Here is a 98,148-nt window from a genome sequence, read left to right as displayed (position 1 = left end):
CCGGGCCCGCCCTCCGGGCCCCCGGGCCCGCCCTCCGGGCCCCCGGGCCCGCCCTCCGGGCCCCCGGGCCCGCCCTCCGGGCCCCCGGGCCCGCCCTCCGGGCCCCCGGGCCCGCCCACCGGGTCTCCGGCCCCGCCCACCGGGTCTCCGGCCCCGCCCACCGGGTCTCCGGCCCCGCCCACCGGGTCTCCGGCCCCGCCCACCGGGTCTCCGGTGCTGTCGGGCGGGGCTGGGGTGCCGTCGGGCGGGTCTTCGGGGGCGTCCGGTGGGCTGTCGGTGGCGGCCGGCGGGGATTCGGTGGCGGTCGCCGTCGTGCCGGTGATGGCCGACGCGTCTCCGGGGATATCCGCTGGGTCGTCTTCGCGGGCGCGTGCGATGCTCGGCCGCGTGGAGACCAGGTCCGTCAGTCCCGTTTTCGTCGGTCGTGTCGGCGAGTTGGGCACCCTGAACGCCGCGCTGTCCCGCGCCGCAGTGGGAGAGCCGCAGGCGCTGCTCATCGGCGGTGAGGCCGGGGTCGGCAAGACCAGGCTCGTCGAGGAGTTCGCCTCGGCCGCCCGCAGCCGGGGCGCCGTCGTCGCGCTCGGCGGCTGCGTCGAGATCGGCGCCGACGGACTGCCCTTCGCCCCGTTCTCCACCGCCCTGCGCGCCCTGCGCCGCGCCCTGCCCGACGAACTCGCCGCCGCCGCGGCCGGCCAGGAGGAGGAACTCGCCCGGCTGCTGCCCGAACTGGGCGTGGCGGCCGCCGCACGCCACGACGAGGAGGGCATGGCCCGCCTCTTCGAACTCACCGCCCGCCTCCTGGAACGCGCCGCCGCCGACCGCACCGTCGTCCTCGCCCTGGAGGACCTGCACTGGGCCGACGCCTCCACCCGCCACCTGCTGTCCTACCTGCTGCGCACCCTGCGCACCGGCCGCCTCGTCGTCCTCGCCACCTACCGCGCCGACGACATCCACCGCCGCCACCCGTTGCGCCCCCTGCTCGCCGAACTCGACCGGCTGCGCACCGTCCAGCGCCTCGAACTGGCCCGCTTCACCCGCGACGAGGTCTGCCGCCAGGTCGCCGGCATCCTGGCGTACGAACCCGACGCCGACCAGGTCGACGCCATCTTCGAACGCTCCGACGGCAACGCCTTCTTCGTCGAGGAACTGGCCGTCGCCGCCCACGAGGGCTGCCGCACCGGCCTCACCGACTCCCTGCGCGACCTGCTGCTCGTCCGCGTGGAGGCGCTGCCCGAGAGCGCGCAGAGCGTCGCCCGGGTCGTCGCCGAGGGCGGCTCCACCGTCGAGTACCGACTGCTCGACGCCGTCGCCCGGTTCGCCGAGGACGACCTTCTCGAGGCACTGCGCGCGGCCGTCGGCGCCAACATCCTGCTCGCCACCCCCGACGGCGACGGCGACGGCTACCGCTTCCGGCACTCCCTGGTCCGTGAGGCCGTCGGCGACGACCTGCTGCCCGGCGAACGCGCCCGCCTCAACCGCCGCTACGCCGAGGCCCTCGAAGCCGACCCGACGCTCGTGCCCGCCGACGAGCGCGTCATGCGGCTGGCCAGCTACTGGTACCACGCCCACGACCCGGCCAAGGCCCTCCCCGCCGTCCTGGACGCCTCCGTCGAGGCCCGCTCCCGGCGTGCCTACAGCGAACAGCTCCGGCTCCTGGAACGGGCGATGGAACTCTGGGAGGCGGCGCCGCAGGAGGTACGGGCCGCCCTGCGCCCCGTCGGCTACACCGAGGCCTACCCTCCCTGCGGCTGTGACCCGGCCACCACCCCGCTGCGTTACCTCGACCTCATGGCCGAGGCCGCCGTCGCCGGCCGCTACTGCGGGGAACGCGAACGCGCCCTGAAGATCACCAAGCGGGCGCTGCGCCTCCTTCAGGACGAGGACGATCCCCTGCGCGCCGCCTGGTTCTGGGTGCAGCGCTCCCGGCTGGTGCACTCCCTGGGCCGGGGCAGCGGCCGCGAGGAACTGGCCACCGCGCAGGATTTGGTGCGCGGCCTGCCGCCCAGCGAGGTGCACGCCGAGGTGCTCACCCACATCGCCAACTGGTCCATGGTCCACGCCCCCGGCCCCGACGCCTACCAGGCCGCCGAACGGGCCGTTGAGTACGCCCGCATGATCGGCTCCCGGGAGATCGAGCTCAACGCCCGCCAGGTCCTCGGCGTCCTCATGGTCCATGCCGGGCACATCGAGTCCGGCCTCGCGGAGCTGGAGGAGGTCAGGGAGCGGGCCCTCGCCGAGGACGCCCCCTCCGTGGCCCTGAACGCCTATGTCAACCTCCCCTCCGAACTGGAGGCGCTCGGCCGCTCCCGGGAGGCCGTCCCGATCCTGGAGAAGGGCCTCGACTTCGCCCAACGGCACGGACAGCCCGACACCGAGGCCTGGGTGTGGGGCAACCTCGCCGAGTCCCTTCTCTCCCTGGGCCGTTGGGACGAGGCCGAACGCGCCTGCGCCGCCGCCGGACGGGTGGGCCAGGGCGTCGCCGTCCGTGGCGTCCACGCCACTTTGCGCGCCGAACTGGCCCTCGCCCGCGGCGACCTCGCCGAGGCCGACCGCCAACTCGCCGCCGGACAGGGCTTCTTCGGCTCCCACGAGCCCGCCCCCCAGCACCACCTCCCTCTCACCCGCCTCGCCGTCCAACTCGCCGCGGCCCGGGGCCGTCCGCTGGAGGCCCGCGCCCACCTCGCACCCGTTCTCGACCGCGGCTTCCCGCCCGGCGCGCAACGCGACGCCTGGCCCCTGCTGCTCGCCGCCGCCTCCGCCGAGGGCGACGCCCGTGCCCTGCCCGCCGCCGACCCCGGCCGCGCCGAACTCCTCGACCGCATCCGCACGGCCGCCAGGACGCTCGCCACGCTCGCCCCCGTCTGGCAGGCCCACGCATGCTGGGTCCGTGCGGAGCTCCTGCGCGCCGAGGGCCGCAGCGACCCGGACGACTGGTCCGAGGTGGTCGCCGCCTTCGAACGCCTGGAACGCCCCTACGAACTCGCCCGCACCCGCCATCGTCTGGCCGAGACCCTGCTCTTCGCCGGCGGCGACGACGAACGCGCCCGAGCCGCGGAACTTCTCCACCTCGTCCACGCGGTCGCCGCCCACCTCGGCGCCGTGCCCCTCACCGAGGCCGTCACCCTCCTCGCCCAACGCGCCCGCCTGCCCCTTTCCCCCGCCTCACGGGCGGCCTGCGTCGACCCCGTCGAGTCCCTGGGCCTCACCAGCCGGGAACGTGACGTCCTGCGCCTGGTCTCCGCCGGCCGCACCAACCGCCAGATCGCCGAGGAACTCTTCATCTCCCCGAAGACGGCGAGTGTCCACGTCTCGAACATCCTGTCCAAACTCGCCGTCTCGGGCCGAGGAGAGGCAGCGGCGCTGGCGCATCGGCTGGGCTTGTTCCCGCCGGGGGCGGGGGAGCGGGTGTCCGCGCGATGATGGAGAGCGGTGACACACCGGCCCCCGGAAAGGGAGAACGATGTTCAACGCCTTCGAGGAACTCTTCTCACCGGGCCGTAAGCACACCCGGGACGAGCAGAACCGGCTGGAGCTGACCCGGGAGGACGTCGGGGACGGTGATCCCGGGCGCGGGCCGATAGACCTCGCCTCCGGGAAGGTCGTCGTACGGCAGCCCGAGACGGAGGCGGAGACGGAGACGGTGGCCGAGGTGGGGGCGGAGGGCGAGGTGGGGGCGGAGGTCGAGGCGGAGACGGAGGGCGAGGTGGGGGCGGAGGTCGAGGCGGAGACGGAGGGCGAGGTGGGGGCGGAGGTCGAGGCGGAGGCGGAGGGCGAGGTGGGGGCGGAGGACCGGTGACGGGGCTCAGCTCACCGCCAGCTCCAGGATCCGGTCGTCCCCGGTCTTCGGGTCGCCCCGGCCGTCCGTGTTGCTGGTCGTGACCCACAGTTTGTCGCCGCCCGCCGACACCACCGTGCGCAGCCGGCCGTACTCGCCCTTGAGGAAGGCCTGCGGGTCCGCCGAGGCTGCCGTGCCCTTCAGCGGGATGCGCCACAGGCGCTGCCCCTTCAGCCCCGCCATCCAGATCGAGCCCTCGGCGTAGGCGATGCCGCTGGGAGAGGCGTCGTCGGTGGGCCACTGGGCTATCGGGTTCCGGTACTTCGCGTCCTTGGACTTGCCCTCCGCCGCAGGCCAGCCGTAGTCGGCGCCCGGCTCGATCGCGTTCAGCTCGTCCCATGTGGCCTGGCCGAACTCCGAGGCGAACAGGCGCTGTTCGGAGTCCCAGGCCAGCCCCTGCACATTGCGGTGGCCGTACGAGTACACCGGCGAGTCCGGGAACGGGTTGCCGGGGGCCGGTTCGCCCTCCGGGGTCAGCCGCAGGATCTTGCCGCCCAGGGACTTCTTGTCCTGGGCCAGACCCCGGTCGCCGCTTTCGCCCGTGCCCGCGTAGAGCATGCCGTCCGGGCCGAACGCGATCCGGCCACCGTTGTGGATCATGCCCTTGGGGATGCCCTTGAAGACCGTGTCGGGCGCCCCCAGCTGATCCCCGGACGGCCGCTTCGTGTCGTAGAGCATGCGGACGATCCGGTTGTCCGAGGCCGAGGTGAAGTACGCGTAGACCATGTGGTCGGAGGCGTAGTCGGGGGAGAGGGCGAGGCCCAGCAGTCCGCCCTCGCCCGCGGCGGAGACGCCCGGCACCTCGCCCAGCTCGGTCTTGCGGCCCGTCTTCTCGTCCACCCGCGTGATCTTCCCCTCGTCGCGCGAGGCCACCAGGAGGCCGCCCTCGGGGAGCGGGGCGAGGCCCCAGGGGGTGTTCAGGCCCTCGGCGACCGTGCGCACCACCTTGACCGTGCCCTTCGCGGGCGGGGTCTCCTCGGCCGGCGGGGAGGTCTGCGCGGCCGTGCGCCCCGGGGACGCGCTCGGGGAGGCGGCGCTCGGCGACCCCCCGGAGTCGGAGGAACAGCCGGCCGTCACCAGCAGAGCACTCGCGGCCAGCACGGCCGACACAGCTCGACGTTGCACGATCATGGTCCCTTCGACACGGCGGCGCCCGCGGCAGGCTCCACTTGTCCTACGCCGCTCACGCCCCCCGGGTTCCCGATCCGGCCCGACCGGACCCGAAAGCGGCACTCACTCCCACGATCCGCGCGCCCCCGGCAGCTCCGCCACGTCCGTCAGGTCCTGCGGCGTCAGGCGCAGAGCGCACGCCGCCGCGTTCTCCGTCACCCAGCGCTCCTGCTTGGCGCCCGGCACGGGGACCACGTGCCTTCCCTGCGCCAGCACCCAGGCCAGCGCCACCTGCGCCGCCGTCACGGACGCGCCGTGCCGGGCGGCGACCCGGCGCAGACCGGCGACGATCGGCTGGTTCGCGGCCATCATCTCGGCGGTGAACCGGGGATGCCGGGCCCGCATGTCGTCCGGCTCGAAGCCCTCGCCCGGGGTCAGCGTGCCGGTGAGGAAGCCGTTGCCGAGCGGCATCGCCGCCAGGAAACCGACCCCGCGGGCCTCGCACCACGGCAGCAGCGTCTCCAGCGCTTCCGGCGACCACACCGACAGCTCCGCCTCCACCGCGCTCACCGGAAAGACCTGCTGGACCCGCTGCAACTGCCGAATCGTTCCGTCGTGCAGCCGCCCCCCGGCCCGGCGACCGCCCCGCGCCCCCACCGCACAGAGCCCCAACGCCCGCACCTTGCCCGCCCGGACCAGCTCGGCCATCGCGCCCCACGTCTCCTCGACCGGGACCTCGGGGTCCGCGCGGTGCAGCTGGTAGAGGTCGATGACGTCCGTCTGCAGGCGCCGCAGGGATGCGTCGCAGGCCCTTTTCACATACCCGGGGCGGCCGTTGGCCACGATGTGCTGCTCGCCGACCAGCAGCCCGACCTTCGTCGACACGAACGCGTCCCCGCGCCGCTCCTTCAACACCCGCCCCAGCAACAGCTCATTGGTGAACGGCCCGTACATGTCGGCGGTGTCCAACAGGGACGAACCCGCGTCCAACGCCCGGTGCACCGCCCTCAGCGACTCGTCCCCCCGCTGCCGCGACCCGCTGTACGCCCAGCTCATCGGCATGCACCCGAGACCTACGGCCCCCACCTCGAGCGCCCCCGCGCCGATCGTCCTGCGCTCCACCTGCCCGAAACCCTCCCTCTCCAGAGCCCCCAACCTAACCTCTGCACGCGCGCGTGCCTGACATAGCCTCCCGCCCATGAGCACTGACGTATGGCTTCCCATCCCTCCGGAGGAGATCGCGGGTCTCCCCCAGGGGCCGAACTACCGCTTCTGGAACGGTGAGGAGGACTTTCCGGCCGACCCGGCCGACTGCGCCTTCTACGTCGTCCCCTACATGAAGCCCCCGGCCGTCGGGCAGCGGCCCCTGCCCGCGATGAGCGCACTGGAAGTCCTCCAGACGCTGTCCGCCGGCATCGACCACGTCGAGCCGGCCCTCCCGTCCCTGCCCCCCGGAGTACGGCTGTGCAACGCGCGCGGGGTGCACGAGGCGAGCACCGCCGAGCTCACCCTCACCCTGGTCCTCGCGTCGCTGCGGGGGGTGCCCGACTTCGTGCGGGCCCAGGACCGGGGCGAATGGCTCGGCGGGTTCCGGCCCGCGCTCGCCGACAAGAACGTGCTCATCGTCGGGTACGGCTCCATCGGCTCCGCCATCGAGGACCGGCTCGTGCCCTTCGAGGTGGCGCGGGTGGCGCGCGTCGCGCGCTCCTGGCGCACGACGGCGCGCGGCCCCGTGCATCCGATCGCCGAACTGCCCGCCCTGCTCCCCGAGGCGGACGTCGTGATCGTGTCCACGCCGCTGAACGAGACCACGCTCGGCCTGGTGGACGCCGAGTTCCTGGCCCACATGAAGGACGGCGCGCTGCTGGTCAACGTGGCCCGCGGCCCGGTCGTCGACACCAAGGCGCTGCTCGCCGAACTGGAGAGCGGTCGCCTCACCGCCGCCCTGGACGTCACCGACCCCGAACCCCTGCCCCCGGGGCATCCGTTGTGGAGTGCGCCGGGTGTCCTCGTCAGCCCGCATGTCGGCGGTCCCACCTCCGCCTTCCTGCCCCGCGCCGAGCGACTCCTGGTGGACCAGTTGGAACGCTTCGTGAACCGGCAGCCGCTGCGCAACGTGATCCTTACGACGGGCACGGCGAACGGATCGTGACAACGACGGCAGCCCTGTAGTCCGGTTCGGGCACCCTCCGCAGTCCTCCGGACGCGGTCTGTACCTCATCCGGGCGCATATGCCGATGATCGTCACGCAGCGTAGAGGAACTATGTCCCTGAGTGACGAGACTGGTGTATCGTCCCGACAGGGGCTGCGCCGCGCACGTTCGGCGTCAGGGATGGACATTTCAGACTTGTGAGGGGGGCGACGGGCGATGCACGGCCTATGGACGAACGATCCGACGCGGCGGAGCCGCCGACGGCGACCCTGGCGCTCGGCCGCGCGCGGACCCGGTCACGGCAGCCACCACGGCCATCACCACCGCAGGTGCGCCAGCCGCCGGACGCACGCGCAGCCGGCTCCCCGGGACCCTAGGGATCCGGGAGTGACGCAGACCGGGAGGATCCGGTGAGCCCGCCGCCGACCTCCACGACCCTCCTCGACGGAGCCGTGCGGACGCAGGCTCCCACGGGGGCCCCGTGCACCGCGCGGCCGCCCGCCGGCGGCCCCGGATCGAACCTGGTCCACCAACTCCTGCTGGCCCTCATGTGCGCGGGATACGCCGTCGGTTCCGCGCTCGGCTGGGGCTCCGACGAACTCGCGCTGATCATGGGCGACTTCGGGCTGACCGCCGCGGCGGGCGCCGCCGCCGTGTCGTGCCTCCTCTACGCGCGCACCCGGCGCGTCCGCTTTCGATCCGCCTGGCTGCTGTTCTCGCTCTCCTCGGCGATGGCGGCCCTCGGCAACTTCGTCTGGGGGTGGTACGAGGTGGTCCTGGGGCGGCCCGTGCCCAGCCCCAGCTTCGCCGACCTGTTCTTCCTGTGCTTCGCGCCCCCGGCCATCGTGGGGCTGCTGGTGCTCGCCGCCCGGCCCATGACGAAGGCGGGCTGGGTCTGCCTGGCGCTGGACGCCTGGCTGATCGCCGGCTCGCTGCTCACCCTCTCCTGGAGCCTCGCGCTCGCCCAGGCGGCGAAGTTCGACGGACCGAGCGTGGCGCACGCGGCGCTGTCTCTGGCGTACCCGCTGCTCGACATCGCCCTGGTGAGCATGGTGCTCGTCCTGCACTTCAGGCGGTCGCCCGTGAATCGCACGGCGGTGAACACGGCCGTCGGCGCGCTCGCGCTGACCGTGATGTGCGACGCCCTGTTCACCTCGCCGCTGCTGCACAACAACTACCGCTCGGGCCAGCTCCTCGACGCGGGCTGGTTCGCGGGCTCGCTGCTCCTGGCGTACGCGCCCTGGGCCGCCTCCCGCCAGGGAGCGGCGGACGAGGGGCACACGCGTGTGGTGCACGAGCACGTACCCGGCCAGCAGCGCGCCGGAGGTCACCCGCACGGGCCGTCGCGCACGGCCCACCGCCCGTCCGCGCAGGCGGCCGCCCCGCAGGCGCCGGACCGGACGTCTCCCCAGGGAGGCGAGGCCGGCCGGTATCCGACCACCCGGCCCATCACCGGCTCCCTGGCGGCGCTCACGCCGTATCTCGCGGCCGCCGTCTGCACCCTGGGGATCCTCTACAACGTCCTCAACGGGCACAGCGTCGACCGCGTGGTGCTGCTGACCGGCGGCGCGGTCGTGCTCGCCCTCGTCGTGCGGCAGGGGATCATGCTGCTCGACAACGTCTCCCTCACCCAGGAACTGGCGCAGAAGGAGAACCACTTCCGTTCCCTGGTGCAGGGCTCCAGCGACGTCATCATGATCGCCGCCCCCAGCGGCATCCTCCGGTACGTCTCCCCGGCCGCCGCCGGGGTCTACGGACGGCCCGCCGAGGAGCTGGTCGGCACCGAGCTGGCCCATCTCATCCACCCGGAGGACCTGGGCTGCGTGGTGCACGAGGTGCGCCGCTTCCTCGCCGCCAGCCCCCAGGAGGAACCCACCACCCGCATCGAGTGCCGGTTCCGCTCCGGTGACGGAGGCTGGCTCAACGTCGAGTCGACCGTCAACCGTCACCACGGCGGCCTGATCTTCAACAGCCGGGACGTCACCGAGCGCGTACGCCTGCAGGCGCAGCTCCAGCACAACGCCGAGCACGACCCGCTCACCGACCTGCCCAACCGCGCGCTGTTCACCCGACGCGTCCAGCAGGCCCTGTCCGGCCGCCGCAGCTCCGACCGGGGCCCCGCCCTGCGCAACACGGCGGTCCTCTTCATCGACCTGGACGGCTTCAAGGCCGTCAACGACACCATCGGCCACGCCGCCGGGGACGAACTGCTGGTCCAGGCCGCCCGCCGGCTCCAGGACGCGGTCCGCAAGGGCGACACCGCCTCCCGGCTGGGCGGCGACGAGTTCGCGGCCCTGATCGTCGGCGACGGCACCCGTGACCGTGCCGCCCGGGAACGCCACATACTGGAACTCGCCGACCGTCTCAGGCTCACGCTCTCCCAGCCGTACCTCATCGACGGCAACGAAGTGCGTGTCGCCGCGTCCATCGGCGTCGCCTTCGCCGAACCCGGCCTCGGCGCCGGTGAGCTGCTGCGCAACGCCGACCTCGCCATGTACCGCGCCAAGGCGGCCGGCAAGGGCCGGGTCGAGCTGTACAAGCCACAGATGCAGCAGGACGTCGTACGCAAGGCGGAGCTGGCCACGCGGCTGCGTGCCGCGCTGCACGACGGCGAGTTCGCGTTGCTGCACCAGCCGCTGGTGCGCCTGGAGGACGGCCGGATCTCGTCGGTCGCCGCGCAGGCCCGCTGGCGTTCTTCCCAAGGGGTGCTCTTCACGCCCGCCGAGTTCCTGCGGGTCGCGGAGGACAGCGACAAGACCGCCGAGCTGGGCCGCTGGATGCTGGAAGAGGCCGTCGAACAGGCGGCCGACCGGGCCGCGAGCGGGCTGAACGTGCCGGTCGTCGTGCGGGTGAGCGCCCGCCGGCTGCTGGACCGGTCGATGCCGCTGGGCTCCGTCGAGGCGCTGCTGACGCGGCACGGACTGCCGTCCGGGGCGCTGGTGGTCGAACTGTCGGACACCGACCCCAGGGTGCCGCTGGACGATCTGGAGCGCCGCCTCGGGGCCTTGAAGCGCCTCGGCGTCCGGATCGCCCTCGACGGCTTCGGCAGCGGCTACGCGACCCTCACGGCGCTGCGCCGGCTCCCCGTCGACGTGCTCAAACTCGACCGCTCGCTGGTCGAGGGGGTCGTCGAGTCCGCGCGGCTGCACAAGATCACCAGTGGGCTGCTGCGGATCGCCGGCGACCTCGGGCTGCAGTCCGTCGCGGAGGGCGTGGATCTGCCCGAGCAGGTCGTGGCGCTGCGCGCGATGGGCTGCACGCACGGACAGGGCATGGCGTTCTCCGGTCCGCTCGACGAGTACCGGCTGCGCCGGGCCCTCGCGACCGGCCGCTACCCGATGCCGCACGGCCCGGCCGAGCCCGCGTTCGCGGGTGGCGGCGCGGGGGTGTACACCAGTGGTGTCACCGCCGTCCTGGGGAGCGGAAGTGCCCTTCGCTCACATAATGAGACTCCCGTCCCACCCACTTGACAGTCGGTGCGCGCCAGGGGGAGGGTCAATGCCATGCGCACCCGAATTCTCGTACTTGGAAAGCGCGTCGGCTGAAGCTGGTGACGCCCGGGCGGTCCCGGAACTCACAGCGACCCACACCCGGCGCGCTCCCCTCGCTTGCCTTTTGGCACGAGGGGTTTTTTGTTGCACAAATCCCGCAGCACCCTCGCCGCACGACCCGCGGCGAACCCCAGTAAGACCCTCAGTAAAACCCTCAGCATCGAGAAGAGAATGCCGATGACCGAGCAGGCCACCGGGGCCCACCATCCGCAGCCGCGGCCCCGTTCCGGAGGACAGCAGCCCACTCCCGTGGAGCACGTGACGGGCGCGCAGTCCCTCATCCGCTCGCTTGAGGAGGTCGGCGCTGACACGGTATTCGGCATCCCCGGTGGCACCATCCTGCCGGCGTACGACCCGATGATGGACTCCAAGCGGGTGCGTCACGTGCTGGTCCGCCACGAGCAGGGCGCAGGTCACGCGGCCACCGGTTACGCGCAGGCCACGGGAAAGGTCGGCGTCTGCATGGCGACCTCGGGGCCGGGCGCCACCAACCTGGTGACACCCATCGCGGACGCCAACATGGACTCGGTGCCGCTGGTGGCGATCACCGGCCAGGTGGTCTCCAAGTCGATCGGCACGGACGCGTTCCAGGAGGCGGACATCGTCGGCATCACCATGCCGATCACCAAGCACAGCTTCCTGGTCACCAAGGCCGACGACATCCCGCGGGTCATCGCGCAGGCGTTCCACATCGCCTCCACCGGCCGCCCGGGCCCGGTCCTGGTCGACATCCCCAAGGACATCCTCCAGGCGAAGACCACGTTCTCCTGGCCGCCCACCATGGATCTGCCCGGCTACCGCCCGGTGACCAAGCCGCACGCCAAGCAGATCCGCGAGGCCGCCAAGCTGATCACCGCCGCCAAGCGCCCGATCCTCTACGTCGGCGGCGGCGTCCTCAAGGCCGGCGCGACCGCCGAGCTGAAGGTCCTCGCCGAGCTGACCGGCGCGCCCGTCACCACCACCCTGATGGCGCTGGGCGCGTTCCCCGACAGCCACCCGCAGCACCTGGGCATGCCCGGCATGCACGGCTCCGTGGCCGCCGTCACCGGTCTGCAGAAGGCCGACCTGATCGTCGCCCTCGGCGCCCGCTTCGACGACCGCGTCACCGGCAAGCTCGACAGCTTCGCGCCGCACGCCAAGATCGTCCACGCTGACATCGACCCGGCGGAGATCGGCAAGAACCGCGTCGCCGACGTTCCGATCGTCGGGGACGCGCGCGAGGTCATCGCCGACCTGGTCCAGGCCGTCCAGAAGGAGCACAGCGAGGGCCAGCAGGGCGACTACACCGCCTGGTGGAAGGACCTCAGCCGCTGGCGCGAGACCTACCCCCTCGGCTACGACCAGCCCTCCGACGGCTCGCTCTCCCCGCAGCAGGTCATCGAGCGCATCGGGCAGCTCGCGCCCGAGAACACGATCTTCGCCGCGGGCGTCGGCCAGCACCAGATGTGGGCCGCGCACTTCATCCAGTACGAGAAGCCCGCAACCTGGCTGAACTCCGGCGGCGCGGGCACGATGGGCTACGCGGTCCCGGCCGCGATGGGCGCCAAGGCCGGCGCGCCGGACCAGGCGGTCTGGGCGATCGACGGCGACGGCTGCTTCCAGATGACCAACCAGGAGCTCACCACCTGCGCTCTGAACAACATCCCGATCAAGGTCGCCATCATCAACAACGGCGCCCTGGGGATGGTCCGGCAGTGGCAGACCCTGTTCTACAACCAGCGCTACTCCAACACCGTGCTGCACTCCGGCCCGAACGACGTCAACCCGGACGCCCGGGGCACCCGCGTCCCCGACTTCGTGAAACTGTCGGAGGCCATGGGCTGCTACGCCATCCGCTGCGAGTCCCCGGACGACCTCGACAAGGTCATCGAGGAGGCGAACTCGATCAACGACCGCCCGGTCGTCGTCGACTTCATCGTCCACGAGGACGCGATGGTGTGGCCGATGGTCGCCGCCGGCACCTCCAACGACGAGATCATGGCCGCCCGGGACGTCCGCCCCGACTTCGGCGACAACGAAGACGACTGAGCGAGAGAGACGTAAAGAAGACATGTCCAAGCACACGCTCTCCGTCCTGGTGGAGAACAAGCCGGGCATCCTGGCCCGGATCGCAGCCCTGTTCTCCCGCCGAGGCTTCAACATCGACTCGCTCGCCGTCGGCGTCACCGAGCACGCCGACATCTCCCGCATCACGATCGTGGTGAGCGTCGACGCCCTGCCGCTGGAGCAGGTCACCAAGCAGCTCAACAAGCTCGTCGAGGTGCTGAAGATCGTCGAACTGGAGCCGGGACAGGCCGTTCACCGTGAACTCGTTCTGGTGAAGGTGCGCGCCGACAACGAGACGCGCTCCCAGATCGTCGAGATCGTCCAGCTGTTCCGCGCCAAGACCGTCGACGTCTCCCCGGAGGCCGTGACCATCGAGGCCACCGGCGGCAGCGACAAGCTCACGGCCATGCTCAAGATGCTGGAACCGTACGGCATCAAGGAGCTGGTCCAGTCCGGCTCGATCGCGATCGGCCGCGGCGCCCGTTCGATCACGGACCGCTCGCTGCGCGCGCTCGACCGCTCGGCGTAAGGATGGTTCCGGGCGGTCCGGACGACCCCGGCCGCCCGCGCACCGCCCGTATGCCGAGACCCCGAAACTTCCCTTCCGCCCGCCGTCATACGGTGGGACGCAACACCTGCACACAAGGAGAGAACCCAAAGTGGCCGAGCTGTTCTACGACGCCGACGCCGACCTGTCCATCATCCAGGGCCGCAAGGTCGCGGTCATCGGATACGGCAGCCAGGGCCACGCCCACGCGCTGTCGCTCCGTGACTCGGGCGTCGACGTCCGGGTCGGTCTGCACGAGGGCTCCAAGTCCAAGGCCAAGGCCGAGGAGCAGGGCCTGCGCGTGGTGACCCCGGCCGAGGCCGCCGCCGAGGCCGACGTCATCATGATCCTCATCCCGGACCCGATCCAGGCCCAGGTCTACGAGGAGTCCATCGCCCCGAACCTGAACGACGGCGACGCGCTGTTCTTCGCGCACGGCTTCAACGTCCGCTTCGGTTTCATCAAGGCCCCGGCCGGCGTCGACGTTGCGCTCGTCGCCCCCAAGGGCCCGGGTCACCTGGTCCGCCGCCAGTACGAGGAGGGCCGCGGCGTCCCCGCGATCGCCGCCGTCGAGCAGGACGCCACCGGCAACGCCTTCGCGCTCGCCCTGTCGTATGCCAAGGGCATCGGCGGCACCCGCGCCGGCGTCATCAAGACGACCTTCACCGAGGAGACCGAGACCGACCTGTTCGGTGAGCAGGCCGTGCTGTGCGGTGGCACCTCGGCGCTGGTCAAGGCGGGCTTCGAGACCCTGGTCGAGGCCGGCTACCAGCCGGAGATCGCCTACTTCGAGTGCCTGCACGAGCTGAAGCTGATCGTGGACCTCATGTACGAGGGCGGCCTGGAGAAGATGCGCTGGTCCGTCTCCGAGACCGCCGAGTGGGGCGACTACATCACCGGCCCGCGCATCATCACCGACGCCACCAAGGCCGAGATGAAGCAGGTCCTCGCCGAGATCCAGGACGGCACGTTCGCCCAGAACTGGATGGACGAGTACCACGGCGGCCTGAAGAAGTACAACGAGTACAAGACCGCGGACTCCGAGCACCTGCTGGAGACCACGGGCAAGCAGCTCCGCAAGCTGATGAGCTGGGTGAACGACGAGGCGTGAGCCTCACGCCCTGGGGGCCGGAGCCTGTTGCTCCGGCCCTCTCGGCCATTCCGTCCCACCACGGACGGGTGATCCTTTCGCGGAGGCGTAAGGCGACCTCCGGTGCAGCACTACACTGCTGCACTACATACGCGTTCAGGCCCACAGCGTCGTGCGTCTTCCACGCGGCCCAGCGACACCGAGGAATTGCGAGCACGCCCCCACGCCGCCCGGCACGCACTCTCGCCGCACCGGCTGAAGACCCAAGTAGCTCCGCTACGTGGGCCTTCGTCCGGCACGCCGATAGCACGCACCGAACGACGCGGGAGCGCACCCGAAATTCCCCGGCGCCGCTCCCCCTCCTCCGCCTGCGGCCGTCGGGACGGCCGTCCGCACGCTTTGGACTTGTGAGGACTCACGTGAGCTCGAAACCTGTCGTACTCATCGCTGAAGAGCTGTCGCCCGCGACCGTGGACGCGCTTGGCCCGGACTTCGAGATCCGGCACTGCAACGGAGCGGACCGAGCCGAACTGCTCCCGGCCATCGCCGACGTCGACGCGATCCTGATCCGCTCGGCCACCAAGGTCGACGCCGAGGCCATCGCCGCCGCGAACAAGCTGAAGGTCGTCGCACGAGCCGGCGTCGGCCTGGACAACGTCGACGTCTCCGCCGCCACCAAGGCCGGCGTGATGGTCGTCAACGCCCCCACCTCGAACATCGTGACCGCCGCCGAGCTGGCCTGCGGTCTGCTGCTCGCCACCGCCCGTCACATCCCGCAGGCCAACGCCGCGCTGAAGAACGGCGAGTGGAAGCGCAGCAAGTACACCGGCGTCGAGCTGGCCGAGAAGACCCTGGGCGTCGTGGGTCTGGGCCGGATCGGTGCGCTGGTCGCCCAGCGCATGTCCGCCTTCGGCATGAAGGTCGTGGCCTACGACCCCTACATCCAGCCCGCCCGGGCCGCCCAGATGGGCGTCAAGGTGCTGTCGCTGGACGAGCTGCTCGAGGTCTCCGACTTCATCACCGTGCACCTGCCGAAGACCCCCGAGACGGTCGGTCTGATCGGTGACGAGGCGCTGCGCAAGGTCAAGCCGAGCGTGCGCATCGTCAACGCGGCGCGTGGCGGGATCGTCGACGAGGAGGCGCTGTACTCGGCGCTGAAGGAGGGCCGGGTCGCCGGCGCCGGTCTCGACGTGTACGCGAAGGAGCCCTGCACGGACTCCCCGCTGTTCGAGTTCGACCAGGTCGTCTCCACCCCGCACCTCGGCGCCTCGACCGACGAGGCGCAGGAGAAGGCCGGTATCGCGGTCGCGCGTTCCGTGCGGCTGGCTCTCGCCGGTGAGCTCGTGCCGGACGCGGTGAACGTCCAGGGCGGTGTCATCGCCGAGGACGTCAAGCCGGGTCTGCCCCTTGCGGAGCGCCTCGGCCGCATCTTCACCGCGCTCGCCGGCGAGGTCGCGGTCCGCCTCGACGTCGAGGTGTACGGCGAGATCACCCAGCACGATGTGAAGGTGCTGGAGCTGTCCGCGCTGAAGGGCGTGTTCGAGGACGTCGTCGACGAGACGGTGTCGTACGTCAACGCCCCGCTGTTCGCGCAGGAGCGCGGCGTCGAGGTGCGGCTGACGACCAGCTCCGAGTCGGCCGACCACCGTAACGTCGTGACCGTGCGCGGCACGCTCTCGGACGGCGAGGAGGTGTCGGTCTCCGGCACGCTGGCCGGTCCGAAGCACCTCCAGAAGATCGTCGCGGTCGGCGAGTACGACGTCGACCTCGCGCTCGCCGACCACATGGTCGTCCTGAAGTACGAGGACCGTCCCGGTGTCGTCGGCACCGTCGGCCGGATCTTCGGCGAGGCGGGGATCAACATCGCCGGGATGCAGGTCGCTCGCGCGGTCGCCGGCGGTGAGGCCCTGGCCGTGCTGACGGTCGACGACACGGTGCCGGTCACGGTGCTGACCGAGGTCGCCGAGGAGATCGGCGCGACGTCTGCTCGTGCGGTGAACCTCGTCTGAGGTCGCCGCACCGTCCGGGGGCTGCCGGGACATGGCTGACCCCAGCTGAAAAGGCGCCGGGGCTGGATCACTCCAGCCCCGGCGCCTTTTGCATGTGCCGTTGCTTTGCTTACTTCACCCGGATGCTTCGCAGGGTCGCCGACGCCGCGATCGCCGCCCCCGTCAGCAGCACCGCTCCCGCGATCGCCGCGCCCTGCATGCCATGGGTGAAGGCTTCCCGCGCTGCCGTCGTCAGGGCGTCTCCCGTGCGCCCCGGGAGTTGGCCGGCGACCGCCAGCGCGCCGCCGAGGGTCTCCCGGGCCGGGGCAGGTGCGGAGGTCGGGATGTCGTGGCGGTAGATCGCCGTGCCGATGGAGCCGAGGACCGCCATGCCCAGGGCGCCGCCGAACTCGGCGCCGGTCTCCAGCAGGGAGGAGGCCGAGCCTGCGCGCTCGACGGGGGCCGCGCCCATCGCCAGGTCCGTCATCTGGGAGATGACCATGACGATCCCGGAGGCCAGGACGCCGCAGGCGGCCAGCACGAGCCACATCGAGTCGGTGCCGGCGAGGGCCAGCAGGGCGTAGCCGGTGGCGCCGATCGCGAAGCCCGCCGTCACGACGTAGGCCCGGTTGACGCCCTTCTGGACCAGGGAGGTGGCCAGCGGGGCGGCCATGCCGATCGGCACCGAGGGCAGCAGCGCCCACAGGGCCGCCTCCAGCGCGCTCTTGTCGAGGACCGACTGCAGGTACTGCGTGGTGAAGAAGGCCGAGCCCATCATCCCGAAGGACGAGACCAGGTTCAGGACGACCGCGGGCGCGAAGCCGGGGCCGCGGAACAGGGCGGGAGAGATCATCGGGTTCGCCGCCGTGCGCTGACGGTGGACGAAGAGGGCCGAGAAGAGCAGGCCGACGGTGATCGAGACGACGTACTCGGCGTGCCAGCCCTCGGAGGGGATCTCCTTGAGGCCGTAGACGACGGGGAGCACCGCGGCCATCGACAGCGGGACGCTCGGCCAGTCGAAGCGGCCGGGGGCCGGGTCGCGCGACTCGGGCAGCAGAACCGGGCCGAGGACCAGCAGCAACGCCATCGCGGGCAGGTTGACCAGGAACACCGAGCCCCACCAGAAGTACTCGACCAGCACCCCGCTCATCACCGAGCCGAGCGCGACGCCGGCCGTCATCACGCCGGACCACAGACCGATCGCCTTCGCACGCTGGCCGGGGTCGGTGAACATCGTGCGGATCAGGGCCATCGTCGAGGGCATCAGGGTCGCGCCGCCGATGCCGAGGAGCGCGCGGGCCGCGATCAGGGTCTCGGGGCTGTTCGCGTAGGCCGCGATGAGGGAGGCGGCGCCGAAGGCGGCCGCGCCGATCAGGAGGAGCTTGCGGCGGCCTATGCGGTCGCCCAGCGAGCCCATCGTCATCAGCAGGCCGGCCAGGACGAAGGCGTAGATGTCGAAGATCCACAGCTGCTGCGTGCCGCTCGGTTCGAGGTCCGCGCTGATCGCCGGGATCGCGAAGTAGAGGACGGAGACGTCCATCGAGACCAGCAGCAACGGGAGCATCAGCACGCCGAGGGCGGTCCATTCGCGACGCCCGGCGCGGGCCGCCGGGGGTGTGGTGGTGCTCGTCGAGTTCGTCATGCCGAGGACTGTACGGACGTCTTAAACGATTGTCTAGAACGAATGTGTAAGTCGCCCGTATAGGACGGTTGTATGGATCCGGGGTAGGGTGGCGGGCATGGGACACCGTGAGGATCTGCTCGAAGGCGCCAAGCGCTGCCTGCTGGAGAAGGGGTTCGTGCGCACGACGGCGCGCGACATCGTGAAGGAGTCGGGGACCAACCTGGCGTCCATCGGCTACCACTACGGCTCGAAGGACGCCCTCCTCACCCAGGCGTTCGTGGAGCTGGTGCAGGAGTGGGGCGAGAAGTTCGACCCGGCCGACCGACGCGACACCGAGGACGGGGGCTCGCTGGAGCGGTTTCGCAGCGTGTGGGCGCGGATGCTGGCGACCATGGACGAGTCCAAACCCGTCTGGGCGGCCAGCCTGGAGATCGCCACACAGGGAGACCGCGCCGGCGAGCTGCGCAAACTGATGGCCGAGGCCCAGGTCGAGGGGCGCTCCGGGCTGGTCGCCCTGTTCACCGGGCAGGACGAGTCCACTCTCGACGAACGCACCGTCCAGACGGTCGGCGGCTTCTACCAGGCGCTGCTCAACGGCCTGATGGTGCAGTGGCTCTTCGATCCGGCGAGCGCGACGACGGCGGACGATCTGACGGAGGGGCTGCGCCGGGTCATCGAGGCGGCCGACGGGAAGTGACCCGGTCGATCCGGCCGTCCCGCATCTCGATCACCCGGTCCGCGAAGTGCCGTACGACGGCCCGGTCGTGGCAGATGAAGAGGTAGCCGAGGCCCAGGTCGTCCTGGAGCTCGGCGAGCAGGTTCAGGACGCCGGCCCGCACGGACGGGTCCAGGGCCGACACCGGCTCGTCCAGGACCAGCAGCCGCGGATCGGAGGCGAGGGCGCGGGCGATGCCCACGCGCTGGCACTGGCCGCCGGAGAGCTCGCCCGGGCGACGGTCGCCATACGACGGGTCCAGGCCCACGCGGTCGAGGAGTTCGGCGACGCGGGCCGGGCCGTCGGCCGTGCTCCAGCGGCCCTGCACCTTCAGCGGCTCGGCCACCGCGTCGCGGATGCGGTGGCGGGGGCTGAGGGAGCCGTACGGATCCTGGAAGACCGGTTGCATGCGGGGGCGCAGCGGGCGCAGCTCCCGTTCTGTGAGGCACGTCAACTCCCGTCCGTCGAAGCGGACTTCGCCCGCGTCCGGGCGGCGCAGCTGGAGGACGGCCAGGGCGGTGGAGGACTTGCCGCAGCCGGACGGGCCGTCGAGGGCGAGGGTCTCACCCGGTTCGAGGGCGAAGGAGACGTGGTCGACGGCGGTCGTCGCGCCGTAACGGACGACCAGGTCACGAACGTCCAGCAGGGGGTGGGTCATGCGAACTCCCTGAGGGGGTCGGTGACTTCGGTGGCACGGTGACAGGCGACGAGCCGTCCCCCGCCCGGGCCCGGGTCCACCTCCCGCGCGACCGGGTCCTCGCGGCGGCAGACCTCCGTCACCAGCGGACAGCGCGGCGCGAACGCACAGCCGGGCGGAAGCACGCCGGCACCGGGCGGAGTACCGGGCAGGGCAGGCAGCCGCCGGCGGGTGCGGCCAGGGCGAGAGCCGCCGGGCTGGAGGCGGGCGAGACGGGGGCCGGCGGAGGGCGGGGCGTCGGGGTGGGGGTCGGCGGGGTGCGGGGTGTCGGGGTGGGGGTCGGCGGGATACGGGGCGTCGGGGTGGGGGTCGGCGGAGTGCGGGGTGTCGGGGTGCGGAGCGTCGGGGTGGGGGTCGGCGGGGTGCGGGTCGGTGCGGCCGGGGCCGTCGGGGCGCCGTGCGTCGGGGTGGGGGTCGGCGGGGTGCGGGTCGGTGCGGCCGGGGCCGTCGGGGCGCCGTGCGGCGGGGTGTGGGGCGTCGGGGTGGGGGAGGGCGACCAGGAGGGCTGCGGTGTAGGGGGCTCGGGGGTGGGTCAGTATCTGTTGGGCGGGGCCGGTCTCCACGGCGCGGCCCGCGTACATCACCAGCACGTGGTGCGCGTGGCGCCGTACCGCGTCCATGTCGTGGGTGACCAGCACGAGCGCCGCACCGGCCGCCTCCCGCTGCTCCGCGAGCAGTTCCAGCACGCGTTCCCGGCGGTCGGCGTCGAGCGCGGTGGTCGGTTCGTCGGCGACCAGGATCTCCGGCTCGTTGACGCAGGCCATCGCGATGACGGCCCGCTGGCGCATGCCGCCGGAGTACTCGTGCGGATACGCGCGGGCCGCGCGGGCCGCGTCGGGGATGCCCACCCGGTCCAGCGCGGCCACCGCGCGGGCCCGGGCCTCCCGCCGGGAGACGCCCTTCACCGACCGTACGGCCGCGGCGAGTTGGTCGCCGACCGGGTGCACGGGGGAGAGCGCCGAGAGGGCGTCCTGCGGGACCAGGGCGATCCGGCGGCCCCGCGCGCCGGACAGGTCCGGGCGGACCGTGCCGGTCGTCGTGGCCCCCCTCGGCAGCATGCCGAGCAGCGCCCGCGCGGTCAGGCTCTTGCCCGCACCCGACTCGCCCACCAGGGCGAACACCTCACGCGCCCGCACGTCGAAGGACACCCCGCGCACCGCCTCCGCCCCGGCGAAGCCGATCCGCAGATCTCGCACGGACAGCAGCACGTCATACGACAACGGGGGTCTCCTTCTTCACCGTGCGCCCCTGTGTGTACGCCGCTCCCGACACCGCGAGCCCCGCCAGCAGGGCGAGGGCGACCGCCGGGGCGAGGGCGGCCCACGGGGCCCGTTCCACGTAGGCGCGGGACTCGTCGAGGAGCAGGCCCCACTCGGGGGCGGGCGGCTGGGCGCCGAGGCCGAGGAAGCCCAGGGAGGCGAGCGCGAGGGCGATGCCGGGCAGCCGGAGCAGCGCGTGGCGGGCGACCGGCGCGGCCACCGACGGGAGCACGTGCCGGGTGAGGATCCACGACGGGGATGCGCCGATGGCCCGTTGGGCGGTGAGGAACGCCGACGCCCGTACCTCCTGCACCAGCGCCGCCGCGTGCGCGGCCAGCGGCGGCCAGGAGATCAGGGCGACCGCGAGGGCCGCGCCGCCGGCGCCGGGCCCGGCCGCCGCCGCGACCAGGATGCCGACGATGACCGGCGGCAGCGCGTTGGCGATGTCCGCCGCGCCCGCCGCGACGCCCGGCAGGAAGCCCAGGGCCAGCGAGAGGACCAGGCTGAGCAGGCAGACCGCCGCCGCCGTGCCGACGGTCGTGGCGGCGCCGTGGCCGAGCCGGGCCAGCACGTCACGGCCGAGTCCGTCGGTGCCGAGCGGATGCGCCCAGGACGGCGGGGCCAGCCGGACGGCGGTGCGCACCGCGTACGGGTCGCGCAGCAGACCCCAGCCGATCGTGGTGAGGAGAACGGAGGCGAGGGTCACGGGAATCGCCGGGTGGGCGCCGACCGGGCGGGCCGGAGGCAGGGTCAGCGAGGCCTCCCGCAGGGCCGGGCCCAGCAGCCGACGGCGGACGAGCGCCGCCAGCGCGCCGGTGACCAGGCCGAGCAGCAGAAGGGCCAGCACCGAGCCCTGGAGCAGCGGCAGGTCCTGCGACTCGGCCGCGCCGAGGGCCGTCCGGCCGATGCCGGGCACGGCGAACACCGTCTCCACCGCGACCGCGCCGCCGGTCAGACCCACGGCCGCCATCCCGAACTGCGGTACGAGCGGCGGGAGTACGCGGCGCAGGGCGGCCGCCGAGACGCGGCCCGGGCTCACTCCCGCGCCCCGCCACAGCTCCACCCACCGTTCGTCCAGCACGGCGGGCAGCGCGTCCGCGACCAGCCGGCCGAGCAGCCCGCCGGCCGGGACGCCGAGGGCGACGGCGGGCAGGATCAGATACTCCGGGCCCGCCCACCCCGAGGTGGGCAGCCACCCCAGCCACACCCCGCACACCAGCAGTCCCACCGTGGCCAGCAGGAACTCCGGTACGGCGGCCAGCATCGCGGCGCCCGCGCCGGCCGAGGCCCGCCCCCGCAGCAGCACGGGAGCGACGAGCGCGACGGCGAGCAGCAGCGCCGCCCCGAGGGCCGCGCCCATCAGGGCGAGGGACACCTGGAGGCCCGACAGCACCGACGGCAGGACGTCGGCGCCGGAGACCCAGGACGCGCCGAGGTCCCCGTGGCCCAGGTCGGCGGCCCAACTCCCCAGCAGGGAAAGGGGACCGGCGTCCAGGCCGAGGTCGCGGCGGATCGCGTCCAGGGCCTCCCGCGTGGGCTCCTGTTCGGCGGAGCGGGCACGCAGGACGGTCAGCGCGGGGTCGCGACCGGACAGCCAGGGCAGCAGGCCGACGGCGGCGACGACCGCGAGGAGCGACCCGGCGCGCGTGAGGGCCGTTGCGGTCGGCCTCACCTGACGTAGGTGGCGGCCGTGACGAGTTCCCGCTCGCGCGGGTCGTGCGCGGCGCCGACGACCCCGGCGGCGTCGCCCTGGACGACCCGCTCGTGCAGCAGGGGCACGGCTGCGTCGGTGGTGAGGACGGCGGCCTCGGCGGCGATGACGGCCCGGCGGCGCGCATCACCGGTGGGCGTCTCGCCGGCCTTCTTCACCGCGGCGTCCACGGCGGGGTCGTCGAGCTGGGCGATGGTGAAGGAGCCGTCGGAGGCGAAGTCGCTGTAGAGGTAGGCGGCCGGGTCGCCGGAGTCCAGGACCGTGGCCCGGGAGAGGATGAAGGCGTCGAAGGCGCCGGCCAGTGCGTCCGCCTCGATGTTGGCGTACTCGCGCACCTCCAGCTTCACCGTGAACCCGGCTTTCTGCAGCTGCTGTTGGAGAGTCGCGGCGACCTCGGGCAGCTCGGCGCGGTCGGTGAACGTGCCGATGGTGACGGCCTTGCCGGTCGGGTCGCCCGCCTCGGCCCGGGTCACCGGCTTGCGCAGCTGGGCCGCCCACGGCAGCGCGGGCCCGAGCAGCCCCTCGGCGAGGTCGGCGCGGCCCTCGTACACGCCCTTCACGATCGACTCGGCGTCGACGGCCTCCCGGGCGGCGGCCCGCAGCGAGGCGTCCTTGAAGACGCCCTTCCCGGTGTTGAGGTAGAGGGTGTTGGTGCGGGGCATCGGCACCTCGGTGACGAGGTCCTCGTCGAGCAGCGCGGCCTGCGAGACGGGGACCGCCTCGACGATGTCGGCCTCGCCGCTGCGCAGGGCGGCGGCGCGGGCGGTGCCGTCGGGCACGAACCGTACGTCGATGCCGGGCGCCTTGGCCTTTGCGCCCCAGTAGGCGTCGTAGCGGTCGAGGGAGGCGGCGGAGGCGCCGTTCACCTCGGTCAGCTCGAAGGGGCCGGTGCCTGCGCCGACCGGGTCGACCGTCTTCCCGGTGTACGCCTTCGCCGCGAGGATCGACAGCTGCGGCGAGCTGAGCCGCTGCGGGAGAAGGGGGTCCTCGTCGGCGGTGGTCACGGTGACCGTGTCGGCGTCGGCGGCCCGCACGGTGAGCGCGACGCCGTCCAGGATGCGCGGCTTGGGGGAGGCGCCGGCGGCCTCGGCCAGCGATCTGACGACGGCGTCGGCGTCGAGCCTCGTGCCGTCGTGGAAGGTGACGCCGTCGCGTATGTCGAAGGTCCAGGTGCGGCCCGACTGCTGCCACTCGGTGGCGAGCGAGGCCTTCGGATCACCGTCCGCGTCCAGCTCGACGAGGGTCTCGGCGGTCGACCAGCGCGAGAGCTTGAAGGCGTCGTCGGAGAGCGGGGACAGGCCCGAACGCGGGGGCTGCATCATCGCGAGGCGGATGCGGCGGCCGTCACCGCCGCCCTCGGCGGAGGCCCCCGAGAAACAGCCGGTGAGCAGGGCGGAGGCTGCGGCCAGGGCGGTGACGGGGAGCAGACGGGCGGGCAGGCGCACGGAACCTCCGGGTAAAGGGGCGGTCAAGAGCGAGTGCGCCGACGTTAGCATGATGACAATCGTTTTCAGTAGCTGGTGTGGTGGAGATCGCGCAGGGCCGGGACCGGCGCGCCCGATGACGGCCGCCGTCGCGGCGCCCTGCTGAACGCCGGCCAACCTCACGTTCAGCCGCGGCGCCGCCGCTCGACCGCTCCTCCGGCGCCAAGGCTCCGCCTCAACTGGTGTTGGGCTTCGGTGAATTGACGGAGCGTCGGATCGCCGACGGGATCGCGGCCGGGGCAGGCCCCCTCGGAGCGCCGACGACGTGACGGACGGCGGCCGCGGCATCCGGCGCGACGTGCGTGGGGCCGTACGCCGTCTCGGTCCAGGGTCGGTCGCCCGACACCCACACGCTCCGCGCGCCGACGCCCGCCGCGCCCAGGACGTCGGCGTGCGGCGAGTCGCCGATCATCCAGGCGCCGTCGAGGGGCGCGGCGACGGTGTCCGCCGCGATGCGGAAGATCTCCGGCGCCGGCTTCTCGTGACCCACCGTCTCGGAGACCACCCAGCCGTGCACGAGTGTGTCCAGTCCCGTGCGCCGGATCTTCGTCTCCTGCTGGGCCTCGCGGCCGTTGGTGACGACGACGCAGGTCCAGCCGGCCGCGACGGCCTCGCCGAGGGCGCGGCGGACATCCTCGGTGAGCGTGACGCGCTCGGCGGCGCCGTGGTCGAGGAAGGCCTGGACGGCGGTCTCGGGACAGGACGACCCGTACCGTTGTGCCATCGCGCGGGCCACCTCCCGCCGTGGCGTGCAGCCGCTCGCGTCGAGGGCCGTCAGCCAGGCCAGGTCGCCGGCGGGCAACCCGTGCTCGGCCAGCACGGCGGCCGCCGCCTCGCGGAACGCGGCGTCACGGTCGACGAGGGTGTTGTCGAGATCGATCATCAGCAGGGCCATGGCTACAACCGTGCCCCCTTCAACGCCATGTGCAGCAGCAGCCGGTCCTCGCCGTCGTCCAGGTCCAGGCCCGTGAGCTGTTCGACGCGGGAGAGGCGGTAGTACAGCGTCTGGCGGTGGATGCCCAACTCCGCTGCCGTGCGGCCCGCTTGGCCCGCGCAGTCGAGGTACACCTCGGCCGTGCGGGCGAGTTCGTGGTGGGCGGGGGACAACAGGGCCGCCGCGGCCGGGTCCTGGACGGTGTGCGGGGGCAGTGCGGTCAGCAGGCGGTACGGGCCGATGGACGCCCACCGCGCCACGGGGCCGAGGCGGGGCTCCGCCAGCGCCGCCCGCGCCGACGCCGACGCCTCCTCCCAGGCCGCGCCGAGCTCCGCCAGACCGACGCGCCCGGCCGCGACCCCCGCCGCGGCTTCTCCCGCCGCCACCTCCCTTGCCCGCTCCAGCAGCCGGGCCGCCGCCGACGTCGCCGGGGTGAGGGTGTCCGCCGCGCGCAACCGGACCAGCAGAGCCAGCGACTGGGACGCCCCACCCCACGGCACCGTGCACAGCGCCGTCGCCGCCGGCAGCGTCCGCGGCGAGGGGGCGTCGTCCGGGTCGGCGGACGGCCAGGGGGTCACGCACACCATCGTGTGCGGGCCGTCCGCGCGGGCGCCGAGCGCGGTGCGCAGCTCCGCCACCGCCGCGTCCCGCGGCCAGCCGGGCTGCGCGGTCAGCACCGCCCGCAGCTCCCGGGTGAGGTCGGCGCCGTGCTGGGCCTCGTCGGCGAGCAGGGCCCCGATCCGGCCGGTCACCTCCATCGCCGCCGCCAGCTGGGCGTCCGACGGCCCGGGATCGTCGTCGAGCAGCCAGACGTAACCGAGGACGACCCCCCGATGGCGTACCGGGAGGCAGACGCGCCCCCGGTGCACGCCGGCCTCCGGGGTCGGCGGGATCCGGACCGGACCGCCGGCCCGGGTGATGCCGAAGCCCTCGAACCACGAGCGGACGGCGGCCGTGGAGCGGCGGGTCAGGATCGAGCGGGTGCGCACCGGGTCCAGCGCGGACGCGTCGAGCTCGCTCTCGCTGTCGTACACGCCGAAGGCGATCAGCTCGAAGTCCCGGTTCTCCAGGGTCGCGGGGGCGCCGAGCAGCTCCGAGATCTCGTCGACCAGTTCCTGGTAGTCACCTTTGTTGTCGGCCGTCACGTGGGCATTCTCCCTCAGCCTCGCCGATCCTTCATACATCTGTCTGAGATCTGCGGCACGGATGCGTGACAGCTGTCGATGGCCCACGATCGGAGGGATCCTTAGGTTTCACGGTGGTTCTATCTGCTGGTCTGTGGAGGTGCCCCGTGCTGGGTCCCGTGATTCTCGCCGCGTCGCGCAGCGACCGCATACGACGCCTGATCTCGGCGGCCCCGGTGACGAAGCAGGTCGTCGACCGCTTCATCCCCGGCGAGCGGGTCGACGACATCGTGCCGATCATCGAGGAGCTCACCGCGAAGGGCCTGGAGCTGACGATGGACGTCGTCGGCGAGGACATCACCACCCCCGAACAGGCCGCCGCGGCCAGGGACGCGTACCTGGAGCTGATCGACCGGCTCAGGGAGCTGGAGCTCGGCGAGCGGGTCGAGATGTCCGTCAAGCTGTCCATGTTCGGCCAGGCGCTGGCCGGCGGCCACGAGCTGGCCCTCGCCAACGTCCGCCCGGTCGTCGAGGCCGCCGCCGCCATCGGCACCACCGTCACCCTCGACGCCGAGGACCACACCACCCTCGACTCGATGTTCGCCATCCACGAGGAGCTGCGGCAGGACTTCCCGCAGACCGGCTGCGTCATCCAGGCCTACCTCTTCCGCACCGAGGCCGACGCCCGCCGGCTCGCCGCGGGCGGCAGCCGGGTACGGCTCGTGAAGGGCGCGTACAAGGAGCCCGCCGAGGTCGCTCACCAGCAGAAGCAGGAGATCGACAAGGCGTACGTCCGGGTCCTGAGGACTCTGATGGAGGGCGACGGGTACCCGATGATCGGCTCCCACGACCCGCGCCTCATCTCCATCGCGCAGGAGCTCGCCCGCAAGGCCGGGCGCAAGCTCGACGAGTACGAGTTCCAGATGCTGTACGGGATCAGGAGCGACGAGCACCTGCGGCTGGCCGCCGAGGGTCACCGCATGCGCGTCTACACCGCCTACGGCACCGACTGGTACGGCTACTTCATGCGGCGCCTGGCGGAGAAGCCGGCGAACCTGCGGTTCTTCGTCCGCTCGATGGTCAGCAAGGGCTGAGCCCCATCCCCGCTCGCAAACCGCTCGCAACACCGCTCAGTTAAGGAGTTACGGAACATATGGACGCTGTGACCCAGGTCCCCACCCCCGTCAACGAGCCGGTGCACGGCTACGCCCCCGGCTCGCCCGAGCGCGCCCGGCTGGAGGCCAAGCTCAAGGAGCTGGCCGACAACCCGATCGACCTGCCCTGCACCATCGGCGGCGAGCAGCGGATGGGCGGCGGCGACCGCTTCGACGTCGTGCAGCCGCACAACCACAAGGCCCGCCTCGGCACCTACGCCAACGCCACCCAGCAGGACGCGCAGGACGCCATCGACGCGGCCCTCGCCGCCGCGCCCGCCTGGCGCGCCATGTCCTTCGACGACCGCGCCGCGATCATCCTGCGCGCCGCCGAACTGCTCGCCGGCCCCTGGCGCGAGACCCTCGCCGCCTCCACCATGCTCGGCCAGTCGAAGACCGCCCAGCAGGCGGAGATCGACTGTCCCTGCGAACTGGTCGACTTCTGGCGCTTCAACGTCGCCTACGCCCGCCAGATCCTGGCCGAGCAGCCCCCGGCCAACTCCCCGGGCGTCTGGAACCGCCTGGACCACCGACCGCTCGAAGGCTTCGTCTACGCGATCACGCCGTTCAACTTCAGCGCCATCGCGGGCAACCTGCCCACCGCGCCCGCGCTGATGGGCAACGTGGTGGTCTGGAAGCCGTCCCCGACGCAGACCCACGCCGCCGTGCTGCTCATGCGGCTGCTGGAGGAGGCCGGTCTCCCCAAGGGCGTCATCAACCTGGTCACCGGCGACGGCATCGAGGTGTCCAAGGTGGCCCTCGAACACCGTGACCTCGCCGGCATCCACTTCACCGGCTCGACGAAGACCTTCCAGTACCTGTGGAAGACGGTCGGCGCCAACATCGAGAAGTACCGCTCCTACCCGCGGCTGGTCGGCGAGACCGGCGGCAAGGACTTCGTCGTCGCCCACCCGAGCGCCGACCGGGCCGTCCTCAAGACCGCCCTCACCCGGGGCGCGTTCGAGTACCAGGGCCAGAAGTGCAGCGCGACCTCCCGCGCCTACGTCCCGGCGTCGATCTGGAACTCCGGCTTCAAGGAGGAGTTCGCGGCCGAGGTCGACCACCTGACCATGGGCGACGTCACCGACCTGTCGCACTTCATCGGCGCGGTCATCGACGAGCGCTCGTTCGCCAAGAACAAGGCGGCCATCGACCGCGCGCAGGCGGACCCGACCTGCACGATCGTCGCGGGCGGCACCTACGACGACTCGGTCGGCTACTTCGTCCGCCCGACCGTCGTCGAGTGCTCCGACCCGGAGAACGAGGTCTTCACGACCGAGTACTTCGGCCCGTTCCTCGCCGTGCACGTCTACGAGGACGACCAGTACGACGCCATGCTGACCCAGATGGAGTCGGTGTCCGACTACGCGCTGACCGGCTCGGTCGTCGCGGGCGACCGCGCGGCCGCCGCGTACACGATGGAGAAGCTGCGCTACGCGGCCGGCAACTTCTACATCAACGACAAGTCGACCGGCGCCGTCGTCGGCCAGCAGCCCTTCGGCGGCGGCCGTTCCTCCGGCACCAACGACAAGGCGGGCGCCCCGCAGAACCTGATGCGCTGGACGCTGACCCGGGCCATCAAGGAGACGCTGGTCGCGCCGACCGACTACACGTACCCGCACATGGGCTGACCTTCGACCACGCGAACGGGCCGGGTCCGTCACGGACCCGGCCCGTTCGCGTGCACCGCGCGCCCCTGGTGCTCCGTCGGGGCGGAGGACTTCCTCACCCGGGAAGCTCGGTCCGCTCCCACCACTCGTACACGGGCAGCCTGCCCTCCGGCGTGTTCGCGTGCCGTGACGTCGCCTTGAAGTGCTCGTATCCGCCGAGGAACTCGATCTTCACGTCGGATCCAGGGGGCGGGAGGGGGACGATCCGCTCGGGCAGATCGTCCGGACCGCCCTCGAGTAGTGCCTTGGCCGTGTCGCTCATGACCTCACCGTTCCCGTTGCCGGAACGCGATGTCGCGCCCACGCCCAGGATCAGCCGTTCGGGCGCTGGGCCGGGAGGGGTGGGCGTCCGCGAAACCGCAGCTCAGCGGGGTGTGACCGCATACGCCGTCTCAGATAGTAGGAAGTCCGACTAATTGTAGAGACAGGCGCGTGCTCCTCCCTTAGCTTTGTAGGAGCCGAACGTCTCGCTCGACCAAGCGAATGGCGGTCGTGAGCCGGGCCCCGCGCAGGCAACCCCTGCGGCCCGCTCCCCGTCCCCGGGGGCACCCCCCGCCCATTAGGCAGAGGGGGAGTCTCGAACCCCCCTTCCGTGCTCCCTGGATTTCGAAGGAGTCGATTTCCCATGGCCGAGACGACCGTCCGCCGCCGAGTCCGTCACGTCTCCCGTACGAGCGAGTCCGACCGCAAGAACGCCGCCGCCGCCCTCCAGCGCGCCCTCGACCGCCGCGACAACGGCGGCGAGACCGGCCACTGAGCCCAGCCGCCGCACGTCCGGGAGCCGCACCCGAACGGGGTGCGGCGCGGACCCCGAACGGGACTTCGGGCCCCGCGCCGCACCTCGTCCCCTCCGGTTCGCACCCGGTCCGCGCCATGTCCGTATGGCGGACGGTCCGTGTCATCCCATGGGACGAGGAGTAGGGTTCCCGCATGTCTCGCAGCCTCAATCTCGCAGTGATTCCCGGTGACGGCATCGGCCAGGAGGTCGTGGCCGAAGGTCTCAAGGTCCTCTCCGCCGTCCTCCCGCAGGATGTGAAGCTGGAGACCAAGGAGTACGACTTCGGCGCCAGGCGCTACCACGCCACCGGTGAGACCCTCACCGACGCCGACGCCGAGGCGCTTCGGCAGCACGACGCGATCCTGCTCGGCGCGATCGGCGACCCGAGCGTCCCCTCCGGTGTCCTGGAGCGGGGTTTCCTGCTGAAGCTGCGTTTCCTCTTCGACCACCACGTCAACCTGCGTCCGTCGAAGCTCCTCCCGGGCGTCGCCACACCGCTGGCGGGCCAGCCCGAGATCGACTTCATCGTGGTCCGCGAGGGCACCGAGGGCCCGTACACCGGCAACGGCGGCACGATCCGCAAGGGCACCCCGCACGAGGTCGCCACCGAGGTCTCCGTGAACACGGCCTTCGGCGTCGAGCGCGTCGTCCGGGACGCCTTCGCCCGCGCCCAGGCCCGCCCCCGCAAGAAGCTCACCCTCGTCCACAAGAACAACGTGCTGGCCTTCGCCGGTCACCTGTGGACGAACGTCTTCAACAAGGTGGCCGAGGAGTTCCCCGAGGTCACCACCGACTACATCCACGTCGACGCGGCGACGATCTACCTCGTCACCGACCCCGGCCGCTTCGACGTGATCGTCACCGACAACCTCTTCGGCGACATCATCACCGACCTCGCCGCGGCCGTCTCCGGCGGCATCGGCGTCGCCGCGAGCGGGAACATCAACCCCTCCGGCGAGTTCCCGTCCATGTTCGAGCCCGTGCACGGTTCGGCCCCGGACATCGCCGGCCAGGGCAAGGCCGACCCCACCGCCACGGTCCTGTCCGTCGCCCTGCTCCTGCGCCACCTCGGCTACGAGGCCGAGGCGGTCCGCATCGAGGACGCCGTCGCGATCGACCTGGAGGAGCGCGGCGCGCTGCCCGTGCGCAGCACCTCCGAGATCGGTGACGCGCTCTCCGTACGAGTAGCCGGCTGACCCGCGCTGCACGAAACGTTTCGAAGCCGCCGGGTTCGCATCAGCACCCGGCGGCTTCCGCATGTCCCCGCCGGGTGCCACCATCAACCCCGGGTCCGCATTCACGCCGTTTTGGCCCTCGTCCGCCGCTTGCGATAATCGAACGCGGAGCCGCGGTATGAGGGAATGCTCGGACGTCCTCACACCGGCCACTGGCCGTACGGACGTGAGCGCGGCCCGTCACTACACAACCGGTGAAGGACAACCACTCATGACGACGCCCACGATCGAGCTCAAGCCCTCTGCCAGCCCGCTGTCCGCCGCCGAGCGGCAGGCGATCCTGGCGAACCCCGGGTTCGGCCGCCACTTCACCGACCACATGGTGACGATCAAGTGGACGGAGGGCCGCGGCTGGCACGACGGTCAGCTCGTTCCGTACGCGCCGATCCCCCTCGACCCGGCCACCATGGTCCTGCACTACGCGCAGGAGATCTTCGAGGGTCTGAAGGCGTACCGCCGCCCCGACGGCTCCGTCGCCACCTTCCGCCCCGACCAGAACGCCAAGCGCTTCCAGCGCTCCGCGCGCCGTCTCGCCATGCCCGAGCTGCCGGTCGAGACGTTCGTCGAGGCCTGTGACGCCCTCGTCGGCCAGGACAAGGACTGGGTGCCCGCACACGGCGGCGAGGAGTCCCTCTACCTGCGCCCCTTCATGATCGCGACCGAGGTCGGCCTGGGCGTGAAGCCCGCCAACGAGTACCTCTTCATCGTCATCGCCTCCCCGGCCGGCGCCTACTTCCCGGGCGGCGTCAAGCCCGTCTCCATCTGGGTCTCCGAGGACCACGTCCGCGCCGTCCCCGGCGGCATGGGCGACGCCAAGACGGGCGGCAACTACGCCGCCTCCCTGCTCGCCCAGGCCGAGGCCGCCGCGCAGGGCTGCGCCCAGGTCTGCTACCTCGACGCGGTCGAGCGCAAGTGGGTCGAGGAACTCGGCGGCATGAACCTGTACTTCGTCTACGAGAACAAGATCATCACCCCGTCCCTCACCGGCTCCATCCTGGAGGGCGTCACCCGCGACAGCCTTCTCAGCGTCGCCCGCGACCTCGGCTACGAGGCCGAGGAGGGCCGCGTCTCCGTCGACCAGTGGCAGCGCGACTCCGAGAACGGCACGCTGAAGGAGGTCTTCGCCTGCGGCACCGCCGCCGTGATCACCCCGGTCGGCACGGTCAAGCGCACCAGCGGCGAGTGGCAGCAGTCGGGCGGCGAGCCCGGCGAGGTCACCCTCAAGCTCCGCCAGGCCCTCCTGGACATCCAGCGCGGCACGGCCGACGACAAGCACGGCTGGATGCACGAACTGGGCTAGGGCCCGGCCTCGTCGAGGGCAACTCCGTCCAGGGCCACCCCGTTCGGGGTGGCCCTTCGGCGTCTCCGGGTCCCGGGCGCGCCGAGCCCGAGGCGGTCGTACGGCCGGCGTCGTACGACTGCCCCACGGCTTCGGCGCCCTCGGCCACGTCGACTCGGTCGCCGCCGGCCCGGCCCGGGGCCGTCGCCGCTCACCACCAGCAGGACCCCGCGCACCTCGCCCACGAGGTGGCCAGGGCCGAGCTGTTGCTGCTGCGCCCTGGAGTGAAGCGAGGGCCGCCTCGGCGCCGAGCGCGCCCGGCTGCTGACCCGCGCCGCCCCCACCCGCGAGCGCCTCGACGCCTACGCCGACCTGCACGTCCCCGACGGCCGCGCTCTGCCCTCGGGCACGTCCGGGAGTTCCCGGGCGATGGCCTCCGGGCTGGCGTCTGACGGCACGGCCGCCGTCAGACGCCGGCGCGCCCGAGTGCGCACTGCTCGCATCCTGAGACACCCGGTGAGCACGGGGGCGGTCTGTGCCAGACTGCCCCCGTGCTCTCGTTCGCCATGATTATTGGCAGCAGGCGCGCCGGTCCGCAGTGACCGCTCCGTACGACCAGGTACGAGCGGCCATCGTCGTCCTCGACCCGCGCGCAGACCTCTCGCACCCGCGAGGGGTTTTTCGCTTTTCTGGCCCACCCACAGCCGGAGGCGAGAGCGCGAGGGACCATGGGGGGATGGTGGAGCCGGTCATTCCGGTAACGACCGAGATCCAACACAGGAGCCTTCAGACCATGACCGCAACCAGCGAACTCGACGATTCGTTCCACGTCTTCGACACCACCCTGCGCGACGGCGCGCAGCGTGAGGGCATCAACCTCACCGTCGCCGACAAGCTGGCCATCGCCCGGCACCTGGACGACTTCGGCGTGGGCTTCATCGAGGGCGGCTGGCCCGGCGCCAACCCGCGCGACACCGAGTTCTTCGCCCGCGCCCAGCAGGAGATCGACTTCCGGCACGCCCAGCTGGTCGCCTTCGGCTCGACCCGCCGGGCGGGCGCGAAGGCCGCGGAGGACCCGCAGGTCAAGGCCCTGCTGGAGTCGGGCGCGCCGGTGATCACCCTGGTCGCGAAGTCCCACGACCGGCACGTCGAGCTGGCCCTGCGCACCACGCTGGACGAGAACCTGGCGATGGTGAGCGACACGGTCTCCTTCCTGAAGGCCCAGGGCCGCCGGGTCTTCATCGACTGCGAGCACTTCTTCGACGGCTACCGCGCGAACCCCGAGTACGCGAAGGCCGTCGTCCGGGCGGCGGCCGAGGCCGGCGCCGACGTGGTCATCCTGTGCGACACCAACGGCGGGATGCTCCCCGCGCAGGTCCAGGCGGTCGTCTCCACGGTCCTCGCCGACACCGGCGCCCGCCTCGGCATCCACGCCCAGGACGACACCGGCTGCGCGGTCGCCAACACCCTCGCCGCGGTGGACGCGGGCGCGACGCACGTCCAGTGCACGGCGAACGGCTACGGCGAGCGGGTCGGCAACGCCAACCTGTTCCCGGTGGTCGCGGCCCTGGAGCTGAAGTACGGCAAGAAGGTCCTGCCCGACGGCAAGCTCCGTGAGATGACCCGCATCTCGCACGCGATCGCCGAGGTCGTCAACCTCACGCCGTCCACGCACCAGCCGTACGTGGGAGTCTCCGCCTTCGCCCACAAGGCGGGTCTGCACGCCTCAGCCATCAAGGTGGACCCCGACCTCTACCAGCACATCGACCCCGAGCAGGTCGGCAACACCATGCGGATGCTGGTGTCGGACATGGCCGGCCGCGCGTCCATCGAGCTCAAGGGCAAGGAGCTCGGCGTCGACCTGGGCGGCGACCGCGAACTCGTCGGCCGGGTCGTGGAGCGGGTCAAGGAGCGCGAGCTCCAGGGCTACACCTACGAGGCCGCCGACGCCTCCTTCGAGCTGCTGCTGCGGGGCGAGGTCGAGGGCAGCCCGCTGAAGTACTTCGAGGTCGAGTCCTGGCGGGCCATCGTCGAGGACCGCCCCGACGGCACCCACGCCAACGAGGCCACGGTCAAGCTGTGGGCCAAGGGCGAGCGCATCGTCGCCACGGCGGAGGGCAACGGCCCGGTCAACGCCCTGGACCGCGCGCTGCGGGTGGCCCTGGAGAAGATCTACCCCCAGCTGGCCAAGCTCGACCTGGTCGACTACAAGGTCCGCATCCTGGAGGGCGTCCACGGCACCCAGTCCACCACCCGCGTCCTGATCTCCACGACGGACGGCGCGGGGGAGTGGTCCACGGTGGGCGTCGCGGAGAACGTCATCGCGGCCTCGTGGCAGGCCCTGGAGGACGCGTACACGTACGGGCTGCTGCGGGCGGGAGTCGACCCGGCGGAGTAGGTTCCGACTCCGCCGCATGTCCGGTTTTGTGAGGCTTCGGGTAGCTTCGAGGTATGAAGGTCGCGACCTCGACCCGCGCTCCCCGAGGCCTCACCGGACCGCTGTCGGCCCTGGCGCTCGCCGTCCTCGCGGTCCTGGCCGTCCTCATGTCGGCGGGCGCCCCGCGCGCCACCGCGGCCACCACCGATCCGACGAGCGTCTCGGCCATCGCCGCTTCCCTCCGCGAGAGCCCGGTCTACGTCGACCCGGAGGCGAGCGGCGAGCTGTCCCGGGCGGACGCGGACGCGCTCCGGCAGCGGATCGAGGCCGCCGACAAACCCCTGTTCATCGCCGTCCTGCCCGCCGACCAGCCCACGGAGAACCTGTTCACGGACCTGCGCACCGCCACCGGAGTCACCGGCCTCTACGCGATCCGCCTCGGCGACCGCTTCGACGCCCGCGCCGACTCCTCGGTGCTGCCCCGCACGGCCGTCCAGAACCTGGTCGCCGGGGTCCGCGGCGAGACCGACGCCAGCAGCCAGCTGACCGACTTCACCGACCGGGCCCTCGCCGACATGGGCGGCTCGGCCCCCGCGAGCTGGAGCTCCTCGGGCGGCGGCGACGGCATCTCGTCCACCGCGCTGATCACCGCGGGCGCGGTCCTGGTGGCCGGCGGGGCCGGGGCGTACGCCCTCGTGCGGCGCACCCGCCGCCGGCGCGCGGAGGAGCGGCGGGCCGCCCTCGACCGGCTGCGGGTCGTCGTGGACGAGGACATCACGGCCTTCGGCGAGGAACTCGACCGCCTGGACTTCCACCCGGCCGAGGCGGGCGCCGACGACGCCATGCGCGCCGACTACGAACGGGCCCTGGACGCCTACGAGGAGGCCAAGTCGCTGATCGCGGCGGCGACGCGACCGGAGGACGTCCGCGCCGTCACCCAGGCCCTGGAGGACGGCCGTTTCTCCCTCGCCCAGCTCGCCGCCCGCCGTGAGAGAAGGCCGCTGCCCGAGCGCCGTCCGCCCTGCTTCTTCGATCCGCGTCACGGCCCCTCGGCCACCGACGCCACCTGGACGCCGCCCGGCGGGACCACTCGCGAGGTCCCGGTCTGCGCGGCCGACGCGACCCGTCTCGCCGACGGCCGCGACCCCGTGATCCGCGAGGTCGACAGCGACTACGGCCGCCGCCCCTACTGGGAGGCGGGCCCGGCCTACGGCCCCTGGGCGGGCGGCTACTTCGGCGGCGGCATCCTGCCCGGCCTCCTCGTCGGCACGATGCTCGGCTCCCTGATGGCGACCCCGTCCTACGCCGCCGACTACGGCACGGGTTACGGCGACTTCGGCGGCTACCAGGGCGGCGACGTCTCCGGCGCCGACTTCGACCCCGGCGACTTCGGCGGAGGCTTCGGCGACGGCGGGGGAGGGGACTTCGGCGGCGGGGGCGGCGGCGACTTCGGCGGCGGGTTCTGAGCCACCTGAGGGCTGAGGCACGTGCACGTGCACGGGCACTGCCACGGGCACGGGCACGGGCCCGGCGCGGGGCGGCGCCGGGCCCGTGGACCTCGTACGAGGTGGCTTGCGGGGGTGGCCTACGCGGCCGGGGTGTGCGTCAGAGCGAGGCCGCCGCGGAGGCGATGGCCGAGGCGAAGGTGGACACCTCGGAGTAGACGCCGGGGGCGTTGGGCTGGGCGCAGCCGTCGCCCCAGCTGACTATGCCGACCTGGATCCAGGCGCCGGCGTTGTCCCTGCGGAACATCGGGCCGCCGGAGTCGCCCTGGCAGGTGTCGACCCCGCCCGCGGCGAAGCCGGCGCAGATCTCGTCGCCCGCGACGAGGCCGCTGTAGAGACCGCCGTACGCCTTGCAGGTCGCGTCGCTGATGAACGGCACCGTGGCCTTGAGCAGGTAGCGCTGCTGGGCGCCGCCCTCGCGGGCCGCACCCCAGCCGGCGACGGTGAAGTCGCCGGTGTTGTACTGCGTGGTGGTGGCGATCTTGAGGGTGGGCACCGTGGTGATGGGCGAGGCGAGCTTGATGAGCGCCCAGTCCTTGCCGTTGCCGTTGTAGCCGGGGGCCCGGTACACGTACGTGGACTTGACCTGGACCCGGCCGCTGGTGGACTGCAGGTCCACGACGCCGGCGGTGGCGGTGATGCTGGTGTTGGCGCCGGTCCCGCTGACGCAGTGCGCGGCGGTGAGCACGATCTGCTGGGTGTAGAGCGCGCCGCCACAGCCCATGGAGAGCCGGACCATGAACGGGAACTCGCCCTGCGCGGCGCGGGTTCCGCCGACGACGGGCGCGGGGGCGGCCTGCGCGGCCGAGACGGGCTGGAGGCTGGCGATCGCGAGGGCGGCGGCGCCGACGGCGGCGAATCTCTTGAGGGCCGTGAGGAGCTTCTTCAAGGTGCTGCCTTCCGTGGGGGGTTGGCTTTGGCGAGAACATGTCAACATAGGCGGCAAAGAAATGCCCATGCGCTGGCATGGTCAGGTCAAGTCTGTTGCTGGATTATGGGAACGCCCCCAGCCCTGACACAAGGGGGCTGATTCAGCCACCTGCCGCGTCAGACCTCGGAACGCGTGACGGGAGCGAGCGAGGCGAGCGCGTCGAGGGGCTCACCGCTCAGCCGGCACACCCTCCACTCGTCGAGGAACTCCACCCCGAGCGACTTGTAGAAGCCGATCGTCGGCTCGTTCCAGGCCAGCACCCACCACTCGAACCGCTCGTAGCCCTTCTCCCGGCAGAGCGCGGCGAGAGAGGCGAGCAGCGCCTTGCCGTACCCACCGCCACGGGCCTGCGGCCGCACGAACAGATCCTCCAGATGCATGCCACGCGTGCCGGTCCAGGTCGAGAACCGCGGAAACCACAACGCGAACCCGACGACCTGCCCGTTCTCGTCATCCTCGGCGATCAGCACGAACGCGGCGGGATGCTCCCCGAACAGTGCCTCACACAACTGCTCCTCGCCGGCCCGAGCCTGCTCCAAGGCCTTCTCGTACTCGGCGAGCTCGCGAATCATCGCGCGTATCTCGGGCACATCACGCGGGGTGGCGGCGCGGATCACGCGACGGACCCGAGCCGGGTGAGGAAGTCGCTCCAGGCGTCGGCGGCGACGGTGAGTATGGGACCGTCGGGCGTCTTGGAGTCGCGGACGTGAACGGCGGAGGCATGCGAGGCGACTTCGACGCAGTCGCCGCCCTGGCTGCCGCTGTAACTGGACTTGAACCACTGAAGTGTGGCGCTCATCGGTCTCCTAGCAATCCGTGCAAGAGTCGCACGCTCTCGTCAGGCGAGAGTGCCTGTGACCGCAGCATTCCATACTGCATGTGATACTCGCTGACTTCGTTCGGGTCATCGACGAGGAAGCTGGCGCGCTGCACCTCCAGGTAGACGAGTCGCTCGTACTCCGGTGTCTCCAACAGCACCATGGGACCGTCGAGGCAGGCGTGCGGCGTCCGGTTGTCAGGCATGATCTGGAAGCTCATGTGGACGGGTTCGGTGTACTCCAGGATCTGCCGGATCTGGGCCCGCATCACCTCCGGACTTCCGACCTGCCGCCGCAGGATGCTCTCCTCCATGACGAAGTGCCCGACGGGCGGCCGGTCCCGTTGCCAGATCAACTGCCGTTCCATGCGGGCGTTGACCCATTGCTCCGCCGTCTCGCTGCCAATCGCCGGATACCTGTACCCGAAGACTTCGCGACAGTAGTCCCGGGTCTGAAGGAGCCCCGGAACCACCTGACTCTGATACGACAGGATGCCCACCGCCTCCTGCTCATGCTCCACCAAACCTTGCGCGAACTGCACCACCCGCTCACGAATGGGCAGTTTGGCCACCAACACCCCCAACACCCCACCCGTGCCCAGCAGTTCGTCGAACTGTTCGGCCCGATCGGGCTGGAGCGCGAGCCGCCCCTGCTCGATGGACCCCACCAGGTCGACGGAGATCGTCGCCATCTCGGCGAGCTGTTCCTGTGTGAGGCGGGCCTGTTTGCGACAGTGCGCCAACAGCGCCCCGACCGCCACCCACGAACCGACCTTCTTGCCGGGCTTCTTCGCCGTCTGCATGCGGATCCCTTTCCCCCGTGAACACCCCGAGCCGTCGCAGCGAAGCCGTAGGAAAGCAAACTACGGCTTCACTCACTGCACCACCTTAGTGACCCACAGTGACAATCGCCTCGTGAACGTCGAATCCCGCTTCTACCTCCGCGATCGCAGAAACGTCCGCCTGGCCCGCGAGTTCACCCACGAGACCCTCACCACCTGGTCCTGGACCGACCGCACCGACGACGTCCAGCTCTGCGTGAGCGAACTCGCCACGAACGCCGTCCTCCACGGAGTCCCGCCCGGCCGGGGCTTCGCCCTCCACCTCTGCCTGCACCCGACGGACGGCGTCCTCCGAGTCGAGATCCACGACAGCGGCCCGGGCGAGATCCGAGCGCCGGACCACGCGCCCCCAGACGCGGAACACGGCCGAGGCCTCCTCCTCGTCACCGCGCTCGCGGACAAGTGGGGGGTGGGGGAGCGGGCTCCGGGCAAGTTCGTGTGGTGCGAGTTCTACGGATGTTCAGCGGCATGCCGGGCCCCGGCGCCTTTGGCCCCGGCGCCGACGTGGTCGTAGGCTTGCGCGGCTGCTGCGAAGGCCTGCCTGGGACCTCGCCGGGACCCTACCGTTGCCGGGCCAGCCGTAGGGCCTGCTTCGCTTCCTTCTCCGCGCCGGCGTATGCGAAGCCTGCGGCGGCGGCTCTCAGGACGTCTTCGGCCTCGGCGTGCCGGCCCAGGACGCGCAGGGCCTGGCCCATGCAAAGGGCAGCTGTCGCCGCCTCGTGCGGGTGGTCGAAGGCGGTGTGCAGGCGGAGGGAGCGCAGGTACTCGTCGGCGGCCCGGTCGGGGCGGCCGGCCGCCAACGAGAGGCGGCCCAGGAAGGATCGGACGGACGCCTCGCCTGCCTTGTCGCCCAGGTCGAGAGCGATGGCGAGCGCTTTGCGGGTGGCGGCGAGCGAGTCGTCGTACCGTCCCAGCGCGTGGAGAGTGACGCCGTAGTTGATGAGCGCGACTCCCTTGGAGCGCCGGTCACCGAGCGCTTCGAACAGGCGCAGGCTGCCCTTGTGGGCCCGGAGGGCCTCGGCGTGCCTGCCCAGAGCGCGCAGGACGATCCCGAGGTTCGTCCACGCGCCGCCTTCGGCCCGCTGGTTCCGCGTCTCGGCGCAGAGCTCTGTCGCGCGGCGCAGGAGGGGGACTGCCTCCTCGCCCCGGCCGACCGTGGTCAGGCACATGCCCAGCGACTGGCACGCGGCGGCCACGTCCGCGGTGTCGCCCAGGCGCTGCGCGGTGCGGTGCACGGCAGTCGCCACCTCCAGCCAGTCGTGGTGGGCTCGGCGCAGGTTCAGGTACATGTTGAGATTGACCCCCAGCGCCATGGCCGTCCTGGCCCGCTCCGGGGTTTCCGTGTCCATCCACCGGGCCAGGCCGAGGAGCGTCTGGCGTTGCACGTCGAGCCAGTTCAGCGCGCGCAGGTAGTCGCCGTCGAAGGAGTCCAAGGAGTCGGGGACCTCGGGGTGGGAGCCGGGCCAGAGGCAGTTGTTGGCGGACCGCACGCCGATCTCGGTGATGTCGAGGAGGTTTGCCCGGGCCGTCTCCGCCTCCTGGGCGGTCTCCGGGTCCGCGTCCGACACGCTGCGGACGTACACCTGGACCAGGTCGTGCATCCGCCACAGCTCGCCGCTGGGGTCCGCGGTCAGCAGGGACGCGGCGACCAGGTCGTCCAGCACGGGCAGCAGCTCCTCCAGCGCCACGTTCGCGAGGACGACCGCGGAGTCCACCCACACCTCGGGAGCGGGCGCCTGCCCCAGCGCCCTCAGCACCCGGGCGACCTCCGGCTCCAGCCGGCCGTACATGACGTCGAAGACCGGCCGCAGCGCCAGCTCCCGCACTCCCTTGAAATGCAGCGCCCGCACCCGGTCGGCGGCGGTGCGCAGCTCGGCGGTCAGCGTGCTCACCGGGCGCGGTCGACGGCGTCGTAGCAGTGCGGCGGCGATCAGCAGGGCGAGGGGCAAGTGGCCGCACAGGGCCGCCAGTTCACGGACGGCGTCGGGTTGTTCGGTGGCGCGCCGGTCCTCGGGGTCGTGTTCTCGCAGGGAGCGGTCCACGAGCAGACAGGCGTCGTCGGTCTCCAGCACGCCGATCGTGAACTGCCGTACGGAGAGGGAGTCCTGGACGTCCCGGGAGGTCACCAGCACGCGGTGCCCGTCGCCTTCCCCGGGCAGCAGGGGGGCGACCTGAGCCGGGTCGGAGACGTTGTCGAGAACGATCAACATCGGTTCGCGGCGGGCGAGTTCGGCACGGTAGCGGCCGTAGAGGTCCTCGTCGCCCGGCCCGTCCTCGCCGAGCACCCGCAGCAGCGACAGCACGGCGTGCTCGGGGGTCGCCGGGACCTCGTCGTACCCGCGCAGGTCCACGAAGAGCGCCCCGCCGGAAAACCAGCCTCGCGCGCGTGCCGTGTACGCCACGTGCAGGGCGAGGGCGGTCTTGCCCACACCGCCCAGACCGGCGACGGCGGCGACCCCGACACCGACAGGGACCCCGACCCCGGCTGCTCTGCCGGGTCCGGCGGCCGGATCGAGGACGTTCAGCAGCCGTTCGGCCTCGGTGTCCCGGCCCGTGAACACGGCCGGTGCGCCCGGCAGATTGGACACGGCGCCCGAAGGCGGGGGAGCGGCCCCCGATCCGGCCCCCGATCCGGCCCCCGGCCCGGCTCCCACCCCGATCCCCAACCCGGTGACGGACCCCACGATCAGATTCCCCCGGAACTCGATGTGATCGCCGCCCACCGGCCCCGCCCCCCCTCCTTCGTCGCCGCCGAACCGAGCGCGCACCGCTCCCGGGACAGGAACGAACCGCCCCATCCGGCCCCTACGACCGTCGTATGCCTTCCCCCGCGCGCCCACCCTCGACGCCTGACCGCTGGAAGCCGCGGGCGTCGGACCGGTCCACGTGAACCGCCGTCAGTCCACGTGGACCGCGGTCGGTCCGGCGAGCCCCCGTCAGTCCTGGACCGCCGCCTTCGCGAAGCCGAGCAGCTCGCCGAAGTCGATCCCGCCGGGGTCGCCGTGTGCGTTCTCGGGCACGTGCATGTGCCCGCACACGCCCTTGAACGCGTTCCACTGCGCCCCGCTCATCCGCTGCCCGCCCCCGTTGCCCGCGGACTTCGGGTACGCGGGCCACAGCGGCGGCCCGTGCAGCGGCACCTTGTGGTGGATGTGCATCCACGCCAGGTACTGGGCGACCCCGCGCAGCGCCCACTCCGGGGCCTTCGGCCAGTAGATGTGCGTCCGGTCGCCGGCGTTCAGCCGGGCGTGGACGTCGGGGTCGCAGGTGCCGACGAGTTCCGCCTGGCAGACGTTCAGCGTGTTCGTCTCGACGCCGCCGCGCGGGTTGGCCAGCGCGCGTGAGGAGACGTCGATGTCGAAGTGCTGGTACCACTTCAGCCGCTTGGCGGCGAAGTCCGGCACCGCTGTCAGGTTGGGCGCGACGGCGCCGCCCTGGTAGTCGGGCAGCGAACTGCCCTCCGTGGTGTGCAGGACGACGACGTTGACCTCCATGCGGTCACCGCCGAAGTGGTCCTGGTACCAGTGGTCGCGGTTCGCGCCCGGGTAGTGCTGGGGTCCGGTCATGGTGCTCATGCCTCGTGACTGTGACACAGAGCACAGCGAAGGGCCGGGAGCTACTCGCTTCCGGCCCCTATCCGCCGATTTCTTACGAAATTCGACGACTGTCTTACGCGTTCTTGATCGCCGAGATGTCGAAGTTCAGCTTGATCTTGTCGGAGACCAGGACGCCGCCCGTCTCCAGCGCCGCGTTCCAGGTCAGGCCCCACTCCGAGCGCAGGATCTCCGCCTTGCCCTCGAAGCCGACGCGCTCGTTGCCGAACGGGTCCTTGGCGGCGCCGTTGAACTCCAGGTCGATGCTGAGCGGCTTGGTCACGCCGAGGATGCTCAGGTCGCCGGTGATGCGGTAGTCGTCGCCGCCGAGCGCCTCGGCGGAGGTGGAGCGGAACGTCATCGTCGGGAACTCGTCGGTCTTGAAGAAGTCCGAGCTCTTCAGGTGGCCGTCACGGTCGGCGGAGCCGGTCTCGATGCTGTCCATCTTGACGTCGATGGAGGCGGTGGACTTGGCCGGATCGGCGCCGTCCAGGTGCAGCGTGCCGGTGAATTCGTCGAACTTGCCCTTGACGTTCGTGACCATCGCGTGGCGTGCGACGAAGCCGAGCGTCGAGTGCGCCGGGTCGATCGTGTAGTCACCGGTCAGGGCGGCGAGGTCGGGGTTCACCGCACCGGCGGCGCTCTCGTCGGTGCTCTTGTTGCCGAAGATGCCCATGACGTGCTCCTTGGAGTGACGAGGAAGATCGATGATGTTGAATCTTCAACGAGGTCAACACGACCGACCGTAGACCTATTCCGTTCAAGGCTCAACATCATCGGCAATGTGTTTCCCTCATTGCTCCATGCGATGATCGCGAACGGCCGTCCGGCCCTGCCGTTCACCCGGAGGAGGGCACGCGCCCCTGTCGAATGTGAGCCGGGTCTCAGGCCCCGCTTTGTTCGACCTCGACAAGCCCCAGGCCCCCTGAGCAGTCGGAACGCCTGCACGCCGGCCTGGTTCTGTTCAGTGCTACCAGGAAAACGCGCCGGAGACTGTACGGAGTCGACGTCTCTCTTTTCTTGGTGGGCTTCGTAAGGTCGCTACATGACCGTTTTGGAAGAGACGACGGGTGAGCCGACCGCGGAACCCTCGGAGCCCACGGACGCGCGCGGGCGCGTGGCCGAGCTGCACGAGATCCGCGCCCAGGCGCTGGCCGGCCCGAGCGAGAAGGCGACCCAGGCGCAGCACGCCAAGGGCAAGCTGACCGCCCGGGAGCGGATCGAGCTGCTTGTGGACCCCGGGTCCTTCCAGGAGGTCGAGCAGCTGCGCCGGCACCGGGCGACCGGGTTCGGCCTGGAGGCCAAGAAGCCGTTCACCGACGGTGTCATCACCGGCTGGGGCACGGTGGAGGGCCGTACGGTCTTCGTCTACGCCCATGACTTCCGCATCTTCGGCGGCGCGCTGGGCGAGGCCCACGCCACGAAGATCCACAAGATCATGGACATGGCCATCGCGGCCGGCGCCCCGCTGGTCTCGCTCAACGACGGCGCCGGCGCCCGTATCCAGGAGGGCGTCTCCGCGCTCGCCGGTTACGGCGGCATCTTCCAGCGCAACACCAAGGCCTCCGGCGTCATCCCGCAGATCAGCGTGATGCTCGGTCCCTGTGCGGGCGGCGCGGCCTACAGCCCCGCCCTCACCGACTTCGTCTTCATGGTCCGCGAGACCTCGCAGATGTTCATCACCGGCCCGGACGTCGTCAAGGCGGTCACCGGCGAGGAGATCACCCAGAACGGCCTCGGCGGCGCCGACGTGCACGCCGAGACCTCCGGCGTCTGCCACTTCGCGTACGACGACGAGGAGACCTGCATCGCGGAGGTCCGCTACCTCCTCTCGCTGCTCCCGCAGAACAACCGCGAGAACCCCCCGCGCGCCGAGTCCGGCGACCCGGCCGACCGCCGAAGCGACGTCCTGCTCGACCTGGTCCCGGCGGACGGCAACCGCCCGTACGACATGACCAAGGTCATCGAGGAGATCGTCGACGACGGCGAGTACGTCGAGGTGCACGAGCGCTGGGCCCGCAACATCATCTGCGCCCTGGCCCGGCTGGACGGCCAGGTCGTCGGCATCGTGGCCAACCAGCCGCAGTCCCTCGCCGGCGTCCTGGACATCGAGGCGTCGGAAAAAGCTGCACGCTTTGTCCAGATGTGTGACGCTTTCAATGTCCCGATCGTCACGCTCCTGGACGTCCCCGGGTTCCTCCCGGGCGTCGACCAGGAACACGGCGGAATCATCCGGCACGGCGCGAAGCTGCTCTACGCCTACTGCAACGCGACCGTGCCGAGGATCTCGCTGATCCTGCGCAAGGCCTACGGAGGTGCCTACATCGTCATGGACAGCCAGTCCATCGGTGCGGACCTCACCTACGCCTGGCCGACGAACGAGATCGCCGTGATGGGCGCCGAAGGCGCCGCCAACGTCATCTTCCGGCGTCAGATCGCCGAGGCCGAGGACCCCGAGGCCATGCGGGCCCGCATGGTCAAGGAGTACAAGTCCGAGCTGATGCACCCGTACTACGCGGCGGAGCGCGGCCTGGTCGACGACGTCATCGACCCCTCCGAGACCCGCGAGGTCCTCATCCGGTCCCTCGCCATGCTGCAGTCCAAGCACGCCGATCTGCCCTCGCGCAAGCACGGCAACCCCCCGCAGTAACCCTGCGGATCCTTCGCGGTACCCCTGCGGAAACCTCTCTCCCGGAGACTGACACCCATGAACACTCCCGACATCCGCGTCGAGAAGGGCCACGCCGAGCCCGAGGAAGTCGCCGCCATCACGGCGATCCTCCTGGCCCGCGCCGCCGCCCGCTCCTCCGAGACCCCCGAGGCGCACCACCGCCGTCCCAAGGCCGGCTGGCGCCGCCTGGAGCGCGAGGGCGGCTTCCGAGCCCCCCACAGCTGGCACTGAGCCCGCGGCAAGAAGCACGAAGAAGGGCCCCTCTCCAAGAGAGGGGCCCTTCTGCATGCCCAAGGGGCGCGGACGCTACCGCAGGCGAGCCATCAGCGCATGCTCCACGAGAGTGATCAGCGCGGACTTCGCGTCGGCGCGATGCCGTGCGTCGGTCGTGATGATCGGCGTGTCCGGCCCGATCTGCAGAGCCTCCCGCACCTCGTCCGGGTTGTACGGCTGGTTCCCGTCGAACCCGTTCAGGGCGATCACGAACGGCAGACCCGAGTTCTCGAAGTAGTCGACCGCGGGGAAGCAGTCGGCGAGACGACGGGTGTCCACGAGCACGATCGCGCCGATCGCGCCGCGCACCAGGTCGTCCCACATGAACCAGAAGCGGTCCTGGCCGGGGGTGCCGAACAGGTACAGGATCAGGTCCTGGTCCAGGGTGATGCGGCCGAAGTCCATGGCGACCGTCGTGGTCGTCTTGTCCCCGGTGTGGGTGAGGTCGTCGATGCCCGCCGACGCGGACGTCATGACGGCCTCGGTGCGCAGCGGATTGATCTCCGAAACAGCCCCGACGAACGTGGTCTTGCCCACGCCGAAGCCGCCCGCCACCACGATCTTCGCGGAAGTGGTGGAGCGGGAGGGACCCCCGCTAGAGCTTGCGAAGTCCACTGAGCACCCTTTCGAGCAGTGTCACGTCTGGCTGGCCGCCGGCGTTCTCGTCGCCGCCGGGCTGATGGATGGCGACCAGTCCCGCCTCCGCCAAGTCGGCGACGAGGATCCTGGCCACGCCGAGGGGGATGGTCAGCAGCGCCGAGATCTCGGCGACCGACTTGATCTCTCGGCAGAGGTTGCAGATCCGCTGATGCTCGGGCAGTTGGCCCTGCATCTGGTGCGGCTGCGCAGTGGTGTGCACCAGCGCCTCGATGGCGAGCTGGTAACGCGGGCGGGTCCGGCCACCGGTCATGGCGTACGGACGCACCAGCGGGTTGTTCGACGCCCCGGCGGGGGCCGCCTCGGGGGTGCGGCGATGCGGCTGCACGGGCTGGATGCGCGGCGCCGGCGGCTGGTCGTACGGAGACGGCCCGGGACCCTGCGGACCCTGGGGCGAGTACGGCCTCTGCTGGCTGGGCGCGGAGGGGAAGTTGTAACGGTTCGCGTTCTGGGAACCGTCGCCCTGGCCCTGGGCAGGGCCGTACGACCAGTTACCCGAATTCGAACCGCCTGGGGGTGTTGCCACTTTCTCTCCTCCTCCGAATGTGCCTGGCGCCCATCACGTGGAAGCCGCGTCCCGAAACCCTACGGCCTCGGGACGCCAAAACGCACCGTCCGTCTGTCAGTTGAGCAGGCTCCCTTGGAGCTCCGCACGAAGGTCGGGCGTCAGGACCGAACCCGCACGGTCCACCAGAAGGGCCATCTCGTACCCAATGAGACCGATGTCCGCCTCGGGGTGAGCGAGAACCGCGAGCGAGGAACCGTCGGATACGGACATGATGAAGAGGAATCCCCGCTCCATCTCCACAACCGTCTGATTCACGCTGCCCCCCTCGAAGATCCGGGAGGCGCCTGCCGTCAGGGACGTCAGACCGGAGGCGACGGCCGCGAGCTGGTCGGCACGGTCGCGGGGGAAGCCTTCGGACATCGCCAGAAGGAGTCCGTCGGCGGAGACCACCACCGTGTGGGACACCCCCGGGGTGTTGTCCACGAAGTTGGTGATCAACCAGTTCAGGTTCTGTGCCGCCTGGCTCATCGGGCTCACACTAACGCTCCTGGTTGTAGGTGCTGTCAGAACCGAAGCCCTGACCGTTCGTTTCACTGCTTCCTGCGTTGCGTCCCCGCTGGACGCCCCGACGCAGGTTGCTCAACCTGCCTCGGACGTCCTCCGGGGCGCGGGAGACCTGAGGGCCTCCCTGAGGGGTGCTCTCGGCCGCGCCCTCGACCAGATTGGCCTTGGGCACCCGCCGCGGCAGGCCGGAGGAGGTGACCCCACCCGCCTTGGGCTTCTTCAGAGCGGAGGCCTGCTGCCACCGCTCGTCGTTCGCCGTACGCCAGATGTCGCCGCCGCCGCTGCTCTGAGAAGAGGTGGCCGACGCTTCCTGCTTCGCGGGGCCCGAGCCGTTCGCACCGCTTGCGGCGGAGCCGCGGCGGGGGAGACCGGCGTCGGTCAGTGCGTGGGAGGCGGAGGGGGTCGGTCCCGGACGGTCGAAGCCTACGCGGTTCTGCTCACCCGCGTCAGCGACCGGAGCGGATTCCGCTTCCGGAGCGTACTGGTCCGGGTAGCCGTTCTGGTAACCGCTCGTGTGGCCGTTCTGCTGGGGCTGCTGAGGCCAGTCGTCCTGGTAGGACTGCTGCTCCTCGTAGGGCTGGAAGTCCTTGGAGGCGGTGGCGGGGGACGCCGGCCGCTCCTCCTGGACGGGCTCCGCATAGGCGGGGTCCGGGTAACCGCCGTTCGACGAGAAGGCGTCGTTCTGCGGCAGGCCGCCGTTCGTGGAGTACGAGTCGGCCTGCGGCACACCGCCGTTCGGCGCGAAGTACTGATCGTCGTACGCCGGGCGCTGCTGCTCCTCGTACGCCGTCTGCTGGTCGAACGCCGCGGGCTGCTCGGCGTAGCCGGTCGCGCTGCCGTCGTAGCCGTTGCGGGCGCCGTTCTGCGCGGGGTCGTAGCCGTTCTGGCCCGCGTCGAAGGCCTGCTGCTGACGGGGCGCGTCGAAGCCCTCGCCGAACGCGGGCGTCTCGCCGGACTGCTGCGGCTGCTGCGCGGCCGGCTGACCGGGCTGACCCGGGCCCGGCGGGGTCTCCAGCGCCGCACGGCGTTCCTCGCGCATCAGCGAGCGGCCCACCGGGTCCAGGTCGCGGATGTCGTCCGGGACCTCGTACTGGCTGTCGTCGAAGCCGAGTTCGGCGGCGGTGCGCATCGGCAGGCCGGTGTTGAAGTCCTCGCCGCCGGGGCGGAAGTCCTGCTCCGGGATGATCTGCGAGACGGTGAACTCGTCGCGGTCGGGCTGGTGCTCGCCGCCACCGCCACCGTGCGTGATCGCGTCGGGCAGCATGACCAGCGAGGTCGTGCCGGCCTGCTCGCCCGAGGGGCGCAGCTGGACGCGGATGCCGTGCCGGTCGGACAGCCGGCCGACCACGAACAGGCCCATGCGCTGCGAGATCGCGGCGTCCACCGTCGGCGGGTTGGCCAGCTTGTGGTTGATGTCCGCGAAGTCCTCGGCGGTGAGGCCGATGCCCTTGTCGTGGATCTCGATCATCACGCGGCCGTCGGGGAGACGGGTCGCGGTGACCCGGACCTTGGTCTGCGGGGAGGAGAACGTCGTGGCGTTCTCCAGCAGCTCGGCGAGCAGGTGCACGAGGTCGGTCACGGCGCGGCCGTGGATCTCGGCCTCCGGGACGCCCGAGAGTTCGATGCGCTCGTACTGCTCCACCTCGGAGGAGGCGGCGCGCAGCACGTCGACCAGCGGGACCGGCTGGTCCCAGCGGCGGCCGGGCTCCTCGCCGGCCAGGACCAGGAGGTTCTCGCCGTTGCGGCGCATACGGGTCGCGAGGTGGTCCAGGCGGAAGAGGTTCTCCAGCTGGTCCGGGTCGGCCTCGTTGTTCTCCAGGTCGGTGATCAGGGTCAGCTGGCCCTCGATCAGCGACTGGTTGCGGCGCGAGAGGTTGGTGAAGATCGCGTTGATGTTGCCCCGCAGCAGGGCCTGCTCGGCGGCGAGCCGGACGGCCTCGCGGTGCACCTGGTCGAAGGCGCGGGCGACCTCGCCGATCTCGTCCGTGGTGGTGATCGGGATGGCCTGCACGCGGGTGTCGACGCGTCCGGGGTCGGTGCGCGAGAGCTGGTCGACCAGCATCGGAAGGCGCTGCTCGGCGATGCCGAAGGCGGCGTTGCGCAGCTGGCGCATCGCACGGCTCATCTGGCGGGCCACGGCGCCGGCGAGGATGAACGCCAGGAGCAGGGCGACGACGACTGCGGCGCCGGTGATGATCGCGGAGGTCTTGGCGTCAGCGGCGATGTCCGAGGCCTCGGTCACGGCCTTGTCGGCCATGTCCGACTCGATCTGCCGGTAGGCGTCGTACTTCAGCGTGGTGACCGCCCACCAGTTCTCCTTGCTGATGCCCTTCTCGGCGAGCCCGGCGCGCTCGGCGCCCGAGGTCGTCTCCATGGTGGAGATGGCGCCGACCATCGTGGTCGGGTCGGACGGCGGCGGAACGTAGTCCGGGTCCTTCTGCTTCGCGGCGGCGGCCTGTGCGGCGCCGTCGCTCTTGATCTTCGCCGTGGCCTCGTCCAGCCTCTTCGCGTCGGCCGCGGTGCCGCCGCCGATGTACTCCTCGATGGCGATGCCCTCGAGGTAGGCGTAAGAGGAGAGGGAGACCTTCTGCTTGGCGAAGTCGGTGTCCTGCGGGCCCGGCTTGATCAGCAGGTGCATGCCGATCGAGCGCTCCAGGGACAGCGCGGCCTTGGTCAGCGAGATGGCGTAGACGGTACGGCCGTAGGAGGTGATGTTTCCGGTGCCCAGACCGAGCTCGTTGGAGAACTCCATCAGGGGGTGCGCGACCTGGGTGTAACCCTCCTCGGTCTGCACGCCGGTGAGCTTGGAGGAGTAGGCGGCCGCGCGCAGCGTCGTCAGCTTGGTCTCCGCGGTGCGGAACAACTGGAGTCGGCGCTCCAGGCCGGCCTTGGCCGGCATGTTCTTCGCGGCTTCGTCGAAGGCGTCGGCCGCGGTGTTCGTGGCCTGGCGGGCGGCGGTGACCGTCGCGTCGTTCTGCTTGCCCGCGAGGAGGGGGGCGGCCGAGATGTCGCGTTCCTTGTAGAGGGCGTCGCCGTAGCTCAGGGCGGCCCGCACCAGACGCGCGGTGTTCTCCGCGTCCTCGGCCTCCTGCCAGGTGTCGATCGAGCTCTTCACCTGGAAGCCGCCCATGACCAGGCCGACCACCACGGGTATGAGCAGAATCGCGTTCAGCCGGGTCGGCACCCGCCAGTTGCGCGGGGAGAGACGGCCGCCGCTCTTGGCGGGCGCGGCCGTCGGCTCCGAGCCGGGCGCAGGGGCGGTCGCCGCTCCGCGCGGCGGCGGGGTGAAGTTGCCCCGGGCCGTCGGCTCGGGACTTTTCTTGCTTCGCCTCACTCGACCAACAACCTCTCGGCGGTCGGCACCTTCGTCGTGCCGCAGTGTCTCAGAGCCCGGTCAGCCATCGACCATGAGTACGTCATTGACTATTGGGCAGTTCAGGCATTCCAGCACGACGACCAGTGCTCCTCCAAACATGGGAAAGAGTTGGTTCGACGTGATGTAAACCCCAGATAAAACGGTCAAAAAGAACGAGCCCCACCATAAGGCGGGGCCTTCGTGAGCGCAGTGAGACCGAGTGACCGCGACGCGTGGCGGTACCACCCGATTCCACTGCCGAAACGTTATGAACATCGGAGCCGACCGTGTCAAAGGCCACAGCCGGCTCCGAAGCGTCTACGACAACTGCCGTACGGCACCGGGTACTTGAAAGTTACCGCAGTCGTGCCATGAGCGCGTGCTCCACCAGCGTGATCAGCGCACTCTTGGCATCCGAGCGGTGCCGGGCGTCCGTCGTGATGATCGGGGTGTCCGGTCCGATCTGCAGCGCCTCGCGCACCTCTTCGGGCTGGTAGGGCTGCTGGCCGTCGAAGCCGTTGAGGGCGACGACGAACGGCAGACCCGAGTTCTCGAAGTAGTCGACCGCGGGGAAGCAGTCGGCCAGCCGCCGCGTGTCCACCAGCACCACCGCGCCGATGGCGCCGCGCACCAGGTCGTCCCACATGAACCAGAACCGGTCCTGACCGGGGGTGCCGAACAGGTAGAGGATCAGGTCCTGGTCGAGCGTGATACGGCCGAAGTCCATGGCCACCGTGGTGGTGGTCTTGTCCCCGGTGTGGGTGAGGTCGTCGATGCCCGCGCTCGCGGACGTCATGACGGCCTCCGTGCGCAGCGGGTTGATCTCGGAGACGGCGCCCACGAACGTGGTCTTGCCCACGCCGAAGCCGCCCGCCACCACGATCTTCGCGGAGGTGGTGGCCCGCCCTCCGTCAGAGCTTGCGAAGTCCACTGAGCACCCTTTCGAGCAGCGTCACGTCCGGAGCGCCGCCGTTGTTCTCGTCGCCGCCCGGCTGGTGGATGGCCACCAGTCCGGCCTCGGCGAGGTCCGCGACCAGGATCCGCGCCACCCCCAGCGGCATGGCCAGGAGAGCCGAGACCTCCGCGACCGACTTCACCTCACGGCACAGATGGCAGATGCGCTGGTGCTCCGGGAGCAGTCCCATGAGCGCTGCCGGGTCGGCCGTGGTGCTGATCAGGGCCTCGATGGCGAGCTGATAGCGCGGCCGGGTCCGGCCACCGGTCATCGCGTACGGACGCACCAGCGGCTGGTCGCCCTCATCCCCGTACGGCTCCGCGTACGGGTCATGATGGGCGGTGGGCGGGGTCATGGATCCTCCGGGCGGGACAGCATTCTCGGTCAGTCGTGCCGTCCGTCAAGGCCGGTGGGGGGATTGTGTCGGCCGGACGGTGATTTCGTGAGGCGGGTGGTACTCGGGCGGGTCAGTGGAGCAGACTGCCCTGGAGCTCGGCGCGCAGGTCGGGCGTGAGTACCGCGCCCGCCCGGTCGACAAGGAGCGCCATCTCGTAGCCCACGAGGCCGATGTCGCATTCGGGGTGTGCGAGGACGGCGAGGGACGAGCCGTCCGAGACGGACATGAGGAAGAGGAAACCTCGCTCCATCTCGACGACGGTCTGCGCCACGCTGCCGCCCTCGAAGATCCGGGAGGCTCCCGCCGTCAGCGAGGTCAGTCCCGACGCGACGGCCGCCAGCTGGTCGGCACGGTCGCGCGGAAAGCCCTCGGACATCGCGAGCAGGAGCCCGTCGGCGGACACCACGACGGTGTGGGACACCCCGGGGGTGTTGTCCACGAAGTTGGTGATCAACCAGTTCAGGTTCTGTGCCGCCTGGCTCATCTGACTCAACTAACGCTCCTGCTGGTGAGTGGGGCTGGGGAAACTGCCGGTCTGAGGGCCGTTGCCGGCCTGTCGACCCTGTGCGATGCCCCGACGGAGATTGGTCAGCCGGCCGCGTACGTCGTCAGGCGCACGCGAGACCTGCGGACCGGTTTGGTGCTGTTGCTGCTGAGCCGTGCCCGGGACGAGGTTCGCCCGGGGCACCCGGCGCGGCAGACCGGAAGTGGTGACGCCGCCCGCGGCCGGCTGCCTGACGCGCTCGGCCTGCCGGACGAGCTCGTCGTTCGGCGAGGTGCGCCAGGAGGCACTGGCGGCTGCGGGACGCTGGGGGGCAGCCGGAGCCTGCGGCTGCTGGTGCTGCTGGGGGGCCCGCTCCGGCTCCGGCGCGGAACCGCCCGCCTGCTGACCGTGGAACCAGTTGGTCTCCAACGTGTCGTACAGCGGCGTACGACCGTCCCCCGGACCGGCCGGCGGCAGAGCCCAGCCGTCACTCGACCCTCGCCCGTCATCGGGCCGCTGCGCGGCGCCCCTGCTCTCGGGCTCCGGACGCCCGGCCGGACGCGGCGGGACCGCCGGCTGCTGCGGAGCGCCGTAGCCGTTGGGCTGCGCGACGGGGAACTGGCCCGTGGACGAGGAGTCCTGGCGGCCGGGCAGCGAGTGCTGACCGGTCGAGGAACCGTCGTAGCCGGGCATGGCGAACTGGCCGGTGGAGCCGTTGTCGTACGCCTGCGGAGCGAACTGGTTCGGAGCCCCCGCCGCGTTCTGCCCGCTCGGCGCGCCGAAGACGTCGGACCGGGTGAAGCCGTTGGTGTCCTGCTGGCCCTGACCCGGACCCTGGCCGCCTGCGCCGGGGCGCTCGAACTGGCCGGTGTCCTGACGGCCGTTGGCACTCGGCCGCTGGAACTGGCCGGTGTCCTGACGTCCGTTGAAGCCCGACTGGCCGTTGCCCACCGCCGGGAACTGGCCGGTGCTCTGCAGCCCGTTCGCCGCCGGACCCGGGCGCTCGTCCGGTCGCGGGATCGCCGGTATCTCGGCGGTGGCTCCGGGGCCCTGGCGGTCGTCGATGCGGGGCATCCGCGACGTCTGGGCGACGTCCGGCTCCTCGTGGCCGCGCGGGGCGTCCAGCGGGGTGCGCGGCACCGGCGGCTGGGCGTTCTCGTCGCCCCAGCTCGGCACGCGCGGCTGCGGGTTGCCGCCGGGCAGCTCGGCGCGCGGACCGCCGCGCGGCGGCAGCTGCGGCTGACGGCCGCGGCCGTTCTGCTCGGCCTTGTTGCCCCGCGGCTGCGGCGGACGTCCGCCGCCGAACATGTCGGTGCCCTGTGCGCCCGTGCCGGCCGCCTGCAGACCCTGCGGCGCGCCCGGCGCCTGGCCGCCGAAGCCCGCGCCGGCCGGAGCCGGTCGGCCCTGCTGGGGGGAGGCCGGAGACTGCTGCGGACCGCGCGGCGGCTGACCGCCGGGACGGCCACCGCCGTCACGTCCGGGCAGCGCGGCCCGGGGACCCTGACCTGCGCCGAGCAGACCGCCCCCGCCGGGACCGGCGCCGAGGGCGCCGCCCTGCGGACCGCCCTGGCGACGCGCGGCGGCGACGCCGGCCGCGGCCTGCGCGGCGGCGGGACCGCCCGCGGTGCCGCCCTGACCGGGCTTGGGCTGAGGCTTCTTGCCGCCCTGCGCGACGTCCACCGGCAGCATGACCAGCGCGGTCGTGCCACCGGAGTCGGACGGACGCAGCTGGATGCGGATGCCGTGGCGCTGGGACAGCCGGCCGACCACGAACAGACCCATGCGGCGGGAGACCGACACGTCCACGGTGGGCGGCGAGGCGAGCCGCTCGTTGATCGCGGCGAGGTCCTCGGGGGAGAGGCCGATGCCGGTGTCGTGGATCTCGATCAGGACGCGGCCGTCGGGCAGCGCGTGACCGGTGACCTTGACCTTGGTCTGCGGCGAGGAGAACGACGTGGCGTTCTCCAGCAGCTCGGCGAGAAGGTGCACGAGGTCGTTGACGACCCGGCCGGCCACTTCGGTGGTCGGCACGGAGGACAGTTCGATGCGCTCGTACTGCTCCACCTCGGACGCGGCGGCACGCAGCACGTCGACCAGCGGGACCGGGCGGGTCCAGCGACGGCCGGGCTCCTCACCCGCGAGGACGAGGAGGTTCTCACCGTTACGGCGCATGCGGGTCGCGAGGTGGTCGAGCTTGAAGAGCGAGGACAGCTGGTCCGGGTCGGCCTCGCGGGACTCCAGTTCGGAGATGAGCGAGAGCTGACGCTGGATGAGGCCCTGGGAGCGGCGCGAGAGGTTGGTGAACATCGCGTTGACGTTGCCCCGCAGCAGGGCCTGCTCGGCGGCGAGGCGGACCGCCTCGCGGTGCACGTCGTCGAAGGCCGCGGCCACCTGGCCGATCTCGTCCCGGGAGTGCACACCGACCGACTCCACGGACGTGTCGACGTCCTGCGGGTCGGACTCGGACAGCTGCTTGACCAGCTCGGGCAGCCGGTCCTGGGCGACCTTGGTGGCGGTCTCCTGCAGACGGCGCAGCGAGCGGATCATGGACCGGGCGACGACGAACGCGCCGACCAGCGACACACCGAGCACGAGCAGGATGAGCGCACCGGAGATGATCGCCTCGCGCTCCGACTCGGCGCGCAGCTCACGCGCCTTCTGCTCCATGTCCTCGAGCAGCGTGTGCTCGATGTTGTTCATCTGCGTGATCTTGGTCGTGCTGTCGTCGATCCAGTCCTGGTAGGACCGCTTGTCCAGCGACTGCAGACCGGTGGCGGAGCTGAGCGCCCGGGTGGCGTAGGTGTCCGCCTCCTCGATGACCGGGTTGCCCTGCTCGATGGGCTTCAGCAGCTCCTCGGCGCCGTCGTCGCCGTAGATGCTGCGGAAACTCGAGAGTTCGGAGTCCTGGTTCTGGAGCGCGGCCTCGGCGTACTGCCGGTCGTTCTCCTTGAGGTCGCCGTAGACGGTGTTGCCCACCGGCAGCGCGGCCGCGAGCACGGCGCGCTGGACGGAGGCGTACTCCTTGGCGGAGGAGAAGGCGGCCAGTGCACGCGTGCGCTGGATCATCTCCGGGTTGTTCGTGGCCTGCGCCATGTCCTGCGACAGGTCGAGCAGGCCGGTGATGAGGCGGTGGTAGGCCTCGACCGTCTGGGTGGAGTTGCCCTTGTCCGCGTAGGCCGTGCTGCGGACCTTGGCGAGGTTGCCCAGGTCGCTGAGGAGACCCACGAGGCTGTCGCGGACACCCTGGAGGTTGCCGTCCGTGGTGGCGCTGTCGATCTCCTCCGAGGCGTCCTGGAAGGCGATCAGGGCCTTGTCGGTCTTGTCCCGGTAGCCCTTGACGCCGAAGTCCGTCGCCTTGGCGCCGTGCGCCAGCGGGCCCGCGGAGCGGTCGCGCTCGTTCTGGAGCTGCACGGCCAGTTCCGTGGCCTGCTTGGTCATGTCCGTCAGCAGCTTCATGTTGTCGAGCTGCTGGATGTCGTCCATCGACTGGTTGATGCGGATCGCGCCCAGGGTGGTGGCCGCGACCACGGGCAGGGTCAGCAGCGCCACCAGACGCGTGGAGATGCGCCAGTTGCGCAGCGCGACGCGCGAGCCGGAGCCGGGAGCGCCGGCCGGCGGCTTGACCGTCGGAGTAGGAGGAGGAGAACTCGGCGACGCGGACGCGCCGGGGCGCCCAGGGCGCTCACCGCCGTCGCCGGACGGGGCCGGGCCCGGGTTCTGGGCGTGCTGGGGCGAGGAGCCGACTGCCATCGGGCCAGTCCCGCCGTGCGGCTCCGGCTCGGCCGAAGCGCTGCCATCCCTCTTGAAACGTCCCTGCACTAGCGTCGCAACCTCTGGACCAGGCGCCCCTCCGCGTGAACGGAAGGACGGTGTCGGCGTGTTGAGGGGCGTCCTGAATTACGCCCCCCGATGGTCGTGAGTGACCGGCGCTCGCTCCCCCTGTCTCGCCGCCACCGGGCGCGCTGGGCGCCCCTGTGCGCCGGCTCGAACCCGCGGCGGTCCGAGGAATTCCAGCACAGTGCAGGATCTCCAACAAGGCCCGTTGGCCAGGCTGTGACATCCGTGACACCACGTAAGGGTCAAGTTACGGGATGTAGAAGGTGATCCCCCGTAAGGCGGACATAAATGGGCGAAGTGAGGAGGTCCGTAGGGTGTCCCAGTCGCCATGATCAGGAGCGGAATGCGCGCTTCAGGGGTGCAATGTCCGTTTCATAGTGGTCGCTTAGAGGTCTCAATTGACCGTTTTGCCCGCCAAGTCGTGAGCAAACTCACACACCGATCATGCGACCTTCACGCGTTCCCCGGGAATCGCGTGTTTAGCCTGACGCTTTACAGGGATGGCAAATCCGACAAGCCGCGCTCGTGTGGGGGCCTTTGACGGCCTCCCCGGCGCCCCGAGACGACAGGGTCACGTACAACAGTGAAGACGACGACGATGTTCCACAAGATCGCCAACCCGCGGCGCACGACGCTGGCGCACCTCAAGGACGCCGACGAACTGCAGCTCCCGGACCAGCGGGAGCACTCCGTCGAGCTGCCTGCCCAGACTGCCAACCCCAAGCGCACCATCCTCATGGAGGCCCCGGTCGCGGCCTCCGTCGCGGAGTAGATCTTCACCGACCTTCGTGGATCTTCACGTCTTCACGCGGAGATACGGGCGGCGACCGCGGAATGCTCAAGGCGGCGGCCCACGGATGTCAAGGGCGTCCCCGGCCGGGGACGCCCTTCCGCGTTAGCCTGGGCCGTCACACTCCATTGCCAGCTCGGTCTTCTCAGTGAAGGAACGCAACCAACCCGTGCGCATCGCCAGGTTCTCCATCGACGGGAACGTCGCCTTCGGCGCGGTCGAGGGCGACAAGCCGGACGAGCTCGTCCTCGACATCATCAAGGGCATCCCGTTCACGGACTTCGAGCTCTCCGGCACCAAGGTGCCGCTGAGCAAGGTCCGACTGCTCCCGCCCGTGCTTCCCAACAAGGTCGTGGCCTTCGGCCGCAACTACGCCGAGCACGCGCGCGAGCTGGGCAACGAGGTGCCCGACGCCCCCTTCGCCTTCTTCAAGCCGTCCACCTCGGTGATCGGCCCCGGCGACGACATCCAGTACCCGTCCTTCTCCGCTGACGTCCACCACGAGGCGGAGCTCGCCGTGGTCATCGGCCGGCTGTGCCGCGAGGTCCCGCGCGAACGCGTCAAGGACGTGATCTTCGGCTACACCTGCGCGAACGACATCACCGCCCGCGACGTCCAGAAGCGTGAGAAGCAGTGGGCGCGGGCCAAGGGCTTCGACACCTCCTGCCCGCTCGGCCCCTGGGTGGAGACCGGCCTGGACCTCGAGACCGCGAGCGACCTAACCGTCCAGCTCACGGTCAACGGCCAGCAGCGGCAGCTCGGCCGCACCAGCGAGATGATCCACTCGATCGAGGATCTGATCGTCAACATCACCGAGGCCATGACGCTGCTCCCCGGCGACGTGATCCTCACGGGCACCCCGGCAGGGGTCGGCCCCCTGGCTGTCGGCGACGAGGTCGCCGTCACCATCGAAGGCATCGGCACTCTCACCAACAAGGTTGTCAAGCGTGGCTAGCGCACCCGGCTCTCCCGTACGCGTCCGTTTCTGCCCCTCGCCCACCGGTAACCCCCACGTGGGCCTGGTCCGCACCGCCCTGTTCAACTGGGCGTTCGCCAAGCACCACCAGGGCACGCTGGTCTTCCGCATCGAGGACACCGACGCGGCCCGCGACTCCGAGGAGTCCTACAACCAGCTCCTGGACTCGCTGCGCTGGCTCGGCTTCGACTGGGACGAGGGTCCGGAGATCGGCGGCCCGCACGCGCCGTACCGCCAGTCGCAGCGCATGGACCTCTACAAGGACGTCGCCGAGAAGCTCCTCGCCGCCGGCCGCGCCTACCACTGCTACTGCTCCCAGGAGGAGCTGGACACCCGCCGTGACGCCGCCCGCGCCGCCGGCAAGCCGTCCGGCTACGACGGCCACTGCCGCGACCTCACCGAGGCGCAGGTGGCGGAGTACCAGGCCCAGGGCCGCACCCCGATCGTCCGCTTCCGCATGCCCGACGAGACGATCACCTTCACCGACCTGGTCCGCGGCGAACTGACGTTCACCCCGGAGAACGTGCCCGACTACGGCATCGTCCGGGCGAACGGCGCTCCGCTGTACACGCTGGTCAACCCGGTCGACGACGCGCTGATGGAGATCACGCACGTCCTGCGCGGCGAGGACCTGCTGTCCTCCACCCCCCGCCAGATCGCCCTCTACAAGGCGCTGACCGAGCTGGGCATCGCGAAGTCCGTGCCCGCCTTCGGCCACCTGCCGTACGTGATGGGCGAGGGCAACAAGAAGCTCTCCAAGCGCGACCCGGAGTCGTCCCTCAACCTCTACCGGGAGCGCGGCTTCCTCCCCGAGGGCCTGCTCAACTACCTCTCGCTGCTCGGCTGGTCGCTCTCGGCCGACCAGGACATCTTCACGATGGACGAGATGATCGCCGCCTTCGACATCGCGGACGTCAACCCCAACCCGGCGCGCTTCGACCTGAAGAAGTGCGAGGCGATCAACGCCGACCACATCCGCCTGCTCGACGTGAAGGACTTCACGGAGCGCTGCGCCCCCTGGCTGAGGGCCCCCTTCGCGCCCTGGGCCCCGGAGAGCTTCGACGAGGCGAAGTGGCAGGCGATCGCCCCGCACGCCCAGACCCGCCTGAAGGTCCTCTCGGAGATCACCGACAACGTCGACTTCCTGTTCCTCCCGGAGCCGGTCGAGGACGAGGCGAGCTGGACGAAGGCGATGAAGGAGGGCAGCGACGCGCTGCTCACGACGGCCCGCGAGAAGCTGGAGTCGGCCGACTGGACCTCCGCCGAGGCCCTGAAGGAGGCCGTCCTGGCCGCCGGCGAGGCCCACGGCCTCAAGCTCGGCAAGGCCCAGGCCCCCGTCCGCGTCGCCGTCACCGGCCGCACGGTCGGCCTCCCCCTCTTCGAGTCCCTGGAAGTCCTGGGCAAGGAGAAGACCCTGGCCCGCATCGACGCGGCCCTGGCGAAGCTGTCGGCGTAACGCCCACGCGTGAGTGAGGGGCGGCGCCCGGGATTCCGGCCGCCGCCCCACACCCGTTCACCTCAGACGGCGTCGTTCTCGTCGATCAGGTAGGCGAACTCGTCGAAGATCTCCAGCACGACGACGACCATGACGGCCCCCGCGACCACGTACTCCACCATCATGCCGGGGGCCACATACGCCTTGCGCAGGTGTTCGTCGGGACCGAGTTGCGCGGTCGACACCTTGCGGTAGGGATCCCGGGCCAGTATCCGCACAGCCTTGTCCACCTGGGCGCGACGCTCTCCGGGCAGACCGTCGTAGGCCGCCCGGGCCTCGACGGTGAACTGGACTCGGTACTCGCTCATACCGTCAGTGTGCCAGCCCGCGATACCGTCGGGGACATGAGCATTCGCGCCGTGGTCTGGGACGTGGACGACACCCTCTTCGACTACACGACTGCGGACCGCGAGGGCATGCGGTCGTATCTGACGGCCGAGGGGCTGATCGACCGGTACGGGACCGCGGAGCAGGCGCTCGCGCGGTGGCGGGAGGCCACCGACCAGCAGTGGGCGCGGTTCTCGGCGGGCGGGATCACCTTCGAGGACCAGCGCCGGGACCGGGTACGGGTGTTCCTGGAGCGCGAGATGACGGAGGCGGAGGCCGACGACTGGTTGGTGCGGTACCACAGCCACTACGAGGCCGCCTGGTCGCTCTTCCCGGACGTCCTGCCCGTCCTGGACGCCCTCGCCGCCAGTCACCGCCACGCGGTGCTCTCCAACTCCAGCATCCACGTCCAGGACCACAAGCTGCGCGTCCTCGGCGTCCACGACCGCTTCGAGGCCATCCTGTGCGCCGCGGAGCTCGGCGTCTCCAAGCCGGACGCCGGCGCCTTCCTCGCGGCCTGCGAGGTCCTGTCCCTGCCCCCGCACCAGGTGGCCTACGTCGGCGACCACCCGGAGATCGACGGCCGGGGCGCTGCCGACGCCGGACTGCTCTCGGTGTGGATCGACCGCTACGGCGGCACGGCGACCGTGGAGGTCCCGGCCGGACGGCACCGGATCGTCACCCTCGCCGAACTCCCGGCGATCCTCGGCGCGGATACCCGTTTTGGAGCGCAGTCCACCTTCGGGTAATGTTCTTCCTGCGCCGCCGGGGAGCGGGCCGAAAAGGCCGGAACCGGAGGAGCGAAACTAGAACAAGATCCCCTACGGGGCTTGCGTTCCGGTGGCCTATGGTGTAATTGGCAGCACGACTGATTCTGGTTCAGTTAGTCTAGGTTCGAGTCCTGGTAGGCCAGCTCGCAGAGCTCATCTGCAAAGCCCCCGTTGTGTAGCGGCCTAGCACGCTGCCCTCTCAAGGCAGTAGCGCCGGTTCGAATCCGGTCGGGGGTACTGGTTCCGATCATCTCGGGACTGCTAGGGCCCCCGTTGTGTAGCGGCCTAGCACGCCGCCCTCTCAAGGCGGTAGCGCCGGTTCGAATCCGGTCGGGGGTACGGTTCAGCTTGAATCACCTTGGTCTATGGTGTAATTGGCAACACTACGGTTTCTGGTACCGTCATTCTAGGTTCGAGTCCTGGTAGACCAGCTCTGATCTGCGGAAACGCAAGATCTAGGCCCCCGTTGTGTAGCGGCCTAGCACGCCGCCCTCTCAAGGCGGTAGCGCCGGTTCGAATCCGGTCGGGGGTACGTACGGTGAAGGCCCTCCACTTCGGTGGAGGGCCTTATCCGTGCCCGGCTCATTCGAAGCCGTACCGCCGCGCCGACTCCTCCTCCTGCGCCAGCCGGCGCAGCGCCTGCAGCATCGGCTCGACCAGGATCGCGCCCAGCACCGCCGCCTCGATCCGCTCCGACTCCGACTCCTGCGTCTCCACGAAGTCCAGGTCGAGCACGGCCGCCCGGTGCATCAACCGGGCGTAGGACACGAGCAGTTCGGCGTCCCACTCGTACCCGAGGCGGCGCAGCGCCGCCACCGCCACCACCAGCGAGCGGTAGGCGGGGGAGACGGTCGTCAGCAGGCGGGCGTTCGACCAGCCCAGGGTGCGCAGCAGTTCGTCCGCCTCCAGACGGGCGGCGCGCACGTACTCGTCCTCCGCGTCCGGCGCGGGGACCTGCGGCAGCGCCCAAAGAGCCGCGCCGAGACGGATCGTGCGGCCGAGGGAGTCGTCGTCGACGTGGCCGAGCACCTCGCGGACCGTGGCCACCGGCAGCCGGCCCACCTGGATCATCGCGCGCACCAGCCGCAGCCGGCGCAGATGCTCCTCGTCGTACTCGGCGGTCGTCAGGTTGATCTGGCGGCCGGGCGGCAGGAGACCCTCACGCAGGTAGTACTTGATCGTCGCGGTGGAGACACCGCTGCGTTCGCTCAGCTCGGCCAGCCGCATGCCTTGCGCCCTTCGTTGGTCAGCGGCACTATCCAAGCATGTCTGTCGCAGCGAACCGCACCACCGCCGACGCCCGCGGAGACGTGGTCGTCCTGCTGATCGGGATGCGCGTCAACCACTTCTGGGCCGTGCACCAGTGGGCGCCGGTCATGGTGGCCATGTTCCGCATGCTGGCCGAGCTCAAGAGGGAACCGGGACGCGGACTGCTCTCCCGCGTGCTGCTGACGGCCTCCCCGAGGACGTACTACGTCGTCCAGTACTGGGAGTCCAAGGAGAAGCTGTACGCCTACGCGAGTGCGCCCGACGCGTTCCACCATCGTGTGTGGGCGAAGCTCAACCGCCTGGAGAAGGGCGGGAAGGTGCGCGGGCACGTGGGGATCTGGCACGAGGCGTATGTCGTGCCGGAGGGTTCGTACGAGGCGATCTACGGGGACATGCCGGCGTTCGGCCTCGCGGCCGCGCACGGGCAGGTGCCGTTGGGGGAGCGGGGCCGGTATGCGAAGGACCGGTACGCGTACCGGTCGGAGCAGACGGAGTCGAAGGCCTGAGCGGGGCCGGGAAGAGCCTGCCGCGGCGTTGAGGCCGGCTCTGTTCCGGGTGTGCTCGGGGTGTGCTCGGGGTGCGCTCGGTGGAGGGGCGGCTCAGCCCGTCCTGCGCAGGGCCTCCGACAGGCGGGCCGCCGCGTCGATGACCGCCTGGGCGTGCATACGGCCCGGGTGGCGGGTCAGGCGCTCGATCGGGCCCGAGACGGAGACGGCGGCCACCACACGGTTGGAGGGGCCGCGGACGGGGGCGGAGACGGAGGCGACGCCCGGCTCGCGCTCGCCGATGGACTGGGCCCAGCCGCGGCGCCGTACGCCCGACAGGGCCGTCGCCGTGAAGCGGGCGCCCTGGAGGCCGCGGTGCAGACGCTCCGGCTCCTCCCAGGCCATCAGGATCTGCGCCGAGGAGCCGGCCTTCATCGTGAGCGTGGAGCCGACCGGGACCGTGTCCCGAAGGCCGGACAGGCGTTCCGCCGCGGCCACGCAGATGCGCATGTCGCCCTGGCGGCGGTAGAGCTGCGCGCTCTCGCCCGTGATGTCGCGCAGGTGCGTGAGCACCGGGCCCGCGGTGGCCAGGAGGCGGTCCTCGCCCGCGGCCGCGGCCAGCTCGGCCAGGCGGGGGCCGAGGATGAACCGGCCCTGCATGTCGCGCGCCACCATACGGTGGTGTTCCAAAGCCACGGCCAGGCGGTGGGCCGTGGGTCGTGCGAGTCCGGTGGCAGCGACCAAGCCTGCGAGGGTGGCCGGACCGGACTCCAGGGCGCTCAGGACAAGGGCTGCCTTGTCCAGAACGCCGACGCCGCTACTGTTGTCCATGCAACGATACTCCCGTCTCACTCTGTGAAACGCAAGTTCATTTTTCCGTGAGACGCGCAACCCTTGGATGCATGACGGCCCGCGGACCAACGGGCCTGGCGGCGGGTGCCCGGAAACGCCGAGAAACACGACCGTGGGCGTCGCCTCCACAAGATCTCTAGTTGGGCCGGCGCACCTTTGCCGGCCGGAGGGAAAGCGATGGGTAGGACACTCGCGGAGAAGGTCTGGGACGACCACGTCGTCCGGCGCGCCGAGGGCGAGCCCGACCTCCTCTTCATCGATCTGCACCTGCTGCACGAGGTGACCAGCCCCCAGGCCTTCGACGGCCTCCGTCAGAACGGCCGCCCCGTGCGCCGTCTCGACCTCACCATCGCGACCGAGGACCACAACACCCCGACCCTCGACATCGACAAGCCGATCGCCGACCCGGTCTCCCGCGCCCAGCTGGAGACGCTGCGCAAGAACTGCGCCGAGTTCGGCGTGCGCCTGCACCCGCTCGGCGACGTCGAGCAGGGCGTCGTGCACGTCGTCGGCCCGCAGCTCGGTCTGACCCAGCCCGGCATGACCGTCGTCTGCGGCGACTCCCACACCTCCACGCACGGCGCCTTCGGCGCGCTGGCGTTCGGCATCGGCACCTCGCAGGTCGAGCATGTGCTGGCCACCCAGACGCTGCCGCTGGCCCGCCCCAAGACCATGGCCATCACGGTCGACGGCGAGCTGCCCGACGGCGTCACCGCCAAGGACCTGATCCTGGCGATCATCGCCAAGATCGGCACCGGCGGCGGCCAGGGCTACATCCTGGAGTACCGCGGCTCCGCCATCGAGAAGCTCTCGATGGAGGCCCGGATGACCATCTGCAACATGTCGATCGAGGCCGGCGCCCGCGCGGGCATGATCGCCCCCGACGAGACGACCTTCGAGTACATCAAGGGTCGCGCCCACGCCCCCGAGGGCGAGGACTGGGACGCCGCGGTCGCGTACTGGAAGACGCTGAAGACGGACGCCGACGCCGAGTTCGACGCCGAGGTCGTCATCGACGCCGCGTCGCTGTCGCCGTTCGTCACCTGGGGCACCAACCCCGGCCAGGGCGCGCCGCTTTCGGCGGACGTCCCCGACCCTGCTTCGTACGAAGACGCTTCGGAGCGCCTCGCCGCCGAAAAGGCCCTGGAATACATGGGGTTGGAGGCCGGACAGCCGCTGCGCACCATCAAGGTGGACACCGTCTTCGTAGGCTCCTGCACCAACGGCCGCATCGAGGACCTGCGCGCCGCCGCCGCGATCGTCGAGGGCCGCAAAGTCGCCGACGGCGTACGGATGCTGGTCGTCCCGGGCTCCGCGCGGGTCGGTCTGCAGGCCGTTTCCGAGGGTCTGGACGTCGTCTTCAAGGAGGCCGGCGCCGAATGGCGGCACGCGGGCTGCTCGATGTGTCTGGGCATGAACCCGGACCAGCTGGCCCCCGGTGAGCGCTCCGCGTCCACCTCCAACCGCAACTTCGAGGGCCGGCAGGGCAAGGGCGGTCGTACGCACCTGGTGTCGCCGCAGGTCGCGGCCGCCACGGCCGTCCTGGGCCACCTGGCCTCCCCGGCCGACCTGTCCGACGCCGAGACCCGTACGCCCGCTGGAGTCTGAGAGTCATGGAAGCATTCACCACGCACACCGGCCGGGCCGTCCCGCTGCGCCGCTCCAACGTCGACACCGACCAGATCATCCCTGCTCACTGGCTCAAGAAGGTCACGCGGGACGGGTTCGAGGACGGGCTGTTCGAGGCCTGGCGCAAGGACGAGACGTTCATCCTCAACCGGCCCGAGCGGCAGGGCGCCACGGTTCTGGTCGCCGGGCCCGACTTCGGCACCGGTTCCTCCCGTGAGCACGCCGTCTGGGCGCTGCAGAACTACGGCTTCAAGACCGTGATCTCGTCCCGGTTCGCCGACATCTTCCGCGGCAACTCGCTCAAGAACGGCCTGCTCACGGTGGTGATCGAGCAGAAGATCGTGGACACGCTGTGGGAGCTCACGGAGAAGGACCCGCAGGCCGAGATCACCGTCGACCTCGAGGCCCGCGAGGTGCGCGCCGAGGGGATCACCGCCTCCTTCGAGCTGGACGAGAACTCCCGCTGGCGGCTGCTGAACGGGCTGGACGACATCTCCATCACCCTCCAGAACGAGGCCGACATCTCCGCGTACGAGGCCAAGCGGCCGTCGTACAAGCCGAGGACGCTCCAGGCCTGACCCGGGAGCCCCCGAGGGGGCCCTGAGCAGGTCGAGTTTCGGCCACCGCGACACCCCCGCCGTACCCCCGATCGGACCGATCGGGGGTACGGCTGTTTCTGTACCCGTTCGGCCCCGGCGCCCTTCGCTGTTGCTTCCAACTTCCCACGTTAGGAGGGGTGTTGCCTGGGTACGCGCCTTGTACGGACGTGACCGCCCGAAGTGCCCGGACGGCCGTTTGAGGCGGCAGTTGCCCCCTGAGCGGGCGACAACTCGCCCCAGATGGCACAATCTGTGCATGGAACACGACGGCCAACTCGAGCTCTATACGGCGGTCGCGAACCAACTCAAGGAAGCGCACACAAGGGTGCGCGCACTGCAAGTCCCGGAGGGCGTACGGATGGCGCTGACCCGGAAGCTGCTGGTCATTACGGCCGCGGCCAAGCACGATCTCGCCGATGCGACAAGGCGTCTGGAGCGGTTCATGGCGGACCTCGACGAAGGGCGAATGCCCGAAGAGGAGCGCTGATCGCCTCCGGAGCGGCCGATTTCGTTGCGGCACAAGGGTGATTAGCCCGTTTCGTGTTTGATTTGCGGTATATATCTGCCTAACGTGCGAAAAAGCTTGAACACTTTCGTTCTGGCGAATGTCTCCGAAGGGGAAGACGTGAACAAGGCGCAGCTCGTAGAAGCGATTGCCGACAAGCTGGGCGGCCGCCAGCAGGCCGCCGAGGCGGTCGACGCGGTCCTGGACGCCATCGTCCGCGCGACCGTCGCCGGCGACCGGGTCTCGGTCACCGGCTTCGGTTCGTTCGAGAAGGTCGACCGGCCGGCCCGCTACGCTCGCAACCCCCAGACGGGCGAGCGGGTTCGGGTCAAGAAGACCTCCGTGCCGCGCTTCCGCGCAGGCCAGGGCTTCAAGGACCTGGTGAGCGGCTCGAAGAAGCTCCCGCGCGGCGGCGAGGTCGCCGTCAAGAAGGCCCCCAAGGGCAGCCTGACCGGCGGTGCTTCCGCCACGGTCAAGAAGGCCGCCGCGAAGAAGGCGACCACGAAGGCGGCCGCGAAGCGGACCACCGCCGCCAAGAAGACGACGGCCGCCGCGAAGAAGACCACGGCCACCGCCAAGAAGGCCACCGCGAAGAAGGCCACCACCAAGACGACGGCGGCCGCCAAGAAGACGACCACCGCGAAGACGGCCGCCGCCAAGAAGACGACGGCCAAGAAGGCCCCGGCGAAGAAGGCGACGGCCAAGAAGGCCCCCGCCAAGAAGTCGACCGCGCGCAAGACCACCGCCAAGAAGGCCACCGCCCGCTAGGCGCGAGCCAGCAAGGGCACTCACGCGCCGGGCCGGACTCCCTCACGGAAGTCCGGCCCGCGGCGTGTTCAGAACGTCTGCAGCGTCACCAGGGTGATCCGGGGAGCGTCCTTCGGATCCGCCGGCTCCGCCACCTCGATCCGCACCCGCTGCCCGGGCCGCAGCAGCCGCAGCCCGCCCGCGTCGAACGCCGACGCGTCGAAGGGCACCGGCGTGCCGTCGTCCAGCAGCACCTGCCCGCTGCGCGTGCCGGGGTCGTACGTGTATGCGGTCGCCTGCATGGCCGCAGCCTACTGCCCCGCGGTCAGCAGCCGCGCCGCCGCCGCGGCCGTTCGGGGGCCCACGCCCAGGGACAGGGCCGTGCGCAGATCCTCGCCGGTGTCGACGTCCTGGCGTACGGAATCCACCCTGTCGAGAATGAGTTCCACGGCGCCGGAAGCGCGGTGGCGGGCGCGGGAATCCGTGCCGAATGCGGGGAGCAATTCACGGCCGGCGGCCACTGCGAGAAGCGTGGTGCCGATTGCGGCCGCGTCCGGGAGAAAAGCACGGGGGAATTCCGCGGCCGCGTCCAGAACCCGGGCCAATTCCGCCGGGCGCAGGGCCGGCAGATCCGCGTTGAGGGCCGCGAGCGGCGAATCGGGGCGTACGGCGCGTACGGCGGTCGCTCCGTGGGCCAGGGCCGCGTTCAGGCCCGTGCGCGGCTCGCCGGGGACGATGCGGGCGCCCAGAGCCGCCAGGGTGCGTCCGGCCAGCGCGTCGTCCGTGACGACTGCCACATCCCGCACCGCAGGTGAGGCCAGTGCCGCCGCCACGGTGTCCTCGGCGAAGGCGAGGGCCAGGCCCGGGCGCAGGCCGTCGGTTGCGGTGTCCGCGAGCCTGCTCTTGGCCAGCGCCAAGGGCTTCAGGGGTATGACCAAGGTCCACTCCACCGGCGTACCGTCCCTCTCTTGTCGCGGCCATTGTCACCCGGCCCATTCGCCGCTCGGGCGGGCGGGCGTACCGTGTTCTCGACAGACCGGCGGCCCGGGGCGACACTTGTGCGGCCCCAGGCCCGGGAGCAGGCCTTGGGAAGTCCTAGAGGAAGGTGTCCGCGTGCCCCGCCGCAGAATCGGCTTCTGGTACCGCTTCGCAGCGGTCCTCTGCAAACCCTGGCTGGTGGTTCTGATCAAGCGGGACTGGCGCGGAACGGAGTACATTCCGGCCGACGGCGGCTTTATCACCGCGGTGAACCACAATTCGCACATCGACCCGTTCGCCTACGCGCACTTCCAGTACAACACCGGACGGGTGCCGCGTTTCCTGGCGAAGAGCGCGCTTTTCAAGGACGGCTTCGTCGGCGCCGCGATGCGCGGGACCGGACAGATCCCCGTCTACCGCGAGAGCACGGACGCGCTGAGCGCCTTCCGGGCCGCGATCGACGCCGTGGAGCGCGGCGAGTGCGTCGCGTTCTACCCCGAGGGCACCCTCACCCGCGACCCCGACGGCTGGCCCATGACCGCCAAGACCGGCGCCGCGCGCGTCGCCCTGCAGACCAAGTGCCCCGTGATCCCGGTCGCCCAGTGGGGCGCCAACGAACTGCTCCCGCCGTACGCCAAGAAGCCCAACCTCCTTCCGCGCAAGACCCACCATGTGCTCGCGGGCCCGCCCGTGGACCTCTCGCGGTTCTACGGCAGGGAGATGACCCCGGAGCTGCTGAAGGAGGCGACGGAGGTCATCATGGCGGCCGTCACCGCGCAGCTGGAGGAGATCCGGGGCGAGAAGGCGCCCGAGACGCCCTACGACCCGCGCCAGGAGCGGATCGAACAGCGCCGCCGCACCCGGGCGCAGACCGGCACGGAACCGGGTGCGGAACCGGGTGCGGAGACAGGCGCCGGGACAGGCGCGGAGACCGGCGCCGAGATCAGTCACGAGGGGGAGAACAGCAAGTGAGCAAGTCCGTGAAGGCGGCGGTGTTCAGCGCCGGTTCGTGGGGGACGGCCTTCGGCATGGTGCTCGCCGACGCGGGGTGCGAGGTCACCCTGTGGGCGCGCCGCCCGGAGGTGGCCGAGGCGATCAACACCGCCCGCGCCAACCCCGACTACTTCCCCGGCGTCGAGCTCCCGGAGAACCTGCGGGCCACGACGGATCCCGCCGAGGCCGCCGCCGACGCCGACTACACGGTCCTGTCGGTGCCCTCCCAGACCCTGCGCGCCAACCTCGCCGAGTGGACGCCGCTGCTCGCCCCGAACACCGTCCTCGTCTCGCTGATGAAGGGCGTCGAACTCGGTACGACCATGCGGATGAGCGAGGTGATCGAGGACGTCGCCAAGGTGGGCCCGGACCGGATCGCCGTGGTCACCGGACCCAACCTCGCCAAGGAGATCGCCTCCCGGATGCCGGCCGCGGCCGTGGTCGCCTGCACCGACGAGGCCGTCGCGCAGAAACTCCAGGCCGCCTGCCACACGCCGTACTTCCGCCCGTACACCAACACCGACGTGGTGGGCTGCGAGCTGGGCGGCGCGGTGAAGAACGTCATCGGCCTCGCCGTCGGCATCGCGGACGGCATGGGACTCGGCGACAACGCGAAGGGCTCGCTCATCACGCGCGGCCTCGCCGAGACCACCCGACTGGGCCTGGCGATGGGCGCGGACCCGCTCACCTTCGCCGGACTCGCCGGACTCGGCGACCTGGTGGCCACCTGCTCCTCGCCGCTCTCCCGCAACCACACCTTCGGCACCAACCTCGGCAAGGGCATGACCCTGCAGGAGACCATCGCCGTCACCAAGCAGACCGCCGAGGGCGTCAAGTCCTGTGAGTCGGTGCTGGATCTGGCCCGCCGGCACGGAGTCGACATGCCCATCACCGAGACGGTCGTCGCCATCGTGCACGAGGGCAAGCCTCCGGTGGTCGCCGTCAAGGAGCTGATGTCGCGCAGCGCGAAGCCCGAACGACGCTGAGCGAACCCGTCGGGCGGACGCTGACTCCCGGCCCTACCACCGGGTACTCTCAAGCCGATATGAGCACCGAGAACCTCCCCCAGAGCCCTCAGCAGCCCGTCCGCAAGCCGCGGGTGGCCGTCGTCTTCGGCGGCCGCAGCTCCGAGCACGGGATCTCCGTGGTCACCGCCGGCGCGGTCCTGCGGGCCATCGACCGGACCGAGTACGAGGTCCTGCCGATCGGCATCACGCGCGAGGGCCGCTGGTTCCTCACCGCCGACGCGCCCGAACGCATGGCGATCACCGACCGCCGTACGCCCGACGTCGACGAACTCGCCGAGTCGCGGGACGGCGGCGTGGTGCTCCCCGTCGACCCCGCGAACCGCGAAGTCGTCTACTACGAGGCGGGATCGGTGCCGAAGGCGCTCGGCGAGGTCGACGTCGTCTTCCCGGTGCTGCACGGCCCCTACGGCGAGGACGGCACCCTGCAGGGCCTGCTGGAGCTCTCCGGCGTCCCGTACGTCGGTTCGGGCGTGCTCGCCTCCGCCGTCGGCCAGGACAAGGAGTACATGAAGCGGGTGTTCACCTCCTTCGGGCTCAAGGTCGGCCCGTACGTGGTGATCCGGCCGCGCGAGTGGGAGCAGGACGCGTCGGCCGCCCGCAAGAAGATCGTCGACCTCGCCGGCGAGCACGGCTGGCCGCTCTTCGTGAAGCCCGCGCGCGCGGGCTCGTCGATCGGCATCACCAAGGTCGACGACCTCGCAGGCCTCGACGAGGCGATCGCCGAGGCCCGGCGCCACGACCCGAAGTTCCTGGTCGAGGCGGCGCTGCGGGGCCGCGAGATCGAGTGCGGCGTCCTGGAGTTCGAGGACGGCCCCCGCGCCTCCGTCCCGGCCGAGATCCCGCCGCCGGACGCGCACGCGTACTACGACTTCGACGCCAAGTACATCGACTCGACTCCGGGGATCGTCCCGGCGCCGCTGACGGACGAGGAGACCGCCGAGGTCCGCAGGCTCGCCGTGGACGCCTTCGAGGCGGCGTCCTGCGAGGGACTGGTGCGCGCGGACTTCTTCCTCACGGAAGACGGCGAGTTCGTCATCAACGAGATCAACACGATGCCCGGCTTCACCCCGATCTCGATGTACCCCGCGATGTGGCAGGCGACCGGAATCGCCTACCCGGAGCTGGTGGACCGCCTGATCCAGGCAGCGCTGCGCAGGTCGACGGGTCTGAGGTAAGCCCCCCTCAGGGGCGCGCGGAACCGCGCGACCGGCCCGAGACGGCCCGCAGCCGGACGACGGCCGAGCCGGCGCAGCGCTCAGTCGGCGATCCCTTCGGGGATCGCCTTCTTGATGGCCGGCGCCAGATCGATCAGCGCGCCGGAGCTGTCCGCGCCGTCCGGGACCGTCACCTCGACGTATGCGCTCCGGTTGGCCGTGGTGAAGCGGTTTCCCCCACCGTCCCGCTTCTCCATCAGCCAGTCGACGCCGTTCACCCCGCCGGCCACCGCGTCCGGGTCGCCGCCCTCCGAGACCTTCGGGTCGATCATCTTCGGCGGCTGTGTGACACCACAGCGCAGTATGATCTCCGGGCCTCCCCAGCCCGCGGTCAGCGCGGAGGCGGGCTCGGGATCGCGGCGGCTCTCACCGTCCACCTTCGACGGCAGCGCCTTGTCCAGGTTCCGGCACAGCTTCACGGTCTTCGCACCGGGGCTGGGAACCGTCGCCGACGCGCTGTCGTCTGCTGAGGAGCAGCCCGCGGCCGTGATCAGCAGGACGAGGACGGGCAGACCGAGCGGCCGGTGACGGAAAAGGTTCACCGGCCAAGGGTAGACGGGGGCTACAGATGCACGACCGGGCAGGTCAAAGTACGGGTGATCCCGTCCACCTGCTGGACCTTGGCGACCACCATCCGGCCGAGGTCGTCCACTGTGTCAGCCTGGGCCCGCACGATCACGTCGTACGGTCCCGTCACGTCCTCGGCCTGGACGACGCCAGGAATCTTGCTGATCTCCTCGGCGACGGTCGACGCTTTGCCGACCTCTGTCTGGATGAGGATGTACGCCTGTACCACGGAACCTCCAGGGCGGCCACGAGGATCATGTGGGGAAAAGGAACGCCACGGTATCGCGTCGCCGCGCGCCGCGGGGAGACCTGCGCGGACCACGGCACGCGCGCCGGGGTACGGGCACAGCAGAAGTTGACGGCTGACTCGACCGTATCGAGGACACTGGTTACGCGCGACCGGGCACGGACAGGTATAGAAGGGGCCAAAGGGCAATGAAGGGCACTGTTGGTGAGCTCGGCGAGTTCGGGCTCATCAGGGAGCTCACCTCCCGTCTCACCACCACCCCCGCGGTCCGGGTCGGCCCCGGCGACGACGCCGCGGTGGTCGCCGCGCCCGACCGACGGGTCGTGGCCAGCACCGACATCCTGCTGGAGGGCCGGCACTTCCGCCGCGACTGGTCCACGGCCTACGACGTCGGCCGCAAGGCCGCCGCACAGAACCTCGCCGACATCGCCGCCATGGGCGCGGTGCCGACGGCCCTGCTGCTCGGCCTCGTCGTGCCCGCCGAGCTGCCGGTCACCTGGCCGTCCGAGCTGATGGACGGGCTGCGCGACGAGTGCCAGGTCGCCGGCGCCTCCGTGGTCGGCGGCGACGTCGTACGGGGCGACACGATCATGGTGTCGATCACCGCGCTCGGCGATCTGCGCAACCAGGAGCCCGTCACCCGGGGCGGCGCCCAGCCCGGCGACCTGGTCGCGGTGACCGGCTGGCTGGGCTGGTCCGCAGCCGGGTACGCGGTCCTCTCCCGGGGCTTCCGCTCGCCCCGCGCCTTCGTCGAGGCCCACCGCCGCCCCGAGCCGCCATACCACGCGGGTCCGGCCGCCGCCTCGCTCGGCGCGACGGCGATGTGCGACGTCAGCGACGGGCTGATCGCCGACCTCGGGCACATCGCCGAGGCCAGCAAGGTCCGCATCGACATCCGCTCCGGCGCCATCGACGTCCCGACGCAGATGAACGACATCGGGCAGGCCGTCGGCGTCGACCCCATCCAGTGGGTGCTGACCGGCGGAGAGGACCACGCGATCGTGGCGACGTTCCCGCCGGACGTGAAGCTGCCCGCCCGCTGGAAGGTGATCGGCGAGGTCCTCAACCCGTCCGCGCTGCCCCAGGTGACGGTCGACGGGGCGCCGTGGACCAGCAAGGGCGGCTGGGACCACTTCGGGGACATGGAGTCGTGAGCGCTTCCGGTGCGCCTCCGCGGGTGCTGACCGTCGCCGGATCCGACTCCGGCGGCGGGGCCGGGATCCAGGCCGACCTGAAGACGATGCTCGCGCTCGGCGTGCACGGCATGAGCGTGCTTACGGCGGTCACCGCACAGAACTCCCTGGGCGTGCAGGGGGCTTGGGAGCTGCCGGTGGCGGCCGTGCGGGCCCAGTACCGCAGCGTCGTCGACGACATCGGCGTCCAGGCCGTGAAGACGGGCATGCTCGCCTCCGCCGAACTCGTGGAGACCGTCGCCGAATTGATCGCCGGCACGGACGCCCCCGTCGTCGTCGACCCGGTCGGCGTCTCCAAGCACGGCGATCCGCTGCTCGCGGCCTCCGCACTGGACTGTGTACGGACGAAGCTGCTGCCGGCCGCGACCGTCGCCACCCCGAACCTCGACGAGGTGGCCCAACTCACGGGCGTACAGGTTGAGTCGGAGGAGCAGCTGCGGGACGCGGCGGCCGCCGTGCTCGCCTGCGGGCCGCGCTGGGTGCTGATCAAGGGCGGCCATCTCCCCGGCGACGCCGTGGACTTGCTGACGGACGGCGCCGAGGAGCACTGGCTGCGGGCGCCGAGGTACGACAACCGGCACACGCACGGCACGGGCTGCACCCTCGCGTCCGCGATCGCGTCGCAGCTGGCGAAGGGGCAGTCCGTGCCGGAGGCGGTGACGGCGGCCAAGGCGTACGTCACCGGGGCGATCGCCGCCGGGTTCGCGCTCGGCGCGGGGATCGGTCCCGTGGACCACGGCTGGGCCCTCACATCGGATACGCGCGGAGCTTGATGCCGGTGGCCGCCTTCTCGGTGAGCCGCTTGAAGAAACCGGCCATCGGGCGCGAGGCGAGCAGCCGGTACATCCGGTCCCGGCAGCGGATGCGCCGCTCGGTGGCCGGGGCGAAGAACGGGCCCGCATTGCCGGAGATCTTCTGGCAGCCCTCGGCGAAGGACCGGATCCGGCTCTCGTACTCGGCGAATGCAAGCTCCAGATGCAGCGCGGTCGGCTCGGGCGACGGATCGGCGCCCAGTTCGTCGGCGAGGGTGCGCCGGGCCTGTTCGTACACCGTGAGCGCCTCGGCGGGCCGGCCGCCCGCGTGCAGGGCCGGCATCAGCTGCCCGTACAGCCGCTCGCCCAGCGGGTGCGCGGCCGGCAGCCCCCCCAGCTCGGGCGCCGGCTCGGCCCCGCCGCCGAGCGCGAGATCCGCCTCGACCCGGTCCTGTACGGCGGCCGGCCGCAGCTCCTCGATCCGGGTCCGCTCGGCGTGCGCGTCGGGGAGGTCGGGCAGTGCCGGGCCGCGCCAGCGGGCGAGGGCCTCGCGCAGCAGGCCGGCCGCCCGGGGATGGTCCCCGGCGGTGAGAGCGGCCCGGCCTTCCGCCGTCAGCTGCTCGAACCGGTGGACGTCGACGGCCTCGGGCGGGACGACGAGGCGGTAACCGGCGGGGGAGGCCTCGATCTCGGCGTGCGGGGCCAGTCGGCGGCGCAGCCGGGAGACCTGGGACTGGAGGGCGCTGGCCGCTCCTGCGGGCGGCTGGGCGCCGTAGAGGCCGTCGGTCAGGCGCTCCAGGGAGACGCCGTGGCCCACGTCGAGCAGCAGGAGGGCGAGCAGGGCGCGGGGGCGGGTGCCGCCGGGGTCGAGCGGGGCGCCGTAGTCGGTGCGGAGGTCCAGGGGGTCCAGGATGCCGAAGCCATTCCCCGGAGTCTGGCAGGTGCAGCGATCTTGGGCACAGCAAGAAGCCGGTCCACACGAGGTGGACCGGCTCGATGCAGCGAACCAGCAGTGGCCGCGCGCTTAGCTGTGCGTCAGCGCGAGACCTTGCCGGCCTTGATGCACGAGGTGCAAGCGTTCACGCGCTTCGGCGTCCCGCCGACCACGGTACGGACGCGCTGGATGTTCGGGTTCCAGCGACGGGACGTACGGCGGTGCGAGTGCGAGATGTTGTTGCCGAAGCCCGGCCCCTTGCCGCAGACGTCGCAGTTGGCAGCCACGGGTCACTCCAAAGACTTCAGATGCACTTACGGTTGATCCCGGCATGCCGGGATCAGGATCTAGGATCTGAGTGGCGGTGCCAGGGGGAGAGCCCGATGGGATCGGGCAACCGGAGCAGCATACAACGACTGCGCCAGTACAACGAAACTACCATGGCTGCTCAGGGCCTCAGCCCCGGCCCCACCTCACCTGTTTCCGGTGGACACCGGTCCTGGGTCTACGCTGCGTCCAGTCCGGCAGCTCAAGGAGGCGCAGGTGGCGCAGGTGCCGCAGACATTCTTCGATGCTCTCGCGGTGCGCACCTGGTGCGGCCTCGCGCTCACCGCGCTGGGCCGGGCGCGCGAGGAGATCGACGCGATCAACGTCTACCCGGTCGCGGACGGGGACACCGGCACCAACCTGTACCTGACCGTCGAGTCGGCGGCGACCGCCGTCGAGGCCGTGTTCGCCGGGTACGAGGCCGGTTCCGCGCCCGCCGGGGAGCCCTCCCTGTCCGACGCCGCGCGCGCGATGGCGCACGGCGCGCTCATAGGGGCGCGCGGGAACTCGGGGACGATCCTCGCGCAGCTGTTGCGCGGCATGGCCCAGGTGCTCGCCGCCGAGGGTGAGGCCGCTCACACCGACGCGGACGGGCTGCGCCTGGCCCTTCGGCAGGCCGCCGACTCCGCCCGCCAGGCCGTGGCCCACCCCGTCGAGGGCACGGTCCTGTCGGTCGCCTCGGCCGCCGCCGACGCGGCCGGGGGAGCGGAGGGCGACTGCGGGACGGTCGCCAGGGCGGCCTACCAGGGGGCGTGCGCGGCCCTCGCCGCGACCCCGGGGCAGCTGGCGGTCCTGGAGCACGCCGGGGTCGTGGACGCGGGCGGGCGGGGACTGGTGGCGGTGCTCGCGGCGCTGGTGGAGACGTTCACGGGGGAGACGCCGGGGCTCTCCGGCGGCCTGGTCGGATCGGCGGCCGGGGCGGCGGTGGGTTCGACGGTCGGGTCGGCGTCGGTGGCGCACGCGCGTGTGGACGCCGTCCAGGGAACTGTTCCGGCGGAGGACTGCGCCGACGGGCCGGACGGCGAGGGCGGCCCCGCCTTCGAGGTGATCTACCTCCTGGAGGCGGAGGACGCGGCCGTGGCGCGGCTGCGGCAGCGGCTCGACGCCCTGGGCGACTCGCTGGTCGTGGTCGGCGGCGACGGCCTGTGGAACGTCCATGTGCACGTGGACGACGCGGGCGCCGCGGTCGAGGCGGGCGTCGAGGCCGGCCGGCCCTACCGGATCCGCATCACGCACTTCGGCGTCGGCGACGCGCACACGCGCGGGGCTGAGCGTCCGCCCCGTGAACGCGTCCAGCGGGCCGTCGTCGCCGTGGTGCCCGGCGAGGGCCTGGCCGGGCTGTACACCGAGGCCGGCGCGACCACCGTGCTCGCCCGCCCCGGGGAGCCGCCCGCCAGCGGTGAACTCGTCGAGGCCGTACGACGGGCCCACGCGCGCGAAGTGGTGCTCCTGCCCAACGACGCCGACCTGCGCCACACCGCCGCCGCGGCCGCCGAGCAGGCCCGCACGGAGGGCATCCGGGTGGCCCTGATCCCGACCCGCTCCGCGGTCCAGGGGATCGCCGCGCTCGCCGTGCACGAGCCGGAGCGCCGCTTCGACGAGGACGTCGTCTCGATGACCTCGGCGGCCGGCGCCACCCGCCACGCCGAGGTCGTCGTCGCCGAGCGCCAGTCATGGACCATGGCGGGCATCTGCCAGGCCGGTGACGTCCTCGGGCTCATCGACGGCGACGTGGCCGTGATCGGCTCGGACGTCACCGCCACCGCCGAGACCGTCCTGAACCGCATGCTGGCGGCGGGCGGCGAACTCGTCACCCTCGTGCTCGGCGACGAGGCCCCCGACGGCGTCGCCGAGCGCCTGGAGACGCGGGTGCGGGAGGCGTACCTCGCCGTGGACACGGTGGTGTACCGGGGTGGACGGCAGGGAGCGTTGCTGTTGATCGGGGTGGAGTAGGGGCGGGGCCGGGGAGGGAGCCAAGGAGGGAGCCGAGGAGGGAGCCGGGGGAGGGGATCGTTCAACGATCCTTTTGTTCCTCCGCCACCTGCAGCAGCTGCTCCGCCTCGGCCCGCCGCGCGCGCACCGTCTCGTCCTCCCCGCGCTCGCCGCTGTCGGCGTCGGCAGAGGCGTCCGCGTAAGCCCTCAGCACCGCACGCGCGCGTGCCGCCGCCTCCATGGGGCGGCCCAGGTCGCTCTCCAGCCAGCCCGCGGCCAGCTCGGCGCCCGTCCGGGCGTACAGAGCGCTGTCGCCCAGGGCGACGAACACCGCGACGGCCTCCGCCATCTGGGAGAGCGCCTCGTCCAGCGCGGCCCGGATCGAGTCGTCGTCGGCGTCCTCGGCGGCGGAACGGGCGAGCAGGTCGCCGAACTGGCGGTGGGTGTGGCCGAGTTCGCCGACCAGCCGCAGCCGTGCCTCCTCGTCGTCCGCCGCGTCGAACGCGTCCGCGCACTCCTCCACGGCACACGTCATCAGCTCGCGCGCCGCGGCCGTCCCGTCCTCGGTGCGCAACGCCAGCCACGCGCGGGCGCGCAGGGAGCGGACCAGCCCGTGGACGTTGCCGAGGTCGCGCCACAGCCCGCCCGCGCGCGCGTAGGCCTGGTCCGCCTCGGTGTGCAGGCCGGCCTGGCCGAGCGACTCGGCGGCGAGGTGAGCGAGGGTCGCGTGGTCGTGCTGCTCGGGCCAGTGCCGGGCGATCTCGGCGGCCTGGAGCCGGCGCTCCGCGGCGTCCCGGTGCTCCCCGAGCTCGCTCAGACAGTCACCGAGCCACCACTGCGTCTGGACGACCGCGCCGTCGCCGTGCGTCTCGGCGGTCAGGTCCGGCAGCGCCGACTCCAGGACCTCCGCGGCCTCGGCCCAGCGGCCCTGCCGCACCAGGAACCCGCCGAGCTGGTGCCGCGCCCACGCGCCGAACGTCGGGCCCGCGCCCGCCTCGTCGGCCCAGTGCGCCGCCTCCAGGGCGTGCTCCGCGGCCTCGGCGGCCTGCCCCCGGTCCCCGACGACCTCGGCGAGCTGCAGGTGCAGCTGGGCCCGCCCGACCGCCTCCAGGAACGGTCCGCCGTGCTCCAGGGCCGCCCGCAGCGCCCGCTCCGCCTCCACCATGTCGCCCACCTGGTGGGCGAGACCGGCCAGCCGGGCCTCGTACTCCACGGCGAACCACGGCAGCCCCGCCTCGACGAACTCCGCCGCGGCCCGCGCCAGCAGCTCCGCGCCCGCCTCCGGATCCCCGGAGTGCGTCGCGAGCTCCGCGAGCATCGCGTGCCCCTCGGCGACCCGGGCGGCCAGCCGTACGTCGTTCCCGGCCCGCCCGTCCACCAGCGCCAGCAGCTCCCGTACGGCCGCCTCCGCCTCCGTCAGGACCGTCTGCGGCACCTGCCCGTCGGCCTCGTGGACGCGCCGCATCAGGATCCGGGCCCGCCCCATCAGCACACCCGCCGCCTGCGGCACCTCCGTGCCACCGTCGGCGTACAGCGCGAGGACCAGGTCGTACGGATCGGCGACCGCCGCGAGCGCCTCGTCGACCTCACCGGCCAGCGCACGGACGTACGCCGCACGCGCGCGTGCCGCCAGAGCCTCCCCGGGGTCGCCCGCCTGCGCGTACAGCTCGGCGGCCTGCTCGAACGTTTCCGCGCCCGCCGGGCCCAGACCGATCGCCTCATGGTCGGCGATCTCCGCGCGGTCACGCGCCGCCAGCTCCACGCCCTCCGCCTCCTCGGCGAGCCGCGCCACCCGCGCCCACGCCTCGACGGCGTGCGGCTGCAAGGTGTCCGACAGCTGCCGGGCCTCGACGATCAGGTCCGACAGATCCGGTTCGCCGGCCTCCTGGACCGGGGCCGGCGCCGTGGACGGCGCGGCGGCCACGACGGAGGCGGGGCGAGCCGCCCGCACCCCCAGGGGCAACCGCTCCACCAGGGGCCGTTGCGTCATCCGCGCGCGCGCCCGCTCGCTGACGTGCCCCGTGCCGTTGCGCTCGTCGAACCGCGCGGCCAGCGCAAGGGCCTGCGCGCGCGTGTGCGCCGCGAGTTCGACGGCCGTCCACTCCCGTCCGGCCGTCCCCGGCACCCGCTGACCGCCGAGCCCGAGCTCGGACAGGCGCTCCATGAGCAGGACCACGACGCTCAGGAACTCCAGCCTGCTGCGCGGATCCCCCTCGTCCGTGAAGTACGCAGGCCGCTCCGCGAGCAGCTCCAGGCCCCGCGCCTCGTTGCCGGTCAGCGCGCAGAACTCGACATGGTCGGCGTAGGCGCCCCGCATGCTCTCCATGGGCCGCACCAGCCGGAAGCCCCGCAGATGGTGCGCGCGGGCCTCCTCCACACGGCCCAGCCGCAGCAGCGGCACCAGGGACGACGCGAGCACCGTGTGCGGCTCGTGCGCGCACGTGTACTCGCCCTCCAGGACCGGCGCCCACACCTCGAGCGCCTCCGCGTCCCGACCCCGCTCCGCCTGCCACCAGCCCTGCCCGTGCAACTCGCACGCGTGACAGTCGGCCATGGTGTCCCGGTCCGCGGCCATCCAGGCGGCGAACGCCCGCTCCGCGCGCGGGACGTCCCCGACATGCGCGGCCACACTGAACTCGGCGCTGCGCACCGCCCGCTCCGAGTGCCCGGCGAGCCGGTAGCGGTGCTCCATCTCGCCGAGCCACTTCTCCACCGACGCCAGCGGCACGTGCGGCTGGTCGAGCATGCCGGCCGACATCCACTTGAAGACCCAGTGCAGCGAATGCGTCTCGTACTCGTCGAAGTCCTCGGGCCGCTCGTCCCACAGGCGCAGCAGCCGCGCGAACGGGACGAACATCTTCGCCTTCTCGGAGCTGTAGTTGTAGACCTTCAGCTGGTGCCCGAGCGCCTCGATCACCGCGAGCGGGATGTTCAGCTTCTCCGCCTCCAGCAACAGCTGCTCCGCGCGCGCGTTGCGGGCCGGCCCCTCCGGCTGCTCGCCGTTCTCCGCCATCGCCCGGCGGAGGGAGTCGAAGTCCGTGATCTCACCCATCAGTGGTCCCCCTGCCCCTGTGTCGACTCCCCCGATGCGGACTCCCCGTGCGTGGCCCACTCCAGGAGACCGATGAACGCCCGATTCAGCAGCGCCGAGTCCGCGGGCCGCAGCGGGCGCTGTGCCATCAGCAGTGCCTGACCGTACAGCGACTCCGTGGCGGTGCCGATCAGTTCGGGATCGTTCAACGAACTGATCCGCCGGATCAGCGGGTTGAGATGGTTGAGCACCAGACGCGCGCGCGGGGCGCTCCCGCGCAGCGAGCCCAGGATTCCCGCCCACAGGTCGTCGGCCTGCGCCTCGGCCTGCGCGCGCGCCTGCTCGTGCCGGGCCGCCCGGTCGTCGAGATGCAGCGCGGGCACCGACAGCGGATGGAAGGCCCGCAGCACGATGTCACAGCCCAGCGGGTCGAGCTTCGCCCGCGCGGCCGCCAGGAACCCCGCCAGCGCCAGCTCGTCGGCCGGGTCGACGGCGTCCAGATGGGCGGTCACGGTGTCCGCGTCCAGCTCGGCGACCACCGTCCCCGGCCGCACCGACGGCAGCGCCTCGACCAGCTCGCTGTCGTACGTGTAACCACCGTTGATCACCCCGACGCCCTGCGCGGACGCGATCGGCGCGACCTGCCGGTACTCCTCCACGGTCCGCGTGAAGTGCACCACCGGGTGCCGCTGCGCGAACTCCTCCAGCGACAGCCGCCCGTCGGTCGTCTCGAAGGGCAGCCACGGCAGCATCGTGCGCAGCATCTCCCTGTCGTGCCGCGCCAGGGACTTCACGCCCAGGTGGTGCACCTCCAGGAAGGCCGCGAGCCGCTCCGGATCACCGGCGGCCAGACCCGTCAGCCACGACCGGATCCTTTCCCCCAGCGCCTCCCGCACCGCGGCCAGCGTCTCGTCCTCGTACAGCGACTCCCGCGACGCCGTGGGCCGCAGACTGTCGGTGTCCAGGACGCAGCGCACGAAGAACGCCCAGTCGGGCAGCAGCTGTTCTCCCCGCTCGGTCAGCAGCATGCCCTTGAGGTGCACCCGGTGCCCGGCCCGCTGCGCGGGGCTGACCGCCGACGGCAGCACGTAGGCCACCCCGCGGATCCCCGCCAGCGGCACGTCCAGCTCGACCGAGTCCAACGGCGTGAACCCGAACAGCTCATGACAGTGCCGGGCCAGCGCCACCCGCCGGTTGGCGGGGGAGGCGTACGCCCGGTCCCAGGGCGCGGGCAGATCGGTGACCGCCTCCGCGCCGACGCGGACGTCGTACGGCAGCAGCGAGCCGAAGTCCCGGGCCAGCGCCAGCACCCGCGGCTCGGTGAGCCACTCCCCGGCGCCGGCCCGCGCCACCAGATGCACGGTCGTGCCCGGCTCGGGCCGCTCCTCGTGGGGCAGCGTGCGCACGGTGTACGAGCCGTCGTCGCGCGCCGTCCACTCCACGGGCGGCGCGTCCGGCGTACGGGCGCTGCGGCTGACCACGCGGATCCGCTCGGCGACCACGAAACAGGCCAGCAGCCCGATGCCGAACTGCCCGAGGAAGTCCGAACGGACGTCCTGCAGCCCCTCGGCCCGCTTGGAACTGCGCCCGATCGTGGCCAGCAGGCTGTGCACATCGGCCTCGGTGAGCCCGACGCCGGAGTCCTCCACCCGCAGCCGGCCGTCCGCCGCGAACAGCCGCACCCGGGCCGGGGCGTCGGGCTCGTCGGTCCGCCGGGCGGTGATGGCGTCCACGGCGTTCTGCAGCAGTTCGCGCAGGTAGACCCTGGGACTGGAGTAGAGATGATGGGACAGCAGGTCCACCAGACCACGCAGGTCGACCTGGAACGTGTGAGGTGACGGAGATGCCTGGGATGACTGTGAGGTCTGGGAGTCCATCGCTGCAGCGCCGCGGGCTGGGGACGAGCACGGCGCGGGGTCGGGCGGTCCCGGTGGGGCGGTGACCGCGGATGATGGCCGGAGCGCGCCATCCTAGAGCCCGAGCGAGCCGTCTGACCAGGGGTTTCAGGACACGTATACGGCAATGTCAGTGGCGTGGTGTGCAATGGATCTCGTGCCCGCACTGGAAGAACCACTGGAACAACCGCTCAAGTCAGTGCTCGGCCCCGCCACCGCGAAGGTGATGGCCGAGCACCTCGGCCTGCACACCGTCGGCGACCTCCTGCACCACTACCCCCGCAGATACGAGGAGCGCGGCCAGCTCACCCACCTCGCCGACCTCCCCATGGACGAGCACGTCACCGTGGTCGCCCAGGTCGCCGACGCCCGTCTGCACAGCTTCGCCTCCGCCAAGGCCCCCCGAGGCAAGGGCCAGCGCCTGGAGGTGACGATCACGGACGGCAGTGGCCGACTTCAGCTGGTCTTCTTCGGCAGCGGCGTCCACAAACCCCACAAGGAGCTCCTGCCCGGCACGCGCGCGATGTTCGCGGGCAAGGTCTCGGTCTTCAACCGCCGCCTCCAACTGGCCCACCCGGCCTACGAACTGCTGCGCGGCGACCCCGGCGAGCCCGACGAATCCGTCGAGACCTGGGCCGGCGCCCTCATCCCGCTCTACCCCGCCACCGCCAAACTGGAGTCCTGGAAGATCGGCAAGGCGATCCAGACGGTCCTGCCCAGCGCCCAGGACGCCGTCGACCCCCTCCCCGCCACCCTGCGCGAGGGCCGCGGCCTGGTCACCCTCCCCGAGGCCCTCCTCAAGATCCACCGCCCGCACACCAAGGCCGACATCGCCGACGCCCGCGCCCGCCTGAAGTGGGACGAGGCCTTCGTCCTCCAGGTCGCCCTCGCCCGCCGCCGCCACGCCGACGCCCAACTCCCGGCCGTCCCGCGCAGACCCGCCCCCGACGGCCTCCTCACCGCCTTCGACGCCCGTCTCCCCTTCACCCTCACGGACGGCCAGCAGAAGGTCTCCAAGGAGATCTTCGACGACCTGGCGACCGAGCACCCGATGCACCGGCTGCTCCAGGGGGAGGTCGGTTCGGGCAAGGCTCAGCCCCTCGACTCGCTGGTGCTCACCCCCGCCGGTTTCCGTCGGATGGGCGACCTGCGGGTGGGTGACGAAGTCGTCGTGCCGGCCGGGGAGATCGCGTTGATCGACGGCGTCTTTCCGCAGGGAGAGCGCGATGTCTGGCGGCTGGTCCTCTCCGACGGAAGCTCCGTCGAGTGCGACGACGAACATCTCTGGATCGTTGGCACGAGTCGTGCGTGGCGCCGTGGTCAGGCTCCCAAGGTCATGACGACTCGGGAGATCCGCCTGGACACCGCCAAGGCCGGCGGATCTTCGAAGTGGCACGTTCCGGCAGCCACTCCGGTCGATCTTGGGGACGACTTCGGGCTGCCTCTCGATCCCTACCTGTTCGGCCTCCTGCTGGGAGACGGCTCATTCCGGCACCATCTGCGCCTGTCCACGACCGACGCGGAAATCCGTGAGGCGGCGGCGACGGCCGTGGCCCCCGAATGCCAGCTGGTTCCGGTGCAGGGATCCCGCTGCGACTACACGATCCAGCTGACCGGCCGCGATGGAGGCGTGCGCCATCCGGTGATCCAGGCTTTGCGGGACATGAACCTTTGGGGCGTGACGTCGCGTGGCAAGTTTGTGCCCGACGTGTTCAAGAACACCTCGATCAAGAACCGTCTCGCTGTACTCCAAGGGCTCATGGACACCGGCGGCACCCACACGGGTGGCCTCAGCGCCTCGTTCTGCTCAGCCTCGCCCAGGCTTGCGGAGGATGTCGCCTGGCTGGTCCGCTCGCTGGGAGGCCGGGCGCGGATCCTGCCGAAGCGGGCGGAGTTCACCGTCTCCGTGTCCCTGCCCGACCTGTACGCCCCGTTCAGGCTGACGCGCAAGGCCGAACAGCTGGGTCCCCGCCCGAAGCACCACACCTTCCGGCGCGGAATTCGCGCGGTCGAGTACGTGGGACGAAAGCCGGTCCAGTGCGTCAGCGTCGCCCACCCGAGCCACGCTTACGTCACCGACAACTTCACGGTCACCCACAACACGATGGTCGCCCTCCGCGCCATGCTCGCCACGGTCGACGCCGGCGGCCAGGCGGCGATGCTCGCGCCCACCGAGGTCCTCGCCCAGCAGCACCATCGCTCTGTCGTCGAGATGATGGGCGACCTGGCCGAGGGCGGGATGCTCGGCGGATCCGAGCAGGCGACCAAGGTCGTGCTGCTGACCGGGTCCATGGGCATGGCCGCACGCCGGCAGGCGCTGCTCGACCTCGTCACCGGAGAGGCCGGCATCGTGATCGGCACGCACGCGTTGATCGAGGACAAGGTCCAGTTCCACGATCTCGGGCTGGTCGTGGTCGACGAACAGCACCGCTTCGGCGTCGAACAGCGCGACGCCCTGCGCGGCAAGGGCAGGCAGCCCCCGCACCTGCTCGTCATGACGGCCACGCCCATCCCGCGCACCGTCGCCATGACCGTCTTCGGCGACCTGGAGACCTCCGTCCTCGACCAGCTGCCGGCCGGCCGGTCGCCGATCGCCAGCCATGTCGTCCCGGCCGCGGACAAGCCCCACTTCCTGGCGCGCGCATGGGAGCGCGTGCGAGAGGAGGTGGGCAACGGCCACCAGGCGTACGTCGTCTGCCCCCGGATCGGTGATGAGGAGGACGACCCGAAGAAGGCCGGCAACGCCAAGAAGAAGTCCCCCGAGGACGAGGCCGAGAAGCGGCCCCCGCTCGCTGTCCTCGACATCGCCGACCAACTCGCCAAGGGCGCGCTCCAGGGCCTCCGGGTCGAGGTCCTGCACGGCCGCATGCCCCCCGACGACAAGGACGCCGTGATGCGCCGCTTCGCCGCGGGCGACACCGACGTCCTGGTCGCCACGACCGTCATCGAGGTCGGCGTCAACGTCCCGAACGCCACCGCGATGGTGATCATGGACGCCGACCGCTTCGGCGTCTCCCAGCTGCACCAGCTGCGCGGCCGGGTGGGGCGTGGCTCGGCCCCCGGCCTCTGCCTGCTGGTGACGGAGATGCCGGAGGCGAGCGCGGCCCGCCAGCGCCTCAACGCGGTCGCCGCCACCCTCGACGGCTTCGAGCTCTCCCGCATCGACCTGGAACAGCGCCGCGAGGGCGACGTCCTCGGCCAGGCCCAGTCCGGCGCCCGCTCCAGCCTGCGCGTGCTCGCCGTCATCGAGGACGAGGAGGTCATCGCGGAGGCGAGGGAGGAGGCGGTGGCGGTGGTTGCCTCCGACCCCGAGCTGAGTGCCTATCCGGGCTTGCGCACGGCCCTGGACGCCCTCGTGGACGAGGAAAGGGAGCAGTACTTGGAAAAGGGCTAGAGGCGAGGTCGCGCACGACACAAACCGCGCCCTCACCTCCGCCTGCGAGACTGAACCAGTAACCGCCCCCGAACAAGGACCCGAGATGACCCGCGTGATCGCCGGCGCAGCCGGCGGACGTCGCCTGGCCGTCCCGCCAGGGACCGGCACCCGCCCCACCTCCGACCGCGCACGCGAAGGCCTCTTCTCCACCTGGCAGTCCCTGCTGGGCGGCGGCCCTCTCGACGGCGAACGGGTCCTCGACCTGTACGCCGGCTCCGGCGCGGTCGGCCTGGAGGCCCTCTCCCGCGGCGCGAGCCACACGCTCCTGGTCGAGGCCGACGCCCGCGCGGCCCGCACGATCCGGGAGAACGTGAAAGCCCTCGGCCTCCCCGGCGCCGAGGTCCGCGCGGGCAAGGCCCACCAAGTGATCCAGACGCCGCCGACAGCTCCGTACGAACTCGTCTTCCTCGACCCGCCCTACGCCGTGACGGACGACGATCTTCGCGAGATTCTGCTCACACTCCGTTCGGAGGGCTGGCTCACGCCGGAGGCGATCGTCACCGTGGAGCGCAGCACCAGAGGCGGGGAGTTCCACTGGCCGGACGGCTTCGAAGCGCTCCGGGCCCGTCGCTACGGCGAGGGAACGTTTTGGTACGGTCGCGCCGCCTCTACGTGCGAAGACGCACGATGACCGGACCGGAGAGCGAGGGACCACAAGTGCGCCGTGCCGTCTGTCCCGGGTCGTTCGACCCGATCACCAACGGACACCTCGACATCATTTCCCGCGCCTCCCGTCTGTATGACGAGGTCTATGTCGCGGTCATGATCAACAAGTCCAAGAAGGGCCTGTTCGAGATCGACGAGCGGATCGACCTGATCCGCCAGGTCACCGCCGAGTACGGCAACGTCCGGGTCGAGGCCTTCCACGGCCTCCTCGTCGACTTCTGCAAGCAGCGCGAGATCCCGGCCATCGTCAAGGGCCTGCGCGCGGTCAGCGACTTCGACTACGAGCTGCAGATGGCCCAGATGAACAACGGCCTCTCCGGCGTGGAGACGCTGTTCGTGCCCACCAACCCCACCTACAGCTTCCTCTCCTCCTCCCTGGTCAAGGAGGTCGCCACCTGGGGCGGGGACGTCTCCCACCTCGTTCCCGCGATCGTCCTGGAGGCGCTCAACGAGCGCCTGCGGAAGGACTGATGGGGCTACAGTCGTTCCGTCCGTCTCCAACCCAGCTGTAGAGAGTGGCGAGCAACCGGTGGACGTGCAGAAGAAGCTCGACGAGATCGTCACGGCGGTCTCCAGTGCCCGGTCGATGCCGATGTCGGCCTCGTGCGTGGTCAACCGCGCGGACCTGCTCGCCCTGCTCGAAGAGGTGCGCGCGGCCCTGCCCGACTCGCTCGCCCAGGCCCAGGAGCTGATCGGCGGCCGGGAACAGATGGTCGAGCAGGCCCGCCAGGAGGCCGAGCGGATCATCTCCACCGCGCACGCCGAGCGCGGTTCCCTCATCTCCGACACCGAGATCGCCCGCCGCTCCCAGGCCGAGGCCGACCGCATCCTCGCCGAGGCCCGCAAGGAAGCCGAGGACGTCCGCGCGGAGGCCGACGACTACGTCGACTCCAAGCTCGCGAACTTCGAGGTCGTCCTCACCAAGACGCTCGGCTCCGTCGGCCGCGGCCGCGAGAAGCTCCTCGGCACCGGTCCCGGCGTCGACGAGAACGGCTACGAGGACGAGGACGCCCCCGAGCGCAGCCACGACCCGGAGACCCTGCGCCGCGACGCCGACACGTACGTCGACACCAAGCTGGGCGCCTTCGAGGCGGTTCTCGCCAAGACCCTGGAGGCGGTCGGCCGCGGCCGTCAGAAGCTGCACGGCCGCATCGCCACGGACGACCTCGGCGCCCTCGCCGACGACAACACGACGTTCCAGCACTCCTCCGACGCCGACTACCTCGCCGACCTGACCGCCCTCGCCGAGCAGGACGCGGCGGCCGGACAGCCCGCCCAGCAGCAGTACGAGCAGCCGCAGGAGGCCTACGCCTACCAGCAGCAGCCGGACCCGTACGCCGGCGCCTACGGCCAGCAGCAGGGCTACGGCCGGCAGGACGCGTACGGCTACCAGCAGGCCGACCCCTACGCCTACCAGGGCTACGACACCCAGCAGGCCCCCTACGACCCCCACCAGGCCGCGCAACAGCCCCAGCAGTCGCACCAGCCCCAGCAGCCCCAGCAGTCCCAGCAGGGGTACGCGCTCGACGAGACCAGCCTCTTCGACACCGGCATGATCAGCGCCGAACAACTGCGCGCCTACGAGCAGGAACGCGGCCTGTAGGACCTGCCGGAACGGGGTCGCGCCCACCCGATTGGGCTGTGGGCGAAAGCTCCAGTATCCTGGCTCTTCGGTCGTGTGTACGTCCGCGATCACCGCTGCCAAGGGAACACTGAAGGGCGGCGACCCCGAGCTCAGCAGATCGAAAGCAGGAATGGCCCTGAACGCCCGCCTCGACCACCGCAAGCCTCTCGTGTTCGACACACACGAGCTGGGGCGGCGGCCTGGTGCGCTGCAGCGCCTGACCCGTGAGATCGACGCTCCCAAGGACCTCGGGATCCAGGGAGTGATCGGAGTGCCGGAAGGCGCTCCGGTGGAGCTCGAACTCCGGCTCGAGTCGGTCATGGAAGGTGTGCTCGTCACAGGCACCGCCCGTGCACAGGCCGAGGGGGAGTGCGTAAGGTGTCTGGAGCCGCTGGAGCTGGAGCTCGAAGCGGACTTCCAGGAGATGTTCTCGTACCCTGACGCCGATGACCGGGGCCGCCCCAAGGCGGAGCCGGTCGACGACGCCGAGGAAGACGAGGACAGGCTCTTCATCGAGGACGGCCTGTTCGACCTCGAGCCCGTGCTGCGCGATGCGGTGGTGCTCGCACTGCCGATGCAGCCGGTGTGCCAGGACGACTGCCTGGGCCTGTGCTCCGAGTGCGGAGCGCGGCTCACGGACGACCCGGGACACCACCACGACGCCGTCGACGTTCGTTGGGCGGCACTGCAGGGACTCGCCGGTTCACTCGGAGACGGCGAGAAGGACGAGATGAGCGGCGGCGCGCTTCCTTCAGCGCACGTCGACGAGAAGCAGGAGAAGTAGCCGTGGCTGTTCCGAAGCGGAAGATGTCGCGCAGCAACACGCGCCACCGCCGGTCGCAGTGGAAGGCTGCGGTCCCCACCCTGGTTGCGTGCGAGCGCTGCCACGAGCCCAAGCTGCAGCACATCGCGTGCCCGTCTTGCGGCACCTACAACAAGCGCCAGGTCCTCGAGGTCTGAGCGGCTGGTGAGAGGCTCCATGTCTGACGCCAAGGCGGACACGACCGCCAAGAAAAAGGCGGAGAACACGGCCTCGTCCCACACGCTTCTGGAAGGGCGGCTCGGCTATCAGCTCGAGTCCGCCCTTCTGGTGCGTGCGCTGACCCACCGTTCCTTCGCGTACGAGAACGGCGGCCTGCCGACGAACGAGCGGCTGGAGTTCCTCGGGGACTCCGTGCTCGGCCTCGTCGTCACGGACACGCTGTACCGCACCCACCCCGACCTGCCCGAAGGCCAACTGGCCAAGCTGCGGGCCGCGGTGGTCAACTCGCGTGCGCTGGCGGAGGTCGGTCGTGGCCTCGACCTGGGCTCCTTCATCCGGCTCGGCCGGGGTGAAGAGGGCACGGGCGGCCGGGACAAGGCGTCCATCCTCGCCGACACCCTCGAAGCGGTGATCGGTGCGGTCTATCTCGACCAGGGCCTCGAAGCGGCCTCCGAACTGGTACATCGCCTGTTCGACCCGCTGATCGAGAAGTCCTCGAACCTCGGTGCCGGCCTGGACTGGAAGACCAGCCTCCAGGAGCTCACCGCGACCGAAGGCCTCGGCGTCCCCGAGTACCTGGTCACGGAGACCGGCCCCGACCACGAGAAGACCTTCACTGCTGCCGCCCGCGTCGGAGGCGTCTCGTACGGCACCGGCACCGGCCGCAGCAAGAAGGAGGCGGAGCAGCAAGCCGCCGAGTCCGCCTGGCGCGGGATCCGCGCCGCGGCGGACGAGCGTGCCAAGGCGGTGCAGGCGGCCCCGGCCGTCGAAACCGTCGACGGCAGCCCGGACCCCGAGTCCGCCTCCGCCTGACCGAACAGCAGTTCAGTAGCACAGCAGTACGAGAGGAGCGCCCGCCCCCACGGGGAGGCGGGCGTTCCGTACGGGGGATCCCATGCCCGAGTTGCCCGAGGTCGAGGTCGTCCGACGCGGTCTGGAGCGGTGGGTCGCCCATCGCACGGTCGCCGACGCCGAGGTGCTGCACCCGCGTGCCGTACGCCGTCACCCGGCCGGCGCCGACGACTTCGCCCACCGCCTCAAAGGCCACCGCATCGGCACTCCCAGCCGTCGCGGCAAGTACCTGTGGCTGCCGCTGGAGGACACGCACCAGGCGATCCTGGCCCACCTCGGCATGAGCGGCCAGCTCCTGGTCCAGCCGCAGGACGCCCCCGACGAGAAGCATTTGCGCATCCGCGTGCGCTTCGCCGACACGCTGCCATCAGCCTCCCCCACGCTCGAATACGGCTCGCGCGGGGGCACCCCCATCGCGGCGGGGTCCACCGAACTGCGCTTCGTCGACCAGCGCACCTTCGGCGGCCTGTCCCTGCACGACACCACCCCCGACGGCCTGCCGGACGTCATCGCGCACATCGCCCGCGACCCGCTCGACCCGCTGTTCGACGACGAGGCCTTCCACCAGGCCCTGCGCCGCAAACGCACCACCATCAAGCGGGCCCTGCTCGACCAGTCGCTGATCAGCGGCGTCGGCAACATCTACGCGGACGAGTCGCTGTGGCGCGCCCGACTCCACTACGAGCGTCCGACCGCGACCTTCACCCGCCCGCGCACGCTCGAACTCCTGGGCCATGTCCGGGACGTGATGAACGCGGCCCTCGCCGTCGGCGGCACCAGCTTCGACAGCCTCTACGTCAACGTCAACGGCGAGTCGGGCTACTTCGACCGGTCCCTGGACGCGTACGGGCGGGAAGGCCTGCCCTGCAGGCGGTGCGCCACACCGATGCGCCGACGTCCGTGGATGAACCGGTCCAGCTACTTCTGCCCGAAGTGTCAGAGGGCGCCGCGCGTCCCGTCGTAGTGCTCGCGGGCCGTGAGGACGTCGTCCATCCGTCCTTCCAGCAGGTGGATGAGGGCGAGGAGGCGCTCGGCCACCTCGCGCCCGAGCGGGGTCAGCTCGTAGTCCACGCGCGGCGGGTTGGTGGGCTGGGCCTCGCGATGGACCAGGCCGTCGCGCTCCAGCGCGTGCAGCGTCTGGGACAGCATCTTCTCGCTCACACCGTCGACCCGACGGCGCAGCTCGTTGAAGCGCAGCGAGCCCTCGTACAGCGCACCGAGCGTGAGTCCGCCCCAGCGGCCCGTGACGTGCTCCAGCGTGCCGCGCGAGGGGCAGGCCTTGGCGAAGACGTTGAACGGGAGGTCCTGGTCCTCCGCGCGCACGTGGGTGATGTTCATGCCCCAAGCCTACGCCACTACACGAACCAAAGGGGTGCGCTAACTATTTGTTAGTGCACGCGATCCCTGCTGTGCGCCTCAGCCGTCAACAAGCCGCCCCAGGCTGCTTGATCGTTTCTGCGCGATCTCTTTTGCGTGCCTAGTAGCCGAAGTCCTGCGTCCACCAGGGTCCGCCGGACCCGAAGTGGACGCCGACGCCCAGCGTCTTGAAGTCGCAGTTCAGGATGTTCGCCTTGTGGCCGGGGCTGTTCATCCAGGCCTCCATGACCGCGGCCGCGTCGGCCTGGCCCCGGGCTATGTTCTCGCCGCCGAGGTCGGAGATGCCGGCCTTGGCCGCCCGGTCCCACGGCGTCGCCCCGTCCGGGTCGGTGTGGTCGAAGAAGCCCCGCGCCGCCATGTCGTCGCTGAACCTCTCGGCCAGCTTCGACAGCGCGCTGTTCGCGGAGAGGGCGCTGCAGCCGACCTTGGACCGCTCCTCGTTGACGAGCTTCAGCACCTCGGCCGCGGCCTGCGCCTCGGCCGAGACCGTCACCGGCGACTCGGCCCGCTGCGGCGCCTTGGTGACCGTCCTCTTCTTGGAGGGAGTGGTCTCCGGCTCCTTCGAGGGCGTGACCTCGGGCTTCTCGGTGGCCGTCTTGGTCGGCGCCGCCGACGAGGCGGAAGCGGAGGCGGACGGGGTGGGAGAGGCCGCGGACGGCGAGGCCGACCGGCCGGCGTCGCGGCTGGTCGACGTGGAGCCGCGCTCGGTGTCGGCGGAGCCGGACGTGCCGCCCTGCTCGGAGGCCGAGTTGGTCGGCGAGTCGGCGGCCTGCACCTTGTCGCCGGAGCCGCCGCCGAGCTGGTAGCCGTCGAGACCGGGCACCACACCCGTGGCCACCGCGACGGTGCCGATGGCGACCGCCGCGGACACCCCGAGCAGTCCCGTCTTGACCGGGGTGACGACCTTCCTCTTCCGGCGCCGGCTCGCACCGCCCCGGCCCGGCCCCGCCGGCCCGGCGCCGCCGTCCGGCGTGAAGCCGTCAGCCGCGAACACCGCGGTGTCGGCGCGGCCGTACCGGTCCTCCGTCGCGAACAGGTACTCCTGGCTCCTCGCGACGGAGTCGGCGTAGGCCTCCGGGTTCAGATACGGCGCGGTCCCCATCGTGGGGTGGTCGCCGGCGTACGAGTTCTGCTGGGTGTGACTGTCCGCGTGCGAGCTGTGCGTCTGTGTGACCCCCGTGGCGCGGCCCGTGGCGGCGCGGCCGGCGGCGGAGCGTCGGTGGCGTCCCATGTCCTTGCCTTCCTCGTCCGAGCGGTGTTCCCAACGGTCGGCCGGAGCCCGGGGCTACGCGCGCCTCCTGGGCCTTCTGGTCAACCTGACTCACCTGATCGGGTGAGTTTCAGATGAGAATCATTGGGTGGGGACGGTACCGCATGGGGCTGGGAGAGGAAGTGCCCCGAGTGACTTTGCCCGGTTAGGTTGCACCCATGAGCGAGGATGTACGGCTGGTCGCCTGGGTGCGCGGACGCGTCCAGGGCGTGGGATTCCGCTGGTTCACGCGGGCCAAGGCCCTGGAGATCGGCGGCCTGAGTGGTTTTGCTCTCAATTTGGCCGACGGACGGGTTCAAGTCGTCGCGGAGGGGACTCGTGAGGGGTGCGAGGGATTGCTGGGGTGGCTCCTGGGTGACGACACGCCCGGGCGCGTGGACGGAGTCACCGAGATCTGGGACACACCGCGCGGCGGCTACGACGGCTTCGCGATCCGCTGAGGACTGCGCGCGAAGCAGGCCCGGGTAAGCGGAGGGACGTGCCACTGGCACCTGCCCGCAGCAGAAAGGGGCAGGTGGTTGCCAAGAACTGCTTGCGGTGGGAGGCTCCGCACGTAAGGATGATCGCCACGCCTTGAGGTCCCCGCAGGAGTCGTAGCGCCGCCGTTTCGGCCGCGCGCCACCGGGATGCCCGCCAATACGGGGCGTGATCGTGTTGACCGTCAAACTTTTTGGTGAGACGCTGAAAGCACCCCGCGCACCTTAGCTGTTTGGCATGGATGAACGGCAGCACGAACAAGATCCTGTCAAACACCGCGGGTGCGAATCCCTCACGACCCACACCGCTTCGGTCGGTCACTCAGTGTGGAGGACCATCCATCATGGCAAAGGCGCTTCTCGGTTACGTCGGCGGCTCCGACCCGCGACTCCTCGCCGAGATGCGACGGCTCCAGCAGCGTGTACAGGACCTGGAATCCGAGCTCGGACGGATCCAGGCCGAGAACGACGCGCTGACGGCTGCCGCTTCTCACGACTCGCTTCTGGAGAGCATCGACGCACGCCAGGCGGAGCCTGCGCTCACCTGATCGCTGCACCGCTGCACAACGGCATAAGCAGTGGTCGGGCGGCTCACATCAACCGCGTCGGACCGCTAAGTTGTCAGAGTTTGCAAGGGACGCTTCGGCGTCCCTTCTTTCTTGCTCTTTCCCGCCCCCGTCTTCCTGCCCGTCTCCCAGCTCCGTCTTTCGCTCCCCCGCGCACCCTTTCAGTCTCTTAACGTTTGGTGTGCCCTGCGCGTTCATGGGTGAAACCGCGGGTTCATGGAGTGAGACACCCCCGGAAGGTAGAGTCCAGCGCCGTGCACCTCAAGGCCCTGACCCTCCGGGGGTTCAAGTCGTTCGCCTCGGCGACCACGCTCCGGTTCGAACCGGGGATCACGTGTGTCGTCGGTCCGAACGGCTCGGGCAAGTCCAACGTCGTCGACGCCCTGAGCTGGGTCATGGGCGAGCAGGGCGCCAAGTCGCTGCGCGGCGGCAAGATGGAGGACGTCATCTTCGCCGGCACCACTGGGCGTCCGCCCCTGGGCCGCGCCGAGGTGTCCCTGACCATCGACAACTCCGACGGCGCGCTGCCCATCGAGTACGCCGAGGTCACCATCACGCGGATCATGTTCCGCAACGGCGGCAGCGAGTACCAGATCAACGGCGACACCTGCCGCCTCCTCGACATCCAGGACCTGCTGTCCGACTCCGGCATCGGCCGCGAGATGCACGTCATCGTCGGCCAGGGCCAGCTCGACTCCGTCCTGCACGCCGACCCCATGGGCCGCCGCGCCTTCATCGAGGAGGCGGCGGGCGTCCTCAAGCACCGCAAGCGCAAGGAGAAGGCGCTCCGCAAGCTGGACGCGATGCAGGCCAACCTCGCGCGCGTGCAGGACCTGACCGATGAACTCCGGCGTCAGCTCAAGCCCCTGGGCCGCCAGGCGGCGGTGGCGAGAAGAGCCGCCGTCATCCAGGCGGACCTCAGGGACGCCCGGCTCCGCCTGCTGGCCGACGATCTCGTACGGCTGCGGGAGGCCCTGCAGACCGAGGTCGCCGACGAGGCCGCCCTCAAGGAACGCAAGGAAGCCGCCGAGCAGGAGCTGAGGAGGGCCCTCCAGCGCGAAGCCCTGCTGGAGGACGAGGTCCGGCAGCTGACGCCACGCCTCCAGCGCGCCCAGCAGACCTGGTACGAGCTGTCCCAGCTCGCCGAACGCGTCCGCGGCACGATCTCGCTCGCCGACGCGCGCGTGAAGAGCGCCACCTCCACGCCCCCGGAGGAGCGGCGCGGACGTGACCCCGAGGACATGGAGCGGGAGGCCGCCCGCGTCCGCGAGCAGGAGGCCGAGCTGGAGGCCGCCCTGGAAGCGGCCCAGCGCGCTCTGGACGACACCGTCGCCCACCGCGCCGACCTGGAGCGGGAGCTCGCCGCCGAGGAACGCCGACTCAAGGACGTCGCCCGGGCCATCGCCGACCGCCGCGAGGGCCTGGCCCGGCTGAACGGCCAGGTCAACGCGGCCCGTTCGCGCGCCGCCTCCGCCCAGGCCGAGATCGACCGCCTGGCCGCCGCCCGCGACGAGGCCCAGGAACGGGCCGTCACCGCGCAGGAGGAGTACGAGGCGCTGAAGGCGGAGGTCGACGGCCTCGACGCCGGTGACCAGGAACTGGGCGAACAGCACGAGACGGCCAGGCGGCGGCTCGCCGAGGCGGAGGCCGCCCTCACCGCCGCCCGCGAGGCGGCCACGACAGCCGAACGCCGGCGCGCCGCGACGCAGGCCCGCCACGAGACGCTGGCGCTGGGCCTCAGACGGAAGGACGGCACCGGAATACTGCTGGGCGCACGGGACCGGCTCACCGGAGTCCTGGGCCCCGCGGCAGAGCTGCTCACCGTGACGCCCGGCTACGAGGTGCCGCTGGCCGCTGCCTTCGGCGCGGCGGCGGACGCGATCGCCGTGACCACCCCGGCCTCGGCGGCCGAGGCGATCCGGCTGCTGCGCAAGCAGGACGGGGGACGGGCGGCGCTGATGCTGGCAGGGGCCCCGGAGTCGCCGATGCCGCAGATCGCGGCGCCCCCCAGGGGCGCGGGCGCGCCCGGCCACGACGAAACCGCGGACGACCGCCGGCCCGCTGCCGCGCCTCCCGGGGAGCGGTTCGCCGCCGACCTGGTCCGCGGACCCTCCGAGCTCCTGCCCGCCGTACGGCGGCTGCTGCGCGGGATCGTCGTAGTCGGCACCCTGGAGGACGCCGAGGAACTCGTCTACGCGCGGCCCGAGCTCACCGCCGTCACCGCCGAGGGCGATCTGCTCGGCGCGCACTTCGCGCATGGCGGGTCCGCCGGGGCGCCCAGTCTCCTCGAGGTGCAGGCCTCCGTCGACGAGGCCGCCGCCGAGCTGGAGGAGCTGGCCGTGCGGTGCGAGGAGCTGACCGGGACTCAGCATGCGGCGGGGGAGCGGCGCCGGGAGTACGCCGCACTCGTCGAGGAGTTGGGGGAGCGGCGGCGGGCCGCCGACCGGGAGAAGTCGGCCGTGGCCCAGCAGCTCGGGCGGCTCGCGGGCCAGGCGAGGGGCGCCGCGGGCGAGGCCGAGCGGTCCGCCGCCGCTGCGGCGCGGGCGCAAGAGGCGCTCGACAAGGCCGTAGAAGAAGCCGAGGTGCTCGCCGAACGGCTGGCCGTCGCCGAGGAGATGCCGGTCGAAGAGGAGCCCGACACCTCCGTGCGGGACCGGCTCGCCGCCGACGGGGCCAACGCACGCCAGACCGAGATGGAGGCGCGGCTCCAGGTCCGTACGCACGAGGAACGGGTCAAGGGGCTGGCCGGACGGGCCGACTCGCTGGACCGGGCCGCGCGGGCGGAACGCGAGGCACGCGCGCGTGCCGAACAGCGGCGGGCGCGGCTGCGGCACGAGGCCGCCGTCGCGCAGGCCGTGGGCTCCGGCGCGCGGCAGCTGCTCGCGCACGTCGAGGTGTCCCTCGGGCGGGCCGAGGCGGAGCGGGTCGCCGCCGACGCGGCCAAGGCGCGGCGCGAGCAGGAACTGGCCGCCGCCCGCACCGCCGGGCGCGATCTCAAGGCCGAGCTCGACAAGCTGACGGACTCGGTCCACCGGGGCGAGGTGCTCGGCGCCGAGAAGCGGATGCGGATCGAGCAGCTGGAGACCAAGGCGCTGGAGGAGCTGGGCGTGGAGCCCGCCGGGCTGGTGTCCGAGTACGGGCCGCATCAGCTCGTGCCGCCCTCGCCGCCCGCCGAAGGGGAGCAGCTCCCCGAGGATCCCGAGGACCCGCGCAACCAGCCCCGGCCGTTCGTGCGGGCCGAGCAGGAGAAGCGACTGAAGGCGGCTGAGCGGGCGTATCAGCAGCTCGGCAAGGTGAACCCGCTGGCCCTGGAGGAGTTCTCCGCGCTGGAGGAACGGCACAAGTTCCTCAGCGAGCAGCTGGAGGACCTCAAGAAGACCCGCGCCGACCTGCTTCAGGTGGTGAAGGAGGTCGACGAGCGCGTCGAGCAGGTCTTCACCGAGGCGTTCCGGGACACGGCGAGGCAGTTCGAGGGGGTCTTCAGCCGGCTGTTCCCCGGTGGTGAGGGCCGGCTGATCCTGACCGATCCCGACAACATGCTCACCACGGGTGTGGACGTGGAGGCCCGGCCGCCGGGCAAGAAGGTCAAGCGGCTCAGCCTGCTCTCCGGCGGCGAGCGGTCGCTGACCGCCGTCGCGATGCTGGTGTCGATCTTCAAGGCCCGGCCCAGCCCCTTCTACGTCATGGACGAGGTCGAAGCCGCCCTCGACGACACCAACCTGCAGCGGCTCATCCGCATCATGCAGGAGCTGCAGGAGTCCTCGCAGCTGATCGTGATCACGCACCAGAAGCGCACGATGGAGGTCGCCGACGCGCTGTACGGCGTGTCCATGCAGGGCGACGGTGTGTCGAAGGTGATCAGCCAGCGCCTCCGCTGACCCACATGCGTTCAAGAAGTGAACACATGTGACCCTCTCGTGTCTGTGATCTCACAATTCCCCCCGTTTGATTTTGAGACTTGAAGGCATAGTCTCTGAAACGTCGAATTTACCTTCAGGTACCACCTATCTGGGGGTCCCACGAGGGAGTGGAACGTGACCACAGCGCAGGCACAGAAGTCAGGAGCCAGGACGGCTCACCCCGATCATCTCGGGCATGTCATCTTCATCGCGGCGGCGGCCGCGATGGGCGGCTTCCTCTTCGGGTACGACAGCTCCGTCATCAACGGCGCCGTCGAAGCGATCAGGGACCGCTACGACGTCGGCTCCGCGGCCCTGGCGCAGGTCATCGCCATCGCCCTGATCGGCTGCGCCATCGGCGCCGCCTACGCCGGACGGATCGCCGACCGCATCGGCCGCATCCGGGTCATGCAGATCGCCGCCGTGCTGTTCACCGTCAGCGCCGTCGGCTCGGCCCTGCCCTTCGCGCTGTGGGACTTCGCCATGTGGCGCGTCGTCGGCGGCTTCGCCATCGGCATGGCCTCCGTCATCGGCCCCGCCTACATCGCCGAGGTCGCCCCGCCCGCCTACCGCGGACGCCTCGGCTCCTTCCAGCAGGCCGCCATCGTCATCGGCATCGCCATCTCGCAGCTGGTCAACTGGGGTCTGCTGAACGCCGCCGGCGGCGACCAGCGCGGCAAGCTCATGGGCCTTGAGGCCTGGCAGGTCATGCTCGGCGTGATGGTCGTCCCGGCCGTCCTCTACGGCCTGCTCTCCTTCGCCATCCCCGAGTCCCCCCGCTTCCTGATCTCCGTCGGCAAGCACGACCGAGCCCGCGAGATCCTCGAAGAGGTCGAGGGCAACAGGTTCGACCTGGACGCCCGAGTCACCGAGATCGAGCACGCCATGAAGAGCGAGCACAAGTCGACCTTCAAGGACCTGCTCGGCGGCGGCTTCTTCTTCAAGCCGATCGTCTGGATCGGCATCGGCCTGTCGGTCTTCCAGCAGTTCGTCGGCATCAACGTCGCGTTCTACTACTCCTCGACGCTGTGGCAGTCGGTCGGCGTCGACCCGACGGACTCGTTCTTCTACTCCTTCACGACGTCGATCATCAACATCGTCGGCACCGTGATCGCGATGATCTTCGTGGACCGCGTCGGCCGTAAGCCGCTCGCCCTCATCGGCTCCGTCGGCATGGTCGTCGGCCTCGCGCTGGAGGCCTGGGCGTTCAGCTTCGACCTGGTCGACGGCAAGCTCCCGGCCACCCAGGGCTGGATCGCCCTGATCGCCGCCCACGTGTTCGTCCTCTTCTTCGCCCTGTCCTGGGGTGTCGTCGTCTGGGTCTTCCTCGGCGAGATGTTCCCCAACCGGATCCGCGCCGCCGCCCTGGGCGTGGCCGCCTCCGCACAGTGGATCGCCAACTGGGCCATCACCGCGAGCTTCCCGTCCCTGGCCGACTGGAACCTCTCCGCGACCTACGTGATCTACACGTTCTTCGCCGCGCTCTCCATCCCGTTCGTCCTCAAGTACGTCAAGGAGACGAAGGGCAAGGCGCTGGAGGAGATGGGCTGAGCCTCGTACCAGAGGCTCCCGTCGAGCTCGAGGAGCCGGGCTGAGTCCCCGCTGCCCGCTCCTCGACACCCCTAGGAGTTGTCTTCAAATGTCACGCCCACATCAGGAGCGAGGCGAGCGTGACAGCTGCCTGGTAGGACTCGGCGGTCTTGTCGTAGCGGGTC

Annotated in this window: 84 protein-coding genes and 5 tRNA genes; 51 read left to right on the top strand and 38 right to left on the bottom strand. The window is 71.2% G+C overall.

Annotated features, from left to right (window positions below; genetic code table 11):
* Positions 1–375 precede the first annotated feature (375 nt).
* Both ACIBAF_RS28115 and ACIBAF_RS28110 read left to right on the top strand, forming a co-directional pair.
* The gene (locus ACIBAF_RS28115) at positions 376–3,420 is read left to right on the top strand and encodes an AAA family ATPase (protein ID WP_399466664.1); all 3,045 of its coding nucleotides are present in this window, start codon (positions 376–378) and stop codon (positions 3,418–3,420) included.
* A gap of 40 nt (positions 3,421–3,460) precedes the next feature.
* Positions 3,461–3,796, top strand: a complete 336-nt coding sequence (locus tag ACIBAF_RS28110) for a DUF6191 domain-containing protein (protein ID WP_399466663.1) — start codon at positions 3,461–3,463, stop codon at positions 3,794–3,796.
* Between the two features lie 6 nt (positions 3,797–3,802).
* On the opposite strand, the gene ACIBAF_RS28105 is transcribed toward ACIBAF_RS28110, so the two are convergent.
* Positions 3,803–4,966 carry a PQQ-dependent sugar dehydrogenase gene (locus ACIBAF_RS28105; RefSeq protein ID WP_399466662.1) on the bottom strand — a complete coding sequence of 388 codons (1,164 nt, stop codon included), beginning with the start codon at positions 4,964–4,966 and terminating at the stop codon, positions 3,803–3,805.
* A 102-nt stretch (positions 4,967–5,068) separates the two neighbouring features.
* Positions 5,069–6,067, bottom strand: coding sequence for an aldo/keto reductase (locus ACIBAF_RS28100; RefSeq protein WP_399466661.1), 999 nt, complete (start codon positions 6,065–6,067; stop codon positions 5,069–5,071).
* A 76-nt stretch (positions 6,068–6,143) separates the two neighbouring features.
* Here ACIBAF_RS28100 and ACIBAF_RS28095 point away from each other — a divergent pair, with 76 nt between their 5' ends.
* From ACIBAF_RS28095 to serA, 6 genes are all read left to right on the top strand, one after another.
* Positions 6,144–7,097, top strand: coding sequence for a 2-hydroxyacid dehydrogenase (locus ACIBAF_RS28095; RefSeq protein ID WP_399466660.1), 954 nt, complete (start codon positions 6,144–6,146; stop codon positions 7,095–7,097).
* A 411-nt stretch (positions 7,098–7,508) separates the two neighbouring features.
* Positions 7,509–10,568, top strand: coding sequence for a putative bifunctional diguanylate cyclase/phosphodiesterase (locus ACIBAF_RS28090; protein WP_399466659.1), 3,060 nt, complete (start codon positions 7,509–7,511; stop codon positions 10,566–10,568).
* A 258-nt stretch (positions 10,569–10,826) separates the two neighbouring features.
* Complete coding sequence (locus ACIBAF_RS28085) at positions 10,827–12,677, top strand: acetolactate synthase large subunit (RefSeq protein WP_399466658.1); 1,851 nt, start codon at positions 10,827–10,829, stop codon at positions 12,675–12,677.
* Positions 12,678–12,699: 22 nt separating this feature from the next.
* Positions 12,700–13,224: an acetolactate synthase small subunit gene (gene ilvN, locus ACIBAF_RS28080; RefSeq protein WP_079659303.1), complete on the top strand. Its 525-nt coding sequence runs from the start codon at positions 12,700–12,702 to the stop codon at positions 13,222–13,224.
* A gap of 130 nt (positions 13,225–13,354) precedes the next feature.
* Entirely contained in the window at positions 13,355–14,353 is a 999-nt protein-coding gene (gene ilvC / locus ACIBAF_RS28075) for a ketol-acid reductoisomerase (protein ID WP_093781113.1), read from the top strand.
* A gap of 398 nt (positions 14,354–14,751) precedes the next feature.
* Entirely contained in the window at positions 14,752–16,341 is a 1,590-nt protein-coding gene (gene serA / locus ACIBAF_RS28070) for a phosphoglycerate dehydrogenase (RefSeq protein ID WP_399466656.1), read from the top strand.
* A 109-nt stretch (positions 16,342–16,450) separates the two neighbouring features.
* On the opposite strand, the gene ACIBAF_RS28065 is transcribed toward serA, so the two are convergent.
* Entirely contained in the window at positions 16,451–17,962 is a 1,512-nt protein-coding gene (locus tag ACIBAF_RS28065; RefSeq protein ID WP_399466655.1) for an MFS transporter, read from the bottom strand.
* Positions 17,963–18,059: 97 nt separating this feature from the next.
* On the opposite strand from ACIBAF_RS28065, the gene ACIBAF_RS28060 reads away from it, so the two are divergent.
* Positions 18,060–18,641: a TetR/AcrR family transcriptional regulator gene (locus ACIBAF_RS28060; protein ID WP_399466654.1), complete on the top strand. Its 582-nt coding sequence runs from the start codon at positions 18,060–18,062 to the stop codon at positions 18,639–18,641.
* Here the strand turns inward: ACIBAF_RS28060 and ACIBAF_RS28055 are convergent.
* The 6 genes from ACIBAF_RS28055 to ACIBAF_RS28030 form a co-directional block, all read right to left on the bottom strand.
* The gene (locus ACIBAF_RS28055) at positions 18,616–19,317 is read right to left on the bottom strand and encodes an ATP-binding cassette domain-containing protein (protein WP_399466653.1); all 702 of its coding nucleotides are present in this window, start codon (positions 19,315–19,317) and stop codon (positions 18,616–18,618) included. The two genes, ACIBAF_RS28060 and ACIBAF_RS28055, sit on opposite strands and share 26 nt — an antisense overlap.
* Entirely contained in the window at positions 19,314–20,576 is a 1,263-nt protein-coding gene (locus ACIBAF_RS28050) for an ATP-binding cassette domain-containing protein (RefSeq protein ID WP_399466652.1), read from the bottom strand. The genes ACIBAF_RS28055 and ACIBAF_RS28050 overlap by 4 nt, the downstream gene beginning before the upstream one ends.
* The gene (locus ACIBAF_RS28045; protein ID WP_399466651.1) at positions 20,566–22,287 is read right to left on the bottom strand and encodes an ABC transporter permease subunit; all 1,722 of its coding nucleotides are present in this window, start codon (positions 22,285–22,287) and stop codon (positions 20,566–20,568) included. The genes ACIBAF_RS28050 and ACIBAF_RS28045 overlap by 11 nt, the downstream gene beginning before the upstream one ends.
* Complete coding sequence (locus tag ACIBAF_RS28040; protein ID WP_399466650.1) at positions 22,284–23,771, bottom strand: ABC transporter substrate-binding protein; 1,488 nt, start codon at positions 23,769–23,771, stop codon at positions 22,284–22,286. The genes ACIBAF_RS28045 and ACIBAF_RS28040 overlap by 4 nt, the downstream gene beginning before the upstream one ends.
* A gap of 214 nt (positions 23,772–23,985) precedes the next feature.
* Positions 23,986–24,705 (bottom strand): HAD family hydrolase, encoded by a 720-nt coding sequence (locus ACIBAF_RS28035; protein WP_399466649.1) that lies wholly within the window; start codon positions 24,703–24,705, stop codon positions 23,986–23,988.
* A gap of 2 nt (positions 24,706–24,707) precedes the next feature.
* Positions 24,708–25,928 carry a PucR family transcriptional regulator gene (locus tag ACIBAF_RS28030; protein ID WP_399466647.1) on the bottom strand — a complete coding sequence of 407 codons (1,221 nt, stop codon included), beginning with the start codon at positions 25,926–25,928 and terminating at the stop codon, positions 24,708–24,710.
* A 107-nt stretch (positions 25,929–26,035) separates the two neighbouring features.
* On the opposite strand from ACIBAF_RS28030, the gene ACIBAF_RS28025 reads away from it, so the two are divergent.
* Together ACIBAF_RS28025 and pruA are read left to right on the top strand one after the other, a co-directional pair.
* Positions 26,036–26,962 carry a proline dehydrogenase family protein gene (locus ACIBAF_RS28025; protein ID WP_399466645.1) on the top strand — a complete coding sequence of 309 codons (927 nt, stop codon included), beginning with the start codon at positions 26,036–26,038 and terminating at the stop codon, positions 26,960–26,962.
* 59 nt (positions 26,963–27,021) lie between these two features.
* Positions 27,022–28,653, top strand: a complete 1,632-nt coding sequence (pruA, locus tag ACIBAF_RS28020) for an L-glutamate gamma-semialdehyde dehydrogenase (protein ID WP_399466643.1) — start codon at positions 27,022–27,024, stop codon at positions 28,651–28,653.
* A 94-nt stretch (positions 28,654–28,747) separates the two neighbouring features.
* On the opposite strand, the gene ACIBAF_RS28015 is transcribed toward pruA, so the two are convergent.
* Positions 28,748–28,954, bottom strand: coding sequence for a DUF5988 family protein (locus ACIBAF_RS28015; protein ID WP_399466641.1), 207 nt, complete (start codon positions 28,952–28,954; stop codon positions 28,748–28,750).
* A 363-nt stretch (positions 28,955–29,317) separates the two neighbouring features.
* On the opposite strand from ACIBAF_RS28015, the gene ACIBAF_RS28010 reads away from it, so the two are divergent.
* From ACIBAF_RS28010 to ACIBAF_RS27990, 5 genes are all read left to right on the top strand, one after another.
* Entirely contained in the window at positions 29,318–29,449 is a 132-nt protein-coding gene (locus ACIBAF_RS28010; RefSeq protein WP_015493350.1) for a hypothetical protein, read from the top strand.
* Positions 29,450–29,622: 173 nt separating this feature from the next.
* The gene (locus tag ACIBAF_RS28005; protein ID WP_399466639.1) at positions 29,623–30,666 is read left to right on the top strand and encodes a 3-isopropylmalate dehydrogenase; all 1,044 of its coding nucleotides are present in this window, start codon (positions 29,623–29,625) and stop codon (positions 30,664–30,666) included.
* Between the two features lie 250 nt (positions 30,667–30,916).
* Positions 30,917–32,005, top strand: a complete 1,089-nt coding sequence (locus ACIBAF_RS28000; protein ID WP_399466636.1) for a branched-chain amino acid aminotransferase — start codon at positions 30,917–30,919, stop codon at positions 32,003–32,005.
* A gap of 772 nt (positions 32,006–32,777) precedes the next feature.
* Positions 32,778–34,382: a citramalate synthase gene (cimA, locus tag ACIBAF_RS27995; RefSeq protein ID WP_399466634.1), complete on the top strand. Its 1,605-nt coding sequence runs from the start codon at positions 32,778–32,780 to the stop codon at positions 34,380–34,382.
* Between the two features lie 53 nt (positions 34,383–34,435).
* Positions 34,436–35,827, top strand: coding sequence for a hypothetical protein (locus ACIBAF_RS27990; RefSeq protein WP_399466632.1), 1,392 nt, complete (start codon positions 34,436–34,438; stop codon positions 35,825–35,827).
* A gap of 139 nt (positions 35,828–35,966) precedes the next feature.
* Here ACIBAF_RS27990 and ACIBAF_RS27985 read toward each other — a convergent pair whose 3' ends face one another.
* The 4 genes from ACIBAF_RS27985 to ACIBAF_RS27970 form a co-directional block, all read right to left on the bottom strand.
* A complete protein-coding gene (locus tag ACIBAF_RS27985; RefSeq protein WP_399466631.1) occupies positions 35,967–36,755 on the bottom strand; it encodes a S1 family peptidase in 789 nt (262 codons plus the stop codon).
* Between the two features lie 158 nt (positions 36,756–36,913).
* Positions 36,914–37,414, bottom strand: a complete 501-nt coding sequence (locus tag ACIBAF_RS27980; RefSeq protein WP_399466630.1) for a GNAT family N-acetyltransferase — start codon at positions 37,412–37,414, stop codon at positions 36,914–36,916.
* Complete coding sequence (locus ACIBAF_RS27975; RefSeq protein ID WP_399466629.1) at positions 37,411–37,596, bottom strand: DUF397 domain-containing protein; 186 nt, start codon at positions 37,594–37,596, stop codon at positions 37,411–37,413. Before ACIBAF_RS27975 ends, ACIBAF_RS27980 begins: the two co-directional genes overlap by 4 nt.
* Complete coding sequence (locus tag ACIBAF_RS27970) at positions 37,593–38,417, bottom strand: Scr1 family TA system antitoxin-like transcriptional regulator (protein ID WP_399466627.1); 825 nt, start codon at positions 38,415–38,417, stop codon at positions 37,593–37,595. Before ACIBAF_RS27970 ends, ACIBAF_RS27975 begins: the two co-directional genes overlap by 4 nt.
* Positions 38,418–38,529: 112 nt before the next feature.
* On the opposite strand from ACIBAF_RS27970, the gene ACIBAF_RS27965 reads away from it, so the two are divergent.
* Positions 38,530–38,970, top strand: a complete 441-nt coding sequence (locus ACIBAF_RS27965; protein ID WP_399466625.1) for an ATP-binding protein — start codon at positions 38,530–38,532, stop codon at positions 38,968–38,970.
* 46 nt (positions 38,971–39,016) lie between these two features.
* Here ACIBAF_RS27965 and ACIBAF_RS27960 read toward each other — a convergent pair whose 3' ends face one another.
* The 3 genes from ACIBAF_RS27960 to ACIBAF_RS27950 form a co-directional block, all read right to left on the bottom strand.
* Positions 39,017–41,044, bottom strand: coding sequence for a tetratricopeptide repeat protein (locus ACIBAF_RS27960; RefSeq protein ID WP_399466624.1), 2,028 nt, complete (start codon positions 41,042–41,044; stop codon positions 39,017–39,019).
* A gap of 348 nt (positions 41,045–41,392) precedes the next feature.
* Positions 41,393–42,031, bottom strand: a complete 639-nt coding sequence (locus tag ACIBAF_RS27955) for a hypothetical protein (RefSeq protein ID WP_399466623.1) — start codon at positions 42,029–42,031, stop codon at positions 41,393–41,395.
* A 94-nt stretch (positions 42,032–42,125) separates the two neighbouring features.
* Positions 42,126–42,725, bottom strand: a complete 600-nt coding sequence (locus ACIBAF_RS27950) for a YceI family protein (RefSeq protein WP_399466622.1) — start codon at positions 42,723–42,725, stop codon at positions 42,126–42,128.
* A gap of 369 nt (positions 42,726–43,094) precedes the next feature.
* Between ACIBAF_RS27950 and ACIBAF_RS27945 the strand changes: the two genes are divergently transcribed.
* Positions 43,095–44,699: an acyl-CoA carboxylase subunit beta gene (locus ACIBAF_RS27945; protein WP_399466620.1), complete on the top strand. Its 1,605-nt coding sequence runs from the start codon at positions 43,095–43,097 to the stop codon at positions 44,697–44,699.
* A gap of 57 nt (positions 44,700–44,756) precedes the next feature.
* Positions 44,757–44,951, top strand: coding sequence for an acyl-CoA carboxylase subunit epsilon (locus ACIBAF_RS27940; protein WP_079659281.1), 195 nt, complete (start codon positions 44,757–44,759; stop codon positions 44,949–44,951).
* A gap of 75 nt (positions 44,952–45,026) precedes the next feature.
* Here the strand turns inward: ACIBAF_RS27940 and ACIBAF_RS27935 are convergent, their stop codons facing one another.
* The 8 genes from ACIBAF_RS27935 to ACIBAF_RS27900 form a co-directional block, all read right to left on the bottom strand.
* A complete protein-coding gene (locus ACIBAF_RS27935) occupies positions 45,027–45,608 on the bottom strand; it encodes an ATP/GTP-binding protein (protein ID WP_026248371.1) in 582 nt (193 codons plus the stop codon).
* On the bottom strand, positions 45,589–46,176 hold the full coding sequence (locus ACIBAF_RS27930) for a DUF742 domain-containing protein (RefSeq protein WP_399466618.1): 588 nt from the start codon (positions 46,174–46,176) through the stop codon (positions 45,589–45,591). Before ACIBAF_RS27930 ends, ACIBAF_RS27935 begins: the two co-directional genes overlap by 20 nt.
* Positions 46,177–46,272: 96 nt before the next feature.
* On the bottom strand, positions 46,273–46,686 hold the full coding sequence (locus ACIBAF_RS27925; RefSeq protein ID WP_037781109.1) for a roadblock/LC7 domain-containing protein: 414 nt from the start codon (positions 46,684–46,686) through the stop codon (positions 46,273–46,275).
* A 10-nt stretch (positions 46,687–46,696) separates the two neighbouring features.
* A complete protein-coding gene (locus tag ACIBAF_RS27920; protein ID WP_399466616.1) occupies positions 46,697–50,056 on the bottom strand; it encodes a nitrate- and nitrite sensing domain-containing protein in 3,360 nt (1,119 codons plus the stop codon).
* A gap of 376 nt (positions 50,057–50,432) precedes the next feature.
* The gene (locus ACIBAF_RS27915) at positions 50,433–51,008 is read right to left on the bottom strand and encodes an ATP/GTP-binding protein (protein ID WP_030793795.1); all 576 of its coding nucleotides are present in this window, start codon (positions 51,006–51,008) and stop codon (positions 50,433–50,435) included.
* A complete protein-coding gene (locus tag ACIBAF_RS27910; protein WP_009190816.1) occupies positions 50,989–51,387 on the bottom strand; it encodes a DUF742 domain-containing protein in 399 nt (132 codons plus the stop codon). Before ACIBAF_RS27910 ends, ACIBAF_RS27915 begins: the two co-directional genes overlap by 20 nt.
* A gap of 112 nt (positions 51,388–51,499) precedes the next feature.
* On the bottom strand, positions 51,500–51,913 hold the full coding sequence (locus ACIBAF_RS27905; protein ID WP_003993189.1) for a roadblock/LC7 domain-containing protein: 414 nt from the start codon (positions 51,911–51,913) through the stop codon (positions 51,500–51,502).
* Positions 51,914–51,922: 9 nt separating this feature from the next.
* Entirely contained in the window at positions 51,923–55,732 is a 3,810-nt protein-coding gene (locus tag ACIBAF_RS27900; protein WP_399466615.1) for a nitrate- and nitrite sensing domain-containing protein, read from the bottom strand.
* 601 nt (positions 55,733–56,333) lie between these two features.
* On the opposite strand from ACIBAF_RS27900, the gene ACIBAF_RS27895 reads away from it, so the two are divergent.
* The 3 genes from ACIBAF_RS27895 (at position 56,334) to gltX (ending at position 58,972) form a co-directional block, all read left to right on the top strand.
* Positions 56,334–56,522 carry a hypothetical protein gene (locus ACIBAF_RS27895; protein ID WP_399466719.1) on the top strand — a complete coding sequence of 63 codons (189 nt, stop codon included), beginning with the start codon at positions 56,334–56,336 and terminating at the stop codon, positions 56,520–56,522.
* Positions 56,523–56,709: 187 nt separating this feature from the next.
* Entirely contained in the window at positions 56,710–57,495 is a 786-nt protein-coding gene (locus ACIBAF_RS27890; protein WP_399466614.1) for a fumarylacetoacetate hydrolase family protein, read from the top strand.
* Positions 57,488–58,972 carry a glutamate--tRNA ligase gene (gene gltX, locus ACIBAF_RS27885; protein WP_399466612.1) on the top strand — a complete coding sequence of 495 codons (1,485 nt, stop codon included), beginning with the start codon at positions 57,488–57,490 and terminating at the stop codon, positions 58,970–58,972. Before ACIBAF_RS27890 ends, gltX begins: the two co-directional genes overlap by 8 nt.
* A gap of 62 nt (positions 58,973–59,034) precedes the next feature.
* Here the strand turns inward: gltX and ACIBAF_RS27880 are convergent, their stop codons facing one another.
* Positions 59,035–59,319: a hypothetical protein gene (locus tag ACIBAF_RS27880; RefSeq protein ID WP_399466610.1), complete on the bottom strand. Its 285-nt coding sequence runs from the start codon at positions 59,317–59,319 to the stop codon at positions 59,035–59,037.
* Between the two features lie 36 nt (positions 59,320–59,355).
* Here ACIBAF_RS27880 and ACIBAF_RS27875 point away from each other — a divergent pair, with 36 nt between their 5' ends.
* From ACIBAF_RS27875 to ACIBAF_RS27850, 6 genes are all read left to right on the top strand, one after another.
* The gene (locus tag ACIBAF_RS27875; protein ID WP_399466608.1) at positions 59,356–60,087 is read left to right on the top strand and encodes an HAD family hydrolase; all 732 of its coding nucleotides are present in this window, start codon (positions 59,356–59,358) and stop codon (positions 60,085–60,087) included.
* A gap of 92 nt (positions 60,088–60,179) precedes the next feature.
* Positions 60,180–60,251: transfer RNA gene (locus ACIBAF_RS27870), tRNA-Gln, on the top strand.
* A gap of 21 nt (positions 60,252–60,272) precedes the next feature.
* Positions 60,273–60,345 (top strand) — tRNA-Glu (locus ACIBAF_RS27865).
* A gap of 29 nt (positions 60,346–60,374) precedes the next feature.
* Positions 60,375–60,447: transfer RNA gene (locus tag ACIBAF_RS27860), tRNA-Glu, on the top strand.
* Positions 60,448–60,467: 20 nt separating this feature from the next.
* Positions 60,468–60,539, top strand: a tRNA-Gln gene (locus tag ACIBAF_RS27855).
* Positions 60,540–60,567: 28 nt separating this feature from the next.
* Positions 60,568–60,640: transfer RNA gene (locus tag ACIBAF_RS27850), tRNA-Glu, on the top strand.
* A gap of 50 nt (positions 60,641–60,690) precedes the next feature.
* Here the strand turns inward: ACIBAF_RS27850 and ACIBAF_RS27845 are convergent.
* Positions 60,691–61,335: a MerR family transcriptional regulator gene (locus ACIBAF_RS27845; RefSeq protein ID WP_399466607.1), complete on the bottom strand. Its 645-nt coding sequence runs from the start codon at positions 61,333–61,335 to the stop codon at positions 60,691–60,693.
* A gap of 38 nt (positions 61,336–61,373) precedes the next feature.
* Between ACIBAF_RS27845 and ACIBAF_RS27840 the strand changes: the two genes are divergently transcribed.
* The gene (locus ACIBAF_RS27840) at positions 61,374–61,883 is read left to right on the top strand and encodes a DUF4188 domain-containing protein (RefSeq protein WP_399466605.1); all 510 of its coding nucleotides are present in this window, start codon (positions 61,374–61,376) and stop codon (positions 61,881–61,883) included.
* A gap of 93 nt (positions 61,884–61,976) precedes the next feature.
* Here ACIBAF_RS27840 and ndgR read toward each other — a convergent pair whose 3' ends face one another.
* Positions 61,977–62,693, bottom strand: a complete 717-nt coding sequence (ndgR, locus tag ACIBAF_RS27835; protein WP_007384919.1) for an IclR family transcriptional regulator NdgR — start codon at positions 62,691–62,693, stop codon at positions 61,977–61,979.
* A 198-nt stretch (positions 62,694–62,891) separates the two neighbouring features.
* Here ndgR and leuC point away from each other — a divergent pair, with 198 nt between their 5' ends.
* The 4 genes from leuC (at position 62,892) to ACIBAF_RS27815 (ending at position 66,215) form a co-directional block, all read left to right on the top strand.
* Positions 62,892–64,322, top strand: coding sequence for a 3-isopropylmalate dehydratase large subunit (leuC, locus tag ACIBAF_RS27830; protein ID WP_399466603.1), 1,431 nt, complete (start codon positions 62,892–62,894; stop codon positions 64,320–64,322).
* A 5-nt stretch (positions 64,323–64,327) separates the two neighbouring features.
* Positions 64,328–64,921, top strand: a complete 594-nt coding sequence (gene leuD / locus ACIBAF_RS27825; protein ID WP_399466602.1) for a 3-isopropylmalate dehydratase small subunit — start codon at positions 64,328–64,330, stop codon at positions 64,919–64,921.
* Positions 64,922–65,198: 277 nt separating this feature from the next.
* Positions 65,199–65,429 carry a hypothetical protein gene (locus ACIBAF_RS27820; protein ID WP_079659269.1) on the top strand — a complete coding sequence of 77 codons (231 nt, stop codon included), beginning with the start codon at positions 65,199–65,201 and terminating at the stop codon, positions 65,427–65,429.
* Between the two features lie 138 nt (positions 65,430–65,567).
* Entirely contained in the window at positions 65,568–66,215 is a 648-nt protein-coding gene (locus tag ACIBAF_RS27815; RefSeq protein WP_399466600.1) for an HU family DNA-binding protein, read from the top strand.
* 68 nt (positions 66,216–66,283) lie between these two features.
* On the opposite strand, the gene ACIBAF_RS27810 is transcribed toward ACIBAF_RS27815, so the two are convergent.
* A complete protein-coding gene (locus ACIBAF_RS27810) occupies positions 66,284–66,496 on the bottom strand; it encodes a hypothetical protein (protein WP_399466599.1) in 213 nt (70 codons plus the stop codon).
* A gap of 9 nt (positions 66,497–66,505) precedes the next feature.
* Positions 66,506–67,144 carry a 2-phospho-L-lactate guanylyltransferase gene (cofC, locus tag ACIBAF_RS27805; RefSeq protein WP_399466597.1) on the bottom strand — a complete coding sequence of 213 codons (639 nt, stop codon included), beginning with the start codon at positions 67,142–67,144 and terminating at the stop codon, positions 66,506–66,508.
* A 163-nt stretch (positions 67,145–67,307) separates the two neighbouring features.
* Here cofC and ACIBAF_RS27800 point away from each other — a divergent pair, with 163 nt between their 5' ends.
* Genes ACIBAF_RS27800 through ACIBAF_RS27790 form a run of 3 tightly spaced genes read left to right on the top strand, consistent with a single transcriptional unit; the run spans position 67,308 to position 70,368 of the window.
* Positions 67,308–68,144 carry a lysophospholipid acyltransferase family protein gene (locus tag ACIBAF_RS27800; protein WP_399466595.1) on the top strand — a complete coding sequence of 279 codons (837 nt, stop codon included), beginning with the start codon at positions 67,308–67,310 and terminating at the stop codon, positions 68,142–68,144.
* Positions 68,141–69,151, top strand: coding sequence for an NAD(P)H-dependent glycerol-3-phosphate dehydrogenase (locus tag ACIBAF_RS27795; RefSeq protein WP_399466594.1), 1,011 nt, complete (start codon positions 68,141–68,143; stop codon positions 69,149–69,151). The genes ACIBAF_RS27800 and ACIBAF_RS27795 overlap by 4 nt, the downstream gene beginning before the upstream one ends.
* A gap of 59 nt (positions 69,152–69,210) precedes the next feature.
* Positions 69,211–70,368 (top strand): D-alanine--D-alanine ligase family protein, encoded by a 1,158-nt coding sequence (locus ACIBAF_RS27790; RefSeq protein WP_399466592.1) that lies wholly within the window; start codon positions 69,211–69,213, stop codon positions 70,366–70,368.
* A gap of 80 nt (positions 70,369–70,448) precedes the next feature.
* Here ACIBAF_RS27790 and ACIBAF_RS27785 read toward each other — a convergent pair whose 3' ends face one another.
* Entirely contained in the window at positions 70,449–70,949 is a 501-nt protein-coding gene (locus ACIBAF_RS27785; RefSeq protein WP_399466591.1) for a DUF3515 domain-containing protein, read from the bottom strand.
* A 20-nt stretch (positions 70,950–70,969) separates the two neighbouring features.
* The gene (locus tag ACIBAF_RS27780) at positions 70,970–71,203 is read right to left on the bottom strand and encodes an Lrp/AsnC family transcriptional regulator (protein ID WP_079659261.1); all 234 of its coding nucleotides are present in this window, start codon (positions 71,201–71,203) and stop codon (positions 70,970–70,972) included.
* Between the two features lie 206 nt (positions 71,204–71,409).
* Here ACIBAF_RS27780 and ACIBAF_RS27775 point away from each other — a divergent pair, with 206 nt between their 5' ends.
* Complete coding sequence (locus ACIBAF_RS27775) at positions 71,410–72,375, top strand: thiamine-phosphate kinase (RefSeq protein ID WP_399466589.1); 966 nt, start codon at positions 71,410–71,412, stop codon at positions 72,373–72,375.
* The gene (gene thiD, locus ACIBAF_RS27770; protein ID WP_399466588.1) at positions 72,372–73,187 is read left to right on the top strand and encodes a bifunctional hydroxymethylpyrimidine kinase/phosphomethylpyrimidine kinase; all 816 of its coding nucleotides are present in this window, start codon (positions 72,372–72,374) and stop codon (positions 73,185–73,187) included. Before ACIBAF_RS27775 ends, thiD begins: the two co-directional genes overlap by 4 nt.
* On the opposite strand, the gene ACIBAF_RS27765 is transcribed toward thiD, so the two are convergent.
* Positions 73,162–73,983, bottom strand: a complete 822-nt coding sequence (locus ACIBAF_RS27765) for a BTAD domain-containing putative transcriptional regulator (RefSeq protein ID WP_399466587.1) — start codon at positions 73,981–73,983, stop codon at positions 73,162–73,164. The genes thiD and ACIBAF_RS27765 overlap by 26 nt on opposite strands.
* 218 nt (positions 73,984–74,201) lie before the next feature.
* Entirely contained in the window at positions 74,202–74,387 is a 186-nt protein-coding gene (gene rpmB / locus ACIBAF_RS27760; RefSeq protein ID WP_003993230.1) for a 50S ribosomal protein L28, read from the bottom strand.
* Between the two features lie 256 nt (positions 74,388–74,643).
* Between rpmB and ACIBAF_RS27755 the strand changes: the two genes are divergently transcribed.
* On the top strand, positions 74,644–76,380 hold the full coding sequence (locus ACIBAF_RS27755) for a DAK2 domain-containing protein (RefSeq protein ID WP_399466586.1): 1,737 nt from the start codon (positions 74,644–74,646) through the stop codon (positions 76,378–76,380).
* Between the two features lie 61 nt (positions 76,381–76,441).
* On the opposite strand, the gene ACIBAF_RS27750 is transcribed toward ACIBAF_RS27755, so the two are convergent.
* Positions 76,442–79,411 (bottom strand): tetratricopeptide repeat protein, encoded by a 2,970-nt coding sequence (locus ACIBAF_RS27750; protein WP_399466584.1) that lies wholly within the window; start codon positions 79,409–79,411, stop codon positions 76,442–76,444.
* Entirely contained in the window at positions 79,411–81,267 is a 1,857-nt protein-coding gene (locus tag ACIBAF_RS27745) for an HSP90 family protein (protein WP_399466583.1), read from the bottom strand. Before ACIBAF_RS27745 ends, ACIBAF_RS27750 begins: the two co-directional genes overlap by 1 nt.
* Positions 81,268–81,433: 166 nt before the next feature.
* Between ACIBAF_RS27745 and ACIBAF_RS27740 the strand changes: the two genes are divergently transcribed.
* The 8 genes from ACIBAF_RS27740 (at position 81,434) to mutM (ending at position 89,809) form a co-directional block, all read left to right on the top strand.
* Positions 81,434–84,679: a helicase-related protein gene (locus tag ACIBAF_RS27740; RefSeq protein WP_399466581.1), complete on the top strand. Its 3,246-nt coding sequence runs from the start codon at positions 81,434–81,436 to the stop codon at positions 84,677–84,679.
* A gap of 85 nt (positions 84,680–84,764) precedes the next feature.
* Complete coding sequence (gene rsmD, locus ACIBAF_RS27735) at positions 84,765–85,352, top strand: 16S rRNA (guanine(966)-N(2))-methyltransferase RsmD (RefSeq protein ID WP_399466580.1); 588 nt, start codon at positions 84,765–84,767, stop codon at positions 85,350–85,352.
* A gap of 26 nt (positions 85,353–85,378) precedes the next feature.
* The gene (gene coaD, locus ACIBAF_RS27730) at positions 85,379–85,858 is read left to right on the top strand and encodes a pantetheine-phosphate adenylyltransferase (protein ID WP_399466578.1); all 480 of its coding nucleotides are present in this window, start codon (positions 85,379–85,381) and stop codon (positions 85,856–85,858) included.
* A gap of 58 nt (positions 85,859–85,916) precedes the next feature.
* Entirely contained in the window at positions 85,917–86,990 is a 1,074-nt protein-coding gene (locus tag ACIBAF_RS27725; RefSeq protein WP_399466577.1) for an ATP synthase F0 subunit B, read from the top strand.
* A 151-nt stretch (positions 86,991–87,141) separates the two neighbouring features.
* Complete coding sequence (locus ACIBAF_RS27720) at positions 87,142–87,795, top strand: YceD family protein (protein WP_399466575.1); 654 nt, start codon at positions 87,142–87,144, stop codon at positions 87,793–87,795.
* A 2-nt stretch (positions 87,796–87,797) separates the two neighbouring features.
* Positions 87,798–87,971, top strand: a complete 174-nt coding sequence (gene rpmF, locus ACIBAF_RS27715) for a 50S ribosomal protein L32 (RefSeq protein WP_007493396.1) — start codon at positions 87,798–87,800, stop codon at positions 87,969–87,971.
* Between the two features lie 19 nt (positions 87,972–87,990).
* Positions 87,991–88,806 carry a ribonuclease III gene (gene rnc, locus ACIBAF_RS27710; RefSeq protein ID WP_399466574.1) on the top strand — a complete coding sequence of 272 codons (816 nt, stop codon included), beginning with the start codon at positions 87,991–87,993 and terminating at the stop codon, positions 88,804–88,806.
* An 82-nt stretch (positions 88,807–88,888) separates the two neighbouring features.
* Complete coding sequence (gene mutM / locus ACIBAF_RS27705) at positions 88,889–89,809, top strand: bifunctional DNA-formamidopyrimidine glycosylase/DNA-(apurinic or apyrimidinic site) lyase (RefSeq protein ID WP_399466572.1); 921 nt, start codon at positions 88,889–88,891, stop codon at positions 89,807–89,809.
* Here mutM and ACIBAF_RS27700 read toward each other — a convergent pair.
* A complete protein-coding gene (locus tag ACIBAF_RS27700) occupies positions 89,782–90,183 on the bottom strand; it encodes a winged helix-turn-helix transcriptional regulator (protein ID WP_399466570.1) in 402 nt (133 codons plus the stop codon). The two genes, mutM and ACIBAF_RS27700, sit on opposite strands and share 28 nt — an antisense overlap.
* A 139-nt stretch (positions 90,184–90,322) precedes the next feature.
* Positions 90,323–91,453 carry a CAP domain-containing protein gene (locus ACIBAF_RS27695; protein ID WP_399466569.1) on the bottom strand — a complete coding sequence of 377 codons (1,131 nt, stop codon included), beginning with the start codon at positions 91,451–91,453 and terminating at the stop codon, positions 90,323–90,325.
* Positions 91,454–91,650: 197 nt separating this feature from the next.
* Between ACIBAF_RS27695 and ACIBAF_RS27690 the strand changes: the two genes are divergently transcribed.
* The 4 genes from ACIBAF_RS27690 (at position 91,651) to ACIBAF_RS27675 (ending at position 97,984) form a co-directional block, all read left to right on the top strand.
* Entirely contained in the window at positions 91,651–91,932 is a 282-nt protein-coding gene (locus ACIBAF_RS27690) for an acylphosphatase (RefSeq protein ID WP_079659247.1), read from the top strand.
* Between the two features lie 380 nt (positions 91,933–92,312).
* Entirely contained in the window at positions 92,313–92,516 is a 204-nt protein-coding gene (locus ACIBAF_RS27685; RefSeq protein ID WP_079659246.1) for a hypothetical protein, read from the top strand.
* A gap of 272 nt (positions 92,517–92,788) precedes the next feature.
* Positions 92,789–96,412, top strand: a complete 3,624-nt coding sequence (gene smc, locus ACIBAF_RS27680; protein ID WP_399466567.1) for a chromosome segregation protein SMC — start codon at positions 92,789–92,791, stop codon at positions 96,410–96,412.
* 156 nt (positions 96,413–96,568) lie between these two features.
* Positions 96,569–97,984: a sugar porter family MFS transporter gene (locus ACIBAF_RS27675; RefSeq protein ID WP_399466565.1), complete on the top strand. Its 1,416-nt coding sequence runs from the start codon at positions 96,569–96,571 to the stop codon at positions 97,982–97,984.
* Positions 97,985–98,148 lie beyond the last annotated feature (164 nt).

Origin of the sequence: Streptomyces sp. NPDC051677 (genome assembly GCF_044453465.1) — a bacterium.
GTDB lineage: Bacteria > Actinomycetota > Actinomycetes > Streptomycetales > Streptomycetaceae > Streptomyces.
This window is presented reverse-complemented; position numbering and strand designations above follow the sequence as displayed.

What these genes read in the sequence shown, in the direction of transcription:
- ACIBAF_RS28115 (WP_399466664.1), top strand. Translation starts at nt 376, where the DNA reads ATGCTCGGCCGCGTGGAGACCAGGTCCGTCAGTCCCGTTTTCGTCGGT.
- ACIBAF_RS28110 (WP_399466663.1), top strand. Translation starts at nt 3,461, where the DNA reads ATGTTCAACGCCTTCGAGGAACTCTTCTCACCGGGCCGTAAGCACACC.
- ACIBAF_RS28105 (WP_399466662.1), bottom strand. Translation starts at nt 4,966, where the DNA reads ATGATCGTGCAACGTCGAGCTGTGTCGGCCGTGCTGGCCGCGAGTGCT.
- ACIBAF_RS28095 (WP_399466660.1), top strand. Translation starts at nt 6,144, where the DNA reads ATGAGCACTGACGTATGGCTTCCCATCCCTCCGGAGGAGATCGCGGGT.
- ACIBAF_RS28085 (WP_399466658.1), top strand. Translation starts at nt 10,827, where the DNA reads ATGACCGAGCAGGCCACCGGGGCCCACCATCCGCAGCCGCGGCCCCGT.
- ilvN (WP_079659303.1), top strand. Translation starts at nt 12,700, where the DNA reads ATGTCCAAGCACACGCTCTCCGTCCTGGTGGAGAACAAGCCGGGCATC.
- ACIBAF_RS28065 (WP_399466655.1), bottom strand. Translation starts at nt 17,962, where the DNA reads ATGACGAACTCGACGAGCACCACCACACCCCCGGCGGCCCGCGCCGGG.
- ACIBAF_RS28060 (WP_399466654.1), top strand. Translation starts at nt 18,060, where the DNA reads ATGGGACACCGTGAGGATCTGCTCGAAGGCGCCAAGCGCTGCCTGCTG.
- ACIBAF_RS28055 (WP_399466653.1), bottom strand. Translation starts at nt 19,317, where the DNA reads ATGACCCACCCCCTGCTGGACGTTCGTGACCTGGTCGTCCGTTACGGC.
- ACIBAF_RS28035 (WP_399466649.1), bottom strand. Translation starts at nt 24,705, where the DNA reads ATGGCCCTGCTGATGATCGATCTCGACAACACCCTCGTCGACCGTGAC.
- ACIBAF_RS28030 (WP_399466647.1), bottom strand. Translation starts at nt 25,928, where the DNA reads ATGTATGAAGGATCGGCGAGGCTGAGGGAGAATGCCCACGTGACGGCC.
- pruA (WP_399466643.1), top strand. Translation starts at nt 27,022, where the DNA reads ATGGACGCTGTGACCCAGGTCCCCACCCCCGTCAACGAGCCGGTGCAC.
- ACIBAF_RS28015 (WP_399466641.1), bottom strand. Translation starts at nt 28,954, where the DNA reads ATGAGCGACACGGCCAAGGCACTACTCGAGGGCGGTCCGGACGATCTG.
- ACIBAF_RS28010 (WP_015493350.1), top strand. Translation starts at nt 29,318, where the DNA reads ATGGCCGAGACGACCGTCCGCCGCCGAGTCCGTCACGTCTCCCGTACG.
- ACIBAF_RS28005 (WP_399466639.1), top strand. Translation starts at nt 29,623, where the DNA reads ATGTCTCGCAGCCTCAATCTCGCAGTGATTCCCGGTGACGGCATCGGC.
- ACIBAF_RS28000 (WP_399466636.1), top strand. Translation starts at nt 30,917, where the DNA reads ATGACGACGCCCACGATCGAGCTCAAGCCCTCTGCCAGCCCGCTGTCC.
- cimA (WP_399466634.1), top strand. Translation starts at nt 32,778, where the DNA reads ATGACCGCAACCAGCGAACTCGACGATTCGTTCCACGTCTTCGACACC.
- ACIBAF_RS27990 (WP_399466632.1), top strand. Translation starts at nt 34,436, where the DNA reads ATGAAGGTCGCGACCTCGACCCGCGCTCCCCGAGGCCTCACCGGACCG.
- ACIBAF_RS27975 (WP_399466629.1), bottom strand. Translation starts at nt 37,596, where the DNA reads ATGAGCGCCACACTTCAGTGGTTCAAGTCCAGTTACAGCGGCAGCCAG.
- ACIBAF_RS27970 (WP_399466627.1), bottom strand. Translation starts at nt 38,417, where the DNA reads ATGCAGACGGCGAAGAAGCCCGGCAAGAAGGTCGGTTCGTGGGTGGCG.
- ACIBAF_RS27955 (WP_399466623.1), bottom strand. Translation starts at nt 42,031, where the DNA reads ATGAGCACCATGACCGGACCCCAGCACTACCCGGGCGCGAACCGCGAC.
- ACIBAF_RS27950 (WP_399466622.1), bottom strand. Translation starts at nt 42,725, where the DNA reads ATGGGCATCTTCGGCAACAAGAGCACCGACGAGAGCGCCGCCGGTGCG.
- ACIBAF_RS27945 (WP_399466620.1), top strand. Translation starts at nt 43,095, where the DNA reads ATGACCGTTTTGGAAGAGACGACGGGTGAGCCGACCGCGGAACCCTCG.
- ACIBAF_RS27940 (WP_079659281.1), top strand. Translation starts at nt 44,757, where the DNA reads ATGAACACTCCCGACATCCGCGTCGAGAAGGGCCACGCCGAGCCCGAG.
- ACIBAF_RS27925 (WP_037781109.1), bottom strand. Translation starts at nt 46,686, where the DNA reads ATGAGCCAGGCGGCACAGAACCTGAACTGGTTGATCACCAACTTCGTG.
- ACIBAF_RS27910 (WP_009190816.1), bottom strand. Translation starts at nt 51,387, where the DNA reads ATGACCCCGCCCACCGCCCATCATGACCCGTACGCGGAGCCGTACGGG.
- ACIBAF_RS27905 (WP_003993189.1), bottom strand. Translation starts at nt 51,913, where the DNA reads ATGAGCCAGGCGGCACAGAACCTGAACTGGTTGATCACCAACTTCGTG.
- ACIBAF_RS27880 (WP_399466610.1), bottom strand. Translation starts at nt 59,319, where the DNA reads ATGAGCGAGTACCGAGTCCAGTTCACCGTCGAGGCCCGGGCGGCCTAC.
- ACIBAF_RS27875 (WP_399466608.1), top strand. Translation starts at nt 59,356, where the DNA reads ATGAGCATTCGCGCCGTGGTCTGGGACGTGGACGACACCCTCTTCGAC.
- ACIBAF_RS27845 (WP_399466607.1), bottom strand. Translation starts at nt 61,335, where the DNA reads ATGCGGCTGGCCGAGCTGAGCGAACGCAGCGGTGTCTCCACCGCGACG.
- ACIBAF_RS27840 (WP_399466605.1), top strand. Translation starts at nt 61,374, where the DNA reads ATGTCTGTCGCAGCGAACCGCACCACCGCCGACGCCCGCGGAGACGTG.
- ndgR (WP_007384919.1), bottom strand. Translation starts at nt 62,693, where the DNA reads ATGGACAACAGTAGCGGCGTCGGCGTTCTGGACAAGGCAGCCCTTGTC.
- leuC (WP_399466603.1), top strand. Translation starts at nt 62,892, where the DNA reads ATGGGTAGGACACTCGCGGAGAAGGTCTGGGACGACCACGTCGTCCGG.
- leuD (WP_399466602.1), top strand. Translation starts at nt 64,328, where the DNA reads ATGGAAGCATTCACCACGCACACCGGCCGGGCCGTCCCGCTGCGCCGC.
- ACIBAF_RS27820 (WP_079659269.1), top strand. Translation starts at nt 65,199, where the DNA reads ATGGAACACGACGGCCAACTCGAGCTCTATACGGCGGTCGCGAACCAA.
- ACIBAF_RS27810 (WP_399466599.1), bottom strand. Translation starts at nt 66,496, where the DNA reads ATGCAGGCGACCGCATACACGTACGACCCCGGCACGCGCAGCGGGCAG.
- ACIBAF_RS27790 (WP_399466592.1), top strand. Translation starts at nt 69,211, where the DNA reads ATGAGCACCGAGAACCTCCCCCAGAGCCCTCAGCAGCCCGTCCGCAAG.
- ACIBAF_RS27775 (WP_399466589.1), top strand. Translation starts at nt 71,410, where the DNA reads ATGAAGGGCACTGTTGGTGAGCTCGGCGAGTTCGGGCTCATCAGGGAG.
- ACIBAF_RS27750 (WP_399466584.1), bottom strand. Translation starts at nt 79,411, where the DNA reads ATGGGTGAGATCACGGACTTCGACTCCCTCCGCCGGGCGATGGCGGAG.
- ACIBAF_RS27745 (WP_399466583.1), bottom strand. Translation starts at nt 81,267, where the DNA reads ATGGACTCCCAGACCTCACAGTCATCCCAGGCATCTCCGTCACCTCAC.
- ACIBAF_RS27740 (WP_399466581.1), top strand. Translation starts at nt 81,434, where the DNA reads ATGGATCTCGTGCCCGCACTGGAAGAACCACTGGAACAACCGCTCAAG.
- rsmD (WP_399466580.1), top strand. Translation starts at nt 84,765, where the DNA reads ATGACCCGCGTGATCGCCGGCGCAGCCGGCGGACGTCGCCTGGCCGTC.
- ACIBAF_RS27720 (WP_399466575.1), top strand. Translation starts at nt 87,142, where the DNA reads ATGGCCCTGAACGCCCGCCTCGACCACCGCAAGCCTCTCGTGTTCGAC.
- rnc (WP_399466574.1), top strand. Translation starts at nt 87,991, where the DNA reads ATGTCTGACGCCAAGGCGGACACGACCGCCAAGAAAAAGGCGGAGAAC.
- mutM (WP_399466572.1), top strand. Translation starts at nt 88,889, where the DNA reads ATGCCCGAGTTGCCCGAGGTCGAGGTCGTCCGACGCGGTCTGGAGCGG.
- ACIBAF_RS27700 (WP_399466570.1), bottom strand. Translation starts at nt 90,183, where the DNA reads ATGAACATCACCCACGTGCGCGCGGAGGACCAGGACCTCCCGTTCAAC.
- ACIBAF_RS27695 (WP_399466569.1), bottom strand. Translation starts at nt 91,453, where the DNA reads ATGGGACGCCACCGACGCTCCGCCGCCGGCCGCGCCGCCACGGGCCGC.
- ACIBAF_RS27690 (WP_079659247.1), top strand. Translation starts at nt 91,651, where the DNA reads ATGAGCGAGGATGTACGGCTGGTCGCCTGGGTGCGCGGACGCGTCCAG.
- ACIBAF_RS27685 (WP_079659246.1), top strand. Translation starts at nt 92,313, where the DNA reads ATGGCAAAGGCGCTTCTCGGTTACGTCGGCGGCTCCGACCCGCGACTC.